The following is a 110,529-nucleotide window of genomic DNA, read 5'->3' as shown; positions in this document are numbered from 1 at the left end:
GCGAGCGAGGTCGCGAGGATGTTGACGAGGTTGTTGCCGAGCAGGATCGCCCCGATCAGCCGCTCCTTGTCATCGGTCAGCCGGAGCGCCGTGGAGGCCGCCTGATCGCCCTTTTCGGCCATGCCGTGAAGCTTGCCGCGGCTGGCGGTGGTCAGCGCGGTTTCGGAGCCGGAAAAGATCGCCGAGAAGACCAGCAGCACGACGATCGCCACTCCGGTTCCGGCGATGGCCAGGAGGGAAGAGGCTTCACTTGCGGTGTCCATCGCGGTCGGGTCCTTGGGTTGTGATTGCTGGCGGTTATGGGCTCAGCGCGTGCCGCCTTCAAGAGGCCTGACATCGCGCCCGGTCACGTCCGCGTCGTCGATGTCGGCCAGCGGATGCTTCTCGAAGACGAGTTCGCGCAGCCGGGCATCGAGCACATGGGTATAGATCTCCGTCGTCGCAACGCTCGCATGCCCCAGGAGGGTCTGGATCACGCGGAGATCGGCGCCATGGGCAAGAAGATGCGTCGCGAAGGCATGCCGCAGGGTGTGGGGCGAGATCTTTGCCGGATCGAGCCCGGCCCGCGCCGCGAGCTCCTTGACCAGCAGGAAGAATCGCTCGCGGGTCATGTGGCCCCGCTTGCCGCGCGCGGGAAAGAGAAAGGCCGAGGCCGGACCCTTGCCCGCGACGAGCCGGGCATCCTCCGCCGCGTCGCGCAGATCGAGCCAGGCCTTGAGCGCGTCGCGCGCGGGTTCGGAAAGCGGCACCATCCGTTCCTTGCCCCCCTTGCCGCGCACGAGGATCATCCGCGGATCGCCCCGGACCGCCGAGACCGGCAGCGAGACGAGCTCGCTCACCCGGAGCCCGGTGGCATAGAGGATCTGCATGAGGCAGGTGTCGCGCACCCGGTCCATCTCCGCCGGGGCCGATCCCGCCGCATCGAGCAGCCGGTCGACCTCCGCCTCGCTCAGATGCCCGGGCAGGCTCCGGTGCCGCTTCGGCCCCTTGATGAGCGCGCCCGGATCGTCCTCGCGCCAGCCCTCGACGAAGGCGAAGCGGTAGAACTGCCGGATCGCCGAGAGCCTCCGCGCGCGCGTGGTCTGCGCCATGCCGCGATCGGCCTGATCGACGAGATAGGCCTCGATATCGGCACGGCCGGCGCTGGCGAATTCCTTGCCCTGGGCGGCAAGGAATTCCGAGAAGTCGCTGATGTCGCGGGCGTAGGACGCAATCGTGTTGGCCGCGGCATCCCGTTCGGCCTGGATTGCCTCGAGAAAGAGCGGAAGCCAGGACGCCGCCATCGCTCAGCGGCCCGTTTCCGGCCCGGTCAGCAGCGTCTCGGCCGCGATCTGCCGTGCCGCCGTCTCGAGACCGGTGGCCGCAAGCGCCCGGAGCGCGGCGCGGAGCGAGGGCGGGGCGGTCTCGCTCCCGTCCGCCAGCAGGTCGAGGGCCTCCAGGATCACCTCGCCCTGCCGCCCCTCGGCACTCTTGTCGGCGAGGCTGCGTTCGAGATGATCGGGCGGCGGCTTGCTGGCAAACGCCTCCGCCGCGGCAAGCGCCAGCGGATCGGTGTCGGGTCCCGGCGCATCCTGGGGCAGGGCGATGTCATGAAGCCGCGCCACGACGGCCTCGCGCACATCTGGCGTCGCGGGCAGGAACCGGGCCGCGGCCTCGGTCTCGCCCCCCAGAAGCAGAAGCTCGAAGAGCGCTCCGCGCGCCGCGCCATGATAGGCTTCCGGATCAAGCCCGGCGAAAGCGGCGGCATATTCCTGCGCCAATGCCACCCGCAGCCCGGATGCACGCAGCGCCGCATCGGCCGCGGGAAGCGCCGTGGCGATCCGGCCGGGCTCGGCGGAGGCGAGTGCCTCGTCGAGCGCCTGCACCGCCGCGGCTCGGTCCCATACACCGCCCGACGCTGCGGGCTCGCCCGCGCGATAGGCCGCAAAGAGAGCGGCGGGCCCGATCGCCCCCGAGATCACCAGCCGCTCGGCTGCCGAGATCCGCGTCCGCATCGGGGTGTGCTCGCCGAGATCGGCGTAGAGGAAGGCGAGCGGCAGGTTCCCCGGCGGCCGCGGCAGCCCGACCGCCTCGCGCATCAGGAAATCGAGCGGCGTCAGCGGATCGGGCGCGGGCGGATCCGGCTCGCCCTCGAAAAGCTCGGGATCGAGGAAGCGGGCCAGCAGGTCGCGCTCCTCCGGCGGGATCGAGCCGACCTCGTCGCCCATGGTGAGCGTGATCTCCGCCGCATTCCAGTCGCCGCCGCGCGCGAGGCAGAAGACCCGTGCGGGCAGGGTGGGAGAAAGCGCGGGATTGCGCCGCAGCGCCTCACAGGGCGGCTCGGCATTGTCGCTCAGAAGGCCGATATCGAACCAGCGCAGGAAGAGCGCGGGATCGGAGGGATCGACATAGAGGATCAGTGCCTCGGCCTGCTCGAGCGCTCCCATCGCCAGCAGCCGGTCGATGCGCGCCACGAGAAGCCCGGAGCCCGGATCGGAGCCGTCCGGCGGATCGGCCTCGGCAAGAAGCAGCTGGAGGAAGAGGGCGCGCGCCGCCGGAACCCCGGTGCCGCGGGCCGAGAGCACCGCCTCGCGCGCCTCCGCCGCTGTGGTCGGCCCCCAGAGATCGCGCCGGAAGCCGCTCGTCTCGGGGGTGAGGATGCCGACGGCGTCGCGGCTCGGCGCGCCGAGAGGCGTCACGGTGATCGGCTCGGGCCCGAGCGGCAGCGCGTCGGGCAGGGTGCCGGTCGCGGAATCAAAGCCGCCCTCGATGCTCTGGGAAAGCCACGGAATGGCGCTCCGCGGCGTCTCGGCATGGGCTGCAAGGCCGGAAAGACCCGCGTGGGCCGCAATCGCGGCCGCCGCAAGGCGAAGGAAACGTGCCTGGCTCACATCGCTTCGATGGGCACCGAGATCTCGGCGCGGGGCGCCGGGAGATCGGAGAACACCGCCATCCCCAGCAGGGCCGCTGCTCCGAGAATCACCAGGAAAAGTACCGCGCGAAAGAGGTGGCGCATATCGATCTGCTCTGCCCTTGCGGCTGCAATGCCGCTTTTTCAACTGTTCAATCACTGCTACTTGGCCGTAAACGCCTTAACGCAAAGTGTACCCGCCGAAAGCCCTGACAGCAATTGCCATGATCGACTCTGCCGCACCCGAGCCCGCACCCGGCACCCCGAACTACCGGCTGGCGCGCACGATCGTGCTCGTCGGGCTGATGGGTGCGGGCAAGACCAGCGTCGGCAAGCGCGTGGCGGCGCGGCTCGCGGTGCCCTTCACCGATTCCGATTCGGAGATCGAGGCGGCGGCGGGCATGACGATCCCGGAGATCTTCGCGAATTTCGGCGAGCCCGACTTCCGCGACGGCGAACGCCGGGTGATCGCGCGCCTGCTGACCGAAGTGCCCCGCGTGCTCGCCACCGGCGGCGGCGCCTTCATCGAGCCGCGCACCCGCGAGGCCATCGCCGAGGGCGGCGTCTCGGTCTGGATCCGGGCGGAGGTCGAGGTGCTCTGGGCACGGGTTCGCGGCAAGCCCGGCCGACCGCTGCTCGAGGCGCCCGATCCGCGCGGCCGCCTCGAGGAACTCGACCGGCTGCGCTCGCCGGTCTATGCGCAGGCCGACATCACCGTCGACAGCACCCGCGAGGCCAGCCACGAGGTGATGGCGCAGCGCATCATCGACGCGGTGCTCGAACATGACCGGCTGCATCCCGAGCGGCCGCCGACCCTGGAGATCGTGACCCCATGACCCCTGACGTGACCGCAGCCCCGGCCGCCGCGCCCGAAACCCTAGACGTCGCGCTTGGCGAGCGGTCCTACGGCATCCACATCGGACCGGGGCTTCTGGCGTCGGCGGGTCAAGCGATCGCGCCGCTCCTGCGCCGCCCGCGCGTTGCCGTCGTGACCGAGACCCGGGTCGCGGCGCTCCACCGCGCCGCGCTCGAGGCAGGGCTCGCCGCCGGGGGCATCGACTGCGACGTGCTCGAGCTGCCGCCGGGGGAGGCGACGAAGTGTTGGGCCCGGCTCGAGGAGACGGTGGAGTGGCTCATCGCCCGCAAGGTCGGCCGTGACGATGTGGTCGTGGCCTTCGGTGGCGGGGTGATCGGCGATCTCGCGGGGTTTGCCGCCGCCATCCTGCGCCGGGGTGTGCGCTTCGTGCAGATTCCCACGACGCTGCTTGCGCAGGTCGACAGCTCGGTCGGGGGCAAGACCGGCATCAACTCGCCCCAGGGCAAGAACCTCGTCGGCGCCTTCCACCAGCCGAGCCTCGTGCTCGCCGACATCGACCTCCTCGGAACGCTGGCGCCGCGCGACTATCTCGCGGGCTATGCCGAGGTGGCGAAATACGGTCTGCTGGGAGATGCTGCGTTCTTCCGCTGGCTGGAAGCAAACGGCGCCCGTGCCGCGCAGGGCGATCTCGCCGCCCGGATCCATGCCGTGCGGCGGTCCTGCGAGATGAAGGCCGAGATCGTCGCCCGCGACGAGACGGAGCAGGGCGACCGCGCGTTGCTCAATCTGGGCCACACCTTCGGCCACGCGCTTGAGGCTGCGACCGGCTATTCCGACCGCCTGCTCCATGGCGAGGGTGTCTCGATCGGCTGCCTGCTGGCCTTCGAGGCCAGCGCGGCCCTGGGGCTCTGTTCGCAGGAGGCGCCGAGCCGGGTGGCGGCGCATTTCTCCGCCATGGGCATGCGCACGACGCTCGCCGACATTCCCGGCGATCTGCCCGATGCCGACGGGCTCATGGAGCTGATGACCCAGGACAAAAAGGTCAAGGACGGGCGCATCGTCTTTGTGCTGGCGCGCGACATCGGCGAGGCCTTCGTCTGCCGGGATGCGGAGCTTTCGGTGGTGCGCCGGGTGCTCGCGGACGGCCTGCGTCTGCGGCGGGACTGACAATCGTTGCTGCGATGCAATGGCGGCCGGTAATTTCACGCACGATCGCAGGCCGGGGATGTATCTTTCTGCGAATCCGTTATATTTGAATCTTCGAGAGATGTTCCGACGCCCGCAGCAGAGAGAGGCTACCTGTTGTTAACCACGCCGACAGACAATCGCGACGATTCTCCGCGTAGCCTGAGACGGAGGTTTTCCATGCGACATGACCTGACAGCCTCTCTTTCCGGGTGCCTCGCGCTTGCAGGCCTGCTGGCGTTTGCCGCAGTGCCAGTCGCGGCGGAAGAACCGACCGAGATGGAAATGGGCACCGCGCCCGCGCTCGACACCGCCACCACCGAGCCGGTCGATCTTTCCGGTGCGGGCACCGAGATGGCCATCGTGCCCGAAGTGCCGCCCGGATCGCCGCGCGATCCCGATGGGGCTTTCTTTCTCGATGGCGTCGCGCCGGGGCTCCTGGCGGCGAACGGCGTTTTCGACAGCAAGACGCCGGATCTCGTCGTCACCCTGCGCGGCGGCGTGCAGGTCAGTTCGGCCTATTTCGGATCGAGCGAATCCGAGACGAGCTTCAACGGCGCGGCGCGTATCGATTACCTGCGCTTCCCGAACGGCTTCGAATACGGATCGGGCGCTGCGGTCGGGTACCGCACCGGCCTGGGCCTGCGCGGCTCCGTGCGCTATATCGGCGGACGGAACTCGTCGCACTACGAGGAGCTCAACGGCCTCGACAACGTCGACTGGTCGCTCGAGACCGGCCTCGGCATCGGATACGAGCAGCGCAACTATCGCGTCTTCGCCGACGCCCGCTACGGCGTCATCGGCCATAATTCCTGGGTTGCCGACGTGGGTGCCGACGGCATCGCCTATCCGGTCGATGGCCTGACGCTGACTTTCGGCCCGCGCCTCAACTTCGGAAGCAACCGCTTTGCCGATACCTATTTCGGCATTTCCTCGACGGAGGCCGAGCGCTCTACCGCGGGTCTCAGCGAGTACAATCCCAGCGGCGGTCTGCTCGGCGTCGGTGCCGAGCTCGGCGCACGCTATCTCTGGAACGAGCGCTGGGGCGTGGAAGGGTACGCGAGCTACGCACGCTTGGTGAATGACGCCGCCGATTCGCCGATCACCGAGCAGGGCTCGGCTGACCAGTTCTCGGTTCGCGTCGGCATCACCCGCCGCATCAGCCTCGATTTCTGATCCTGGATGATCCACGCGGCTCCCCGGTTTGGCGCCGGGGAGGGCTTCAGCTTTCGCCGAGGCTGCGCAGCGCCCGCTGGCGGGCCAGCCCGCTGTCCTGATCCGATACGCCGAGCAGATTGGCCACCAGCCGCATGAGCCCATGCTCGTCGGCATTGATGCCGTCTGCCGCCGCCACCCGCCAGAGCGCCTCGACAATCTCCGTGCGATGTTCGTAAGGCACGGCGTCCTTGATGACGCGGGTGAAGCGCACGGTGTCGGGGGCGTCGGCCTCGGCCGTCTCGCCATCGCGCCGAAGCGCCGTCGCGGCCTCGGGCGAGAGACGGTATGTCTCCGCCAATACCCGGTCGATCCGGCTGCGCTCCGCGGCCGTGTAATCGCCATCGGTGCGTCCGATCCGCACCATCAGCGCAGCGAGCGCAAGCCGCGCCTGATCGGCGGGCAGGGGCTCGGGGGTGTAATCGCCAGCAAGGCGTTTCAGAAGGTCACCGATCATGCGCTTGACTATAGCCAGAATTCCCTGTCAGGCCAGTTCCGATTGCGCGATCCCTTTCTTGCGCCGGCCACGAGACCCGGCAGGCGGGTGAGGGCCAAGAGGGAGACGCGCGGGGAGATCGGCCGGACGGAGGGGCGCCAGTGAGCATCGAAATCGGAACAGACCTCGAGGAGAGCGTCGTGGATGCGATCAACGCGGAGCGCAGCGCGGCGGGGCTCGACCCTGTCCGGATGGAGGTGCATCTCAACGCTTCGGCGCAGGACCATTCCGACTGGATGGCGGAGACCGGCGAGTTGTCCCATGACGGCGAGGATGATTCCACCGTGGCTGACCGGGTCGAGGAGACCGGATTTCCGCTCTCCGGCAGCTGGCGGACCACCGAGAACATCGCCTATGCCAGCCTCGAGGGTGACGTCGATGCGGGCGAGGTCGAGCGGCTGCATGACGGGCTGATGGGAAGCGAGGGGCACCGCGAGAACATCCTGGATCCGGATGTCTCCTATGTCGGGATCGGCCTCTCGGTCGGCACAATCTCGGTCGGAGGGGCGGACCGCGAGGTGGTCTTTCTCACCGAGAATTTCGCCGAGACCGATGGTGAGGTGCTGGTCCAGGAGGAGAACGACGCGGGGGAGACGGTGCTTCAGCCCTATCAGGGCGGCACGCCGGTGGGAGAGCCAGAGATCGTCGAGCCCTCGGACCCTGTCGAGGATGACGATGACGAGGACGAGACGGAAGACAGCGCGGCCTCCGGCGGCGGCTGCTTCGTGGCGACCGCCGCCTATGGCGATGCGGCCCATCCGGAGGTCATGGTGCTCCGCCGGTTCCGGGACGAGCGACTGCTCGGCCATGCATCGGGGCGGGCCTTCGTGCGCGCCTATTACGCCTTCGGCCCGGCGCTTGCCCGCGTCGTCGCCCATGACCGCCTCTCGGGCCGCGCCGCGCGCGCCCTGATCGGGCCGCTCGCGCGCCTCGCCGCCCACTGGAGCGACCGCCGCCGCTGAGGGGGCGGGCCCCGGCGACTCCGTACCGCTCAGGGGTTGCTCCCGCGGCCCGCGACGCCTAGATTGCCGGCAGGAGCGGCGGCACCGCGCGCCGCTCGTCCATGGAGACTGGATGTCCGAGATTGTGTGATCAGGCTCTCCGCCATGCGGAGGGCCTCGTGAAACCGGAACCGCCGGGTGCTGCGCGCCCGGAGTGATCTTTCACGTCCATCACACGAGACTTCCATGAACATCTCACGAAACGAACAGCGTGCGCTGCACGTCCTGGCCCTGGGCGGCCGTATCCTTCACGAACGGGACGACGGTCCGAAGATCACCTCCGTGACATGCGTCACGCGCGAGGGGATGATCCTCGCCGATTTCGACCTGAATGTCTTCAACCGGTTGCGGCGGAAACGCCTGATCGAATCCCGCGCGGGCAGCCCGTATCGCATCTCGCGGCGCGGCCGCGTCTCCGTGCGCGCGCAGCTCGACAACCAGGGAGGCTGACATGCTCATCCGCGATGAAGGTCCCGCCGACATCCCGGCGATCGGCCGGGTCGTCACCGAAGCCATGAAGATGCTGGCGCAGGCCACCGGAACCGAGGCGGCCATCGTCACGCGGCTCCGCGCCGATGATGCGCTAACCCTCTCGCTCGTGGCCGAGGAGGAGGGCGCGGTGATCGGCCATCTGGCGGCCTCCATGGCGCGGGTCGGCTCCCAGGACGGCTGGGGCCTGATCGGCCCGCTCGCAGTCCTGCCGTCGTGGCATGGCCAGGGGATCGGCTCGGCGCTGATGGCGGAAGCCCTGCGCCGGTTGCGGACGACCTGCCGCGGGGCAGCCCTGGTGGGAGATCCTGGCTACTACCACCGGTTCGGCTTCCGGGCCTTCCCCGGCCTGCACGTCCCGGGCTGTCCCCCCGAGGTGGTTCTGGCCTTGCCCTTCGACGGCACCGAACCGCATGGCGAACTGATCCATCATCCGGCCTTCGGTCTCGACCAGCCGGAGTGAGCAGGGTCGGGCCGCACCCGGATGGATGCGGCCCGATCGCCCGTCCTGCAGTCAGACCAGCCGCGACTGTTCGACCGCGGCGCGGACGAAATCCGCGAACAGCGGATGTGGCGCGAAGGGTTTCGACTTGAGCTCGGGATGGAACTGCACGCCAATGTACCACGGATGTTCGGGGATCTCGACGATCTCCGGCAGGCGCCCGTCCGGCGATAGCCCCGAAAAGCGCAGCCCGCATTCCTCGAGCTTGTCGCGATACTTGATATCGACCTCGTAGCGGTGCCGGTGGCGCTCGGAAATGCTTGTGGAGCCGTAGATTTCCGCCGCCTGGCTACCCGGAAGCAGCATTGCGTCATAGGCGCCAAGGCGCATCGTGCCGCCCTTGTCGTCGGAAACCTCACGCTTGATCGTGCGGTTGCCCTCGACCCATTCCTTGAGGTGGTAGATCACGTGGACGAAGCGCTTGGCGCCCGCCTCGTGATCGAATTCCTCCGAACCGGCTTCCTCGAGACCCAGCAGGTTGCGCGAGGCTTCGACCACCGCCATCTGCATGCCGAGACAGATGCCAAGATAGGGCACGCGGCGCTCGCGGGCGAACTGTGCCGCGCGGATCTTGCCCTGGGTCCCGCGCTCGCCGAAGCCGCCGGGCACGAGGATCGCGTGATATCCCTCGAGGATCGGCGCGATGTCCTCATCCTTCTCGAAGAGCTCGGCGTCGATCCATTCGGCCTTCACCTTCACCCGGTTGGCGATGCCACCGTGGGTGAGCGCCTCGGCGATGGATTTGTAGGCATCCTCGAGCTGGGTGTATTTGCCGACGATCGCGACCTTCACCTCGCCCTCGGCATGGTGAATCCGATCCACCACGTCATACCATTTCTCGAGCTTGGGCCGCGGCGCAGGCGAGATTCCGAAGGCATCGAGCACTGCCTGGTCGAGCCCCTCGGCGTGGTAGGCGAGCGGCGCCTCGTAGATCGACCTGAGGTCCTGCGCCGCGATCACGCTTTCGGGGCGGACGTTGCAGAACAGCGCGAGCTTGGCGCGTTCCTTTTCCGGGATCGGCATTTCCGAGCGGCAGACGAGCACGTCGGGCGCGATGCCGATCGAGCGCAGTTCCTTCACCGAATGCTGGGTAGGCTTGGTCTTCAGCTCGCCGCTCGCCGCGATGTAGGGGAGCAGCGTGAGATGCATGAAGATGCATTGGCCACGCGGTTTTTCCTGGCCGAACTGGCGGATCGCCTCGAAGAACGGCAAGCCCTCGATATCGCCCACCGTGCCGCCGATCTCGCAGAGCATGAAATCGACCTCATCGGAGCCGATCTCGAGGAAGTCCTTGATTTCATTTGTGACGTGCGGAATGACCTGGATGGTCTTGCCGAGGTAGTCACCGCGGCGTTCCTTGTCGAGCACATTGGAATAGATCCGGCCCGAGGAGACGGAATCCGTCGCGCGGGCGGCAACGCCCGTGAAGCGCTCGTAATGCCCGAGGTCGAGATCGGTCTCCGCCCCGTCATCGGTCACGAACACCTCGCCATGCTCAAAGGGCGACATCGTGCCCGGATCGACATTGAGATAGGGGTCGAGCTTGCGGAGCCGCACCGAATAGCCGCGCGCCTGCAGGAGCGCACCGAGGGCTGCCGAGGCAAGCCCCTTTCCGAGGGAGGAAACGACGCCTCCCGTAATGAAAATATACCGTGCCATCGGTGAGAATCCCGTGTCTGGGTCGCCTGAATTGGAACGAGGCTTCCGCCCCACGGGACTCAATCTATACGTGAGAACCGGAGCCCCGGCAAGTCAATTGGCCGCTAGATGATGTGTCTTTTCGGAGCGTGGCAACCACAGGTTGCCGAGCCCCGAGTGAGTGCGATCATTCGGCCGCGGGGGGCGTCGCGGGACTGTCCGCGGCGGGCGGTGCAGCCGGTGCGTCGCTCGACGGAAGCGGCGGCAGCAGATCGCCACCGAGATCGGGGCTGGATGCCGGCGCAGGCACCACGTCACCCACCGCGTCGTCCGCCTCGATGCCATCAAGGACCGAACTGCCGCCCGAATCGCGGGCAGCGATGACGGTCAGGCTCAGCGAGGTGACCACGAAGGCGATGCCGAGCAGCCAGGTGAGCTTTGCGAGCGCGGTCGCAGCGCCACGGCCGGTCATGATTCCCGCCCCGCCACCGCCACCGATGCCGAGCCCGCCACCTTCCGAACGCTGGAGAAGCACGACGATGATAAGCGCGAACGCGATCAGCAGGTGGATGGTCAGGACGACGGCAGCCATGGGTCTTCCGCATTTGGTCTTGGATCAGCGCGTCCTCTACCGGCTTCTCCGGGGGATGTCGATGGAAAAGCGGTTGTTTCGTGGCAACGATCTGGCACTCGGGCCGTAGAGGCTCCTGCCGCACGCCGGGAGCCGCCCTTCGGGCCGGCAATTCCGGGTTGCCCGCCGTGCGAGCGCGTCGCAGAGAAGTGGGGGGGCGAACCATGCTCGCGGGAGAGGTACTCTGCGTTCAATCGACGAGGAAAAAAGCACCGAGCATCGCGTAGAAGAGGACGAGAAAAAGGCCGATCTTCCGGATTTCCGGCAAAAGGTTCTTCCTGAAGTCCCTCAGGTTCCAGTCGCCGCGCGCTGCCGCCTTCAGCATATGACACAACATATAAGTATAAAGGAAGACGGCTATCGCCAAAAACGTTTGGTTCATGTGGAGCATCGCGCAATCATTCCAAAGTAAATTCTAAATATATCGCATCAGGATTTTCTTTTAAAAAAACAGACAATAATGTTCGCAAAAGTTGCACAAATAACCTGATAAGCAACTGAAGTTTATAACATTTAATACTCTAAACAAACGGTTTTATATACTTGAGGGCGGTCACATTCGAGTTCGCGGCCGGAAGAGCCAAAGGTCGACGCGGCGTTCACCCCGCAACAGAGGAACAAGCCTTGGACCCGGGACGGTTCGCCGCATTCGTCAGGTGCAATTTGCGCCGCGCAGGGCGATCTGCAGTACCGGGAAAAAGTGATTTCGGAACGCTATCGGGCCGCCGCACCAAATCTGATGATTGTGGTTTTTTCACAATGGATTGCCAATTGACGTGAATGTTTTCGGCCGAGCCTTTTCGCGCCGGCCTCACGCCAACCGCCGGGGCTGCTACACGCGCGTTTCACATTCGGGCGGTATCAGCCCTGCGCAGGTCTGGAACCCGCACCGGTGGCGCTGCCAGCACACGTAGCTTGTTAACCATTTGGTATTTTTCCGGCCGATTGCCGGCCCAGCAGGGTCCGACGCCGGCACGGCTTGTCCGCCGCCATCCAGAATGAGGCGCGTAACTTCCAACGATGTCGACAAGGACGGTCGTTCGCAGGGCTTCAAGCGGTCCCCTCAAGGCTGCCGGAAGAATATGGACAACGCTGCGTCAATATTCGACGGAGAGTCGATGAGGGCGATCCCGTCGAGTTCACCGAGGCAGAAATAAATCGCTTCGAGCTTGCCGCCCGCGGCCTCGGAGATCCTGGCAGGCGCGGTCATGCGGCTCGGCCATCATGCGTCACGGACGCCCGAGTGCCAAGCGCCCTGGAACCGGCAAGCTTGACACGGAACGGCATGCACTTTGCCAGACGGCTTCTGTCTGGCAGGGACCGTCGGGGGCTCGCATGGATGTTGTATTTGATCCATGCAGAGGGTCGGGCGGGCCTGGGGGCCCGCCCGGTCCGGATCAGTTCCGGCTCTTGTCGACCATCTTGCCGGCGGAGATCCACGGCATCATGCCGCGGAGCTTTTCGCCGACCTGCTCGATCTGATGAGCGTCGTTCATGCGGCGCGTGCCCTTGAAGAACGGCTGGCCGACGGCGTTTTCCATCATGAAATCACGCACGAACTTGCCCGACTGGATGTCCGAGAGCACCGCCTTCATGCGTGCCTTGGTTTCCTCGTAGGGCAGAACCCGCGGGCCCGAGACATATTCGCCGTATTCGGCGGTGTTCGAGATCGAGTAGTTCATGTTGGCGATGCCGCCCTCGTAGATCAGATCCACGATGAGCTTCACTTCGTGAAGGCACTCGAAATACGCCATTTCAGGCTCGTACCCGGCCTCGACCAGCGTCTCGAAGCCCATGCGGATGAGCTCGACCAGGCCACCGCAGAGGACGGCCTGCTCGCCGAAGAGATCGGTTTCGCATTCCTGGCGGAAATCGGTCTCGATGATGCCCGACCGGCCGCCGCCGATGCCCGAGCAGTAGGACTTGGCGATTTCGAGCGCATTGCCGGAAGCGTCGTTGGCGACCGCCACGAGGCAGGGCACACCGCCGCCCTTGACGAATTCGCCGCGCACCGTGTGGCCCGGACCCTTCGGCGCCATCATGATGACGTCCACGCCCGGCTTCGGCTCGATCAGGCCGAAATGCACGTTGAGGCCATGGGCGAAGGCGATCGCCGCCCCCTCGCGCAGATTGTCGTGAATGTATTTCTTGTAGGTGTCGGCCTGAAGCTCGTCCGGCATCGTCATCATCAGCACATCCGCCCAGGCGGCGGCTTCGGCGATGTCCATGACCTGGAGGCCTTCGCCTTCGGCCTTCTTTGCAGAGGGCGAGCCATCGCGCAGGGCGACGGCGACGTTCTTCGCGCCCGAATCGCGCAGGTTCAGCGCATGGGCGTGGCCCTGGCTGCCGTAGCCGACGATGGCGACCTTCTTGTCCTTGATGAGATTGATGTCGCAGTCGCGATCGTAATAGACGCGCATCGCGGGTCCTCCTCTTGGTATTTGATGGCCGGAGCATAGGCGTCTCAGGGCGAGACACTCTTCCCGTTTTGCCTTTTTTGTCGATTTCTGCGAAAAGATATTCGTGTTTGGCTGGCATAGTGAGAAATACATGCAGAGCGTCGACGATATCGACCGCCGTCTCCTTCGGCTGCTGCAGGAGGATTCCGGGCTTTCGATGGCCGAGCTTGCCGAGCGGGCAGGGATCTCGGCCGGCCCGTGCTGGCGGCGGATCGAACGGATGGAGCGCGAGGGGATCATCCTCGGACGACGGGTCGAGATCGACTGGCGGGCGCTCGGCTACGAGGTGCAGGTCTTTCTGCGCGTGACCCTCGACAAGATCGCGCCCAACGCTTTCGACGAATTCCTGCGGGCAGCCCGCGAGGTGCCGGAGATCGGCGATGTTCAGACGCTGCTTGGGCGGGTCGATGTGAGGATGGACGTGCGCGCCCGCACCCTCGCACACTATCAGGAGATCTATCGCAGCCGCATCCTGGCGCTGCCACATATCGCCGAGATCGAAGCGCTGATGCTGGTCTCCGAGCTCAAGAACACCGAACGGCTGGCGATCTGATGACCGATGGCATCGACGAGACGGACCGCGCGATCCTGCGGGTGCTTATGGCCGACGGCGGGCTCAACGCCAAGGAGGTGGGCACACGCGTCGGCCTCTCGCAGCCCGCGGCCTGGCGCCGGATCCGGCGCCTCGAGGAGAGCGGCATCATCCGCGGCCGCCAGATCGTGCTCGACCGTGAGAAGCTCGGCTTCGGCGTGGTCGTCTTTCTCGGGTTGCGGCTTGCGGTCAAGGGGCGGCTCGATCTCGCGGCCTTCGAGCGGGCGGTGCAGGCCATTCCGGAGGTGCAGCTCGTCCAGCATGTGCTTGGTGTCTATGACTACCGCCTCAAGATCGTGGCCCGCGATCTGCCGGATTTCGAGCGTATCCTCAGGCGGCGGATCATGACGCTGCCGGGGATCGGCGCGGTCGAGTCGAACGTGATGCTGACGGAGGAGAAATCGGCAGCGCCCTTGATCTGAACTCAGCTGCCGGCGCCAAGGCCCATCGACATCGCGAGCCGACGCGCCGGGCGGACCCCGTGAAGCGCCTTCAGTCCCGCGAGGCGCAGATCGCGCAGGCGCTGCGTGTCCTCCATCGCGGCGCGGTTCAGCGCATCCACTCCAGCGATGCGGGCCAGGATGTCCGGGTGGCGCTTCCAGTGATACCGGCGCAGCAGATCGTCATTGCCGATGTCGCCGCCCGCCTCCCGTGCCGCGACACAGAGATCGCGAAGGGTGGCAATATCGCGCAAGCTCATGTTGAGGCCCTGCGCGCCGATGGGTGGGATGACATGCGCAGCCTCCGCCACGAGAGCTGTGCGTGGCCCGCAGAGACGTTCCGAGACCTGCGAGATGATCGGCCAAACCCGGCGCGGGCTCGCAAGCTCCAGCGGCCCGAGGACGCCGCAGGCCCTTTCGTTGAGTTCGCGCTCGAACGCCTCCGGCGGCATGTTTCCAAGCTCGACGGCGCGCGGACCACGCTCCATCCAGACAACTGCCGAATGGGGGCGGCCATCGTGGTCGGGCAGCGGGACGAGCGTGAAGGGGCCGCCCGAGCGATGAATTTCGGTCGAGACATCATGATGGGGCAGGGAATGCGCCACGGTGAAGACGACAGCCTTCTGGCCGTAGCCCCAGCGCCGGGCGGAGATGCCGCACATCTCGCGCACTGCGCTGTCCCGGCCATCGGCTGCGATGACAAGTCGCGCGCGCAGACTCGTGCCATCGGCGAGGCGTACAACCGCCTCGCAAGTGCGCGGCGTGAGATGCTCGACACGCGTGCCCATGCGCAATGTCACGCGGGGCATGCCGCGCAGGCTTGCGACCATTTCGCGCCGCATGAGCCAGTTCGGCACGTTGTAGCCGAACGCGGGTTCGCCCGCCTCATCGGCGACGAAATCGGCCGTCTCGCGGACGACCGGCTCCGGCCCTCCGGCATCGGCGAGCCGCATGATCCGTAATGGGGCGGCATGAGGCACGAGCTTCGCCCAGAGCCCCGCTCGCTCGAGCAGGCGGACGGAGGGCATGAGGAAAGCGGTGCTACGCATGTCCGATCCCGGATCGTCGATACCGGCTGCGGGCGGCACCGGATCGACACAGGTGACGCGAAAGCCTTCGGTCGCGAAGGCTGCGGTGGCTGCGAGTCCGGCGGCGCCGCCGCCAGCCACGAGGATATCGGTATCGAAGCGTTCCATGGCCGCGCACCCTAGTCCTGGCCGGGCACGGCGCCAAGGGCTCTCACTTCAGGCGTGCGAGAAAATCCGCGAGGTCGTCGGTGTGGTGTTGGATATGTGGAGCGGGCTCGCCCGGGCCGACGAGGACGGTGCGCATCCCGAGCGCATGTGGCACCGCAAGATTGCGTGGATCGTCCTCGAACATTGCGGCGCGCGAGGTGTCAAAACCGTCGCGTCCAAACACGCGGGCGAAGGCCGTCTCGTCAGGTTTTGGCAGGTAGTCCGCGTCTTCGATGCCGTAGACCGCGTCGAAGACTCCGTCGATGCCCAACGCTCGCGTCACGCGCCGCGCATGCTCCCGCGAGCCGTTGGTGTAGATCACCTTTCGTCCGGGCAACGCGACGATCGCGTCGCGCAGAGCGGGCGAAGCCATGATCACGGAGAGGTCGATGTCATGGACCTCGGCGAGGTAGGGGTCGGGCTCCAGGCCGTGGACAGTCATGAGGCCCGCGAGCGTCGTGCCGTGCTCGCGCCAGTAGCGGGCACGGAGAGAATTGGCATGCGCGAAATCGACACCGAGTTCGCGCATGACGTAATCGGTCATCCGCTGCTCGATCTGATCGAACAGGCGGGCCTCCGGTGGGTAGAGGGTGTTGTCGAGATCGAACACCCAGGTTTCGACATGGCTGAACTGCGCGCGGGGCATGATGCGTTCCTAGCGTGAGCCGCGTGGGCGGATCAACGCTCCAGGCAAGGGTGATCGCAGGATTATACGCCTCCCGGCGGCGGGCGGCACCAACTCGATCGGACACACCTTGATGTGTCCTCAAGCCGATGCCGCTATCTTGCGACGCTGCGCGTGAGGCTGCAGACGGTATGCTTTGGAATGCATTGACTCAGCTTGCGCTTGGGCACAGGGTCCGGCCATGTCGCAGCCAACACAACATAATACCGACGCGTACAATCTCGTGCTCGAGGCGATCGACCGCGGCGAGTTTCGCCCCGGCGACCGGCTTGTCGAATCCGAGCTCGCAGAACGGTTCGGCGTTTCCCGTACGCCGATCCGCGAGGCGCTTCAGCGGCTCGAGACCCAGGCCATGCTCACCCGCGACGGGCGGAGCCTTGTGGTCTCGACGCTCGATACCGGCCAGCTCGGCGAGCTCTATGTGGTGCGCGCCGAACTGGAAGGGCTCGCAGCGCGGCTCGCGGCCCAGCATGCCGAGCCCGAGGAGATCCGTGTGCTCTGGGAAATGGTCCGTCAGGACCACGATCTGGTGGATCGGCCAGAGGTGCTGGCACGGGCCAACAAGCGGTTCCATCGCCAGATCCATCTGGCAAGCCACAATCGCTACCTGATCCAGCAGCTTGAGATGGTGCGCCGGTCACTTGCGCTCGTTGCAACGACTTCGCTTGCAGTGGAGGGCAGGAGCATTCAGGCGCTTTCCGAGCATGCCAAGATCGTCGCGGCAATCGAGGCGCGCGATGGCGATGAGGCGGACAATGCCCTGCGGCATCACCTCAGCCAGGCCTTCGAGACCCGTCTTCTGACGGAGGCCATACCACAAGAGGTGTGAAGCCTTTTTCCGGCGCGGAGGGATCCACGCCGTGCTCGGTCTTGTGCCAGTAACTCGGCCGGGAAAAGATCTCTCCGACCGCCCGATAGGCCGCGACAGCGCCGAGCGGCCAGTAGAGGAAGAGTGTCGGCACCCACGGGATCAGAAACGGCCGACCACTGTCGAGTGCTGCGACGATCGCCGAGACGAACATCACGATCTGGCCCGCGATCATCGAGACGAAGAAGGCGGCGAGCATCCAGTGCGGATAGCTCTCCCAGAAGCGCAGACCGAAGAGCGCACTGATCCAGATCGCCCAGAAGAGCGGCAGCGAGAGGTAAGAGGTAATCCCGCCGAGAAAGAGGACCTGGAAGCCGAGAAAACCGCGCCAGCCGAGATCGCGGAGCAGAGCGCGCGGATCACGCATGTGCGTGGCCCATGTGACGACATATCCCTTGAGCCAGCGGGAGCGCTGGCGGATCCAGGGCAGCGCACGGCAGTTCGCCTCCTCGAGCGTCGTCGACCGCACCATCTCGCAGCGGAGGCCGAAGCGGGCAAGGCGCATGCCAAGATCGGCATCCTCGGTGACGTTGTGAGCATCCCATGCGCCGATCTGCTCGAGCAGACCGCGCCGGAAGAATACCGTTGTGCCGCCAAGGGGAATCGGAATGCCGAGGCGCTGCACGCCAAGCAAAATCACCCGGAACCAGATCGCGTATTCGAGCGTGAAGCACCGCGAGAGCCAGTTGGAGCGGGTGTTGTAGAAATCGAGGAAGCCCTGCACGCAGGCAACCTCCGGAGGCGCCTGCCTCAGGTGCTCGACGACTATGCGGATCTGGGAGGGATCGGGGCGATCCTCGGCGTCGTAGATGCCGACAATATCGCCCTGACAGAAGGGAAGCGCATAGTTCATTGCGCGCGGCTTCGTCTTCAGCCCGTCCGCTGGCACGACGAGAACCTCGATGGTCGGCGGCAGCTCTCGCGCGGCAATCGCGGCACGGGTGATGAGGTCGTCCTCCTCGAGCACGAGCTTTATGTCGAGAAGCGGTGCGGGATAGTCCATGGCCGCAAGGGCATCGAGCAGCTTTTGCGCCACCTTTTCCTCCCGCAGAAGCGGCACGAGGAGCGAGACGCGGGGAAGCTTCTTGTAATCAGCCAGCCGCGGCGCAGCGGCAACCTCGTTGCTTGGACGCGAGCGGGTCGCGCGAGTGAAGAGCGCGACAAGGCGCAAGCCCATCGTCGCGGAATTCGCGAGCAATACCCATCCCATCAGGATCTGGAGCGCGAGCATCGGGGCAGCAACGATCGCCGCAGTCAGTGCGGCCACAACCAGACGCGGGCGCCAGCGATGCATTGAAGCCGTCCAGTCACGGCAGCTGAAGGCCGCAGGGCAACGGGTACGCGCATCAGCCCGGAGCCGGCCGAAGCAGGTTCGAGTGATGGCCCGGCGAATGTCTCCGGGTCTGGCGAGCGCAAGAGTGACCCGTGCGATTCCATCATCGAACGCCGCAACAACCTCGCGGCCGAGTTCCGGGTTGGCAATTGCCACCACCAGGGTGCCGCCCGAAATCCGCCAGGGAATAGCCTCAAGACGCAGGCATTCGTAGGGATCGATATTCCGAACAAGCTCGGGATCCAGCGGCTCTTCGTCGAGGTCGATCCGGTCAAGCCCGGATTGCCGGGAAAGCGCCTCGACAAGCTCGTCATCGGTGATTGCCTGGTTGGCAACGAGAATCCGGCCGATCTTCTGGTCCTGGAGCTTCTGCTGTTCTAGGGCTTCCGCAAGCGAAGCCTCATCCAGAAAGCCTTCACGCACGAGCGCATCGCCAAGCCGGAGTCGCCGCGGAGCCTCGGCTTGAAGCGTTGAAGACGCGTCGGAAGCCGAAGAAAAGGGCAGAACGCTCGCCATACCGAAAATAACCTGCATACCAAAGCGGCCCGAATGTCCGCCAAAGGGCTTAAATTCACGTTAATTCAATTTGTGCGGGAGCACGGCGACAGACCAGCGCGCCTGTGTTCTTGGGGTGTTCGGCACCCCCACGCTTGCAGGATGAGGGCCGAGCGGATAGGAACCCGCTCGTGCCGGGGGGCGCGCGACGGGATCAGGCGGGAGAGCGCACATGCTTGTCTGCGAGACGAAGGCGGCCTTGCGCGCCGCGATCGGGGAGATGCGGCGACGGACCGGGGGCTCTGTTGCGTTCGTTCCGACCATGGGGGCACTACACGACGGGCATCTCGAGCTCGTGCGGCGGGCAAAAGCGGAAAACGCGCATGTTGTTGCGTCGATCTTCGTCAATCCGACGCAGTTCGGGCCTAACGAGGATTTCGCCACCTATCCGCGCGATCCGGAGGGAGACATGGCGCTGCTGCGCGAGGCCGGTGTCGAAGCCGTCTTCCTGCCCCAGGTTTCCGAGATCTACCCCGAAGGCAGCGAGACCTTTGTCGATACCAGAGTTCTCTCGCGCATTCTGGTCGGGCGGCTGCGGCCAGGGCATTTCCGTGGTGTCGCAACGGTGGTGACGAAGCTCTTCAACATCGTCGGCCCTGACCGCGCCTATTTCGGTGAGAAGGACTATCAGCAGCTTCAGATGATCCGCCGCATGGTGGCCGACCTGGATATGCCGCTTGAAATCGTCGGGGTGCCGACCGTGCGTGAGAGCGACGGGCTCGCGATGTCGTCGCGCAATCTGCGGCTGACGCCGGAAGACCGGTCGGCGGCCGTTGTGCTCAGCCGCTCGCTCGACGAGGCGGCCAGGCGTGTCGCCGAGGGGCCGGTGACCGCCAGCGCCCTGCGGCGGCTTGTGCTTGGAGTTCTCGAGAGCGAGACGCGCGGCGAGGTGCAGTCGGTCGATGTGCGCGATGCCGCCGATCTGTCGGCGCTCCGCGGCGAGATCGCGCGTCCGGCGGTCATCCTGATCGCCGTGCGCTTCGGCAAGGTGCTGCTCATCGACCAACGTGTCGTCGGCGAGCGGGCGGTCGCATGGCAGGAGGCAGCGGAATGAGTACCCATAAACCTGTAAGGCGCGTGACCGTCACCGAGATCGGCGCGCGGAAGGGCGGCGAGAAGATCGTCACGCTCACCTCCTACGATGCGCGCATGGCGGCTATCGTCGAGCGCCATGCCGATATCGTGCTGGTGGGCGATTCCCTGAGCATGGTCTCGCACGGCATGGAAACGACGCTGCCGGTCACGCTCGATCAGATGATCCTGCATGGCGCGGCGGTGGTCCGTGGCACCTCGCGGGCCATGGTGGTCGTCGACATGCCTTTCGGCTCCTACGAGGAGGGGCCCGAGGCTGCCTTTCGCAGCGCGGCGCGCGTCATGAAAGAAACCGGCTGTGGCGCGGTGAAACTCGAGGGCGGGGTGCATATGGCGCCGATCATTGCCTTTCTCACCCGGCGCGGCATCCCCGTCATGGCTCATATCGGCCTCACGCCGCAATCCAGCCATGTGTTCGGCGGCTTCCGCACCCAGGGCCGCGACCGATCAACGTGGGACATGCACAGGGCGGATGCCGCCGCCGTGGCTGAGGCCGGCGCCTTTGCGGTCGTGCTCGAGGGTATGGTGGAGCCGCTTGCAGCGCAGATCTCGCGCGAACTCCCGATTCCGACCATCGGCATCGGGGCCTCGGCGGAATGCGACGGTCAGGTCCTCGTGCTCGAGGACATGCTCGGCCTCAGCCCGCGTGTACCGCGCTTCGTGAAGCGCTACGCTGATCTCGGCGCGGTGGTCGAGGATGCGGTGCGGCGCTACGCCGAAGAGGTGAAGGACGGCAAATTTCCGACTACCGATCAGGTCTATCCGGTCGATCCGGCCGGATAGGGGCCCGGCCGCAATCGGCGTTTCGTGCGAGTAAGTCGCCGCAGTGGAACGCTTTGGCGTTTTCGGCGTTCCTTCCCTGTCAAAGCCCGCCCGATTTCAGGAGCGGGCTCTTCAACGGGAAGGATCTGGCCATGAAACTTCAGCTGCTGTCCATCGGCGCCGCACTGGCGCTTGGCGCCTGTGCGTCCTCCAGCCCCGAACCTCTCACCATATCTTCCGTCAAGGTCGATACTGACCTGACATCGATCCAGAGCCGGCAGGCCGTGGACTACTGGAAATCGCTCAGCAGCGATCTCGAAACCGCAATCGCGGCAGAGTTCGCGGGCCATATCGATCCCTCCGGCCGGCCGGTTACAGTCGATATCGACGAGCTTTCGCTGAGTGAAAGCTACGCCGCAGGCGCCTCAATCGACAGTGCGCGACTTTCCGGTGTCGTTGCGCTCGGTGACATCGAGCCCGACGGCGTGCCCGATCCGACCTATACGGTCACCGCGACGGCGCAGGATGCCGTCCCGTTCATGTCGGCCGACGGCGACCGGCAGGTCTCCGCGACGAGCGCGGCATATTATGATGCTATCGTAAAGGCTTTTGCCCGTGGCACGGCCGAGACGCTGCGCTCCGCACCTTGACCTCTGACCCGCTGCACGCCAAGGCTCGGGGTGTCATTATCTGGATCACGTCATGAACCCGCTTCTCGAGCCTTGGAACACCCCTTTCGAACTGCCGCCCTTTGACCGCATCGAAGACACGGATTTTGCTCCGGCCTTCGATGCGGCGCTGGAGAAGGCGCGCGCCAATGTCGCGGAAATTGCGGGGAATCCCGAGGCGCCGAGCTTCGCCAATACGATCGAGGCAATGGAGCGGGCCGAGCACACGCTCGATCGTGTCGCGGCGGTCTTCTTCAACCTGGCTGGCGCGCACACCAACGAGAATCTTGAAGCCCTGCAGCGTGAACTCAGCCCGAGGCTCGCAGCCTATCACTCTGAAGTGATGATGAATGACGCCCTGTTCGAGCGGGTGGCGCAGCTTCATGAAGCGCGCGAGACGCTTGGGCTCGATGCGGAGCAGAAACGCGTTCTCGAACTCTACCACCGGATGTTCGTCCGGGCTGGTGCGCAGCTCGAAGGGGCGGAGCGGGAGCGGCTCGCCGGACTCATGCAGCGGCTGGCAAGTCTCGGCACCTCCTTCTCGCAGAATGTCCTCGCGGATGAGCGCAGTTGGTATATGGCGCTTGATGAGGCTGATCTTGCCGGACTTCCGGCCTCGCTGAAGGCGGCTGCGGCTTCAGCGGCAGCCGAGCGCGGTATGGGGGGCCACGTGATCACGCTGTCTCGCAGCCTGATCGTGCCGTTCCTCCAGACCTGTCCGGACCGTGCCCTGCGTGAGAAAGCATTTGCGGCCTGGGTCGCGCGGGGGGCGAACGAGGGTGCGACCGACAATCGCGCCATCGTAGCCGAGACACTCGCACTGCGCGAGGAGCGTGCAAGACTGCTTGGTTATCCGAATTTCTCCGCCTTCAAGCTGGAGCCGGAGATGGCGAAGACCCCTGAAGCGGTCCGAGACTTGCTGATGGCGGTCTGGAGGCCCGCGCGTGCACAAGCCGAAGCGGATGCGGCAGAGCTCGAGGCGAGGCTTCACGAGGATGGCGTGAACGGTGCGCTCGAGCCCTGGGACTGGCGCTACTATTCTGCCATCCGCCAGCGCGAGGAGCATGATCTCGACGAGTCCGAGGTGAATCCCTACATCCAGCTCGACGCGATGATCGCGGCCGTATTCGACGTGGCGGGCAGGCTCTTCGGGTTGAGCTTCACGCCGATCGAGGTTCCGCTCCACCATCCCGATGCCCGTGCCTGGGAAGTTCGCAAGGGCGCGCGGCACATGGGCGTCTTCATCGGCGACTATTTCGCGCGGAGCTCCAAACGCTCTGGCGCGTGGTGCTCGTCATTTCGCAGCCAGAGCAAGCTCGATGGCGAGGTGCGGCCGATCGTCATCAATATCTGCAATTTTGCCAAGGCCCCTGCAGGTCAGCCCTGCCTGCTGACCTTTGATGATGCGCGCACGCTCTTCCATGAATTCGGCCACGCGCTGCATGGACTTCTGTCAGACGTGACCTACTCCTTTGTTTCGGGCACGAGCGTTGCGCGCGACTTCGTTGAACTGCCGAGCCAGCTTTACGAGCACTGGCTCGAAACGCCGGAGGTGCTCAAGGCGCATGCCCGGCATGCCGAGACCAGCACCCCGATGCCGCAGGGTCTGCTCGACCGGCTGATCTCGGCCCGCAATTACGATCAGGGCTTCGCGACAGTCGAGTATGTCGCCTCGGCGCTTGTCGACCTCGACTTCCATGCCGGCCCGGCGCCGAGCGATCCCATGGCGCGGCAGGATGAAATCCTGCACCGGATCGGTATGCCCAAGGCGATCGTCATGCGCCATGCCACGCCACACTTCCAGCATGTCTTCTCGGGCGACGGCTATTCATCCGGGTACTATTCCTACATGTGGTCCGAAGTGATGGATGCGGACGCATTTGCCGCATTCCGTGAGACCGGTGATGTCTTTGATCCCGACGTGGCAGCGCGCCTCGCCGCGAACATCTACAGCGCGGGAGGCTCCCGCGATGCCGGAGACCTCTATATCGCGTTCCGGGGGCGGCTTCCCGGGGTCGATGCACTTCTGGAACAACGTGGCTTTGCGGAAAGCGCCGCCTGATCCTGACTGATTTTCAGCGTGGGGTTCTGCGGGCGGGCGGCAGGCTGACATTCTGGCGTCTCGCCTCAGCCCCCTAGAAGCTGCACGTTATACGAGCAGATTCCAGACGGCGATTTGGTAGGGCGACGCCAAGTAGAACGCTCGACACCAAAGCCGGTTCCAAAAGGATTTGAGTGTTCCACGTCGTTCAGATCCGGCAGAAATCTTGTTGGTGGATCTCGGCCGATCCCCAGCCCTGATCTGTCCCGCAACGATCCGGGAAAGAAAGGTATTTCAGCGGCAGCAGGGCTACGCCTTGTGGTTCCAGCATGCTGCGGCGGAAGAAATGGCAAAACGTCATGGTTGATTCAGAAACCCGATGATTCGCGTCGTGGCAGCGAATTTCCGCGCTGCACGCGGAGTTTTTCTGCCGGCGGATGCTGCGGGTGGCGGGTGATTGTGTCAGAAAACGGCGGAACGTTGCCGTTTTCCGGCGAATAGCTGCCGAATGTTGCCTTCCGCGCGGATACGACTATTTCAAGGTTCCAAATGAGGAAATCCGTTAATACACTGGTCTGTAGCAATGGAGTGGATTTTTCCTGGAATGCTTTGCGCATGTGTTTTTTTCGCTTCTGACATTCTAGGCGCGTGTAGAAATTTGTTTCGAAATGTACTCTTGGAAACCCTTGTCAAAGTTTAACAGGAAAATTAAATTATAAGTTGCAAACACGAGACTGGTGGAAGAGAAGCTGCCGATAGGACGCGGATCTATTCCGGATCTCAGTAAATCGGGCACAAGGTCAAGAAGAGGCACAATGAACGAAGAGCATGGCATTAATCGTGGCGAGGTGCTGGCCCTGACGGCGGAGATCGTGTCCGCCCATGTCGCCAACAACTCGGTAGGGCATCACGATGTCCCCGAATTGATCCAGTCGGTGTTTGGCAAGCTGACCGAGCTCGCTTCCGGCGAAGAGGTCGCAAGCGTGGAGCTCACGCCGGCCGTTCCGATCCGCAAGTCGGTGACTGACGATCACATCGTCTGTCTCGAGGATGGCAAGAAGCTCAAGATGCTGAAGCGGCATCTGATGACGGCATATGGCATGACGCCTGAGGACTATCGCGCGAAGTGGGGCCTGAAGCCGGATTACCCCATGGTTGCGCCGAGCTATGCTGCCAAGCGGCAGGAGCTTGCGAAGAAGATCGGTCTCGGGCGCAAGCCGCGCGGAGGCGCGTGACCTTCGCGCTTGCGCGCGAATTCGTGCAGAGATAGGTGGGCGCGCGGCCAGTCGGCCTGCGTGCCCTTTTCTTGTTTCGGGGAATCGAGATGTCGGAAGCCGGGAAAAAGCTGTTCATCAAGACCTACGGGTGCCAGATGAACACCTATGACAGCGAGCGCATGACATCGGTTCTCGCAGGGCAGGGCTATTCTCCCGCGGAGTCGGTGGAGGATGCCGATCTCGTGCTTCTCAACACTTGCCACATTCGGGAGAAGGCGGCGGAGAAGGTTTATTCCGAGCTCGGGCGCCTTCGGCATCTCAAGACCGGCAATCCGGATCTGCGCATCGGCGTGGCGGGCTGCGTCGCTCAGGCGGAGGGCCGCGAGATCCTTGCGCGTGCCGATCTCGTCGATCTGGTTGTCGGGCCCCAAGCCTACCACCGTCTTCCGCAGATGCTTGAGGCGGTGGCGGATGGCGGACGGCCGGTCGAGACTGATTTCCCGGCCGAGGACAAGTTCGACCACCTGCCCGAGACCACCGGACCGCGGCGCGCGCCTTCCGCGTTCCTGACAGTGCAGGAGGGGTGCGACAAGTTCTGCGCCTTCTGCGTCGTGCCCTATACGCGCGGTGCCGAGGTTTCCCGCCCTGCTGCGCGCATCGAGGCGGAGGCAAGGCGGCTCGTGGCCTCCGGTGTTGTCGAGGTGACGCTGCTCGGCCAGAACGTGAATGCCTATCGCGATCAGGATGATGTCACGCTTGCCGCACTGGTATCGCGGCTGGCGAGGATCGAGGGGCTGGAGCGGATCCGCTACACGACGTCGCATCCGAACGACATGTGCGGGGATCTGATCGCCGCGCATGCGGCGGAGCCCAAGCTGATGCCCTATCTGCACCTGCCAGTGCAGGCGGGCAGCGACCGCATTCTTCGGGCAATGAACCGCAAGCACACGGCTGCCGAATATCTCAATCTCCTCGGCCGCATTCGCGCGGCCCGGCCCGATATCGCGCTTTCCGGCGATTTCATCGTCGGCTTCCCGGGTGAGACGGAAGAGGATTTCCAGGCGACGCTCGATCTCGTGCGCGCGGTCGAATACGCCCATGCCTTCTCGTTTGCCTATTCGGCCCGTCCTGGTACTCCCGCCGCCGGCCGCGCGGAAGTCGATGCCGATGTGAAGGCCGAGCGTCTTTACCGGCTTCAGGCGCTGCTCCAGGAGCAGCAGACCCGCTTCCTGCACAGCATGATCGGGCGCACACTGCCGGTTCTGCTTGAAAAGCCGGGCCGCAATCCCGGCCAGCTTGCCGGCAAGTCGCCTTACCTCAATGCAGTCCATCTCGCGGCAGGGCCGGAACATCTCGGCCGCATCGTTCCGGTCCGGATTGCCGGAGCCTCGACGAACTCGCTTTCCGGCGAACTTGCTGCGTGAAGTTCAACCAAGGATCTTGCGCGAGGCGTGCGGCTGGGGCAGTGTGGAGAGAGCGTAGACTATCTGTCTGTCGGAGGACCATTGGCGATCAACGCCCCGCAATCCGCGCCCGTTCCGGATAACCTGTCCGACAGCGTCATCGAATTTCCCGACAATCGGCTTCTGATCGATCTCTGTGGCGAACTCGATCGCAACATCGTTCAGATCGAGGAGCGGCTGGGTGTCGCCGTGCACCGGCGCGGCAATCACCTTGCGCTCCATGGCGGGGCCGATGAGCGCTCGACCGCGGAGCGCGTGCTGCGCTCGCTCTATGCGCGTCTCGAGCAGGGACGGCCGGTCACGCCGGGTGACATCGATGCCGCGATCCGCATGGTGCCGGGTGAGACCGCCCCACCGCCGGGCCCGGCAATAGACGACGGCCAGCTCGAGATGTTCGAGGGCGGGCGGCTGGAGATCCGCACACGGCGCAAGCTGGTCGAACCGAGAACGTCCTCTCAGAAGTCCTATGTTCGCAACCTCTTCCAGAACGAACTTGTCTTCGGGCTGGGGCCTGCTGGCACAGGCAAGACCTACCTTGCGGTGGCTGCGGCGGTCGCCATGTTCATCGAGGGGCAGGTCGAGAAGATCATCCTTTCGCGCCCGGCGGTCGAGGCTGGCGAGCGCCTTGGCTTCCTGCCGGGAGACATGAAGGACAAGGTCGATCCCTACATGCAGCCGCTCTATGACGCGCTGAACGACTTCTTCCCGGCGAAGCAGGTCCAGAAACTCATCGAGGAGCGCCAGATCGAGATCGCGCCGCTGGCCTTCATGCGCGGCCGCACCCTCGCGAATGCCTTCGTGGTGCTCGATGAGGCGCAGAATGCGACGACCATGCAGATGAAGATGTTTCTCACCCGCCTGGGCGAGGGCAGCCGCATGGCGATCACCGGCGACGTGACCCAGATCGACCTGCCGCGCGGTGTGATGTCGGGCCTGATCGAGGCCGAGCGGGTGTTGCGGGACGTGAAGGGGATCGGGTTCACGCGCTTCACGGCCGAGGATGTGGTGCGCCACCCGCTGGTCGCCCGCATCATCCGCGCCTACGAGACGACACGCCCCTATGACAGCTGAACCTGACGCCACCGCATCCCCGGTCGAGGTGGTCATCGAGGACAGCCGATGGGAGGCCGACAATCTTGTTGGGCTTGCCGGGCGGGCAGGGTGGGCCGCACTCGATGGCGTCGGGCTCGAGCCCGAGTCCTTCGAGATAAGCCTGCTCGGTTGCGATGATGTGCGGATTGCCGAACTCAATAGCATGTTCCGTGGCAATAGGAAGCCCACGAATGTGCTCTCCTGGCCGTCCGGCGAGGATATTCCCGAGGAGCCAGGCTCCGAGCCGGTCTTTCTCGGTGACATCGCGCTCGCCTGGGAGACCTGTGCCAGCGAGGCCGAGCAGGGCGGGACGCCCTTTGACGATCACATCACCCATCTCATCGTTCATGGAGTGTTGCATCTTCTCGGCTACGACCATGAAACTGATGAAGAAGCCGAAGAGATGGAAGAAACCGAGGCGAAAATACTTGCAAGCCTGGGTATCCGGAACCCATATGAATGAGAACTGCGCCCAGAGAGGCGCGAATCGCGGATAGGAGACATGGGCGAGAAAGCCGACGGGAAGTCCGAACCGGATCATTCCCGTGACGAAAGCGAGGACTCGGAGAGTCCCGGACGATCACACTCTATTCTCGCACGCCTGTTCGGCCTGAACGGCGGCAGTGACGAGCCTGACGAGACGGAACCAAGCTCAGTTGCCGCCGCAGAAACGCTGCGGGCGCGCAACATGCTCGTCAATCTTCGTAACATGCGCACCCTCAAGGTGAATGATGTGAGCGTGCCGCGCGCCGATATTGTCGCCGTGCCGGTGGATGCCGAGCGCGACGAGGTGCTTGGCGTGTTCATAGAGCACACATGGACGCGTTTGCCGGTCTACTCCGAGACGCTCGACCAGCCACTCGGCCTCGTGCATTTCAAGGATTTCGCACTGAAATACGGCTTTGGCCGCTCGGACGATGCCTTCGAGATGAAGGGCCTCATCCGCCCGCTTCTCTATGTGCCGCCCTCGATGCCCATTGGGGTCCTGCTGCACAAGATGCAGATCGCGCGTATCCACATGGCTCTCGTCATCGACGAATACGGCGGGGTGGATGGTCTCGTGACGATCGAGGATCTGCTCGAGCAGATCGTCGGGGATATCGCCGACGAGCACGACGAGGACGAGAGCGGGATCTGGATCGTCGAGGGGCCGGACGTCTATGTCGCGGCCGCCCGGATGGATCTCGAGGATTTCGAAGCCGAGACCGGCGTGCAGATCTCTCTGCCCAACCGCGACGAGGAGCCCGATACCCTGGGCGGGCTTGTCTTCCGCATTGCGGGACGGGTGCCCGAACGCGGTGAGATCGTCATTCATGAAGATGGCCATGAATTCGAGATTCTCGATGCGGATGCGCGACGGATCAAGCGCCTGCGCGTGCGTCTGAAGCGGCACCGGGATGACGACCCGCTGGCCGAGGCGGCCGAATAGGCCAATCGTGATCCTGACAAGGCTCCGACGGCGGCTGGCCGCAATGACGGGCTGGCGCCGGTTTGGCGCCGCCGCTTTTGCCGGGGTCTTGCTTGCCTTGGCCCAAGCGCCACTGTCTTGGGCCTTTACGCCCTTTCTCGCGCTCCCGCTGCTGCTCTGGCTGCTGGAAGGGGCGGGGCGCGCGCGGGTGGGGTTCCTCATCGGCTGGGCGGCGGGCGTCGGGTATTTCGCGGCCTCGATGTTCTGGATTGTCGAGCCGTTCTTCGTCGAGCCCGAGGTCTACGGCTGGATGGCGCCCTTTGCGCTCATCGGCATGGCAGGCGGGCTTTCGCTCTTCTGGGGCGCAGCCTTCGCCGCGAGTGCCCGGCCATGGGCCGGGCCGGGCGCGCGCCTGATCCTTCTCGCCGGCTGCTGGACGCTGGCCGAATACGCCCGCGCCCATGTGCTCACGGGCTTTCCCTGGGGGCTTGTGGCCTATGGCTGGAGCGCGACGCCGGTCTTCGAGGTGCTGTCGCTGCTCGGACCGCATGGCCTCGGCTTAGTGACGCTGCTTGCTGCCATGGCGCCCGCGCTGCTGCGCCCACGACTTGCACTTCTCGCGATCCTCGCGGTTGCTGCCGGTTGGGGCTACGGCCTCTGGCGGCTCTCGGATCCTGCCACGCCGCGCACCGATCACCTTGTCGTGCGGGTGGTGCAGCCCAATGCGAAGCAGGAGATGAAATGGGATCCGGTGCGGGAGCAGGTGTTCTTCGATCGCCTTCTCAGCGAAACCATGGCTCCGGCGACACCTCGGCCCGATATCGTCGTCTGGCCCGAAACCGCCGTGCCCTTCCTCCTTGGCGAGAATCCGGCCCTCCAGCGCGAGATCGCCGCGGCGGCCGGGCCTGACACCACGCTCATCCTCGGCATCCGCCGCCGTGCGCCCACCCCGGACGGCGATGCCTGGTTCAATTCCCTCGCCGTGCTCGATCCGGCCACGGGGGCGGCTGAGGCGGTCTACGACAAGCACCATCTCGTTCCCTTTGGCGAATACATCCCGCTTTCGCGCCAGATCGCGCGGCTCGGCATTCCGGCGCTCGCAGGGCTGACCGGCACCGGCTTCAGCGAAGGGCCGGGCCCGCGCCTCGTCCGTGCCGACGGATTGCCGCCGTTCCTGCCGCTCATCTGCTACGAGGCTATCTTTCCCTCCGCCCTCCAGCCGCCGAGCGGCCGACCGGACTGGCTCGTGCAGATCACGAACGATGCCTGGTTCGGCACGGTCTCCGGTCCCTATCAGCATTTCGTTCAGGCGCGTGCCCGAGCGATCGAACAGGGCCTGCCACTTGTCCGTGCTGCGAATACCGGCATTTCGGCAGTTGTGGATCCGATGGGGCGTGTTCTGGCCCGTATCGATCTCGGCCAACAGGGCCATGTCGATCATTGGTTACCGGCACCCCATTCGCCAACGGTTTATGCTATTCTGGGCGATGTGCCCTTAATGCTCGTAGTTGTCTTAATTTGTCTATTAACTGTCTTAAGAGTTTATGGTGGCATATCCGGCCGGGTCGGACAATAAATTCCAAGTGTGAGTGGGGGCACCTCTCGTCTGCGCGAAGTGCAGAGCGTCAGTGAACAACTGGCGACGAGGATGCCATGGAATTTGACTGCTGGGTGGGATGTCTAGTGAATAGTTACTCGTTTGCGAATGAGGTCGACAAGCATGTCGGCCAGCGGATCCGCCAGCGTCGCGAGGCGCTGAAGATCAGCCAGGGGCGGCTTGGCCGGCATCTTGGCGTGACTTTCTCGCAGATCCAGAAATACGAAAAGGGCTCGAACCGGGTCGGTGCGGGTCGGCTCTATCAGATTTCAACATTTCTTGGCGTAACGCCGAATTTCTTTTTCGAAGGGCTTGGAAACAGCGAGATCGATCTTGTCGATCCGGCATCGCGCCCGAGCGGTGTCGGGCCTGACGAGCTGAAGAATCTGACCGATGCCTTTGCTAGGGTCGGCGACAAGCACACGCGGGCCTCGATCGTCGCGCTGGTGAAATCGCTGATGACCGACCTCGACAATCAGGCGATGCGCCACAACTGAGGCGCCTTCGGCCCCCTGCAGAGCCAGGGGTCCGGAAACAGGCCGCACCCCCCGGAGCAGTATGCCCGGGCGGCCAATCCTCGGCGCAGGAGCTGGTCTCCCTGACCGGGCCATGATCTCCCCGCGTTCCGATACACCCAGACCTGCGGATGTTCGAGGTCCGCCCGAAAGAACCACGCACTCGCGTGGGAAGTGTCTTCACCGCCCTCACCGGTTCCGGTTTGCGGACCGATTCTCCAGATTTTCCAGATGTTTTCCCTGGTGCGCGGCCGCCATTCGGCCCGTCATGGCAACGGCCTGCCGTCGCGGCGCCCTTTGGCGCGGGAAACGGCCTCGGCGCATTGACAGGGGGCTCAATCCCGCTATAAGCCCCCGATCCGCCGCCCGATTGGGGCGGTGGCACATGGCACCCGTGAGCCCCGCAAGGGGATCTCTGTCGGCCGGGATACGCCCGGCAAAGGAAGGGGCCGTTGATATTGAGAAAGAAGGAAGACTGACGTGACCAAGCGTACGTCCGCGAAGTACAAGATCGACCGCCGTATGGGTGAGAACATCTGGGGCCGCCCGAAGAGCCCCGTGAACCGCCGCGAATACGGCCCCGGCCAGCACGGCCAGCGCCGCAAGTCCAAGCTCTCGGACTTCGGCACCCAGCTCCGCGCCAAGCAGAAGCTGAAGGGCTACTACGGCGATCTCACCGAGAAGCAGTTCCGCCGCATCTATGCCGACGCCGTCCGTCTGCGCGGTGACACCTCCGAGCAGCTCATCGGCCTGCTCGAGCGCCGCCTCGACGCCGTCGTCTACCGCGCGAAGTTCGTGCCGACCATCTTCGCTGCCCGCCAGTTCGTGAACCACGGCCACGTGACCGTGAACGGCCAGCGTGTGAACATCGCTTCCTACCGCGTGAAGGAAGGCGATGTGGTCCAGGTTCGCGAGAAGTCGCGCCAGCTCGCGATCGTTATCGAGGCCGCCGGCAGCGCCGAGCGCGATCTGCCCGAATACCTCAATGTCGATCACTCCAAGATGAGCGCCGAATTCGTGCGCACGCCGGCTCTCTCGGACGTGCCCTATCCGGTGCTGATGGAACCGAACCTCGTCGTCGAGTTCTACGCGAAGAACTGATCGGCCTCGCGCCGCGTGCCTTCTTCGGGCCGCGGCGCATGCCTGCTCCGCAGGTCTTCGCTGGCGGTGTTCCGCCGGCCGGAGTTGCGGGGCCAGGTCCTGCCCACGAGCCCTTGCGGTTGTGGGCCGGACGTTCCATACCGATCCGCGATCGGATTTCATCCGGTCGCGCTCCCGAATGCCGGGAAGGGTCAATTTCCTGATTTCTCAGTGACATCATTCATGGATTTCCGCTCCTCCCAGCCGACAGTGACGCTCGCCGAGACGCGGCGAATGCCGGTCTGGCGAAGCCCCATCGGGCTTCTCATGGTGATGGCTGCGGCAATGCCGATCGCCTTCTCGGTCTGGAGCGCGCTTCTCAACAATTTCGTCGTCTCCGCCGCGGGGTTTACCGGCGTAGAGATCGGCTGGCTGCAATCCGTGCGGGAGATCCCCGGCTTTCTCGCGATCGGCGCCATCCTTGTCATCATGGTGATGCGGGAGCAGACGCTTGCGCTGGTGAGCCTTCTCATGCTTGGCCTCGCCGTCGCCGCGACAGCCTTCTTTCCAAGCTTCTCTGGGCTTCTCCTCACCACCCTGATCGGCTCGATCGGCTTTCACTACTACGAGACGATGAACCAGTCGCTGCAGCTGCAGTGGCTCGACAAGCGCGAGGCACCGGAAGCGCTCGGCCGGCTCATTGCCATGGGCTCCGCCGCCTCCTTCGCGGCCTACGGGCTCATCCTCGTGCTCTGGATCTGGCTCGATGTGGGCTACATGGCGATCTACCTGCTCGCCGGCCTCTCCACGGCGGCGCTTGCACTCTTCTGCTGGTTTGCCTATCCGCGCTTCGAAGCCCCGCACCCGCAGCGCAAGACGCTGGTTCTGCGCCGGCGTTACGGCCTCTACTACGCGCTTCAGTGCATGGCCGGCGCCCGGCGACAGATCTTCGTGGTCTTTGCCGCCTTCATGATGGTCGAGCGCTTCGGCTTCACCGTGCCGCAGGTGACCGGCCTGTTCATGGTGACCTTCGCCACCAACATCTTCCTTGCCCCCGCCATCGGCCGCATGGTCAGCCGGCTCGGGGAGCGCACCGCGCTCGGGATCGAGTATCTCGGGCTCCTCGCCGTTTTCCTCTGCTACGGCGGTCTCTACGTGTTCGACTGGGGCCCGACAGTGGCGGCAGCGCTCTACGTGATCGACCACGTGCTCTTTGCGCTCGCCCTGAGCCTCAAGACCTATTTCCAGAAGATCGCTGATCCGGCGGACATCGCCCCGACCGCGGCGGTTGCCTTCACGATCAATCACATCGCGGCGGTCTTCCTGCCGGCCTCGCTCGGCTATCTCTGGATCGTGAGCCCCAGGGCGGTGTTTCTCCTCGCCGCAGCGATGGCGCTCACGTCGTTCTGTCTTGCCATGCTGATCCCGCGCCATCCCGTGCCGGGCCGCGAGACCATCCTCTCCCGGGGCATCCGCCCGGCCGCCGTGACCTGATCGATGGCCGGTCCGAAGTTCACCACCGGCGCCACGATGCGCCATGTCGCGGTGATGACGCTCACCGGCGCCTTCGGCCTGACCTTTCTCTTCCTCATCGACATCGCGACGCTCTTCTGGATCTCGCGCCTCGGGGACGAGCACCTGGTTGCGGTGCTGGGCTTTTCCTGGACCATTATCTTCTTCGTGATCTCGGTGGGGATCGGTCTCGCCATTGCGGCGATGGCGCTGGTGAGCCGCGCGCTGGGGCAGGGGCGACGCGAGCAGGCGCGAAGCGTTGCCTCGGCCGCGATGCTCATCACGCTCGTGCTCCAGGTCGCGATGACGGCAGTGGTGCTGGTCTTCCGCCACCAGGTGCTGGGACTCGCCGGGGCGAGCGGCGAGACGGCCGAAATGGCGAGCCGCTTCCTCCTCATCAGCATGCCCGCGATCCCGCTCATGACGCTCGGCATGGTCGGCGGCGCGATCCTGCGCGCGGTGGGCGATGCCTGGCACTCGATGTCGGTCTCGCTGGCTGCAGGCGTTGCCGCGCTCGTCTTCGATCCGCTGCTCATCTTCGGGTTCAATCTCGGCATCGACGGAGCGGCCTGGGCGACCTTTCTCTCGCGCGCCCTCGTCGGCATTCTCGCCATCTTCTATCTCGGCCGGGTGCATGGCATGCTCGGGCGGGTGAGCCTCCGGACCGTGATCCGCACCGCCAGGCCGTTCTTTGCCATCGCGGGTCCGGCGATGATCTCGCAGCTCTCGACGCCCTTCGGCAATTACATCCTCACGACCCTGATCGCGCAGCACGGCGATGGCGCCGTGGCAGGCTGGGCCATTCTCAACCGGTTGTCCGCGCTTGCCTTCGGCGGCATCTACGCGCTCTCGGGCTCGATCGGCGGCATTCTCGGCCAGAACTATGGCGCCGGTCTGCTCGACCGTGTCCGTTCGACCTATCGCGACGCGCTGATCTTCGTGACGCTCTATACCGGCATCACCTGGTTTCTGCTCTACCAGTTTCGGGCACCGATCATCGCCTTCTTCCGGCTCGGCCCGGAGGGCGCGGTGGTCGTGTCGGCCTTCATCGGCCTTGCGGCGGGCGGCTTCGTCTTCACCGGCGCGCTCTTCTGCGCCAATGCGGCCTTCAACACCCTGGGGCGGCCACTCTGGTCGACGGTCTTCAACTGGGCGCGGGATGCCTTCGTGATGTTTCCCATCGCCTGGACACTCTCGGCGTGGGTCGGCGCACCCGGCGTGGTCTACGGTCAGGCACTGGCAGGCGTCGCCGTCGGTTGCGCCTCGGCCTGGATCGGCTGGCGCTTCGTCGTGACACTGAAGCCGCTGCGCGGACTTGGACAACGCCCTTTCGGCGCTACATGAAACAGGGTCCGAGCAATCAACGCCGGGGAGACCTGACATGTCCTCTTTCTTCCGCAAGACCGAACTGCCGACACAGGGCTCTGCCCTGCCAGGCCGACCCGATCCGATCCCGACCGCCTCAAGCCACTATGTGAATGGCCGTCCGCTCAAGGGCCGCGAGCTGGAGGGAGCGCAGCGCATCGTCTTCGGCATGGGCTGTTTCTGGGGTGCCGAACGCAAGTTCTGGGAGCTGGAGGGTGTCTGGACGACGGCCGTGGGCTACGCTGGCGGCGAGACGCCCAATCCGATCTACGAGGAGGTCTGCTCCGGTCTCACCGGCCATACCGAGGTCGTCCTCGTCACCTGGGATCCCGCGATGCTCTCGCTTGATGCGCTGCTGCGCACGTTCTGGGAAAACCACGATCCGACCCAGGGCATGCGCCAGGGCAATGACATCGGCACCCAGTACCGTTCCTGCATCTATGTGAGTGATCCCGCGCAGAAGGCTGAAGCGGAAGCCTCACGCGACGCCTATCAGGCGCGGCTCGATGCCGCCGGCTATGGCAGGATCACCACCGAGATCCGCGAGGCACCGCCCTTCTACTATGCCGAGGCCTATCACCAGCAGTATCTGGCCAAGAACCCGCGCGGCTACTGCGGCCTGGGCGGCACGGGCGTCAGTTGCCCGATCGGCGCAGCGATCGTCTGAAGCGCGGTTTGCTGCGACTTATGTCTAGGCCCATTAGACTAAGGATCAATTGCCCGATCCCGCGGCGCTCAGCATAATCGGCGCACTCAAAACAAGCCAGCTCGGAGGAAACCATCATGGCCTGGACGAAGCCCATCCTGCGCGAAGTCGCCTGCGGCATGGAAATCAACATGTACGGACCCGCGGAAGACGATCAGGACGTCCTTTTCTGATCGCGGCGGCGCGGAGGGCGACATGGCGTTCCGCGCACGCGTGTTGGGCGCAGCCGCCGGGGGCGGCCTTCCCCAGTGGAACTGCGGCTGTGAGAACTGCCGCCTCGCCCGGGCGGGCGAGATACCGTCCCTGACGCAGTCTTCGCTTGCGGTGAGCGGCGACGGGCAGTCATGGGCGGTGCTGAACGCCTCGCCCGACATTCGCGCCCAGATCGCGGCATCCCCCTGTCTGCATCCGACGGATCTGCGAAAGACGCCGCTTGCATCGGTGTTGCTGACCAATGGCGACATCGATCATGTGGCAGGGCTGCTGAGCCTGCGAGAGCAGCAGCCCTTCACCCTCTTTGCAACCGGCGAAATCCACGAGGTGATTGCGGCCAATCCGATCTTCAATGCGCTCGCCGCTGACAGGGTCGCGCGCGTCACCGTGGAGATCGGACATGAGTTCGAGATCGTAAGTGGGCTTCATGCAACGCTTTTCCCGGTGCCCGGCAAGGTGCCACTCTACATGGAGGGTGCCGAGGTCCAGACCGATCTGGAAGGCGAGCAGACCGTCGGCGTCGAGCTTCGCACAAACGGGCGGCGGATCTTCTACATTCCCGGCTGCGCGGCCGTGACCGATCGTCTCGCCGAACGCATCGGCGGCGCGGATCTCGTATTCTTCGACGGCACGCTCTGGCGTGACGACGAGATGCAGCGCACGGGCGTCGGCACCAAGACCGGCAAGCGAATGGGACACATCTCGATGAGCGGACCGGAAGGCTCGATCGCAGCGCTCGCGGCGCTCGGGATCGGCGAGAAGGTCTTCGTCCACATGAACAACACCAACCCCGTCCTGCGCCCGTCATCGCCCGAGCGCGCCGCGGCGGAAGAGGCCGGCTGGCGCGTGGCGCAGGACGGCATGGAGATAAGCCTATGACGGCCACACGGGAAGAGTTCGAGGCGCGGCTGCGCAACATCGGCACCGAGCGCTATCACGACAAGCATCCGTTCCATCAGCGGCTTCATTCGGGCCAGTGCACGCCCGAACAGGTCCGGGCCTGGGTAATTAACCGCTTCTATTACCAGTCTCGCATCCCGATGAAGGATGCGGCCTTCATGAGCCGGGTGGAGGATCCCGATCTGCGCCGGGCGTGGCGCTCCCGCATCGAGGACCATGATGGCAGCGACGGCAACGAGGGTGGCATCCGCCGCTGGCTGCGCCTGGCCGAGGCCGTGGGGCTCGACCCGGACTACGTGGCGAGCCTCGAAGGCGTCCTGCCCGCGACGCGCTTTGCGGTGGATGCCTATGTCCGCTTCGTGCGCGAGAAGACCCTGCTCGAGGCCGTCGCGGCCTCGCTGACCGAGCTCTTCGCCCCGGCAATTCATGCGGCCCGCATCGAGGGTCTTCTCCAACATTATGAATTTGCAGACGACTCCAGCCTTTCCTATTTCCGCAAGCGCCTGACCGAAGCGCCGAAGGATGTGGCCTTCGGTTTGGCCTGGGTGCTCGATCATGCCGATACGGCCGAGAAGCAGGATGCGGCGGCGGCGGCTCTCACCTTCAAGACCGATGTGCTCTGGGCCCAGCTCGACGCGCTCGATGCGGCCTATGTGACGCCGGCGCGCATCCCGCCCGGCGCCTGGGTGCCGGGGCAGGGCATGGCGGCGCGGGTGGCGGCGGAATGAGCCTCGCGGCCGCCTCCGTGCCCCGGATGCCGCGCGGCGTGCGGCTTCAGGAAGATCGCGTGCGGGGCGGCTGGGTGCTTCTTGCGCCGGAGCGGGCCATTGCGCTCGATGCCGTGGGTCTCGCGATCATTTCGCGCATCGACGGCGCACGCGATTTCGGCGCGATTGTCGCTGATCTGTCAGAGACTTATGGTGCGCCGGAGGCCGAGATCGCGCGGGACAGCGGCGAGTTCATCGCCGCGCTCGCGGAGCGGCGCATTCTGGAGATCATGGTATGACCGCCCGCCCGCCGATCGCGATGCTCGCCGAGCTCACCCATCGCTGCCCGCTGTCCTGCCCGTATTGCTCCAACCCGGTGGAGCTGGCGCGGAAGGAGAGCGAGCTTTCGACTGCGGAATGGGCCGGGGTGTTCCGGCAGGCCGCGGAGCTCGGCGTGCTGCAGCTGCATCTCTCCGGCGGGGAACCGGCCTCGCGGCGGGACCTCGTGGAGCTTGTCGAGGCCGCGCGGGAGGCGGGGCTCTACACCAATCTCATCACCTCCGGCATCGGGCTGACGGAGCGCCGGCTCATGGCGCTCGACGCCGCCGGGCTCGACCACATCCAGCTTTCGCTGCAGGGGACGGATGCGGAAACCGCCGACAGGATCGGCGGCTATCGCTCTGGTTTCGAAAGGAAAATGGCCGTCGCCGCCTGGATCGGCAAGATCGGCTTTCCGCTCACGCTCAACTTCGTCATGCACCGGCAGAACATGCACCAGCTGCCGCGCGCGCTCGAAATGGCGGAGGAAATGGGGGCGCGGCGGATCGAGGTGGCGACGGTGCAGTTTCATGGCTGGGCGATGCTCAACAGGGGGGCGCTGATGCCGAGCCTCGAGCAGGCGCGGGAGGCCGGGCGGATCGTGCGGGAGGCGCGGGAGCGGCTCAAGGGGCGGCTGGTGATCGACTATGTGCCCGCCGACTATCACGCCAAATATCCCAAGCCCTGCATGGGCGGCTGGGGCTCGACCGGGCTCAACGTCACGCCGGACGGCATCGTGCTGCCCTGCCATGCGGCGCAGACGATTCCGTCGCTCAGTTTCGAGACCGTGCGGGAGAAAACGCTCGGCGAGATCTGGGAAAACTCGAGCGCCTTCAATGCCTTCCGCGGCACGGACTGGATGGCGGAGCCCTGCCGGTCCTGCGACCGGAAGGAGGCGGATTTCGGCGGATGCCGGTGTCAGGCGATGGCGCTGGCGGGGGATGCGACGGCGACCGATCCGGTCTGCATCAAGTCGCCGCTGCATGGGAAAATCCATGCCATGGCGCAGGACTGGGCCGCGGAAGAGGGCGCCGAGCTGACCTGGCGAACGGGGCCGGAACGGGTGCTCGAAGGGCAGAGCTGAGGCGCAGATCCGCGTGTCTGGATTCGGTATGGAATCGATATGGAATCCATATGGCAAGCAAAGCACTCGGGTATATCCGCCCGGATCGGACGACATCGCCTCCGAGGGCCAGCAGGTTTAGCCTCCCGGATCGCATCAGCGGGGTGCCGGGGGCACGCCGCGCGATCCGGTCGGCCGGAGGGCTATGCCCGGAGGTCGAGGGGTTTGGGGCTGGCCCATCGGGCCGGATCGAGGCGGGGCTGCCCTGGGAGGCGCGCACTGCGCGTCCGCCCCCGGGAGGGCAGCCGCGGCTCGATTTGCCGCGGGTCAAATCGAGTTGAATTCTCAACACTTTTGTAGAATACTGCTGCATATCTAGTAAAATATGATACTTCATATTAATTATAGTTGGATAAAAAATGTTTTTTTCAGATGAAGAGATTAATTTGCTGCGTTTGTTTGATCCATGGTATCTGTCGCAAGTTAAGCGCATGTACAATGAGAAAAAACGATTAGTTCACTACACGTCATCAAGTGTTGCATTTAGTATCTTAAAGAATTCAGAAATATGGATGCGAAATGCAGCATGCATGAATGATTATATGGAAATATATCACGGAATTCAATTTGTAGATAAATTTATAACCTCAGAATTATATATTAGCGTTATGAGGTTAATTGACGAATCGTTTCCTGATACATCTAAATATATTGAAGCTATATTTCACAATTACAAAAATCAATATCTGTATGATACCTATATAACTTGCTTGTCAGAGCATGAGACCTCGGAAGATTTTCTCGGAAGACTATCAATGTGGAGAGCTTACGGGGGAAAGAGCGGCGTTGCCCTTGTAGTTAGAAATACTCCCTTTCTGACCTATAAAAATCAGAATATTGGTGCCTTTTCGGCTCCGGTACTATATGCTGGAGAAAAAAATTTTAAGTCTCATTTAGAAGAAACGTTTGAAAACTTGCGCAATAGCATCGAAGAAATTTCAAAACTCGACAAAGAAGATGTTAAAAAAATGTTAGCTAATCTTTTGATAAGACTAATTTTGTGCTCTAAGCATCCAGGTTTTAGTGAGGAGAAAGAGTGGCGAATTTATCATTTGCCGATATTTTTCCAGTCAAAACATCTTTCAAAGAGTATTGAGATTTGCAGAGGTGATCCCCAAATTGTTTACAAGATGCCATTGAAAAATAGATCTGATCTTGAAATTAGAAATATAGATCCAAAAGAAATTCTTGACTCTTTAGTGATTGGACCACACGAAAATCCACTTCCATTGAGTCGTGCGTTCAAATATATTTTGGAAGATCTTAAATTTAGCAACCCAGATAAAATAATTAAAGTATCAGATATCCCGTTACGCTAATTAATAGAATCACTATACCCAATATAGGACGATAAATGTAAGATTAAATTCCGCTCATTTTTCCGTCTATATTTTCAATCATAGAAATTAATTTGCAGAAATATTCGAGGGTTGCCCATGGGTCTACCGCTCCTCAATCATCCATCTTCAGCGCGTTGATGAAGGCTTCCTGCGGGATCTCGACGCGGCCGAACTGGCGCATCTTCTTCTTGCCGGCCTTCTGCTTGTCGAGGAGCTTGCGCTTGCGGGTGATGTCGCCGCCGTAGCATTTCGCCGTCACGTCCTTGCGCAGCGCCGAGATCGTCTCGCGGGCGATGATGCGGCCGCCGATCGCGGCCTGGATCGGGATCTTGAAGAGATGCTGCGGGATGAGCTCCTTGAGCTTCTCGCACATCGCCCGGCCGCGGGCATCGGCACGCGCCCGGTGGACCATGGTGGAGAGCGCGTCGACCGGCTCGTCATTGACGAGGATCTGCATCTTCACGAGGTCGTCTTCCTGATAGCCCGTCACCTGGTAGTCGAAGCTCGCATAGCCCTTGGTGACCGATTTCAGCCGGTCGTAGAAGTCGAAGACCACCTCGTTGAGCGGCAGGTCGTAGACCACCATGGCGCGGGAGCCCGCGTAGGTGAGGTCGAGCTGCACGCCGCGGCGATCCTGGCAGAGCTTGAGGACGTCGCCGAGGAATTCGTCGGGCACGAGGATCGTCGCCTTGATGCGCGGCTCCTCGATATGGTCGATCTTGACCTGCTCCGGCATGTCGGCGGGGTTGTGAAGCTCGAGCATCGTGCCGTCGGTGCGGTAGATGTGGTAGATGACCGAGGGCGCGGTGGTGATGAGGTCGATGTCGTATTCGCGCTCGAGCCGGTCGCGGATCACCTCGAGGTGCAGGAGGCCGAGGAAGCCGCAGCGGAAGCCGAAGCCGAGGGCGGCGGAGGTTTCCATCTCGGCGGAGAAGCTCGCGTCGTTGAGCTGGAGCTTCTCGATCGCGTCGCGGAGATCCTCGAACTGGGCGCTGTCGACCGGGAAGAGGCCGCAGAACACCACCGGCTGCGCCGGCTTGAAGCCCGGCAGCGGGGTCTCGCAGCCCTTCTTCTCGGTGGTGATGGTATCGCCGACGCGGGTGTCGCGGACCTGCTTGATCGAGGCGGTGAGAAAGCCCAGCTCGCCGGGATAGAGCGCGTCCACCGGCAGCATGGCGGGGCGGAAATGGCCGACGCGGTCCACGGGGTAGGTGGCGCCGGTCTGCATCATGCGGATGCGGTCGCCCTTCTTCAGCACGCCGTCGAAGATGCGCACGAGGACGACGACGCCGAGATAGGCGTCATACCAGCTGTCGACCAGCATGGCCTTGAGCGGGGCCTTCGCATCGCCCTTGGGCGCGGGCAGGCGGGCGACGATGGCCTCGAGCACCTCGGGGATGCCGAGGCCGGTCTTGGCCGAGATCGGCACCGCTTCGGAGGCGTCGATCCCGATCACGTCCTCGATCTGCTCCTTGACCCGCTCGGGTTCGGCCGCCGGAAGGTCGATCTTGTTGAGGACGGGGACGATCTCGTGGCCGGCGTCGATGGCCTGGTAGACATTGGCGAGCGTCTGCGCCTCGACGCCCTGGGAGGCATCCACCACGAGGAGCGAGCCCTCGACCGCGCGCATGGAGCGGGAGACCTCGTAGGCGAAGTCCACATGGCCGGGGGTGTCGATGAGGTTGAGGACGTAGGTCTCGCCGTCCTTGGCCTTGTAGTCGATGCGGACGGTCTGGGCCTTGATGGTGATGCCGCGCTCGCGCTCGATGTCCATGGAGTCGAGGATCTGCTCCTTCATCTCGCGGTCGGCGACGGTGCCGGTGGACTGGATCAGCCGGTCGGCCAGGGTGGATTTCCCGTGGTCGATATGGGCGACGATGGAGAAGTTTCGGATGCGCGAAATGTCGGTCATTTCCGCCGTATATCGGGTTTCCGGGGGCGGTCAAGTGGCCGTCGCGGCCTCGGGGGCGAAGCCGCGACTTCGGCGGGTCTCAGCGGCCCTGGACGGTCTCGACGAGGCTGCGCAGGCGGCCGGCCGGGACGGCGGCGGGAAGGTCGCTGTCGTCGGGTGTGGAGGCTTGGGGTGCTGCCGTGGCGCTGGGAGCCGGGGCGGCGGGAACGGGTTCGGGCGCCCGCTGCGGCGCGCTGGCGGGCTGTTGCTGGCGTGTCGCGGCACCGGTCGATCGTGCCGCGCCGGAGCCGGAGCCCGACAGCCAGACCTCGAGCGTTCCAGGCCGCACCGGGGTCTGGAGGTAGGTGAAGTCGCGCACGGGCGGAACCTCGGGCAGGTTCGCGCCGAGGGCCGCGGCGAGCGCGCGGGCGTTCTCGAGGTCCGCCGCGTGGAAGTAGCGGACGTTGCTGGTGCTCACGTTGAGGTTCATGCGAATCGCCGGCTGGACGCCGAAGCCCGCGCCACTGAGGGTGGCGGCGATGGCATCGCTCTCGGCGACCGGGACGCCGCGGGGCACGTGGAGGAAGACGCGGGTCTCGCCGACGGGCACGGCCGCGGCGGTTTCCTCCTCCGGCGCGGGCTCGGCTGCGGCGGCGGTGTCTTCCGGGGCGGCGGGCTGCTCTTCCGTGATCGCAGCTTCTTCGGCTTGCGGCACGGTGGGCGGCTCGTCGGTGGCGGGCTCGGGCTCGACGGCGGCGGTTTCCGGCGCGGCGGGGGGCGCCGGCGGGCGGGCCGCGGGGAAATCGGCAAGGTCGGGGACGGTGGTCAGGCCCTGGCTGTCGGGGTCATGGATGGCGCCCGGATGCTCGGCGCGGCCCGAGGCGGAGGTGAAGCCGCGATCGGCGGGAGGCGTCGGGATCCGTGGCGGCGCGATATCGGCCGGGGAGGTGTTCACGGCAAGCTCCGGCGCCTCGGCGACGAAGGCATCCGGCGCGGCGGCAGGGGCCGCGGCGCTGTCGGCCGCCGAGATTTCCACGTCCGGCGTGGCCGTCTGCGGCGCGGGCTCGTGGTTGGCGCGGACAAGCCAGAAGGCGATGAGACCGCCCGCGAGCGCACCGGCGGCGAAGATCATCGCAAGCATCTGCGGCGACCGGCGCGGTGCCGCCGGCGCTGGAGCCGCGGCCATGGCCTCGGTGCGCTCGGCGCCCGGCAGGACGGGCGGGGCCGGCGGCGCGGCGGCCGGAAGCGCGGGCTCGGGCGGAACGCTGGCGACGGGGCGCTGCGGCACGGCCGGTTTCGCCTGGCGGCGCGAGACGCCATCGAGGGCCTGGATGAGACGGGCCGTGCCGTCGCGGCCGGGCGGCGGGGCCGTCACGGCAGCCGGGGCGGGCGCAGGCGCGGGGGCGGGTGGCGCCGCGGGCTCGGGCGCACCGAGGCGCTCTTCGCGGATGTTGGCCTCCGGCGCGTCTTCGGCCAGATCGACCATGCGGATGCGGGCGCCGCGCGGGGTTTCGGCCGCCTCGTCGGTGCCCTTGCGTTCGGAGAGGGCCCGCTCACGGCGTTCCCGCGCCTCGGCCACACGGCGCTCCCAGGCAATCGGGTCGAACAGTTCCGCAAGGGATTTCTCTTCCGGTTCGATTCCCGGCCGCCGTGTCATCTTGTCCCGCCTCCGAAGGGCGCAGATGCGCCATCCCCGATTTTCCGCACCGGGTTAACAATACGATACCACTTCGGCATGTGCAAAAGCACAGTCGAGTGACTCTGGGCGAAATCCCGCCGGTCTGTGCGGGACGGACACGGCCGCGCAAGCGCGGGCCGCGTCAGCCCCGGGAGCAAAGGATCCGCGGCTGGCGGATCAGTTCACCACGGTCGCGTCCGTGAGCGAAAGCACTTCCTCGCGGCTCACGCCGTCGGCCAGCTCGACGATCGCAAGGCCGCCCTCGACGACATCGAAGACGCCGAGATTGGTGATGATGCGGTCGACGACGCCCTTGCCGGTGAGCGGCAGGGTGCATTCCTTCAGGACCTTCGACTCGCCCTTCTTGTTGGCGTGGTCCATCACCACGATCACCCGGCCGACGCCGGCGACGAGATCCATCGCGCCGCCCATGCCCTTCACGAGCTTGCCCGGGATCATCCAGTTGGCAAGATCGCCGTTCTCGGCGACCTCCATCGCGCCCAGGATCGCCGCGGCGATCTTGCCGCCGCGGATCATCGCGAAGCTCTGGGCGCTGTCGAAATAGGCGGTGCGGGAAAGCTCGGTGATCGTCTGCTTGCCGGCGTTGATGAGGTCGGGGTCTTCCTCGCCTTCGAAGGGGAAGGGCCCCATGCCCAGCATGCCGTTCTCCGACTGCAGCGTGATGTCCTTGTCGCCGACATAGTTGGCGACAAGCGTCGGGATGCCGATCCCGAGGTTCACGTACATGCCGTCTTCAAGTTCTTCCGCGGCGCGCGCGGCCATCTGATTGCGGTCCCAGGGCATGGGTGGCGTTCTCCCGTGTCGTTCAGGTCTTCATGAGCAGAGTGCGACCGGCTCCGGCCGGGACAGGCTGCGGCGGGTCGCGAAGTAATGTTCGAACCACAGGGTGCCGTACTGGCTGTTCATGTGGGTCGAGTCGGTGTCGGGGTGGGGCTCGTCGTGCCGGAGCCTGCGGGAATCGCGCGAAAACTCCGCGCGCGTGAGACAGGATGGCAGCAGGGCGGCCTGCGGCGGGGTGATGAGCTCGATTCCCATTTCGCCCAGCATTGCCGCAAGGCGCGCGAAGAAGATCGCGAAGGCTTCGGGCGTGCCCTCCGGCTGCTTGGCAAGCGTGGCCCAGGGGCTTTTCGGCCGGTTGCGGGTGATCAGGGCCGAGGGAAGCGGCTTGAGCGCAATGGCGAGCGGCGGGGCGGGCCAGCCGCGCCATTCCGGACCGGGCAGGATATCGGCGGCGAGCTCGTCGATGAGCGCATCGAACGCCGGACGCGAGAGCCTGCGCGCGGCGCCGACCTCGCGCAGGCCGTCGATGTCGAACCCGGCGAGGAGCTTGGCGATGGTGTGCTGCGGCCACTGGTAGCCGGCCCAGACCACGGCGTCGCCGGACGTGAGGTCGATGTTCATCCGTCCGTTGATCCGCTCGACCGTTTCGCGCGAGGCGGCATCCGCCGCCGCCGCTTCGCGGCTGAGGCCGAAGACGCGATCGCCGCTCAGCCGAAGCAGGCGGAAGGTGAGGCCCGGTGCGGCGAAGAAGATCACTTCCTCGCCGGGAAACTTCCCTGCGCCATCGTCCCAGGCTGCCTTGAGCGCAGCGGTGTGCGAATTGCCAATCAGGATCGTCCGGCTCATTTCGCGAATGCCTCCAGCAGTGCTTCCTCGCAGACGACGTCATCGGGTTCGGCGGCGGCGGCGCCGCCGCGTCGCCGGCCCTTTGCCTTGCCTCCGGCCTTCGCCTTGCCGCCTTCCGCGTCGGCCTTCGGGGGTTTGACCTTCGCGGCAGGGGTTGCTGCGGTTCCGGTGATGCCGTGGGCGGACTTGAAGAGGCCCATGGCCGTGCCGACGCCCTGGTGCGAGACGCTGCGCATGTTGGGCAGGTAATAGGCGCCACGGGCGTTCTGCGAGGTGATGATCTCGAAGGAGGGGAAGTAGTCGATATCGTCGAAGCGCTCGACCAGCATGCCGCAGACCGCGCGCAGCACCGCTTTCGAGTAGCAGGTCGCGACCTCGACATGGTTGCCCGAGGCGGTGGCGGTGAGCGGCACCGGCGAGACGGTGACGAGGAACTTCACGCCCGGATTGGTGCGCTTGAGCTGCTTGCGGAACTGGGTGAAGTCCTTCAGCACCTCCATCGCGTCATAGTTGCGGAACTCGAACACCTCGGGGTCGAACTCGCCGCCGATGGTGCCCGGTGCGGTCGGGTAGACGGTGCCGGTCTCGCGATGCACCCAGGCCTCGGTGAGGCCGAAGGTGAAGACGAAGAGGTCGGCCTGACGGAAGGCGCGGCGCACGCAGGCGAGGTGGTGCTTGCGGTGCTCGAGGACGAGCTCTTCGGTCTCGAGCCCCTCGGGCTCGACGCCGGGACGCTGCGCATCGACGAAGCGGTCCCCCTTGCGCCAGACGGGCAGGGCCGGGGTGAACTTGCCGTTGGCCTCGTCCTGGAGCTGGGCGAGCTGCCGGGCGGTGTAGATGTTGGCATAGCGCGCGGAATAGAGGCGGTAGCCGTAGCGCTGCGCGGTGGCGTCGGAGATCTCGACGGGCAGGCTCTCGGTATCGACGACGTCGAGCCCGGCCTCGCGCAGGGTCCGCCCGACATGCTGGGCGAAGCAGCTGCCGGCGGTGGTGATCTTCATGTCGCGGGTGACGGGAAAGCGGGGGGTATAGAGGTCGCCCGGATCGAGCGGCGCGCGCTCGCCGACGCCGCTGCGCCAGTAGGCACGGGCAGGAAGGTCGGAATAGGGTGACTTCATGGGCGGGGTCCTTCGCGTCTGGGCGTCCGCATCGGGCGCAATGGGGGCGAAAATGCTCGTGAACCGCCAGAAAACTCCGTGGGCGATGCACGCAGGCGAAGAGCACTATGGCAGCCCCCGGAGGGGCTGTCACCCTGCCTGCGCCGCGCCGTTCCGCGCCCCGTCATGGCCGGGCGAGATCAGGCCGTTTCCCGCTTGCGGGTGGTCCGCTGCTCGATGCGCTTCTCGTGCTCGCCCTGGATCAGGCGGTGGACGTAGATGCCGGGCAGGTGGATCGTGTCGGGGTCGAGCGAGCCGCGCGGGACGATTTCCTCGACCTCGGCGACGCAGAACTTGCCGCAGGTGGCTGCGGGCGGGTTGAAGTTGCGGGCGGTCTTGCGGAAGACGAGGTTGCCGGTGTCGTCGGCCTTCCACGCCTTCACGATCGAGAGATCGGCGACAATGCCGCGCTCGAGGATGTAGGTCTCGCCGTCGAACTCCTTGTGCTCCTTGCCCTCGGCGATCACCGTGCCGACGCCCGTCCGGGTGTAGAAGCCGGGGATGCCGGCGCCGCCGGCGCGCATGCGCTCGGCGAGCGTGCCCTGCGGGTTGAATTCGAGCTCGAGCTCGCCGGAGAGATACTGGCGCATGAACTCGGCGTTCTCGCCGACGTAGGACGAGATCATCTTCTTGATCTGGCGGGTCTGCAGCAGCTTGCCGAGGCCGAAATCATCGACGCCGCAATTGTTGGACGCGATGGTGATGTCCTTGGTGCCCGCCGCAACGATGGCGTCGATCAGCAGTTCGGGAATGCCGCAGAGGCCGAAGCCGCCCGCCGCGATGAACATGCCGTCGAAAAGCAGGCCGTCAAGGGCGGCCTCGGCGGACTCGTAGACTTTCTGCATTCGGATTTCCCCCGGCTGGTTTCTGGTCTTGGGGCTTCTCTCGAAGCGCGCTCTCATCCCCCTGTGCATCCGGGATGGCCGGGGGCAAGTCAAGGGGCGCGCGGCATATCGTGGCATACCGCAAGGGTATCGGGCCGGGCGGACGGGGGAATCGGACAGAAAACGGACAGTCGCGGCCCGCCCGTTCAGGCGGCAGGCCGCTGCGCCTTCGCCTCCTGCATGGCCGGGAGGCACTCTTCCTCAAGATCGCGCACCACGGCGACGCCACGGATGATGCCGGGCAATCTCGAGCTGAAAGCGGAAGGGAGGAAACAGGCTGGGCCTGCCTCAGCCGCAAAAGCGATGACCACATGGTCCCATTCGATGCGCGATTGCACAGACCAGACCAGCGCGGCTCCGGCCACCACGGCGATCAGAGAGGGATAATTCGTCTGCGTTCTGCCGAAGAACGGAACATGTAATTCGGAAACGACCCCATCCCCATCAGGATTTTCCTGTTGTCGCGCATTCACCCAAGCGGCCGTCAATAGTAAAATAGATTTCGAAAAAAGGGGGCGCGAATGTTCAAATTCAGATTTTCAATTTTCTCCTGTCCACCTCATGCCCTTACGGAGCGACGGACGAGGTGCACGGAACTCTGTTTGCAAGCGCCCTGACACTGCCGGTGTTGCCTGACCCTCAAGAACAGTCGCAGTGACGGCAATACCCGGAAACCCCTTCGACACAGCCATGCGCAAGGGGACGCCGAGCGGCTCATGCGTCGTGCCGGATCTCCTCGGTGTAGACGACCATCGCCGCGCCGGTGCGCCGCGCGCCTTCCATCGCCTCCTGCATGACCGGGTGGCGCTCCTCGTCGAGGGTGCGCACGACGGCGCCGCCCCGGATTATGCGTGCATGCTGCCAGCCGGCCCGCGTCGTCTCGTCCACCGCTTTCTCATGGGCCGTCTCCGTTGAAGCGGCCGTGACGTAGAGGATCAGCGCATGGCGTGCCCCCGGCCGGTAGCTGCCCGACGATCCAGCCACCGCTTCGGCCAGAAAGATATAGATGTCATCTGTCATGCTGCCCGCCCCCCGCACAGCGCCGACGCGATCTGAACAAATCGCCACTAATTGTCAGTTTTGTCGGGAGGCCGCCCGATGTCCATGCAAGGGTTGACACTTCCTTAATGGCGGGCGGAGCGCGAAGGTGGCTTCTCAGAGCTCGTCGTCGATGAAGGTGACCTGGCGGAAATAGCCGTAGGGCTCGAAGGACGCGCCGAGCGCGCCGATCCCCAGCGAGAGGGCGGCGCAGAAGCCGGCCATGCGGACCCGGGCGAAGTTTTCCGTGAAATCGCCGCTCACCCAGGACCCGAGCAGGGCATCGCCGAAGAAGACCAGCGCCATGAGCAGGCTCGCGCCGAAGACGGCGAGATAGGTCACGGCCATGCCGATGCCGACGGCGGCCGCTGCGCTCGTGTTGCTGACCACGCGCTGTTCCATCAGGCCGCGCTCGCCGGGGCGGGCGAGCAGCCGCTGGGATTTCAGGACCCAGCCGCTGGTGGCGATGAGGGCCGCGAGCGAGGTTGCGACGACCGTGCCGACCGGAAGCCGCAACGCCACGTCCCAGGATTCGGCCGTCATCATCAGCACCGCGAGGGCCGAGGCCGCCGCGGTGGTCAGACGGTTGAACCGCAGGGGAAATTCCCAGGGCCGCATCCGCAGGATGCCGCGCGGCAACGCCCGGCGGTTGACCCACAGGGCACGGGCGTAGAAGGCGAGCGCACCCGAGTGGCCCGCCTCCGTCTCCTCGACGCGGAGATCGGCCACATCCGCAAGCACCTCCGAGAGGTGTTCGGTATCCTCGCGGGAATAGTCCTCGGCCGAGAGGGTATCGAGATCGCGCGGGCGGTCGAAGGGACCCATGGCGCCGCCGGTATCGGGCGCGAGCCCGTTGAGCCGCCCGAAGAGGTTCATGGCAAGCGCCACGATCCGCGCAGACATCCGCTCCGCATCGAAATTGCCGTCGACAAGGCGCGCGGTGGAGATGATCGCGGCGCCGAAGGCGTGGGAGAGCACGGCATGGGTTGCCGGGCGGGTGTAGGCCACGAGATCCTGGGTGGTGAGCACGAAGACGTAATCGAGCCGGCGGCGGGTCCGCACGATTTCGGCCTCGTCGAGCAGCATGACCGGCTCGATCGCGCGTTCCTTGTGCATCTCCCCGCGCTCGACGATCTCGTGGCGCCAGTCGAAGCCGGGAAAGAGGCGGGAGAGCCGCGTCATCACCTCCTCCGCGGCGGCGATCATCGGCTGCCGCGCGGTTCCGAGGCCGGGGCCGAGAAGAAGCCAGCCGATCTCGACCCGCGGCCGGCCGGCAGGGCGCGCCTCGCCGGTCATTGCCGGCACCTGTTGGGGAAGTCGGGTCTCACGCGGCGAGAAGGCCCTCGATTTCGGCCTGGAGCGCGCGGGTCTCGCGCGCCGCCGCCGACCGGCCGGAGAGCTCGCCCGCGGTGCGGCCGTCGAGGAAGGCCTGGGCGAAGGCGACGCGGTTGCCGAGACGGCTTTCAAGCAGCAGCGTGCGGGCCTCGCCAAGGGTCGCGAGCACATCCTCGAGCGAGCTCGAGCGCGGCGGCACGCGGTTGAGCAGGATCCGGCAGGGGGTGCGGAAGCGGGCCGCGCTGTCGATCACCGTCTGGCTGGCCCAGACATCGACCGGCGAGGGCTGGCAGGGGGTGATGACGATGTCGGTTTCGCGGAGCACGTTGTCGAGGAGGCTTGTGTCGGCGCCGGGGCAGTCGACCAGCACGAGATCGTGGTTCTTGCGCGCCTGCTTCATGTCGGAGGACGCGCGGTAGCTCTTGCTCTCGATGCGGGTGAGGCTGGAATCGCCGCGCAGGGCGACCCAGCGGGAGAGCGACTGCTGCGCGTCGAGATCGATCAGCGCGACGGACTTGCCCGCGCGGATCCATTCGACGGCAAGATGCGCCAGAACCGTGGTCTTGCCTGCGCCGCCCTTCTGTTGGGCAAAGGTAATGATGTGCCCCATATACTGTGTCTCCTGCCCCCGCTTTCCGCAGTATATGGGAAAGATCTGCGTTGAAAAGAGGCAATCGCGGGAGGCATGCACACCAAGGCGACAGCGCCGGAGGGCCGCCGGGGCGACCGGAAAACCGCTTCAATTACAATTTGATGCAAAGTCTATCTCATGCGCCTCGGGAAGTGCTGCGGCCTTCACGGCTCCGCGCGCGGCTGCGAAGGCCGCTTTCGCTCGCTTTGCGCATTGTCTAGGAAGGCCGGACGTCATCGGGGGCGCCGGCCCCCGCCAGCAGACCAACCGGAGGATCTCCTCATGAGCGAATGGTGGCGCGGCTGCGTGATCTATCAGATCTATCCCCGCTCGTTTCAGGACAGCACCGGCGACGGGGTGGGCGATCTGCCCGGCATCACCAGCCGGCTCGGGCATGTCGCGAAGCTCGGGGCCGATGCGATCTGGCTCTCGCCGATCTTTCCCTCGCCCATGGCCGACATGGGCTACGACGTGTCGAACTACACCGATATCGAGCCGCTCTTCGGCTCGCTCAGGGATTTCGACGCGCTGGTGGCAGAGGCACACCGGCAGGGGCTCAAGGTCATCATCGACCAGGTGCTGAGCCACACCTCGGAGAAGCATCCGTGGTTCATCGAGAGCCGCTCGAGCCGGAGCAATCCGCGGGCGGACTGGTATGTCTGGGCCGATCCCAACCCGGACGGCACGCCGCCCAACAACTGGCCCTCGGTCTTCGGCGGCCCGGCGTGGGAATGGGACGGGGTGCGGCGGCAGTATTACCTGCACAACTTCCTGATCGAGCAGCCCGATCTCAACTTCCACAATCCGGCGGTGCAGGACGCGCTGCTCGAGACCATGCGCTTCTGGCTCGAGCGCGGGGTGGACGGCTTCCGGCTCGATACGGTGAACTACTATTTCCACGACCCGAAGCTGCGGTCGAACCCGCCGGAGAAGCGCGACGATCCTCGCCCAACGGTGAACCCCTACGACATGCAGGATCACCGCTTCTCGAAGAACCGGCCCGAGAACATCGCCTTTCTCAACCGGATGCGGGCGCTGCTTGACGAATACGACGACCGCATGCTGGTGGGCGAGGTCGGCGAGCAGGGGCACCGCGCCGTGGAGATCATGGCGGAGTACACCAAGGGCCGCGACCGGCTGCACATGGCCTATTCCTTCGACATGCTGAAGGACTTCTTCTCGGCGGAGTATTTCGCCACGAAGATCAAGGCCTTCTTCAAGCATGCGCCCGACGGCTGGCCCTGCTGGAGCTTCTCGAACCACGATGTGATCCGCCATCTCAGCCGCTGGGAGGGGCACGGGGCCAACCGCGATGCGCTGGCCAAGCTCACGGCGGCGATGCTGCTGAGCTTCCGCGGCTCGGTCTGCGTCTATCAGGGCGAGGAGCTGGGGCTCACCGAATCCGATCTGGCCTTCGAGGAGCTGACCGATCCGCCGGGCATCCGCTTCTGGCCGGAATACAAGGGCCGCGATGGCTGCCGGACACCGATTCCCTGGGATGCGAGCAACCCCTGCAACGGCTTTTCGACCGTCGTGCCCTGGCTGCCGGTGAAGCCCGCGCAGGCGGCGCGCAACGTGGCCGAGCAGGAGATGGAGCCGGGCTCGACGCTCGCCTTCTATCGCGCGTTCCTCGCCTGGCGGCGGCAATGCCCGGAGCTGCACGACGGGGACCTCCGGTTCGTCGAGACCACGGAGCCGGTGCTGGCCTTCGAGCGCAGCGGCTCCGGCGGCGGCCGGATCGCCTGCGTCTTCAACCTCTCCGCCCATCAGACCGAGCGGGTGACGGCGAAGGGCGCGGTGCTGGCGGCCGGCGCCCCGACGGAAGGGGCGACGCTCGCGGAGGGCCGGCTCACGCTCGCCCCCAACGGCTTTGCCTTCCTCGTGCCGGAGGCCGAGGGCGCCGAGATGGGGATCCGGAGCTGAATGGAGGGAACCGGAACGGCCATGACCGACACCGCAGCCTATGACGACCTCACCGACCATCTGGCGCGCATGGGCGCGCTCGAGCAGGTCGCGGGCCTCCTGAACTGGGATCAGGAGACGCAGATGCCGCCGAAAGGCGCGGCGCAGCGGGCGGCGCAGGCCGGGGCGGTGGCCTCGGCGCTGCATGCGCTCGCGATCGATCCGCGCATCGAGGGCTGGATCGCGGCGATCGAGGCCGATGGCCCGCCTTCCGGCGCGATCGCGGTCAATGTGGCGGAGGCCCGCAGGCTGCATGGCCGGGCGGTGCGCATCCCCTCGAAGCTCGCGGGCGAGCTCGCACGGGTCTCGGCGGAGGTGCAGATGGTCTGGGAGGCGGCCCGGCCCGGATCCGATCTCGCGGCCTTCCTGCCGGCGCTCGAGCGGCTGGTCGCGCTCAAGCGCAGCGAGGCGGACTGTCTCGCCGAACCGGGCGAGGCGCCCTATGACGCGCTGCTCGCGGAATACGAGTCCGGCATCACCGCGGCCGAGATCGAGGTGGTCTTCGGACGCCTGCGCGCCGGTCTCGTCGATCTCCGGGCGCGGATTGCGGCGAAGGGCGCGCCGCCCGCGCGGCTGTCCGGCAGCTTTCCCGGTGCAGGCCAGATGGCGCTCGCCCGGCGGCTCGGCTGTGTCTTCGGCTATGACTGGGCGGCGGGGCGGCTCGACCTCGCGGCGCATCCCTCGAGCTCGGGCTCGGGCGGCGATGTGCGGATCACCACGCGGATCGATACCGAGGATCCGCGCGAATGTCTCTACTCGACGGTCCATGAGGTCGGGCACGCGGTCTACGAGCAGAATCTCGATCCGGATCAGGTCTTTCTGCCCGCCGGCTCACATGCCTCGATGGGAATTCACGAGAGCCAGTCGCGGCTTTTCGAGAATCAGCTGGGCCGGAGCCGGGCGTTCTGCACCTGGTTGCATCCGGCGATGGCGGAGGCTTTCGGTGATCCCGGCGCCGCCGACCCGGAGGCGCTCTACCGGGCGGTCAATGCGGTGGAGACCGGGCTCATCCGCACCGAGGCCGACGAGGTGCATTACAACCTCCACATCATGATGCGCTTCGATCTCGAGCGGGCGCTGATCTCGGGCGCGCTGGCGGTACGGGATCTGCCGGAGGCGTGGAACGCGCGGTTTCGCGCCGATTTCGGGATCGAGGTGCCGGATGCGGCGCGGGGCTGCATGCAGGACGTGCACTGGGCGGCGGGGCTCTTCGGCTATTTCCCGACCTACACGCTCGGCAACATCTATGCCGGCGAGCTTCATGCTGCGCTTCGCCGTGATCTGCCCGATCTCGACGCGAGCCTCGCGGCCGGAGATCTCGCGCCGGTGCTCGGCTGGCTGCGCGAGAAGATCCACCGGCGCGGGCGGCTGCTCGGCCCGGTGGAGCTCGTCACCTCGGCGGTGGGCCATGCCCCGACGGAGGCGCCGCTGCTGGCCTATCTCGAGGAGAAGTACGGCGCGCTCCACGGGGTGTGAGCGCGCTGCAACGCCAGACGTTAACAGGCTATTTATACACAGTATTTTTCAGATTCAGGCTGGGTGGACACCATTTGTTCACCCTGTTCGCGCATAGTCCGTCCGTTCGACAGGAGATGGTTGGAAAGGGCGGAAAAATGGCGAAGCACTTTTGCACCCATGTCGAGCGGGATTTCGCGTTCGACTTCGTGCCCGTGTTTCCGGAGGACCTTTTCGAGGACCCGGAAATCTGCGTGGTGCTGGCCGAGGCCGGGATCACGCCGGATGCGCGGGGGAACCGTCTGGCGGTTCTGCGCACGCCGCAGGCCCGGATAGCGTTTCTGGAGGCGGAGGACAGGGTCAAGGAGGCGATGTGGAACGCCGGCTGGGCCGTGTCGGCTGGAGCCGGGGAGGCGGCGGAGAGCGAGGCCGCCCGCAGTTCCCGGCTTCGCGACCGCATCGTCGAGAAGGCCGCCTCGATGCGGGAGGGGCGGATCTCGCCGCAGGTGATGCGGCTCTGCGTGCTCCAGCTTCACCGGTTCGAGGCCGAGCGGCTGCAGGGGCGGCGGCTCGATCCGGGCGCGCTGCGCGAGGCGCTGCCCGGTGGGGGAGATGAGGTGCACCTGCCGGAGTTCGGCATGTGGGAGGCACAGGCGCTGATCCAGGCAGCCGACCGGCTGCGCGCGAACGGCGCTACGACGCGAGGGGTGTGACGAGGCCGGAGTGTGGAGCCCGCAGGGAGCAGGCTCCACACTCCGGCAGGCGATGGCGCGTGCCGCGCAGGCCGCAATCCTTTGACCTGACCCATCACATGACACCGCACCAGCCCGGATCGGGGCCGGGGCGGTTTCAGGCTTTTCCGGAAAAGGCCCGAGCGGCTTTTCCCCGCAGCAACACCGCAAACATAGCCGTGACACGGCCGAAAGGGGCCTGGCCGGGCCGCTTCACGTCGGCACGCCACTGCCGTTGCCACACGTGTTGCGATCAACCCGTCTCCGGGCTAGGCTTTCCTTCAAGCAATTCGAAAGAAGAATTTTGGAGGAAGAAATGATTTATGGCGCACGTCCGCTGCTTGCGGGATTGCTTCTGACCGGCGGTACGAGCTTGGCCAGCGCGGTCACGGTCGATTACTATTATGTCGGTGGGCCCGCCTTCCTCTCCAACGCCCCGGACCAGCCGCTCTTCAACACCGGACATCTCAGGATCGACACCGACCGGCTGGCGCCGGGCACCGCGCTCGAAAACCTCGAGGTCCGCTTCCAGGCCGGCCCCGATGCCGGACCGGACAGCACGCTCAATGCCGAGGCAGTGGTCGAGTATGATTTCGCGCTCGGGACGGGGGAGACGGATCTGCCGGCGCGCTACAGCCTCAGTTTCGATGCCGACGGTGCGCTGACAGCGTGGAACTTTCAGGCGGATTACGCCATTTCCACGAGCGTTTCCGAGCTCTTCGAGGTCGGCGGCGGGCGGGATCTCTATTATTTCGAGGATGCCAACGGCTTCCGCGACGACGCGATCCGGGAGGCGGTGCTCGCGGCCTCGGGCTATGCGCCCGGAAGCGACGCCTATGAGGGGCTGGCCTGCGGTTCCTGGGCAAGCGGGGACGGCACCTGCTACCGCGAAGGCAGCTCCGGCTCGCCCGGGATCTGGCAGACGATCCTGCGGAGCGAGGGCGGCGGCACCTGGATCCGGGACGATGCCGGCCGCTATGCCGCCCTGGTGGCGGAGCGGACGGCGGCGGGCCTCGCGCAGCCGCCGGGCAGTTTCCGGACCTACGATCCCGCGGACTACGTGGCGGCCATCCCGCTGCCCGCACCGCTCGCGCTGCTTGCAGGCGGCATCGGAGCGCTCGCGCTCGTCGGGGCCGGCCGCAAGCGCCGCGCCGCCTGACGGAGGGCCTTGCCCGTCGCCTTCTGGCTGGTCGCGCGAGGGCGGGCGGGACGATGGGGACTTGCAGACGCCGCCGGCGGAAGGGGTACAGCCCCCCGCGCCGCGGGGCTCAACGCACCGGATATTCGATCGGACCCAGCACGCTCTCCTCTTCCACGGTCCAGCCGCGGCGTTCGAGCGCCGCGCGCGCCTGATCCGAGACCCGGCCCGCCAGAACGAGGTTGTGGGACGTGGCGGCATCCCCGTCGAAGCGGGACAGGAAGGCGTCGAGCCGCTCAGTCCAGCTGAGATAATCCACCGGCGCCAGGATGACGACCGCGCCGCTGCCTGTCCTGCCGAAGGCAATCCCGTCGACGACGATCTCGACGAGCACCTCCCGCTCGAGATGATAGCGCTTCAGCATTTCCAGCGACTGGACCACGAAGCGGGCCTGGCCTTCGGAGCCGGCGCTGAGCGCCAGCGGGAGCACGCCCGCCCGCCCCGCGACGCCGTCAAGCGCCCGCAAGCTCGAGGCCAGCACCGCCTGCGCGCTGAGCGGGTAGAGGGCACTGCGCAGCAGCCGGTCGGTCTCCTCGCGGCTGGCGCCCGCGGCAAGCAGGGCCTTTTCGATCTCGACGCGCAGATCGCCCGGCGGCGTGTCCCAGACCCAGTCCGTCATGGTCGAGGTGGCCGAAATGAGCGCGCCGCCGGGGATCATGCTGGTGACGATGTTGAACCCGAGCCCGCCGGCGAAGGCGGCCCAGCTGACGTCGTCGAGCGCCGCCGCCAGCACGGGATTGGTGGTGTAGGGATCGACCGCCAGCTCCTTGGCAAGACGGCGGCGCTGATCGTCATAGCCGAGAATGTTCGCCGCAACGCCGCCTCCGGCGCGGGCGATCGCTCCGGGCAGGGAGCCCGAAGGCGCGGCCGCGGCAGGCGCATCCGATCCGCCAGGCAGCTGGGAGGCGGGTGCGCCCGCGGCACCCGGAGCGTTCCCGTGGCGGACATCGTCGAGTTTCTGGAGGCCGGTCCTGACCGAGCGGCTGGTCCGGTTGAAGAACCGCCCCACACCCTCCGGCACGCCTTCGAGCGTCTCCTTGGGATGGGTCGCGAGGGTGCGCAGCCCCCCGGCAGTGCTCCTCGCGGTTTCCGCAGCCGCCGTCTGGAACTGCTCGTCGTTCCGCACCTCTTCGAGGGCTGCGAGCGCGCGGATGTCATCGACGCGCACCGCAAGCATGCCCGGGCCCGACGCGGTGAAGGTGCCGAAGGGTGAGGATATGGTGAAGGTTGCCATGAACCCGTCCGTGGGGACGGCCCCGGCGATGGTGTAGTTCTCGCCGACGAGGGGGATGCCGCCCGCGAGGTCCAGGGCGTCAAGGACCGGCGGCGTCTCGAACTCCGCGGCGGCGCAGATGACGGGCAGGGCGCTCAGCAGGGCGCCCAGGGCGGCGGGGAGGCGACCCCGGAGACGTCTCTCGTGCAGGGATATGCGCATTCGCTCAACGCCAGGATCGGGCATGCGGCGCTCCGGAACGACAGGCCTCATGCGGATTGCGATTTGGACCGGTATCCCGGGATCTATAGCGCGGCGATCGGGGCTTCTGAAGCGTGAACTGGCCCCCCGCACGTGGGGGCGCTCGGAGGGGGGCCGCCCGCCCGGTCGGCAGTCCCTCCCGGCGTCAGGCCGGGATGCGCCCCCAGAGGTCGTATTCGGAGGCTTCCTCGACCTCGACGGTGAGGATGTCGCCGGGGCTCAGGCCCTCGAAATCCTCGTCGATGAAGAGGTTGCCGTCGATCTCGGGCGCATCCGCCTTGGTGCGGCAGGTTGCGGCCTCGTCATCGACCTCGTCGACGATCACCTCGAGGGTGCGGCCTACCTTGGCGGCGAGCTTCGCCGCGCTGATCGCCTGGGCCTTCTCCATGAACCGCTCCCAGCGCTCCTGCTTGACCTCCGGGGCCACGTGATCGGGCAGGGCGTTGGCGCGGGCTCCGGCGACGTTCTCGTACTGGAAGCAGCCGACGCGGTCGAGCTGGGCCTCGTCGAGCCAGTCGAGCAGGTGCTGGAACTCGGCCTCCGTCTCGCCGGGGAAGCCCACGATAAAGGTGGAGCGCAGCGTGATCTCGGGGCAGTCGGCGCGCCAGCGGGCGATCTCGTCGAGGGTCTTCGCGGATGCCGCCGGGCGGGCCATGCGCCGGAGCACGTCCGGATGGCTGTGCTGGAAGGGGATGTCGAGATAGGGCAGGATGCCGCCCCCGGCCATGAGCGGGATCAGGTCGCGCACATGGGGGTAGGGGTAGACATAGTGGAGCCGGACCCAGGCGCCGAGCTGACCAAGCTCGCGGGCCAGCTCGGTGAGGTGGGTGCGGACCTCCCGGCCCTTCCACGGGTGGGTGTCATGGCGGCGGTCGAGCCCGTAGGCGGAGGTGTCCTGGCTGATGACGAGGAGCTCGCGGACGCCGGCCTCCACCAGCTTCTCGGCCTCGCGCAGCACGGCATGAACCGGGCGCGAGACCAGCTTTCCGCGCATGTCCGGAATGATGCAGAACTTGCACTTGTGGTTACAGCCCTCGGAGATCTTGAGATAGCTGTAGTGGCGCGGGGTGAGGCGAACGCCGGTGGCGGGCAGGAGGTCCACGAAGGGATCGGGCGCGGGGGGCACGGCGGTGTGCACCGCGTCGAGCACGGCCTCGTACTGGTGCGGGCCGGTGACGGCGAGCACGGAGGGATGCGTGCCGCGGATGTATTCCTCCTCGGCGCCGAGACAGCCGGTGACGAGCACGCGGCCGTTCTCCTTCAGCGCCTCGCCGATCGCCTCGAGGCTCTCGGCCTTGGCGCTGTCGAGAAAGCCGCAGGTGTTGACGATGACCGCATCCGCCCCGGCATAGTCGGGCGAGATGGCGTAGCCCTCGGCGCGCAGGCGGGTGAGGATGCGTTCGCTGTCGACCAGCGCCTTGGGGCAGCCGAGCGAGACCATGCCGATCCGGGGCTGTCCGGGACGGGCTTCATCGGGCAGGCGCGCCGCGGGCGCGAGGTCCGGGCGGAGATCGGGAGGGTTCTGGGCCATGGGCCGGGCCAATAGCCCAAAACCGCCCCAAGCGGAACGGGAAAGTGCGGGCGCACCCGGGGCGGGATCGCCTTGAGCTGGTGGCCGGTATGACGCAGAGTGGCCGCGCCGATTTCAGGAAAACAAAGAGTTCGCTGCTGCAATGACTGAACCCGCCACCGCCTGGACCCGCGCTCGCGCGCAGGAGATCCACGACAAGCCCTTCATGGATCTGCTTTTCGAGGCACAGACCGTCCATCGCGCGCATTTCGATCCGAATCGCGTGCAGATGTCGAAGCTGCTCTCGATCAAGACCGGGGGCTGCGCCGAGGATTGCGCCTATTGCGCGCAGTCGGCGCGGAATGGCGCGCAGATGCCCGCCTCGAAGCTCATCGAGGTCGAGCGGGTGATCGCGGAGGCGCGGAAGGCGCGGGACGAGGGCGCGACGCGCTACTGCATGGGTGCTGCCTGGCGGGAGCCGAAGGACCGTGACATGGAGGCGATCGTTGCCATGGTCGAAGGGGTGCGCGCGCTCGGGCTCGAGACCTGCATGACGCTGGGCATGCTGAGCGACGGGCAGGTGACGCAGCTCCGCAGCGCGGGCCTCGACTATTACAACCACAACATCGACACCTCGGAGCGCTTCTATCCCGAGGTGGTGACGACGCGGAGCTTTGCCGAGCGGATCGACACGCTGGAGCGGGTGCGCGCGGCGGGGATCAAGGTCTGTTCGGGGGGCATCCTCGGCATGGGCGAGGAGGCCGATGACCGCATCGACATGCTGGTGACGCTCGCCAATCTTGTCGAGCCGCCCGACAGCGTGCCGGTCAACATGCTGATGCCGCAGGCCGACACGCCGCTGGCGGATGCCGAGCCGATCGACCCGATCGCCTTTGTCCGGGTGATCGCGCTGGCCCGCATCATGATGCCGCGCGCCCATGTCCGCCTTTCGGCGGGCCGGAGCGCGATGTCCGACGAGATGCAGGCGCTCTGCTTCCTTGCCGGTGCCAATTCGATCTTTGTCGGCGACCGGCTGCTGACGGCCGGCAACCCGGACACCGACCGCGATGCGCAGCTCTTTGCGCGGCTGGGGATCCGGGCCGAGGGGCGGGCCGATCCGGCGGACGCGGCCGGCGCCCCGCCTTGCCCGGGCGACGCCCTGCAGGCGGCAGGGCGGTGAGACGGTTCCTCGTTCTCCAGCTCCGGCCCGAGGCGGAGGTCTCCGACAACGAGTTCGACGCCTTTCTCGCCAAGGGCGGGCTCGCGCCCGACGAGGTGCAGCGGGTGCGGCTCGAACAGGAGGAGCTGCCCGAGGGGCTCGATCTCGCCGAGTTCGCCGGGGTGATCGTCGGCGGGGGGCCGGGCTGCATCAGCGATGCGCCGGAGGCGAAACCGCCGGCGGAGGCGCGGATCGAGGCCGCGATTCTCGGGCTCATGCCGAAGATCACGCAGGCCGACATCCCGTTTCTCGGCTGCTGCTACGGGATCGGCATCCTCGCCCATCATCTGGGCGGGGAGGTGAGCAAGGCCCGCTTTGGCGAGGGGGCCGGGCCGGTGACCTGCCGGATGACGGAGGCGGGGCGCGCCGACCCGCTGCTGGCCGGGATGCCGGCGCGTTTCGATGCGCTCGTCGGGCACAAGGAGGCGGTGCAGGCACTGCCGGAGGGATGCGTGCATCTGCTGGCCTCCGATCCGTGCCCGTTCCAGATGATCCGCTACCGGCGGAATGTCTATGCAACCCAGTTTCACCCCGAGGCCGACGGCGATGTCTTCGCGCTGCGCATCCGGGTCTATCGCGACAAGGGGTATTTCCCACCCGAAGATGCCGCGCGCCTCACCGGGATATGCCGTGCGGCCTCGGTCGCGGCTCCGGCGAAGATCCTGGCGAATTTCGTCGCGCGCTACAGGCCCGCCGCGGGCGGGGTGGGCTGAGCCCGATGGTCGGGAGAGGCGTTGGGCGTGCGGCAGGTCGCGGTGAAGGCCTCGGGCATCGAGAGCACCGCCTCGAGCTGGCAGTTGTCGGTGACGAGATCGGCCAGCGTAAGCACATCGAGCGAGTCGTAGAAGGCGTTGAGCGCATTGGCGAGCGCCATCTTCAGCCGGCAGCAACCGGCGATCGGGCAGGCATTGCGCTCGGCATCGAAGCACTCGATGAACGGTACCGACTGCTCGAGGGTGCGGAAGACCTCACCGACATTGATCTCCTCCGCCGGCCGGCCCAAGGTGACGCCGCCGTTGCGACCGCGCAGCGTCTTGAGAAATCCGGCGTTGCCCAGCAGACTGATGACCTGCGCGAGGTGGTTTTCGGAGGCGTTGCAGGTCGCCGCGATATCCGCCTTGCGCAGGGCCGCACCGGGGTTTACTGCGCAGCACATGAGTGTCCGCATGGCAATGTTGGTCTTGATTGTCAGACGCATTGCGTGTTCCGCCTTCTGATGCCTGTGTCGAGGGACTGCATAAGCCCGGCCTTTCGCGCCCTCGTTGATCCGCATCAACCGGATCGGAAAAAAACACGCATTTTCGATATCGCGATTCCCGGGGGCCAGAATGGCTGACGCACCCGATGCCGCGAAGCGCCGCCTGAAGGCGCTTGTCTCCCCTGTGAAGGCACGGCTCTCGCGCGCGGGCGGGCTTGCGGTGACGGCCGAGCTGCTCTGGATCCCGCAGGCCGGCGTGATCGCGCTGGGGCTCGGGGGGCTCCTGGGCGCGGGCGCGACGGCGCTCGATCCCTTCCTTGCCGCCGGGCTCTTTGCGCTCCTCGGGCTCCTGCGGCACGGGCTCGACGCCTGGGCGGCGCGGTTCACCTTCGAGGCCGCCGATGCGGTGGTGGCAGGCGCGCGCGCCGAGCTGGTGGCGGCCGAGAGCCTGCGCTCGCCGCAGGACGGCGCCCGGCCTGCCTCGGCGGAGATCGCGGCCCTCGCGGGCGAGAAGCTCGCCGCGCTCCGGCCCTATCTGCTGCGGTACCGCCCCGCCCAGCTCCGGGTGATGACGGTGCCCTTCGTGATCGCGGTGGCGGCGGTGCTACCGGTTTCCTGGGCGGTGTTCCTGATCCTGATGGTGGCGGGGCCCCTCATTCCGGTCTTCATGGCGCTGGTGGGCTTTGCCGCACGGGAAGCGAGCGAGAAGCAGATGGTCGAGGTGGGCCAGCTCAATGCGCTCCTGCTCGAGCGGCTGGCGGCGCTCGTCGACATCCGGCTTCTCGATGCGCGGGCGCGCGCGGTTTCGGGGTTCGCGGCGGCGGCGGACGGGCTCCGGGCGCGGACGATGGCGGTGCTGCGCATCGCCTTTCTGTCCTCGACGGTGCTCGAGCTCTTCTCGGCGCTCGGCGTCGCGATGGTTGCGGTCTATGTCGGGTTTGCCCTTCTCGGCGAGATCGGCTTCGGCGCCTGGGCAACGCCGCTCGATCTGCGCGAGGGGATCTTCGTGCTGATGCTGGCGCCCGCCTTCTTCCAGCCGCTGCGCGATCTGGCGGCAGCCTGGCACGACCGGGCGGCCGCGGTGGCGGTGGCGGGCGAGCTGGCGGCGCGGGACGAGAGCCGGGCGCGGCGGATCCTCGGGCAGGGCAGCGCGGCCGAACCGCTGCCCGGACCCGCCGCGATCGCGATCCGGGGCCTCTCCTACATCACGCCCGCAGGGCGGCGGATCGCCTGGCCGGACTTCGAGGTCGCGCCGGGAGAGAGCCTCGCGATCCTCGGGCCGAGCGGGATCGGCAAATCGGCGCTGCTGGCGCTGCTCGGCGGGCTTGCCGCGGCGGAGGCCGGCGAGGTCCGGGTGGCGGACGTGCCCCTCGCGGACGGCACTGCCGATGCCTGGCGGGCGCGGCTCGGCTGGGTGGGTCAGGCGCCGCATTTCCTCGAGGCAAGCCTCCGGGTCAATCTCACGCTCGGTGCGGGCAAGGTGGCGGAGGCGCGGCTCGCGGAGGCGCTGGCGCTGGCGGAGGCGGGCGAAATCGTCGCACGTTTGCCGCACGGGCTCGGGGCGCGGCTCGGCGAGGCCGGGGCCGGGGTCTCGGGCGGCGAGGCGCGGCGGCTGATGGTGGCGCGCGCCGCCCTCCGGGCGCCCGACGTGATCCTCGCCGACGAGCCCACTGCCGATCTCGACGCCCGGACCGCGGCCAGCGTGACCGAGGGGCTTCTGCGGCTGAATGCCGGCGGGGCGACCCTCATCGTCGCGACCCACGATCCGGCGCTCGCCGCCCGAATGGGGCGGCAGATCCGGCTTGCGGAGGCGGAGGCATGAGCGCGCTTCGCTTCATTGCCCGGCACATCTGGGCCGAGCAGCGGCGGACCTGGCTCACCGGGCTCCTGCTCGCGACGCTGGTGCTGGCGGCCGGCATCGGGCTGCTCGGCCTCTCGGGCTGGTTCGTGACGGCGTCGGGTGCGGCGGGGCTGGCCGGGATCGGCATCGCCTTTGATTTCTTCCGGCCCTCGGCGGGGGTGCGGCTGCTGGCGATGGGGCGGACGGCAGCGCGCTATGGCGAGCGGCTCGTCACCCATGACGCGACGCTCCGGAGCCTCGCGGCGCTGCGCGCGGCCCTGCTCGGAGCGCTTGCAGGGTTGCCCTACCGGGAGATGGTGCGGGTCCGGGGCGCGCGCGCGCTCAACCGGATCACCGCGGATGTCGATGCGCTCGACGGCCTGCCGCTCCGGTTGGTGATCCCGCTCGTGGCAGGGCTCACGGCCCTTCTGGGCACGCTCGCGCTCCTTGCCTGGCTCACGGCGCCGGTGCTGGCGCTCTGGTCGGTGCTCTCCTACGCCGCCGGGCTGGCGGCGGCGCTCGCCTTCGTCGCGCTCAGGAGCCGGGCGGAGGCGCGGCGGGCCGAAACCGGGTTTCAGGCGCTCCGGACGCGGGTCGTCGACATGCTGCGCGGCCAGACCGAGCTGGTGATGAGCGGGCAGCTCGAGGATCAGCGCGCGGCAGTGATGGCAGCGGACGAAAGGGTGCGTGCCGCCGAGCGGGCGCTCGAACGGAGCGACCGGATCGCGGGCTTCGCGATGCAGGCCGCAGGAACGCTTGCCGCGGCGGGCGCCTTCGCGATCGGGGCCTTTCTCGTGCAGCAGGGCACGCTCTCGCCCGCACGGCTGGCGCTCGCCTTCTTCGCGACGCTCGCGCTTGCAGAGATCGGGCCTGCGCTGCGCCGCGGCCTTGCCGAGTTCGGGCGCATGGCGGATGCGGCACGCCGCGTGCAACGGTTGATGGAAGGCCGCGGCTCGGCCGGAGCCGCCCCGGCCCGCCCAGCACCTGCCGAACCGCCCGCCGAACCGGCGGGGGCGGCGGGGCTCGCCCTCGAGGATCTGACCCAGAGCATGCCCGAGGGCGGGCGGATCCTCTTCGAAGACGTTTCCTTCAGCATCGCGCCGGGTGAGCGCGTGGCGCTGACCGGGCGCAGCGGCTGCGGCAAGAGCACGCTTCTGCTGATCGCCGCCGGGCTCGTCGCGCCATGCAGGGGCCGGGTGCGGGTCGATGGCCGGCCGGTCGATGCCTGCCCGGAGGCCGAACTGCGCATGGTGCTCGGGCTGCTGCCGCAGCGAAGCGCGCTGATGAGCGGCAGCCTGCGCGAGGCGGTGCGGCTGGGCGCGCCCGATCTCACCGATGTCCAGATCCGCGCGGTGCTCGAGGCCGTGGCCCTCGGCCCGGTGCTCGACCGGCTGGGGGGGCTCGACGCGCCGCTCGGCGAGGGCGGCGCCGGGCTTTCGGGCGGCGAGCGGCGGCGGCTTGCGCTGGCCCGGGTTCTCGCGCGGCGCCCGTCCGTCCTGCTGCTCGACGAGCCGACGGAAGGGCTCGATCGCGCCACGGCGGAGGCCGTGCTTGCCGGCATTCACGACTTCCTGCCGCATGCGGCGGTGCTTGTCGCGGCGCATCGCGAGGCCGAACGCGCCTGGGCCGACCGGGAGGTTTCGCTGGATGCAGCCGCCCGACAGGAAACTGTCATGTCCGGCCGATAAAACGTATCTGTGATCCATCTTTTTGATCTGAGTCAACGAAGCCCCGATTTAACATATTCTAAACCCCGAACATGTGTCGTGGCCTCGCGCAGCGGCGCACGAGCCGGAATCCGGATGGGAAGACCAAAATGGATATAGATATCGTGGAGTTGTCGCGCCTGCAGTTCGCGACGACAGCTCTCTACCACTTTCTCTTCGTGCCGTTGACACTCGGCCTCTCGGTCATCGTCGCCATCATGGAGACGGTCTACGTCATGACCGGCCGTCCCATCTGGCGGCAGATGACCAAGTTCTGGGGAATGCTCTTCGGCATCAACTTCGCGCTCGGGGTCGCGACAGGCATCACCATGGAATTCCAGTTCGGCATGAACTGGAGCTACTACAGCCATTACGTCGGCGACATCTTCGGCGCACCGCTCGCGATCGAGGGGCTGATGGCCTTCTTCCTCGAGGCAACCTTCGTCGGGCTCTTCTTCTTCGGATGGGACAAGCTTTCGAGGGTCGGCCATCTCGTCGTGGCCTGGCTCGTGGCGATCGGTTCGAACTTCTCCGCACTCTGGATCCTGATCGCCAACGGCTGGATGCAGAACCCGGTGGGAGCAGAGTTCAACCCCGTCACCATGCGCATGGAGATGACGAGCTTCTTCGACGTCATGTTCAATCAGGTGGCGCAGGCGAAATTCGTCCATACGGTTTCCGCCGGCTATGTCACGGCATCTGTCTTCGTGCTCGGGGTCTCGGCCTGGTATCTGCTCCATGGCCGCCATACGGAGCTCGCGCGGCGCTCGATCGCGGTTGCGGCCAGTTTCGGCCTTGCGGGCGCGCTCTCGGTCGTCGTGCTGGGTGACGAGTCGGGCTATGACGCGGGCGAGAACCAGAAGATGAAGCTCGCCGCCATCGAGGCGATGTGGCACACGGAGCCCGCGCCTGCCTCCTTCACGCTCATCGGCTTGCCGAACCAGGAAGAGCGCGAGACGAAATACGCAATCCACATCCCCTATGTGATGGGCCTCATCGGCACCCGCTCGCTCGATACGCCGATCCAGGGCATCGCGGAGCTCGAGGCGGAGAACGCCGGGCGCATCCGCTCGGGGATCATCGCCTATGACGCGCTGATGACGATCCGGGCCGAGGGGCCCGATACGCCCGAGGACGTGCGCGCGACCTTCGAGCAGCACAGCGACGATCTGGGCTATGCCTTCCTGCTCAAGCGCTACATCGAGGACCCGCGGCAGGCGAGCGAGGCGCAGATCGCGCAGGCCGCCGAGGATACCGTGCCCCATGTCTGGCCGATCTTCTGGGCCTTCCGCATCATGGTCGGCCTCGGCTTCAGCTTCATCGCGGTCATGGCCTATTTCTTCTTCATGGCCTCCTTCCGGGGCATGCGCTTCCCCCGCTGGGCGCTCCGGCTCGCGGTCATCGTCATTCCGGCACCCTGGATCGCGGCCGAGATGGGATGGATCGTCGCCGAATACGGCCGCCAGCCCTGGACGGTGGACGGCATCCTGCCGACGGCGCTTTCCGTGAGCCACCTGAGCGTCGGAACCGTTGCGGTGACGCTGGCCGGCTTCGTGCTGCTCTACTCGGCCCTCTTCGTCGTCGAGATGTCGCTGATGATAAAATACATCCGCAAGGGCCCGTATCAGGACGTCGCGGAAACCGAAGCCTGGACGGAACGGCGGCGGCAGCACCGCAAGATCGCCTCCGACCTCAACATCAGCCCCGCGGAGTAAGACAATGATCCTGCATGACCTGATCGCTTTCGATACGCTGCGCGTCATCTGGTGGGTGTTGCTCGGTGTGCTGCTCATAGGCTTTGCCGTCACCGACGGGTTCGACATGGGGGTGGGCGCGCTGCTGCCCTTCGTGGCCGAGACGGATGTGGAGCGGCGCATTGCCATCAATACCGTCGGCCCGGTCTGGGAGGGGAACCAGGTCTGGTTCATCCTCGGGGGCGGCGCGATCTTTGCCGCCTGGCCACCGCTCTATGCGGTGAGCTTCTCGGGCTTCTATCTCGCGATGTTCCTGATCCTCGTGGCGCTGATCCTGCGGCCGGTCGCCTTCAAGTACCGCTCGAAGCGCGACGACATGCGCTGGCGCGAGGCCTGGGACTGGGCGCTCTTTGTCGGCGGCGCGGTGCCCGCCCTCGTCTTCGGCGTCGCGGTCGGCAACGTGCTCCAGGGCGTGCCGTTCCGGCTGACCCCCGACATGCTGCCGATCTACGAAGGCTCGTTCTTCGGCCTGCTCAATCCCTTCGCGCTCTCCTGCGGCCTCACCTCGCTTGCGATGATGGTGATGCATGGCGGCGCCTGGCTCGGGCTCAAGGCCGAAGGGCCGGTGGCGGAGCGGGCCCGGACCTACGGCATGATCGCCGCCGTCGTCGTCATCGCGCTCTTCGCGCTCAACGGCTTCTGGCTCACCTATCTCGTCGAGCGCTACAGCCTCGTCGGACCGGTCGTCACCGACGGCCCCTCGAACCCGCTGCTCTCCGAGGTCACGCGCGGCGGAAGCTGGATCTCGGCCTATGCCGATCGGCCCTGGGCGCTGACCGCCCCGGTGCTCGGCTTCGTCGGCGCCTTCTTCGCCCTGCTCGGGCTCTGGGGGCGGCGCGAGGTGGTGACGCTGCTGGCCTCGAAGCTCTCGATCCTCGGCATGATCTCGACGGTGGGCCTGACGATGTTCCCGTTCATCCTGCCCTCAAGCATCGATCCGCGCTCGTCGCTGACGGTCTGGGACAGCTCCTCCTCGCATCTCACGCTTTTCGTGATGCTGGGGGCTGCGGTGATCTTCGTGCCGATCATCCTTGCCTACACCGCTTGGGTCTACTCGGTGCTCTGGGGCAAGGTCACCGCCTCGGACGTGGCCGAGGGCTCGCACACGCTCTACTGACGGCAACGTGCCGGGAAAGGATACGCAGATGTGGTATTTCGCTTGGATCCTCGGCCTCTCGCTGGCGGCGCTCTTCGCCGTCGTGAATGCGATCTGGCTCGAGGTTCAGGAAGACAATCGGCTCTTCGACGGCCAACCGGAGCGGAGCGACCGGGACTGACCGGGGCCTCGGCCCCGCAACTCACGCCGCAGAAAAGCCGACGCGCGCGCAAGGGGCCTTGCGCGCGCGTCCTCTTGTTCAGGTGCCCCGGGGGGCGGGAAACGTCAGGGGAAGCCCACCTCGTTGAAGATCTCCTGCGCCTTCGTCTGGTTCTCGCCGAGCACGTCGAGGTTCAGCGTGTCCTGCCGGAAGCTCCCGAGCGAGGCGGCGATCTTGCCCACCGGCACGCCGGGCACCACCGGGAACTCGTTGTTCTGGTCGGCGAAATAGGCCTGGGCCTCGGGCGTCGTCATGAATTCGAGGAAGGCGATCGCATTGTCGCGGTTCTTGGCATGAACCGCCACACCGGCCGCGGCGATGTTCACATGCGTGCCGTTGGTCTCCTGATCGGGGAAGACGATGCCGATCTCGTCGGTATGGCCCGTGACGCCCTCGACATTCTGGGCCAGCGTGCGCGCGAAGTAGTAGCTGTTGGCCACCGCGATGTCGCAGGCGCCCGAGACGAGGCCGCGGAGCTGGTCGATATCGCCGCCTTCCGGCTGGCGGGCGAGGTTCGCGAGCAGGCCCTCGGCCCAGCTCTTCGCCGCCTCTTCCCCGTCATGGGCGATGATCGAGGCCATCAGCGAGAGGTTGTAGATGTTGGTCGCCGAGCGGATGCAGATCATTCCCTTGTACTGCGGATCGGCGAGATCCTCGTAGGTCTGCGGCGGGTTGGCGACGCGGTCCTTGGCGTAGAAGATCAGGCGCGCGCGCTGGGAGAGGCCGAACCACTCGTTCTTGGGATCACGCAGATGGGCGGGGATGCGCTCCTCGAGAACGTCCGACTCGACCGGCTGCAGCAGCCCTTCCTGCTCGGCGCGCCAGATGCGCCCGGCATCGACGGTCATCAGGATGTCGGCCGGGCTGTTCTCGCCCTCGGCCTTCATGCGCGCATTGAGCTCGTCCGCCTCGCCCTCGAGCCGGTTGACCTGAATGCCGGTGGCCTTGGTGAAGGCCTCGTAGAGCCCGTCGTCGGTGTCGTAATGGCGCGAGGAGTAGATGTTCAGGTCCTCCGCTGCGACCGGAAGGACGCCTGCGAGGCCCGACAGCAATCCTGCGGCCAGTAGGGTGCGGCTCATGTGCATCTGGTCTCTCTCCCTCTTCTCGTCGTGAGACATATTGCCGAGTGTTTCACTCGGAAATCTGTCTCGCCGGTTCGCGATCCGGTGTCAACGGCCAAAGCCGCCGTCTACACGGGATCGCGAGGGGAGACGCGAGGGGGGTAGCGCTCAGTAGTCGCGTTCGAAGAAAAGGCCGAAGATGGTGTTGCCGTCGCTGCCGACCGAGCCGCGGGCGGTGATGTTGTCGTTGACGTCATAGACGACACCCACCTCCGTCTCGCCGTTGCTGTTGGTCTGGGCGTCGAGATAGACATCGTCGGCCACGTATTTGCCCGCCTGGACCCCGGTCGAGCCATCCTCGTTGGTGAGGATGTCCAGATTGTCGAGCCCGGTGGCACTGCGAAGCTCCGAGAGCACGCCCGGCCCACCGCCGACCCCCGCCAGTTCGGCCGCCGCCGCCGCGAGCTGGGCGATCTGGAAGGGCGAGAGGTCCTGCGCGGCGCGGTTGAAGAGGAGCCGCGAGAGCACCTCGTCCTGCGGCAGCTCGGGTTGCGACGAGAAGGTGATGTCGGGGTCGGAGGCCCGGCCGGACACGGTGATGATCGCGGTGACGTCGCCCGAACGCGACTCGGCGACGAAGTTGACCTCCGGGTCGAGGTCGCCGTCGAGGCTCAGCGCGCCTTCGGTGAAATCGACGCGCTGGGTCAGGATCGAGATCCGGCCGCGGCGGAGCCTGAACTCGCCGACGGGGGCGGGGTTGGACGTGGTGCCCTGGATCGAGAGCTCGCCGCCGAGCTCCACATCGAGGCCGCGGCCGCGGATGAAGACCTGGTTCGGGGCGTTCACCCGGATGTCGAGCAGGAAGCCGCCGTCGCCGCCGCCACCACCGGAGCTCGAGGCGGGGTCCTCTGGCTGGTTCACATCGGCCAGGCGCAGGGTCTCGACCACGCGCGGCGGCGGGCGGAGATGCTGGATCTCGTCGAGCACGGCGCCCGCATTGGAGCCGAGACCTTCCTCGATGGAGATCTCGGTCTTGTCGAGCGTGATGCGGCCGCGGATCTGGCCGCCGCCGCCGACGAGCGGGCCGCTGACGCCGAGCGTGCCGCGGAAGCGCGTGGTTGCGAGCGTGCCGTCGGTATAGCGGACGTCGTCGAAGCGCATGTTGATGTCGGCCGGATAGCCGCGCGGACCGCTGAGCTCCACCGAACCGCTGCCGCTGATGTCGCCGCCCGCAGCAACGTCGGCGCTGATGTCGCGCACCAGCACCCGGGTGGTGTCGAGCGCGACATCGAGGCGGATGTTCTCGAGCTTGAGATTGGTGTCGGGGTCGGTGAAGGTGCCGCCCGAGAGGCTGACATTGCCGTTGAGGCGCGGATCGGCGAGCGCACCCGCCGCGGTCGCGTTGATGTTGAGCTGCCCGGTCGCGCTCGCTGCGCGCGCAGCAAGAAGCGGACTTGCAAGCTGGAGCGGCACGGTGCCGTTCAGCCGCGCATCAAGCCCCGGCCCGGCGAGCGGAATGCGGCCGCCACCCGAGAGGCTCAGCCCGTAGGGGCCGGTCACGCTGGCCGAGGCGAGGTTGACGGCGTTCTGCGCATAGGCGCCCTCGACCGAGAGCGCGAGCGGCGGCACGCCGCCTTCGCTCAGCATGCGCACCGTCAGGCCGCTGCCGTCGATCTTGAACCTGGCTTCCGGCGAGGCCTGAAGCCCCGTCACCTGCGCCTGTCCGGTGAGCGCACCGCGCAGGCCCTGATTGCCCGCGATGCGATCGGCGAGCACGAGGGGCAGGGACTTGAGATCGACGGTGAGGTTGTAGCTCTTGTCGGCCGCGAGCGGGATCTGCCCCGAGGCGGTGGCCGAGAGGCCGTCGCGCCCCCCCGCGGCCCCCCCGGTGACGGCGGCATCGAGCGAGAGGCTGCCGTCGGCGGTGGTGCCCTTCGCATCGACATTGATGGGCGGGAGCCCCGCGCTGGTGCCGAACTCCGAGCCGAGCCCGGCACCGGTGAGATCGAAGGCGACGTTCGGCGCATTGCGCGGACCGGAGATGTCGGCATTGCCGTCGAGCGTGCCGTTGAGCCCAAGCTTCGGCAGGATGATGTTGGCGATCGAGAGCGGAAGCGCGTCGAGGCCAACGGAAAGATCGATCGTCTCGCCGACATTGCCCTCGGCAGTGAGTGCGCCGTCGCCGAGATTGAGGCGGATCGGGGTGAGCGCGATGTTGCCCGACTGCACCGTCACCTCCGCCGGGGCGGCGAGATGCGCGGCGGTGTCGCCCTGGCGGATGTCGATCTGGCTGAGGCGCGCGGTGAAGCCGCCTTCGGGCAGCTTTTCGAGCCCCCCGGCGAGATCGGCGAGCGTGCCGGTGGCGAGACGGGCCTGTGCCGTGAGATCGGTGCTGGTATCGGAGCCGCGCTCGGCGGTGGCGTCGATCGAGGCGAGATCCACCCCGCCTGCGACGATGCCGCGGCCCGCGATCGTGCCCTCGGCCATCGGGATGCCGAGCACGTCGCTGATCGAGAGGTCGGTCTTGAGGTCCTGGACCCGGGTCGCGCCGATGCCGAGCTCGCGGATCGCCGCCTCGATGCCCAGGTCCTGCGCGCCGTCGCGGCCCGCAAGCGCGATGGTCGCCTCGACGGCGCCGGCCATGTCGAGATCGGCGAGTGTGCCGATCGGCGCGAGATCGGGCGCCTGCAGCGAGATCGTGCCGTCCACGGGAGCGGTGCCCGTGCGCGCGACCGAGGCAAGGAGCTGCGTGTCGCCGAGCGAGAGGCGCATGTCCTCGACCGCGCGCATCTCGCCCGCGAGCGTGATCTGGCCGGCGAGATCGAGCGGCATGTCCGCGATGCGGCCATCGCCGCTCAGCCGCCCGGTCAGATCGCCGCTGTTGCCCTGGCCGGTGAAGCCGAGGCGGATCCCCTCGGCGGTCTCGCCCATGATCCGGCCTTCGGGGAGGGCGATGGCGGCGGTGATGTCGATCGGCTGGCCGGTGCCACGGGCGCGGGCGTCCGCCGTGAGCGTGCCGGCAAAGCGCGGATCAACGCGCGCGAGATCGGTGATTTTCGCGTTCAGGCCGATATCGGTGCGGGCGGACGAATAGAGCCCGTCGGAGGCAATGCTGACCTGCGGGTTCTCGATGCGGAGACCGTCGGTGCGGATGCCCTCCTCGTTGCGGACCGCGCGTCCGGCGATGACCGTCTCGCCTGCCAGCAGGCCGTCGATCCGCGGGTCGCCGAGCTTCACGTCGCGGGTCTGGCCATCGAGCGTGAGGTCGAACTTGCCGGAGAGCGGCGCAACGCTCCCCTCGGCCCGGAGCTCCACCGCACCCGAGGCAGGCCGCTTCAGGAGGCCCGCGAGGATCGAGAGATCGGGCACATGGACCGCGGCGCGGCCGTCGTAGTCGAGCTTGTCGAGCGTGCCCGCGGCGAAGAGCGAGAGCCCCTTGCCGTTCACCTGCACCTGACGGAGATCGATGGGCGCCCCCGGCGGCAGGCTGGCGTCGACGAAGAGGTCGAGCTCGGTTCCGAGCGCGTCGGCGACATTGGGATCCTCGGCGCTGACGCCGGTCGCAAGCCCGTCGATGCTCACCGTCACCTCGCGGGTGGCGGGGTCCTCGAGATTGCGGGCGAGGCCGCCCATGTCGAGGGTGAGGTCCTCGATGTCGATGCCACCGGCCTCGAGCCGGTCGAGCGCCACGATCCCGTCCCAGCGCGCCGCATCGCCGTAATTGACATAGAGTGTGGCGGAATGAAGCTTCGTATCGCCGCCGGGAACCGGCAGGACGACGCCGGGGCCTGCGGGATCGCCGAGGGTTCCCGAGAGATTGAGACTGCGCAGGAAGCTGTCCGAGCCGGTCTCGAGCCGCCCCGTCAGGTCGAGCACCGCGCCCTTGAGCGCGAGCGCGTCGATGCGGAGCCCACCGGCCGTCTTGCTGGTGCCCGCGACATGCAGGTCGGTCTTGTCGGCGAAGAAATCGCGATACTCGGCCGGGATGAGAGGCGAGAGCTCGCCCCCGAGCGCGAGATCGAAGCCCTGGCCGTCCTCCTTGCCGCGGAGCGCGAGCACGCCATCGGCAAGCGTCGCCTCATTGGCCTTGAGGCCGAAGTCGATATCGACATTGTCGAGCGGGCCGGCCCCTGCGACCTTGAGGGCGAGCGCGGGTTCGCCCTCGATCTTGAGGAGCTTCGAGAGCAGGCCGCCCTGCGGTTCCTGAAGATCAAGATCAAGCGTGATATTCCTGTTTTCATTGGAATAATCCGCATCGAGAAGCAGGTTGCCGCCCGGCTCGTCGAGGCGCTTTGCCTCGAGGCCGGATTCAAGGGCGCCATCCGCAAGCGAGGCATGGCCGTCGAGGCTGAACTCGACGCCTTCGCCCATCACGCTCTCGTCGATCGAGACGCTCTGGGCCAGCAGCTTGTCGAGCTGGAGCGAGACGGGGAGCTCGGGCAGGGCGAAGGGCTTCGCCTCCGCTTCCGGTATCGGCGCGGTCTCGACCGGGATCGGCTTGCGCAGGACGGAGATGCTCTCGAAGCTCAGCTCGTTGATCTGGACGCGGCGGCGAAGCAGGGCAAGACGGCTCCAGTCGAGAGTAACGTTCTCGATCTCGAGCCACGGGCCCTCATCGTCGGAGACGGTGATGCCGCCGATGGTCGCCCGCGACGACAGCGCGCCCTGGACGCCGCGCAGACGGATCTCGCGGCCCGGTCCGGAAATCTTTTCCTGAATGAAGTTGAGGATGAACCCGTTGTCGTCGCCGCCGGCCGAGCCGTCGCCCGAGGTCTCGTTCTGCGCGAAGGCTGCAAGGCCTGCGAGCATCGCGATGATGAGTGCTGCCGCAATCCGTTTCAAAACGCTTGCCCGATCCCGATGTAGACCCCGAACGCATCATCCTCCGGCCGCTTGTCGAGCGGAACCGCAACGTCGAGACGGAGCGGCCCGAAGGACGTATAGTAGCGCGCGCCGAGCCCTGTGCCGATCCTGAGATCGCTGTCGTCCATGAAATCCGAGCCCGCGTTCACAAAGCCCGCATCGACGAAACCGACCGCGCCGAAATTGCCCGCGAAGCGCCAGCGCAGCTCGGCCGAGCCTTCTGCGAGGCTCTTGCCGCCCGCTACGACCGTCTCGCCATCGGAATTGACGGTATCAACCCCGATGGAGCGGTAGGCATAACCGCGGATCGAGCCGCCGCCGCCGGCAAAGAACAGGATATCGGGCGGGGTTTCCTCGACGCTCGAGCCGACGAAACTGCCGACCTTGAGACGGCCGGCGATCACCACGTCCTTCTCCTCGCCGAAACCGTGGTAGGCGCGGCCCTCGAGCGTGCCGCGCGCGGCAAAGTTGCCGTAATCGGCCTCGTAATAGGGCAGGAGTTCGGCCGCGAGGTAATAGCCGCGCGTCGCGTTGAACTCGTTGTCGCGACGGTCATAGGCGCCACGGCCGATAAGCCCGAAGGTGAAGAAATTTCGTTTGCCGAAATCGTCCTCGTAGCGCGCCTTGGAGATCTGGCCGTAAAGCTCGCCGCTCAGGCTGCGGGTGAACTGCCGGGAGAAACCGGCCTGACCGGTGATCGAGGTCTGCCGGTAGGTGTCGTAGTCGAGCTGGCTCGCAACGAGCGAGGTGGTGAAGTTCGTGTCCGGCGTGAAGACACCCGGCTTGGTGAAGGTGGCGCCGAAATTGTAGTTGTAGTCCTTCCAGCTCGAGGAGGAGATGAGCCCCTCGATGCTGGCGTCGAACCGCAGGCGCTCGGCGCGGCCGAAGAGGTTGCGGTGCAGCCAGTAGGCCGAGAGCCCGAGCCCGTCGATCGTGGAGTAGGTGCCGCCGAAGCCGATGCCGCGGCGCTTGCGGTCCTCGACAGTGATGCCGATCGGCATCAGCCCGTCATTGCTCAGAAGATCGCTCTCGTTGAGGCGGATTGAGTCGAAGGCGCCGAGCTGGGACAGCCGGTCGCGCGCGTCCGCCACCTCTTCCGGGTCGTAGACCTCGCCGCGCGGCAGATCGGCCATGTAGGTGATGAAGTCGTGATCGATCCGTTCGCTGCCCTGCGCCGTCACCGTGCCGTAGCGCACCACGGGGCCGGGCTCGAGGGTGAGGGTGGAATCGAGGGTCTGCCGCGGATGATTTGCGATCACGTCGCGGCCGGATTCCCGCGCCTTCGCCCGGCCGAGCTGGCGCCACTGGCCGACCGCCTGTTTCGAGGCGGCATCGATGGCGCTCGTCTTCGCCTCCTCTCCGGGGGCGTAGCCGACGCTCGCGGGCGTGTCGAATTCCTCGTTATTCACGACGACCTGCGGCGGCGCGTTGACGATCTCCGCACGCCCGAACCGGAAGCGGTTGCCGGGCTCGACGGTGATGATGACCTTCGGCTCCGGCGGAAGCTCGGAGGCAAGCGTCAGATCGGCGACCTCCGCCGAGCCGAGACGGATGCTCACGCCCGCACCGAAATAGCCCTCGGTATAGAGGGCGCCCAGGATGCGGCGGTAGTCGCCGCGGCCCTTCGAGAGGAGGCCCGCCTTGCCTGCCGCAGGCGTCTCTTGATTCGTCCAGAGCGAGGAAGCGTTCTCGACGGTCTTCTTGACGTCCTCAGGTGCGCGAATTTCTGCCGAATAGGTTAACGGATCGGCGATCTCCAGGACGTCCTCATCCGACTTTCTTTCGCCCCAGAGATGAATTCCGAACAGATCGAAGGCGGCCGCGGGCGGCGCGGCAAAACTCGCCGAAAGCAGCAAAACCGCCGGCACCAGCCTTGTGGAGGCATGAAATACCGCCCTCGATGAGCGCTTTGGCGTTCCTCGCATGTGCCCTGCCTGCCCCAGACCTGATTTTCGTTTTGGTTAGCGTAGTGCATTCACGTCACAGCACAAGCCGGGCACGGGCCCGAACGCAAATTTCCTGTGCAACTTGCAAATCGGCCACGAAAAGCGCGATACCTGAAAGCGCTGGACGCAACCAGCGCGTTTAGAATAACCGAAGCGATATGGATATCCGCAGCAAAGAGATTCCCGAGGTGAAGGTCCTGACTCCGCGACGCTTTGGCGACGCGAGGGGCTATTTCAGCGAGACCTGGAGCGGCCCGCGCCTGGCCGAGGCCGGGATCGCGATCGACTTCGTTCAGGACAACGAGAGCTTTTCCGCCCCCGCCGCGACATTGCGCGGCCTGCACTACCAGGCGCCGCCCTTTGCGCAGGCAAAGCTGATGCGCGTCGGCATGGGTGCAATTCTCGATGTTGCCGTCGATGTGCGGCGCGGATCGCCGACCTATGGCCAGTGGGTCTCCGAGATCCTGACCGCCGAAAACGGCGCCCAGATGCTGGTGCCGCGCGGTTTCCTTCATGGATTCGTCACGCTCAGCCCCAATACACTCGTCATGTACAAGGTCGACGCGGTCTATGACGCGGAAAGCGACGGAAGCGTCAGCTGGTGCGATCCGGAGCTTGCGATCGAATGGGGGGTCAACCCGTGCGAGGTGACCCTGTCGGGAAAGGATCTGAACGCGCCCCGCTTCCGGGACTGGGAATCGCCGTTCGAGTATGGAGTTGACTGATGAAGCTCTTGGTGACGGGAGGGGCCGGTTTCATCGGTTCCGCCGTGGTGCGACAGGCCATCGCCGATGGCCATGAGGTGGTCAATCTCGATGCGCTGACCTATGCGGCGAACCTGCCGAACGTCGAAAGCGTTGCCGACAGCCCCGCCTACCGGTTCGAGAAGGCCGATATCCGCGACCGCGCGGCGCTCGACCGGATCTTTGCCGCGCACCAGCCGGATGCGGTGATGCATCTCGCCGCCGAGAGCCATGTCGACCGCTCGATCGACGGTCCGGCCGAATTCATCGACACGAATATCGTCGGCACCTACACGCTGCTCGAGGCCGCGCGGGCCTATTGGGGCGGCACCCGCGACTTCCGCTTCCATCACATCTCGACCGACGAGGTCTTCGGCACGCTCGGCGAGACCGGCCTCTTCACCGAAGAAACGCCCTATGCGCCGAACTCGCCCTATTCGGCCTCGAAGGCGTCCAGCGACCATCTCGTGCGCGCCTGGGGCGAGACCTACGGCCTGCCGGTCGTGCTCTCGAACTGCTCCAACAACTACGGGCCGTTCCATTTCCCCGAGAAGCTCATCCCGGTGGTGATCCTCAACGCGCTGGCGGGCAAGCCGATCCCGGTCTACGGGCAGGGCGAGAACGTCCGCGACTGGCTCTTCGTCGAGGATCACGCGACGGCACTCCTCAAGGTCGCGCAGGAGGGCAGGCTCGGCGAGAGCTACAACATCGGCGGCAATGCCGAGGCGCGCAATATCGACATCGTGCGCAAGATCTGCGCGCTGATGGACGAGCTCGATCCCGTAGGGGCGCCGCATGACCGGCTCATCACCTTCGTCACCGACCGCCCCGGCCACGATTTCCGCTATGCGATCGATGCCTCGAAGATCCGTGCCGAGCTCGGCTGGCAGCCTTCGGTGACGCTCGACGAGGGGCTCCGGAAGACGGTCGCCTGGTATCTCGAGAACCGCGCATGGTGGCAGGCCATCCAGGCCCGCGGCCACAAGCTCGAACGCCTTGGGCTGAAGGCCGGCTGATGCGCGCACTCGTCTTCGGCGCCCATGGCCAGGTCGGCCGTGAACTCGCGCGCTTTGCCCCCGCCCGCGGCATCGACGCGGAAATGCTCAGCCGCGACGATGTCGATCTCACCGACATCGCGGCGGTGGCCTGCGCCGTCGAGACGAGCGAGGCCGCCATCGTGGTGAATGCTGCGGCCTATACCGCGGTCGATCAGGCCGAAGACGAGCCCGATCTCGCCCTCGCGATCAACAGCGCCGCGCCGGGCGCCATGGCCGCGGCGGCCGCGGCGCGCGGCATTCCGTTCCTCCATATCTCGACCGACTACGTCTTCGACGGCACGCTCGAGCGGCCCTATGCCGAGACCGACCCGGTCGCGCCCGCCTCCGCCTATGGCCGGAGCAAGCGCGCGGGCGAGGAGGCGGTGCTCGCCGCGGGCGGCAGCGCGGCCATCCTGCGCACGGCCTGGGTCTTCTCCGCCCATGGCCGGAACTTCGTGAAGACGATGCTCACCGTCGGCTGCGACCGCGACGAGATGCGCGTGGTCGCCGATCAGCGGGGCGGACCCACCGCCGCGGGCGACATCGCCGGTGCGCTCTGGACCATGGCACTTGCCTTCGAGGCGGGCAGGGGCGTGCCCGGCCTCTTCCACTTCGCCGGAACCCCCGAGACGAGCTGGGCGGGCTTTGCCGCAGAGATCTTCGCGCGGAGCGGCTGGGACCGCGTGCCGAAGGTGACGCCGATCGGCACGGACGAATGGCCGACCAAGGCCGCGCGGCCCGCAAATTCCACGCTCGATTGCACGAAGATCCGCGCAGCATACGGCATCGATCAACCAGATTGGCGCCCGGCATTGGACGCCGTGCTCCGCGAACTGTAGTATCGCGAGCGTTTCGCCGCGTATTGTGCTGAAGTTCAGAGAGTCGTTTCATGTCAGATCACGTTTCGCCGTCCGGCGCCCGCAAGGGCATCATCCTCGCGGGAGGATCCGGGACGCGCCTCTATCCCATCACCCATTCGCTCTCGAAGCAGCTTCTGCCGCTCTATGACAAGCCGATGATCTACTATCCGCTCTCGGTGCTCATGCTTTCGGGCCTGCGCGAGATCGCGATCATCACGACGCCCGCCGATCAGGCGCAGTTCCAGCGGCTGCTCGGCGACGGTTCGAAATGGGGCATGCATTTCGAATACATCCAGCAGCCGAAACCCGAAGGCCTCGCCCAGGCCTATGTGCTGGCCGAGGAATTCCTCGCCGGCGCAGCCTCGACGATGGTGCTGGGCGACAACATCTTCTTCGGTCACGATCTGCCGGTACTGCTGAAGGCGGCGAGCGAGCGGGGGTCGGGGGGCACGGTCTTCGGCTATCAGGTCGCCGATCCCGAGCGCTACGGTGTGGTGGATTTCGATGAGGAGGGCCGCGTGCTCTCCATCGAGGAAAAGCCCGAGGTGCCGAAATCGAATTTCGCGGTGACGGGCATCTACGTGCTCGACAACACCGCGCCGGCCCGCGCCCGCGCGGTCGAGCCGAGCCCGCGCGGCGAGCTCGAGATCGCCGATCTGCTCAATTCCTATCTCGCCGAAGGCAGCCTCAATGTCGAGCGCATGGGCCGCGGCTTCGCCTGGCTCGACACCGGCACCCATGCGAGCCTGCTCGACGCCGGCAATTTCGTGCGCACGATCGAGGAGCGGCAGAATCTCAAGATCGGCTGCCCCGAGGAAATCGCCTTCAGCCAGGGCTGGATCGACGCGGCGGCCCTGCGCGCGCTTGCAGCCCCCTATCTCAAGACCGAATACGGCCGCTACCTGCTCCGCATCGCGGAAAGCTGAGCCGCCGTGCGTCTGAGGGCACCTCTCACGCAAAGCGTGAATGGCGCCCCCTAAACTCTTCTACTGAAACCGAATTGTCGCCAATCGCCCCCGGCACCCGCCGGGGGCGACGGCATCCGGCACCGGCGCCGGAGCGCCTCGACGATAGGCTCAGAGATAATCCTGCCGGCTGAGCCCGTATTTCGCCATCTTCTCGTTGAGGGTCCGGCGCGGCAGCGCGAGCTCTGCCATCACCGAGGCGACCGAGCCCTGATGGCGGCGCAGTGCATGGTCGATCAGCATCTTCTCGAAGGCCTCGACATGCTCCTTGAGCGGCTTTTCCGCCCCGACCGGATCGGAAACCGGCACCTGGAAGCCGTCATCGATCAGCAGCGCCGAGATGTTCTGCTCGCCGCGCCGCGCCTGCATCACCGCCCGTTCGGCAAGGTTGATGAGCTGGCGCACGTTGCCGGGCCAGGGCGCCTGCATCAGGTTCGCCGCATCGGTCGCATTGAGCACCGGCGCCTCGCAGCCGTATTCCTCGGCGAACTGCCGGCTGAAATGGCTGAAGAGCGTGAGGATGTCCTCGCCCCGCACCCGAAGCGGCGGCACCTCGAGCATGAGCCCGGCGAGACGGAAATAGAGATCCTCGCGCAGATCGAGCGGCGTGCCCTCCGTCCGCGGCGTCTGGCTCGAGATGGCAAAGACCCGCAGGCTCATCGGCCGGGCAGAGGTCGTGTCCTGGACGGCGGCGTTCAGGACCTCGAGAAGCCGCGCCTGGGCCGAGGCGCTCAGAGCCTCGATGTTCTCGAGGCAAAGCGTGCTGCCGTCGGCCTGCTCGACGAGCGGCTTCTCGGGATGCTCCGGCCCGCCGAAGAGGGCGACCTCGAGCTGGTCCGGCGCCATGGAGGCGCAGTTCACCGTCACCATCGGTCGCGAGGCGCGCGGCCCGCAGGCATGGAGCGCATTGGCGGCAAGGCTCTTGCCGGTGCCGGTCTCGCCGAGGATCAGCACATGGCCATCGGCCTGCGCCATGTCGAGCACGCTCTCGCGCAGCTTCTCGATCAGCGGGTTCGCCCCGAGCAGACGGCGCACCGGCACGGTGTCGTCGGCGAGTTCGCGGCGGAGGTCGCGCATCTCGAGCGTGCGCTGGCGCGTATCGGCGGCGCGGGTGCAGAGCTCCAGCAGGCGTTCGGGATCGAAGGGCTTCTCGATGAAGTCATAGGCCCCGATGCGCATCGCCTCGACCGCCATCGGCACATCGCCGTGCCCGGTCATCAGGATGACCGGCAGGCCGGGGTCGACCGACTGGAGCCGGCGCAGCAGCGCCATGCCGTCGATGCCCGGCATCTTGATGTCGCTGAGGATGATGCCGGGAAACTCCGGCGAGATGACCCGGAGCGCGGCCTCGGCGGAATCGAATGTCACGGGCGTGAAATCCGACAGCTGAAGCCATTGCGACACCGACTCCCGCAGGTCGGCTTCGTCATCGATGATTGCGATCGTGCTTGTCTTTTTCATGCGTGGTCACTTTTCGGTCTTGGTCTCGGACGGAGCCTGCCGCGGCAGGATCAGTTCGAAGACGGCGCCGCCATCGGGCGCATTGCGGGCAACGAGACGCCCGCCCAGTTCACCGGCAAACCCGGCCGAGATGGCGAGGCCGAGGCCGAGGCCCTCGCCGGGCTTCTTGGTGGTGTAGAACGGTTCGAAGAGCTTGCCCGGATCATCGAGGCCCGCGCCGTTGTCCTCGATCGAGAGAACGATCGACTCGCCCTCGACGAGCAGGATGCTGATCGCCGGGTCCGGAACATTGCGCACGACATCGAGCGCGTTGCGCAAGAGATTGACGATGATCTGCTCGATGCGCAGCGGATCGGCCCGCACCTCGACCGGCTCCGAGGGCAGGGTGGTGGTGAGCGCCACCGTCATCTTGCCGAGCTGCGGGGCCATCATCGAAAGCGCCTCACGCACGCTGTCGCGGAGATCGAACACCTCGAGCTCCGCGTCGCGCTTGCGGGCGTAGGACTTGAGCTGGCGGGTGATGCCGCCCATGCGGTTGATGAGATCGTCGATGCGCTGGAACGAGCTCAGCGCCTCCTCGGTGCGGCTGCGCTTGAGGAGCAGGCGCGCGCCCGCGAGGTAGGTCTTCATCGCGGCAAGCGGCTGGTTGAGCTCATGGCTGACAGCGGCCGACATCTGGCCAAGCGCGGCCAGTTTCGACGCCTGTTCAAGGCTTTGCTCGGCTTCCTTGAGATTTTTCTCCACCCGCTTGCGCGCGGCGATCTCGGTCGAGAGGCGGCGATTGAGAAGCCGGAGCTCCTGGCTTTCCCGCCGCACCCTGCGGTTCTCGGCCCGCGCCCGCCGCGACAGCAGGTAGAAGCCGAGCGCGAGCAGCATGGCAAGGCTCATGAAGATGAGCGACAGGATCGCGTTCACCCGCGTGCGCACATCCTCGAGCGTATCGAAGAAGACCAGCCGCCAGGAGCGGAACCCGATCGGAACTTCCGACATGAGGAAGGGTGTCTTGCCGAAATAGGTATAGGTGACCTCGGAGCTGTGGGCGGTCCGCACCGAGTTGAGCAGGCGACCGAGGAAGGAGGCCGGCGGCTGGGGCGTCAGGATCGCGGAGAGGTTGCTGCCCCGCCAGGACGGATCGGAGGCCAGCAGGATATTGCCCTCGGAATCGCTCACCACGACCTTGGCATTCGCGTTGCGCCAGCCTTTCTCGTGCATGCCGAGATCGACCGTGACCACGATCACGCCGAGGAAGGCGTCATTGACCGTGAGCTTGCGCGAGTAGTGGAAGACGAAGCCGTTGCCGTCGCCCTCCGAGATCGAGAAGGCGGTGCCGTTCCCGGCAATCGCGGCGATGTAGTAGCTCTTGTCGCCACCATATTCGTCGTTGTTGCGATTGTCGCTCGAGGCGACGACATTGCCTTCGGCGTCGAGCAGGAAGATCGGCCCGGAGCCGAGCTCTTCCTGGAAGCTCTGGAGCCGCTCGTTCGCGCCGTTGTAGCTGCCGCTGTTGAGCGCCGAGACCAGGATCGGGTCACGCGACAGCAGCAGCGGCACGACCGCATGGCGCTGGAGTGTGGACTGGATGCTGGCGGCGAAGAGCGTGGCGCGGATCTTGGCGCGGTTGCTCTCCTCGATCGAGAAGGTTCGGGTGAAATAGGCCTGGCTCGCCCAGATGATGAGGCCGACGACCAGAAAGGCGAGAACGGGGCCGGTCCGCATCCAGAACCGGCTCGGGGACGCTTGTTCGGGCTCCGTGGTCGCCAGCGTCATCGCAAGGCCTCAAGCACAAGACGCGCGAGGGGCCGTTCAGGCCTCCTGCAGCGCGCCTGCTCCCAGAACCGCGGCGAGGCTCTCGAAAACGCCGCGGCCATCCGTGCCGCCGTGCCGCGCATCGACCGCGCGCTCGGGATGCGGCATCATGCCAAGAACCCGGCGGTTGGCCGACAGGATGCCGGCGATGTCGTCCATCGCGCCGTTGGGCGTGCGGACATAGCGGAAGGCAACGCGGTCCTCGCCATTGAGCTCGGCGAGGATCTCGGGCGTCGCAACGTAATTGCCATCGTGATGCGCGATCGGCACCTCGATCCGCGCACCCTTGCCGTAGCGGCTGGTGAAGACGCTCTGCTCGGTCGAGACCACGAGCTCCTCGACGCGGCAGACGAACTTCAGCGCCGCGTTGCGCATCAGCGCGCCAGGCAGGAGCCCGGTCTCGGTCAGCACCTGAAAACCGTTGCAGACGCCCAGCACATGCCCGCCGCCATGGGCGAAGTCGACCACGGCGCGCATGATGGGCGAGCGCCCGGCGATCGCGCCGCAGCGCAGGTAGTCGCCGAAGGAGAAGCCGCCCGGGATCGCCACGAGGTCAAGACCGGAGGGCAGGGCCGTCTCCTTGTGCCAGACCATGGTGACATCCGCCCCGGCCTGGGCGAGTGCTACGGCCATGTCCCGGTCGCAGTTCGAACCGGGAAAAACCAGAACCCCGGCGCGGAAGCTCATTCGAGTTCCACCCGGTAGTTCTCGATGACGGTGTTCGCGAGGAGTTTCTCGCACATCTCGGATACCCTGGCTTCTGCGGTGCCCCGGTCCTCGTCGGAGAGGTCGAGTTCGATCACCTTACCCACGCGCACCTCGCCCACATCGTCGAAGCCGAGCGCGCCGAGAGCGTGGCGCACGGCCTCGCCCTGGGGGTCGAGAACGCCTTTCTTCAATGTGACATGGACCTTCGCGCGCATCAATTCACCAATTTCGGCCCGGTGGCCGCCTTTCCGTTGTTGCGCGGCATTACGCCGAGCCGCACCGCCACTTCCGTGTAGGCTTCGGAAAGCGAGCCGAGGTCGTGGCGGAACACGTCCTTGTCGAGCTTGCGGTTGGTCTCGACGTCCCAGAGCCGGCAGCTGTCGGGGCTGATCTCGTCAGCGACCACGAGCCGCTGGAAATCGCCCTCGAAGATGCGTCCGATCTCGATCTTGAAATCGACGAGCCGGATGCCGACGCCGAGGAACATGCCCGACAGGAAGTCATTCACCCGGAGCGCCAGGGCGATCATGTCGTCGATGTCCTGCTGGCTCGCCCAGTTGAAGGCGATGATGTGCTCTTCGGCGACCATCGGGTCGTGGAGCGCATCGTCCTTGTAGTAGAACTCGATGATCGGGCGCGGCAGCTGCTGGCCCTCGGTGAGACCAAGGCGCTTGCAGAGCGAGCCGGCGGCGTAGTTGCGGACCACCACCTCGAGCGGGATCATCTCGACCATGCGGATGAGCTGCTCGCGCATGTTGATGCGGCGGATGAAGTGGGTCGGAACGCCGATGTTGTTGAGCCCGGTCATGAAGTGCTCGGAGAGCCGGTTGTTCAGGACGCCCTTGCCCTCGATGACGGCCTTCTTCTGGGCGTCAAACGCGGTGGCATCGTCCTTGAAATACTGGATCAGCGTGTCGGGCTCGGGGCCTTCGTAGAGAATCTTCGCCTTGCCCTCGTATATAAGCCTGCGCCGGGCCATGCCTGTCTCCGAAAATGGGTCAGGGCGGGCTCACGGGGGCCCGCCCTTTTGCGTTCGGCTCTCCTTAACCGCTGGGCGAAAAAGGGGCAAGCGTTCTCATCCGGGACTTTCCAAGGTCGGTGGGAGCTATTATGTCTGGATTAAGAGAAAATAAACGGCTGGAGGACCGACTATGACGACGTTCGATGAACGCGAGCGGGGGTTCGAGAACAAGTTCGTTCACGACGAGGAACTCTTGTTCCGGTTCTACGCGCGCCGCAACAAGCTGCTCGGCCGCTGGGCCGCCAGCCTGCTGGGCAAGGATGGCGACGAGCGCGATGCGTATGCCCGCGAGGTCGTTCTCGCCGATCTGGCCGAAGTCGATCACGAGAGCGATGTCTACCGGAAGGTGGCCGAGGATCTCGGCGGTCTCGCCGACGAGCGGACCATCCGGCTCAAGATGCTCGAGCTCTACGAGCTTGCCAAGCAAGAGGTCATGAAAGAGGACGGCTCCGTCACCTCCGATTGACCGTCCGGACATCCTGCCTCCGCGCGGGCGCCGGATCGCCCGCGCTTTCCTGTATCTGGGTCAGGTCCCGAGAAGTGTTGCCTCGATCGCCGCACGAAGCTGCGGATCCTCCGGCGTCACCGGCGCCGGGAAATCGGCGGCGATGAGCCCCTGGCTGTCGAGAAGGATCTTGTGGAAGTTCCAGGCAGGCGCCACGCCCTGGGCCGCTGCCCAGACATAGAACGGATGCGCCTCCGGCCCCGTTACCGCGACGAGATCGGTCATCGGGAAATCGACCGAGAAATTCACCTCGCAGAAATCCTTCACCTCCGCCGCGGAGGAGAGCTCCTGCCGGAAACTCGCCGACGGAACCCCGACCACCGTGAGCCCGCGCGCGCGATACTGCTCCCAGAGCGCCTGCAGCCCCTCGAACTGCGAAGTGAAGCCGCAGCGGGAAGCCGTGTTGACGACGAGCACCGGCCCGCCGCGGAATGTCCTGAGATCGAGCGGTCCGCCGTCGATCGAGCGGAAGGTGAAGCGATCCGGGGCCGCGCCGGTGGCAAGAGCCGCCAGCGGCCGCGCCGCCGGCAGGAGGGCGATGAACGCGAGGAAGCTGCGCCGGTGCATGTCGGGTGATCCGTTCCGCTAACCACTCGCCCAGAGAATTAGCCCCATGATGATCTGAATCAAGGAGATTTCGCGGCAGCCGCCTTATTGCCACCGGCACCACAACTGGGAGACCGGCAGATATGTACCGCCTCGCGTCATTGCTCTATTCCGTCATCGGTGCCTCGCTCGCCGGCACGATGATCGTCATCGCGCTCGTGTCCGGCTTCGAGACGGCGCGCAGCATCATCATCGCCGCCGCGATCGGCTTCGTGCTCGCCGTCCCTGTCGCCATGATCGTCGCCCGCAAGATCTACTCCAAGACCGCGAAGGCCTGAGCCGGCGGCGTCAGAGCCACTTCTTCCGCTTGAAGAGCCAGTAGGGCAGGATCGCCGAGATCACCATGAACAGGAGCGCCATCGGATAGCCGTAGGGGAGCGAAAGCTCCGGCATCACCCGGAAGTTCATGCCGTAGATCGAGGCAACGAGCGTCGGCGGCAGGAAGATCACCGCGACGACCGAGAAGATCTTGATGATCGAGTTCTGCTCGATGTTGACGAGACCGAGGGTCGCGTCGAGCAGGAAGGTGACCTTCTGGGCCAGCGAATCCGAATGCGCGGTCAGCGAGGCAAGGTCGCGCTGGATCGTCTTGAGACGCGCGCGTTTTTCGGTCTCGCCCTTCCGCGCCACCACGAGCTGCACGAGGAAGGTCACGAGCCGGTCGAGCGAGACGAGGCTGTCGCGGACCTTGGTGATGAGATCGCCCGCGCGGCCGAGCCGGGTGAGAATCGACTGGAAATCGCGGCTCGCCGTCACTTCCTCGGTGCTGTCGCGGAACACCGAACCCGAGATATCGTCGATCCGGCGCATGCAGTCCTCGAGGATGTCCGCCTCGCGGTTCACCACCATCTCGAGGATGCCGATCAGCGTCGCCTCGCCGTTGCTGCAGTCGAGACCGATCTTGCCCGCCCAGTTCGAAAAGCTCTCGATCGAGCGCGGTTCCTGGTAGCGGATGGTGATGAGCCGGCCGTTGGCAAGCACGAACGTCACCGGGTCCATGCCCGGCGTGCCCTCGCTCACCCCCCAGGGGATCACAGCGGTCATCACCGTTGCATGGCCCTCGACATAGAGCCGGTTCGATTCCTCGATCTCGCGCATTTCCTCGAGCGAGGGAATGTCGATGCCGAGCCGTGCCTCGAGATGCGTCTCCTCCTCCCGGGTCGGGCGCAGGAGGTCGATCCATATCAGCCGGTCGAACGCGGCCATGGGGTTCTCGACCTTCTGGAGCCTTCCGCCGCTCGAGGTAAATCCTCGGATCATGCCGCCCTCCATGATGACCTGGCCCCGGCGCGTGAAGGCCGGAGCGGAACAGTGTTGGCTCCTCACTACAACAGCGCAAGAGTGCGGTGAACCTTCAAAGGCAGGCACCCGGCCGCGCGGGTCGCAGTGGACCCCGGCGCGGCAATCCCGTAAACGGTCGCGGAATTCCGAACCGAAGGCAGGACAGGACATGGCGGGACAGGGTGAAGCGGTGCCGATCCGCGCGATCGCAAACGGACCTCTGACGGGCGAGGCGCAGATCCCCGGCGACAAGTCGGTCTCGCATCGCGCGCTGATCCTCGGCGCACTCGCCGTGGGCGAGACCCGGATCAGCGGCCTGCTCGAGGGCGAGGACGTGATCGACACCGGCAAGGCGATGCGGGCCTTCGGCGCCACGGTCGAACGCCACGGGCCCGGCGAATGGAGCGTCCATGGCGTTGGCGTCGGCGGCTTCCGCGAGCCTCAGGGCGTGATCGATTTCGGCAATTCCGGCACCGGCGTCCGCCTCGTGATGGGGGCGATGGCCACGAGCAACGTGACCGCCACCTTCACCGGCGATGCGAGCCTCTGCTCGCGCCCGATGGGCCGGATAGTCGATCCGCTGGCGCTTTTCGGCGCGCGCGCCCACGGCCGAAAGGGCGGGTTCCTGCCCATCACCCTCGTCGGCGCCGAGAACCCGGTGCCGGTCCGCTATGTCACCCCGATGCCCTCGGCCCAGGTGAAATCCGCCGTCCTGCTCGCGGGCCTCAATGCGCCGGGCACCACGATCGTCACCGAGCGCGAGCCGACGCGCGATCACACCGAGCGGATGCTCGCAGGCTTCGGCGCCCGGATCGAGACCGAGGTGACGCCGGAGGGCCGCGTGATTCGCCTCCAGGGCCACCCGGAATTGCGCCCGCAGCGCGTGAGCGTGCCGCGCGATCCGAGCTCCGCGGCCTTCCCGGTCGCCGCGGCGCTGATCGTCGAGGGCTCGGCGATCACCGTGCCGGGCGTGAGCCGCAACCCGACACGGGCGGGCTTCTACGAGACGCTTCTCGAGATGGGTGCCCGGATCGGCTTTGCCAATGTGCGCGAGGAAGGCGGCGAGCCCGTCGCCGATCTCGAGGTCGCCTTCTCCGCGCTCCAGGGCGTCGAGGTGCCGCCCGAGCGCGCCGCCTCGATGATCGACGAATACCCGGTGCTGGCGGCGCTGGCTTCCTTTGCCGAAGGCCCGACCGTGATGCGCGGCATCGGCGAGCTCAGGGTCAAGGAGTGCGACCGGATCGACGCGATGGCCGAGGGGCTCGAGGCCTGCGGCGTCTCGGTGGAGCAGGGGCCGGACTACATGATCGTCCACGGCCGCGGCGCCCGCGGGGTCCGGGGCGGCGCGACGGTGCGGAGCCGCCTCGACCACCGGATCGCGATGTCCTTCCTCTGCTTCGGCCTCGGAACGGAACAGGAGGTCGTCATCGACGACGGCCGCCCGATCGCCACGAGCTTCCCGGATTTCACCGGCCTGATGCGCGGCCTCGGCGCCGAGTTCGCCGGCTGACGCAGCACCTCCGGCCCGAACCGTGGCCGGATGAGGCGGCCACGTCCCCCGGGCCGGCCCGCTGTCGCGGGCGGCTTTCGGCGTGCGTCTACACGAATCGCGATAATCGTGATAAGAATGCAGACGCTCGCCAATACATTTTATATTCAAATGGACGAATTTCACTTCCCGCGAGCGTAAAATCTGAAAGTATCGCCTCGTTCTATTTCTGACGCAGGGCGATTTTACGCAACGAAGCCGGATCTGTTCGGCCTTCGAATGCAGGAGTTATTGCAATGGCAGTTGTTAATGGTGACGAAAACCCGAACATGCTGACCGGAACGCCCCAGGCTGACAGCATGAACGGCTTCGGCGGCAACGATGCGCTCTTCGGGCTCGGCGGCGACGATTTTCTCCACGGCAGTTCGGGCAATGATCTGCTCGACGGCGGCGCGGGCAACGACCTGCTCCGCGGTCATTACGGCAGCGACCTGCTGATCGGCGGCTCGGGCGACGATACGCTGCAGGGCGGCCCGGGCAACGATCTGCTGAACGGCGAGGGCGGCATCGACACCGCCGACTATTCCAATGCCCCGGATGCGGTCTGGGTGAGCCTCACGTCCGGCTACAGCCGCTACGGCGCGGGGATGGATTCGCTCACCGAGATCGAGAACATCACCGGCAGCGCCCATGCCGACACGCTCTACGGCGACGGCGGCGGCAACTTCCTCCGCGGGCTCGGCGGCGATGATCACATCTACGGCCTCGGCGGCAACGACACGCTCTACGGCCATGGCGGCGACGACTATCTCTCGGGCTCGACCGGCGCCGACCTCCTCAGCGGCGGGTCCGGGGAGGACACGCTCTCCGGCGGCAGCAGCAACGATACCCTGAGGGGCGGTGGGGGGCTCGACACGCTGCGCGGCGGCTCGGGCGACGACCTGCTCGATGGCGGCGGCGGCGGCGGTGCCTTCACCGGCGACACGCTCTACGGCGAGGCGGGCAACGATACCCTGATCGGCGGCCTCGGCAACGACGGGCTCCATGGCGGCAGCGGCGACGATGTCTTCCGCTTCAGCGACATCGACGACATCGCGGTCGCCTTCGAAACGGTCTTCGACTTCGCCCAGGGCGAGGACATCTTCGACGTGCGCGGCATTGACGCGAACGAGGCCACGCCCTTCTTCAACAACGGCTTCGACTTCATCGGCACCGCCGCCTTCACCGGCACCGGACAGATCCGCTACGAGCAGAACGCGCTGCTGAACTCGACCTACATCTACTTCAATGTCGATGACGATCTCGACAGCGAGGGAGTGATCCAGCTCCTCGACACCATGGTCGCCCTCGACGAGGACGATTTCCAGCTGGGCGGGCCGATCATCGTCGGCCCGATCATCGACCTGCCGCTCCTCGATCTCTGAGACCAGGCGCGGCGCGGGCAAGGCCCCGCGCCGCATCCTCCTTGCCCGTCAGGGCGTTGCCCCTCCCCGGACGCTGCGATAGTGTCGCGCGGAGGAGGCGGCCCGCCTCCGGCCGGGGGCGGGGGCGCATCTGGCCGCGGGCCGCGCAGCCACCGGGTGCGATCTGCCCGGACGGCATCGGAATGAGGGGATCCGGTTTGATCTTCACCGTGGCGGTGGACGGCCCGGCGGCGGCCGGCAAGGGCACCATATCGCGCGCGCTCGCGTCGCATTTCGGCTTTGCCTATCTCGATACCGGCCTGCTCTACCGGGCGGTCGGCGTACGGGCGCTCGATGACGGGCGCGGTGTGCTCGACCCGCATTGGGCGGCGGAGCTGGCGCGGCGCCTCGAGGAGGCCGATCTCGAGCGCGAGGGGCTCCGGACCGGGCGGGCAGGGCGCGCGGCCTCCAAGGTCGCGGCGATCCCGGAAGTGCGCGCCGCTCTGCTCGATTTCCAGAAGCGCTTTGCCCGGCGCGAGGGCGGGGCGGTGCTCGATGGCCGCGACATCGGCTCGGTGATCTGCCCGCAGGCCGAGGTGAAGCTCTTCGTCACCGCCGCCGACGAGGTCCGCGCCGCGCGCCGCCACGCCGAACTGACCGAGGGCCAGAGCTTCGAGCAGGTGCTCGCCGACCTGCGCGCCCGGGATGCCCGCGACGCCAGTCGCGATGCGGCGCCGATGGTGCGGCCGAGCGATGCACTCTTGCTTGACACGACAGATTTGTCTATAGACGCGGCCGTCGCGAAAGCGATCGCCCATGTGAACGAGCGCCTTGATGCGGGTGGGGCCTGAGGCCACCGCCCGTTTGTCGTATCCGCTCCGGGGTGCAACCTCGTGAAAGACCGGCGGAACCAACCGCCCGGCCGGAAACACGCTATTTGGAGAACTGGATGTCAGCTTCGGCGACAATGGAAGATTTCGAATCGCTGCTCAACGAGAGCTTCGAGCTTGTGACCCCTGACGAGGGGTCCGTGGTCAAGGGCACCGTGCTCGCGATCGAGGCCGGTCAGGCCATCATCGATGTCGGCTACAAGATGGAAGGCCGCGTCGACCTCAAGGAATTCAGCGCTCCCGGCAAGGCCCCCGAGATCGAGGTGGGCGATACGGTCGAGGTCTATCTCGAGCGCGTCGAGAACGCCCGCGGCGAAGCGGTCCTGAGCCGTGACAAGGCCCGGCGCGAAGCTGCCTGGGATCGCCTCGAGAAGGCGTTCGAGAAGGAAGAGCGCGTCGAGGGCGCGATCTTCGGCCGCGTCAAGGGTGGCTTCACCGTCGATCTCGGCGGCGCGGTCGCGTTCCTGCCCGGCTCCCAGGTCGATGTCCGCCCCGTGCGCGACGCCGGCCCGCTCATGCACATGCCGCAGCCCTTCCAGATCCTCAAGATGGACCGCCGCCGCGGCAACATCGTGGTCTCGCGCCGCGCCGTTCTCGAAGAGAGCCGTGCCGAGCAGCGCGCCGAGGTGATCGCCCGCCTGCAGGAAGGCGACGTGATCGACGGCGTCGTGAAGAACATCACCGAATACGGCGCCTTCGTCGATCTCGGCGGTGTCGATGGTCTGCTGCACGTGACCGACATGGCCTGGCGCCGTGTGAACCATCCCTCCGAGATCCTCGGGATCGGCGAGACGGTGAAGGTCCAGGTCATCAAGATCAACAAGGACACCCAGCGCATCTCGCTCGGCATGAAGCAGCTTCAGGCCGATCCGTGGGACAGCGTCGAGGCGAAGTTCCCGATCGGGTCGCGCCATGTCGGCCGCGTCACCAACATCACCGACTACGGCGCCTTCGTGGAGCTGGAGCCGGGCGTCGAGGGCCTCGTGCACGTCTCGGAAATGTCCTGGACCAAGAAGAACGTGCATCCCGGCAAGATCGTCTCCACCTCGCAGGAAGTGGAAGTGGTCGTTCTCGAGATCGATCCCGCCAAGCGCCGCGTTTCGCTGGGTCTCAAGCAGACCCAGGGCAACCCGTGGGAGAACTTCTCCGCCGGTCATCCGAACGGCACGGAAGTCGAGGGCGAGGTCAAGAACATCACCGAATTCGGTCTCTTCGTCGGTCTCGACGGCGACATCGACGGGATGGTCCACCTCTCCGACCTCGCATGGGATCGCTCCGGCGAGGATGCGATCGCCGATTACCGCAAGGGCGACGTTGTCCGCGCGGTGGTCACCGATGTGGACATCGAGAAGGAGCGCATTTCGCTCTCCATCAAGGCGCTCGCCGGTGATCCGTTCGCCGACGCCGTTGCCGGCGTGAAGCGTGGCGACATCGTGACCGTGACCGTGACCGCGATCGAGGACGGTGGCATCGAAGTCGAATACGACGGCATGAAGTCCTTCATCCGCCGCTCCGACCTCAGCCGCGACCGTTCCGAACAGCGCCCCGAGCGCTTCTCGGTCGGCAACAAGGTCGATGCCCGCGTCACGAACATCGATCCGAAGTCGCGCCGCCTCGGCCTTTCGATCAAGGCCCGCGAGATCGCCGAAGAGAAGGAAGCCGTCGAACAGTACGGTTCCTCCGACTCGGGCGCCTCGCTCGGCGACATCCTCGGCGCTGCTCTGAAGCAGCGGGACGACGCCTGAGCGATGTCCGATGGACGCGCTTGAGCGTGATTTCTACGAAGAGCGGCGCCGGAAATGGCGCCGCTCGGCATTCTGGCGCGGCTTCTTCGTCGCGCTTTTCCTGCTCATCGCCCTCGGCGTTGCCCTTTCGCTGACCGGCCTCGAGACGGCGCGCGACCACGTGGCGCGGGTGAGCATCGACGGATTCATCGGCGAGAGCCGCGAGCGCGACGAGATGCTCGACGAAATCGCCGAAAGCGACACGGCGCGTGCCGTGATCCTGCGCATCAATTCTCCCGGCGGCACCACCGCGGGCGCCGAGGCGCTCTATGCCGCCCTCCGCCGCGTGGCGGCGGAAAAGCCCGTTGTTGCGGTCATGAGCGAGGTTGCGGCCTCCGGCGGCTATGTCGCGGCCCTCGGCGCCGATCATATCGTCGCGCGCGGCAACACGCTCACCGGCTCGATCGGCGTCATCATGGAATATCCCGACCTCACCCGCGTCATGGACCGGATCGGGGTCGAGATGGAGACGGTGCGCTCCTCGCCGCTGAAGGCCGAACCCTCGCCCTTCCGCCCGACGAGCCCCGCGGCGCGCGAGGTCAGCGAGGAGATGGTCGCCGACAGCTACGCCTGGTTCCGCGGCCTTGTCGCCGAGCGGCGCGGCCTTGAGGGCGAGGCGCTCTCGGACGTCACCAACGGTGCGGTTTTCACCGGCCGGATCGCGCTCGAAAACGGCCTCGTCGACGAGATCGGCGGCGAGACCGAGGCCATTGCCTGGCTCGAATCGCGCGAGCCGGAACTTTCCGATCTCCCTGTCGTTAACTGGGAGCGCGAAGAGCAAGGGCCCGAGCTTGCCCGAATTCTGGGCAAATTGGGGGCAAGCAGCGGGATTCTAGGGGAAATTTCCCGCTGGCAGGGGGCCAAGCTCTATTCCATCGGGCCGTGATTCCTGCCACTATGCGACACCGGGCGGCGCCAGGGGTCCAGCGAGGGGGCCGTCACGGCCCAGGGCAATGTTCGAGAGGGCGGTGATGATAAAGTCCGAACTGATTCAAAAGATTGCCGAAGAGAACCCTCATCTCTACCAGCGGGACGTGGAACGCATCGTCGGCACGATTTTCGACAAGATCATTGATGCAATGGCGGAAGGCCACCGCGTCGAGCTGCGCGGGTTCGGCGCCTTCTCGGTCAAGCGTCGCGAGGCCCGGCAGGGCCGCAATCCGCGGACCGGCGACACGGTTTCGGTCGATGAGAAATACGTTCCCTTCTTCAAGACCGGCAAGCTGTTGCGCGAACGTCTGAATGATGAATAAATGCCTGCGGCCGATGGCGCAGTGAGGGGAATGGAATGCGAACCATAAAGCTGATACTTCTGGCGATCATCCTTCTGGCGATCGTCGTGCTCTCGGTTGCGAACCGCGAGATGGTGACGCTTCATCTTCTGCCGGCCGGGATGGCCGGGCTGGTTCCGGGCGCCTCGGTCGATCTGCCGCTCTTCGTGGTGAGCCTGATCTCGATCCTGGTCGGCCTCGTGATCGGCTACCTTCTCGAATACCTGCGCGAATACAAGCACCGCCGCCGGGCCGCCGAAAAGGCCCGTGAGGCGCGCACGCTCAACCGCGAGGTCGATACCCTTCGCAGGGAGACCAACAAGCCCAAGGATGACGTGCTCGCGTTGATCGGCAACTGAGCCGGACCAGCACGGGCATGACGCGCGTCAAGATCTGTGGCCTGCGCACGCGCGCCGACGTGGCCGCTGCGGCGCAGGCCGGGGCGGCCTATGCGGGCTTCGTCTTCTTCCCGCCCTCGCCCCGGCACATCACCACCGGCGATGCCGTCTGGATCGCGGGCGGCCTGCCCGAGGGCATCATCAAGGTCGCGCTCACCGTCGATGCCGACGACGAGCTGCTGGCTGCGATCCTCGAGGCGATGCCGATCGACATCCTGCAGCTACACGGCAAGGAAAGCCCGGAGCGGGTGGCGGAGATCCGCACCCGCTTCAGCCGCCCGGTGATGAAGGCGGTGGGGGTGGGCTCCGAGGCGGATCTGCCCGCGCTCGACGCCTATGCCCAGGTCTGCGACCAGATCCTCGTCGATGCCCGGCCCGCGCCGGAGGCCGAGTTGCCCGGCGGCAACGGCATCGCTTTCGACTGGAGGCTGATCCAGGGGCGGCGCTGGCGGCGGCCCTGGATGCTTGCCGGCGGCCTGACCCCGGAGAATGTCGCCGAGGCGATCCGGCTCACCGGAGCGGCGCAGGTCGATGTCTCCTCCGGCGTCGAGAGCGCCCCGGGCCGCAAGGATCACGAGAAGATCGCGGCCTTCGTCGCCGCCGCGACCGGCCGCACGCCGGGCTAGGGGCGCTGAGCCCCGGAGAGCGGGCCCACACCCCGTGGGCGCGCGCTCCCCTCTCGACGCGGCCCCCTGCGCCCTGTAGGAGAGGGGCAAACGAGCAAGGGAGCCCCTGAAAGCCCATGAACGCGCCGCAGACAAATTCCTTCCGCAACGGCCCCGACGAGCGCGGCCGCTTCGGCATCTACGGCGGCCGCTTCGTCTCCGAGACGCTGATGCCGCTCATCCTCGATCTCGAGGCGGAATATGGCCGCGCCAAGGAAGATCCCGCCTTCTGGGCCGAGATGGACGACCTCTGGAAGCACTATGTCGGCCGGCCCTCGCCGCTCTATTTCGCGGAGCGGCTGACCGAGCATCTGGGCGGCGCGAAGATCTACCTCAAGCGCGACGAGCTCAACCACACCGGCGCGCACAAGATCAACAACGTGCTGGGCCAGATCCTGCTCGCCCGCCGCATGGGCAAGTCCCGGATCATCGCCGAGACCGGCGCCGGCCAGCACGGCGTCGCGACCGCCACGGTCTGCGCGCGCTTCGGCCTCAAATGCGTGGTGTTCATGGGCGCCACGGATGTCGAGCGCCAGAAGCCCAACGTCTTCCGCATGAAGCTCCTCGGCGCCGAAGTGGTGCCGGTGAACTCGGGCCGCGCCACGCTCAAGGACGCGATGAACGAGGCGCTGCGCGACTGGGTCACCAATGTGCACGACACGTTCTACTGCATCGGCACCGTCGCGGGCCCGCACCCCTATCCGCAGCTCGTGCGCGACTTCCAGTCGATCATCGGCAAGGAAGCCCGCGAACAGATCCTCGAGCGCGAGGGCCGGCTGCCCGACACGCTGGTGGCCTGCATCGGCGGCGGCTCGAACGCCATGGGCCTCTTCCACCCGTTCCTCGACGACACCGATGTCGCGATCATCGGCGTCGAGGCCGGCGGCCATGGCGTGGACGAGCGCATGGAGCACGCGGCCTCGCTCACCGGCGGGCGTCCGGGCGTGCTGCATGGCAACCGCACCTACCTGCTGCAGGACGAGGACGGCCAGATCCTCGAGGGCCATTCGATCTCGGCGGGTCTCGACTATCCCGGCATCGGCCCGGAGCATTCCTGGCTGCATGACATGGGCCGGGTCGAGTATGTCAGCGTGACCGACGAGGAGGCGCTCGCGGCCTTCAAATTGTCGTGTGTGACCGAAGGCATCATTCCGGCTCTTGAACCGGCGCACGCCTTGGCGCATGTAGCACGCATCGCGCCGAAGCTTCCGCCCGAGCATCTGATCGTGATGAACATGTGCGGCCGTGGCGACAAGGACATCTTCACCGTCGCCGACGCACTGGGCGTGGGCCTCTGACGCGAAACCCCAGGGAGCGGGGCCTGCTCCCCATCGCCGGCCCCCGACGGGCCGGAAACAAGGTTACGTTACGTTATGGAAAATTTTGACATCGGGGATCTCGTGGTCCTCTCCAGCGGCTCGATGCGCATGGCGGTCGAGGCTCTCGACGGCGAGACCGTCGCCTGCGTCTGGTGCCATGAAGGCATCATCGGCCGTGACCGCTTCAACGCCAAGCTGCTGCGCAAGTGGGAACACCGCGAAGAAGACAGGTCGTCGCCGCGCGGCGAAGGCCGTGGCCCGGGCCGCGGTGCCGAAGGCGCCCGCCGTCGCCCCCCTGCAGGTGCAGGCGAAGACCGCGCGCCGCGCGGAAAGCCCGGCTGGGACGGCAAGCCCCGCGAGAAGAAATTCTTCCGCAAGGACGGCTGAGGCCGTCCACGTCGCCGGCGCGCCATGTGCGGGCCGGCGCTTCAGACAGGAACGGGGCCGGACCGATCAGGGTCTGGCCTTTTTTCGTCCGGCGCGGGCGGGGTCAGTCCCAGCCCGTCCAGTGCACCCAGCTGCCGTGGAAATCCGCCCGGCCCAGCAGCCGCGTCTCGCCGTCGGGCCAGAGGGTCAGCAGGATCGCCGCGCCCGGCGCCGCGCCATCGACCTCGAGCCGCAGCCAGGCAATGGGCGCCTCGCGGGAGGCCCGCCGGCCAGCCTCGCTCAGCCGCTCCACCGCCGCAGCCTGAGCCGAAGGCTCAAGATACTGCCAGAAGACGCTGTGATAGATCACATGCGCCGCGCCCTGGAGCCGCAGCGCCAGCCGGTCCGACAGCCAGTCGAGCGCATCGCGGGTGATGATCTGGATCCCGGCCTCCCCGGCAAGCGCGAGGGCGGCCTGCATCCGCGCCAGCCGCTCGGGCTGGTCGGCCCAGACATAGCTCAGCAGCCGCAGGCGGTCGGCGGGCTTTGCAAGATCGGGCGGCGCGCTGTCGCAGCCTGCGCGCTCCAGCAGCCGCACGGGCACGAGCGGCGGCGGCGGCCCCTCCCACTCCGGCACGAGACGCACGGGCGAGTCCTCGGGGCCCCACTGCGCGTCGCCGAAGCGATAGAAGAAGCGGTTCCAGATCTGGTTGAGGCCCGCGCTCGCGCCGAGCTCCGAGGTGATGAGCGGCAGCTCCGTCCGCGCAGCGATCGTGAGAAAGCCGGGGCAGAGCGCGGCGCTCCGCATCGTCTCGTTGGTCTGCGGCGGCCGCCGGAGCCGGGCGGTGATGAAGCGCGGATGCGCCGCCAGCGCCGCGGAGACCGCCGCCCAGACCGCATCGTCGGAGAGCCCCTGGTCATGCGGCGGATAGACGGCGGCGAGGCCTGCGTCGATCTCCTCGATGACAAGGCCGTGGAGCGCGCCGGCCAGCCGCAAGGGCAGCGCATCGGCGCGGCCGCCGGGATTGCCGCGCCATCCGAGCACACGCTCGGCCACCGGCGTGCCGGGCTCGAGGCGTTCGGCAACCAGGCGGCAGAGCCGCGCGGTGAAGGGCGAGCCCATCGCGGCGCACACGTCGGCCTGCGCCTCGAAGGCCGCGCGAACGCTCAACGGAACTTCTCCGCGAGCCTCTGGAGCATGGATTGCGGATCGCGTTCTGCCACGGGCTCGGGCCGGGCCACCGCAGCCTCTGGGGCAGGGGCCGCCTTCTCCGCCTCCGCCGCCGGCTTCTTCCGTTCGGGCTTCGGCGGGGCGAGCCGCCGGGCAACCGCGTTCGAGAGCACGCTGCCGTCACCCTCGGCGAGCGCCGGCGCGCCCTCGGCAACGCCCTCGAGCAGCTTGGCGAGCCAGTCCTCCTCGAATTTCGCGAAATCCCCGAGCACGTAGTTCGAGACGAGCTTCTTGTTGCCCGGATGGCCGATGCCGATGCGCACGCGCTGGAAATCCGGGCCGAGGTGGGCGGTGATCGAGCGCAGCCCGTTATGGCCCGCATGCCCGCCACCCGTCTTCACCCGCAGCTTGCCGGGGCCGAGATCGAGCTCGTCGTGAAAGACGGTGATGTCGCCCGGCGGGATCTTGTAGAAGGCCGCCGCGGCCTGCACCGCATCCCCGGAGAGGTTCATGAAGGTCTCGGGCTTCAGCAGGATCACCTTCTCGCGCCCGAGCCGCCCCTCGGAAACCTGCCCCGAAAACTTGCCCCGCCAGGGCGCGAAGCCATGGGCCTCCGCGATCGCCTCCACCGCCATGAAGCCGACATTGTGCCGGTTGCGGGCATATTTGGCACCCGGATTGCCGAGACCGACGAAAAGTTTCACCAAAGCCCCCCGAGAAAAGAAAGACGCGCCCCGATCTATACCGCGGCGCGTCATGAATTTGCAAAGCCCCGAGGGGCGAAGAGCCGATTATTCCTCGGCGGCTTCCTCGGCTTCCTCGGCTTCGGCGGACTTGAGGCCCGACGGCGCCTGGATGTTGGCGATCACGAAGTCACGCTCGATCGTCGGCTTCGCGCCCTTCGGCAGATCGACGTCCGAGATGTGGATCGTGTCGTTGATCTGGCGGCCGGTGAGATCGACGGTGATGTGATCGGGGATGTTGCCCGCGGTCACGACCAGCTCGACGTCCTGGCGCACGACGGTCAGCACGCCGCCGCGCTTGATGCCCGGAGCCGCCGCATGATTGATGAACTCCACCGGAATGTGGAGGTTGATGCGGGTCTTCTCGGTCAGGCGCAGGAAGTCCACATGGGTGGGAAGGTCCTTGACCACGTCACGCTGCACGCCGCGGCAGATGACGCGGTTGTCGGCGCCGTCGACCTTCACGTTGAGAAGCTTCGACAGGAACTTGCCCGCCTTCAGCATCTTCAGCAGTTCGTTGTGCTTGACGTTGATCGACTGCGGTTCCGCACCGCCGCCGTAGATCACACCGGGGACGAGTCCCGCCTGACGTGCCCTGCGAGCGGCCCCCTTGCCGCTTTCGGTGCGCGCCGCGGCTTCGAGAACAGGTGCCTCTGCCATTGGCTTTATCTCCATAATTGAACAAGGCGGCTCTCCTCCAAGGGTGTAGAGCCGCCGGAGACGGGCCCATATCCGAATTCCGCCCGGAAGGAAAGACCTTTCCCGCCCGCCGCGGCCCGGAGCGCGCGCCCGGGCCCCGAAAGCGCCCCCGAGGCTCCTTGTATCACCTCCGCAAACCTCCTAAAGCCTCGGTGTCTGTCGCTTTTCCGGGAGGGGTCCATGGCCGGGCCGCGCGTTGCGCTCTTCGTCACCTGTCTGGTGGATCTGCTCCGCCCGTCGGTGGGGTTCGCGAGCGTGAAGCTGCTCGCGGAGGCCGGATGCGACGTCGATGTGCCGGAGGCCCAGACCTGCTGCGGCCAGCCGAACTGGAACGCCGGCGACCGGGCCGGGGCGGCCGAGATGGCGCGCCGCGTCATCGAGACCTTCGAGCCCTACGATCATGTCGTGCTGCCCTCGGGCTCCTGTGCCGCAACGATCGTCAAGGACTACCCGGCGATGTTCGCCCCCGAAGACCCCTGGCGGGCGCGGGCCGAGGCGCTCGCCGAGCGCACCCACGAGATCACGAGCTTCCTCGCCGATGTCATGGGCGTCGCCCCCGCGCGCCGCGCGCTCAGGGCGAGCGTCACCTATCACGACAGCTGCTCGGGCCTGCGCAGCCTCGGCATCGCCGAACAGCCGCGCCGCCTGCTCGCCGCCATCGGCGGGCTCGAGCTGCGCGAGATGCAGGACGCGGATGTCTGCTGCGGCTTCGGCGGCACGTTCTGCGTGAAATACCCGGAGGTTTCCGGCGCGATGGCGGCGGACAAGACGGAATGCATCGCCGCGACCGGTGCCGATCTGGTGCTCGCGGGCGATCTCGGCTGCCTGATGAACATGGCCGGCAAGGCCCGGCGCGAGGGGCGTGCCTTCAAGGCCCGCCATGTGGTCGAGGTGCTCGCCGGCACCACCCACGTCCCGCCGATCGGGGACAGCAAATGAGCGCCGGGGCGACCTCCGCCGAGTTCCGGGCCAATTCGCGCGCAGCCCTTGCCGACGCGAACCTCCAGGCAGCCCTTCGGGGCAGCCGCGGCGGCTTCGTGCAGAAGCGCGCGAAGGCCCGTGCCGCGCTGCCCGAATTCGATGCGCTGCGCGACGAGGCGACCGCGCTCAAGAACCACACGCTCGCCCATCTCGACCACTATCTCGAGGCCTTCGAGGCCCAGGTCGTGGCGAGCGGCGGCCAGGTCCACTGGGCCGAGACCGCCGCCGATGCCCGCGCCGCCGTGCTCGAGATCTGCGACCGGGTCGGGGCGCGGACGGTGACCAAGGGCAAGTCGATGATCTCCGAGGAATGCGGGATCAACGAGGCGCTCACCGCGGCCAACATCACCCCCGTCGAGACCGATCTCGGCGAATACATCATCCAGCTCCGCGGCGAGACCCCGTCGCACATCATCGCGCCCGCCGTGCATGTCACCGTGCCCGAGATCGAGACGGCGTTCCGCGCGGCCCATGCCGGGCTCGACCCGGCCCGTGACCTCAGCCGGCCGGAGGCGATGCTGAAGGAGGCGCGCGCCGTGCTGCGCGAGGCCTATTTCGCGGCGGATGTCGGCATCACGGGCGCCAACATGCTGGTGGCCGAGACCGGCCAGACGGTGATCGTCACCAACGAGGGCAACGGCGATCTCACCCAGTCGCTGCCGCGCGTCCATATCGTCATCGCCTCGATCGAGAAGGTGGTGCCGACGCTCGAGGATGCCGCGACCCTGCTGCGCGTGCTCGCCCGCTCCGCCACCGGGCAGGAGATGTCGGTCTACACCACCTTCTCCCGCGGCCCGCGCCGCGCCGAGGATCTCGACGGCCCCGACGAGTTTCACGTCATCCTCCTCGACAACGGCCGCTCGGCGCTGCTCGGCACCGAGTTCGAGGACATGCTCCGCTGCATCCGCTGCGGCGCCTGCATGAACCACTGCCCGGTCTACCAGGCCGTCGGCGGCCATGCCTACGGCTGGGTCTATCCCGGCCCGATCGGCGCGGTGCTCACGCCCGCGCTCACCGGCGTGGAGCAGGGCGGCGCGCTCGCCAATGCCTCGACCTTCTGCGGCCGCTGCGAGGCGGTCTGCCCGGTGCGGATCCCGCTGCCGCGGATGATGCGGAGCTGGCGCGAGAAGGAATTCGAGAAGCGGCTGACCCCGCGCGGCATGCGCCGCGGCCTCGGCCTCTGGCTCTGGCTCTCCCGGCGGCCGAAGGCCTGGCGCTTCGCCACCCGTACCGCCGCGCGCGTGCTCCACCGCATGGGCCGGGGCTCCGGCGCGCTGAAGCGGCTGCCCTTCGGCGCCGACTGGACCGCGACGCGGGATTTCCCCGCGCCCGAGGGCCGGACCTTCATGGAACAGTGGAAGGCGATGAAGCGATGAGCGGGCGCGAGACGATCCTCGCCCGGGTGCGGGCGGCAGCACGGCAGCGCACCGAGGACGATGCGGAGCGCGAGGACAGGGTGGCCGGCCGGATCATCCGCCACGAGCCCGGCCTCGTGCCGCGCCAGGGCGCCAGCAGTGGCCACGGCCGCCTCACCCAGTTCCTCAACAAGCTCGACCAGGCCTCCGCCAGCGTCGGCCGCATCTCCTCGCTCGCCGAATTGCCCCGCGTCATCGCCCGCGAGCTCCGCAAGCGCGGGCTGCCGGCCGAGGTGCGCATGGGCGCCGAGCCGATGTTCCGCAGCCTCGACTGGTCGGTGCTCAAGGCATCGATCGGGCCGGGCCGCCCGGTCGAACCGGTAACGCTCAGCCGCGCCGAGTTCGGCATGGCCGAAACCGGCACGCTCGTGCTCTGCTCGGGGCTGGACAACCCGGTGACGCTCACCTTCCTCGGCGAGACGCATTTCGTCGTCCTGCGCCGCAGCGACATCATGGCGGGCTTCGAGGACATGTGGGCAGCCTTCCGGGCCCGCGGCCTCGATCCGCGCACCGTCAACATGGTGACGGGCCCCTCACGCTCGGCCGACATCGGCCAGCAGCTCCAGCTCGGCGCGCACGGGCCGATGGCGCTTCACGTCTTCCTGATCGACTGACGACGACGGCCCGGCCGAGTCGTCCGCAAGGGCAGGGCGCAGGGCCCGCGCCCGGCGCAATCCGTGCCGACTCCCACGATCCGGGGCAGATTTGCTCGCCTCAGGCGGGAAAGAGCCGTCTTTTGGGTGTATATCCGCCGGTTCGAAAATTTTTCTGCTGCAGTGCAGCAAAAACCTGTTGAAATACGATCATTATGCCTCATGTAGGAGACAGACGGAACGAAGCAACGAACAGGAGACCCATCATGGCTACCGAAAATCCGCTCAACGCCTTCTTCGCCAAGCTGCCCGAAGGCTTCCCGATCGACAAGGACGCGACCGCTGGCGCCTGGAAATCCTGGGCCAAGCTCAACGAGCGCCTCGCCGATCTCGCGATCGACACCATGAGCCGCACCAACGAGATCACCGCCAACAGCACGCAGGAAAGCCTTTCGCGCCTGCGCGATCTGGCGAAGGTCCAGGAAGAGCCGGCTGAATACAGCAACGTCCTCACGAACTACGTGCAGGGCCAGTTCACCCTGACCCGTGACACCGCCGAAGCGCTCGGCAAGGTGTTCGGCGACGCCCGCGACCAGGCCACCGAGCTGTTCTCGCAGGCTGGTGAGAAGGCCGAGGAAACCGCCGAAGCCAACACCAAGGCGGCTGCACGCAAGACCACCGCAAAGGCCAAGCAGGCTACTGCGAAGGCGGAATCCGCCGCAGAAGAAGCCGTCGAGGCTTCTGCCTGATCTCTGATCGGGCGCCTCGCCGCACGAGTGTTGTGTAACGAGTATTCGAGTTCAGGGGACGGCGGCCCGGTCAGCGCATCCTGCGCGTCCGGGCCCCCCCGCCAGAAGGCCCGCGGCCGGTTCGTCCGGCGGCGGGCCTTGCGTTTTCCGGGGTGCGTGTCAGCGCGCCACGCCACCCTCCGGAGGCGCGTGGCGCGGAACGCCGCGCCTCAGCCTTCGCCGAAGACCCGCGCGAAGATCCGGTCGACGTTCTTGGTGTGATAGCCGAGATCGAAACAGGCCTCGATCTCCGCCTCGCTCATCACCGCGCGCACCTCCGCATCCGCCTTGAGCTCGCTCAGGAAATCCGCGCCCTGTTCCCAGACCTTCATCGCATTGCGCTGCACCAGCGCATAGGAATCCTCGCGGCTCACACCCTTCTGGGTGAGCGCCAGCAACACGCGCTGCGAGTGGATGAGCCCGCGGAACTTGTTCATGTTCCGCTCCATGTTCTCCGGATAGACCACGAGCTTGTCGATCACCCCGGTGAGGCGGGCGAGCGCGAAATCGAGCGTGATCGTCGCATCCGGCCCGATGCCGCGCTCGACGGAGCTGTGCGAGATGTCGCGCTCGTGCCAGAGGGCGACGTTCTCCATCGCCGGCACCACCGCCATGCGCACGAGCCGCGCGAGCCCGGTGAGGTTCTCGGTCAGCACCGGATTGCGCTTGTGCGGCATCGCCGAGGAGCCCTTCTGGCCCTTCGAGAAGAACTCCTCCGCCTCGAGCACTTCCGTACGCTGCATGTGGCGGATCTCGATCGCCACGTTCTCGATCGAGGAGGCGATGACGCCCAACGTTGCGAAGAACATCGCATGCCGGTCGCGCGGGATCACCTGGGTCGAGATCGGCTCGGGCCGGAGCCCCATCTGCGCGCAGACATGCTCCTCGACCGCCGGGTCGATATTGGCAAACGTCCCGACCGCGCCCGAGATCGCCCCCGTCGCCACCTCGAACCGCGCCTTCTCCAGCCGGTTCCGGTTGCGCTCCATCTCGGCATAGAAGCGGGCGAAGGTCAGCCCCATCGTCGTCGGCTCGGCATGAATGCCGTGGCTGCGGCCGATGCGGACGGTCTCCTTGTGCTCGTAGGCCCGCCGCTTCAGCGCCGCGAGCAGCGCGTCCATGTCGGTCAGCAGGATGTCGGCCGCGCGCACGAGCTGCACGTTGAGCGTGGTGTCGAGCACGTCCGAGGAGGTCATGCCCTGATGGACGAAGCGCGCCTCGGTCGAGCCGATGTGCTCGGCCAGATGGGTGAGGAAGGCGATCACGTCATGCTTGGTCACCGCCTCGATCTCGTCGATCCGCGCCACGTCGAACTCGACGTCCTTCGCCTTCCAGACCGCCTCGGCCGAGGCCTTGGGGATCACGCCGAGGTTGGCCTGCGCGTCGCAGGCATGGGCCTCGATCTCGTACCAGATCCGGAACTTGGTCTCGGGCGACCAGATCTTGACCATGTCTGGGCGGGAATAGCGCGGGATCATGCGGTGAGCCTTTCGCGGAAGAACGTCGTTTCGAATGGGCCGCTCGTGTTGAGGCGGTGCGCGGGTCTGATAGACTGCGCGTCCGGGCGGCACAAGCGAGGGGAGCGATGGAACTCGCGGCATTCGAGGGAGACTGGCGGATCAGCCGCCGCATCGAGGACCGCCGCAACGGTCTCTCGGGCCGCTTCGAGGGCAGGGCCTGCTTCACGCCCGAGGCGGGCGGCGGGCTCCGCTACGAGGAAACCGGCACCCTCCGGCTCGGCGCGGGCCCTCCGATGGCCGCCGCGCGCCGCTACCTCTGGCGCGAAACCCTCGGCATGATCGAGGTCTGGTTCGACGACGGCCGCTTCTTCCACGCCTTCGACCCGGCCCGCCCCGATCCCGCCGCCCATCACGACTGCCCGCCCGACAGCTACGACGTGCGCTACGATTTCGCCGCCGCCCCCCGCGCCTGGGCCAGCCGCTGGCAGGTCGCCGGCCCCCGCAAGGCCCATCTCATCGAGAGCCACTACACGCGAAGCGAGTGAAGATCGGCATTTCCCCCTGCCAACGCTTTGCGCAGCGCCCGAAATCCTGCCCGTCAGGCAGGCATTCCGCCGCAGGAAATGAAACTCCGGCGCGAAAATCGCCATTTTCCCTTTGCAATCGCCACCCGGCCGCGATGCTGAGAGACGTGTCACCGCAGGGTGCCGCCCGCGCGCCGGTCGTGCCGGTGACAGCCGTCCCATGCCAGACCGCTCCCGACCGGAACCCCTGCTTTCAGGACAAGAAGGAGATTTCATGAGCACGGAGAACGCGAATGTCCTCCAAGGCGAAGCGCCCGGCCGGCGCTTCGTGATGCCCGACATCTATGTCATTCTTTTCGTCTTCACCGGCATCGCCGCGCTGCTGACCCATGTGGTCCCGGCGGGCCTCTTCGACAGGGTCGAGCTGCCCAACGGTCGCGTCGCAATCAACCCCGACTCGTTCCGCTTCATCGAGAGCACCCCGGTCGGCATCGTCGATTTCATGACCGCCATCCCCATGGGCCTCGCCGATGCGAGCCTCGTCGTCTTCTTCACCTTCATCATCGGCGGCATGTTCATGGTGATCCACAAGACCGGGGTGATCGAGGTCGCGGTGGACAAGCTCACCCGCCGCTTCGCCGAGCGCAGCATCCTCATCATCCCCGTGCTCATGGTCACCTTCTCCGTCATCGCGACCCTCATCGGCACCCAGGAGCTGGCGCTCGTCTACGTCCCGGTGATCCTGCCGCTGATGATCGCGCTCGGCTTCGACTCGGTGACCGCCGCCGCGGTGGCGCTGCTCGCCACCACCGCGGGCTTCACCTCGGGCGTGCTCAATCCGATCAACACCGGCCTCGGCCAGACCATCGCCCAGATCCCGGTGTTTTCCGGCATCGGCCTGCGCGCGCTCCTCTTCATCTGCCTGACCGGGGCCGCGGTGCTCTACGTGGTGCGCTACGCCGCCCGCGTGCGCGCCACGCCCGATGCAAGCCTCGTCGCCGACACGCCCGCCGAAGCGGAGAAGCGCAAGCTCTACCGCCACGCGGCGGACGAAGGCGCGCTCGCCTTCACCGCCCGGCAGAAGCTCGCCGGGCTCACCATCCTCGGCTTCTTCGTCATCCTGGTCTGGGGCGTGCTCGACCAGAAATGGTTCATGATGGAAATGTCCGGGCTCTTCATCGTCATGGGCATCACCGTCGGCCTCGTCGCGGGCCTCACCACGCAGCAGATCTGCAACGGCTTCAACGAAGGCTTCCGCGACGTGCTCGTCGGCGCGATGATCGTCGGCGTCGCGCGCGCCGTCGCGGTGATGCTGGAGCAGGGGCAGGTGATGGACACCCTCGTCCACGGCCTCGGCGAGCTCGTCGGCGGCTTTCCCCCGCATGTCTCCGCGGTGGGCATGTTCATCGCCCAGCTCGGCTTCAACTTCGTGATCCCCTCGGGCAGCGGCCAGGCGCTGGTGACCATGCCGATCATGGCGCCGCTCTCCGATCTGATCGGCGTCACGCGCCAGAGCGCGGTGCTCGCCTATCAGCTCGGCGACGGGCTCAGCAACATCTTCTACCCGACCTCCGGCTACTTCATGGCAACCCTCGCGCTCGCAGGCGTCACCTGGGACAGATGGGTGCGGTTCTTCCTGCCGCTCTTCATCCTCTGGTGCTCGATCGCCCTCGGCTTCCTGATCTACGCGCAGGCGACCCAGTGGACGGGCTGACCGCCCCCTTCCGGCCCGCGCCCTGACCGGGGGCGGGCCACAGGCCGCGGCGGCGGTATTCAACCGGGCCCGATTGCTCTATCCTCGCGGCACCGCTCCCGAGCTGCCCCGTGGACACCCGCCATGCCGAGCACCATCCGCCTGCACCGCGTCTTCGCCGCCAAGCCCGACAAGCTCTATCGCGCCTTTCTCGAGCCCGATGCCATCGCGAGCTGGCTGCCGCCCTTCGGCTTCACCTGCACCGTGCACGCGCTCGACGCCCGCGAGGGCGGCACGCACCGCATGTCCTTCCGCAACTTCACCACCGGCCGCAGCCATGCCTTCGGCGGCACCTACCACCGGCTCGTTCCGGACCAGGAGATCGCCTACAGCGAGAGCTTCGAGGATCCCGGCCTGCCGGGGGAGATGACGATCACGGTCCGCTTCCGGCCCGTCGCGATCGGCACCGAAATGACCCTGGAGCAGCAGGGCGTCCCCGACGTGATCCCGCCCGAGGCCTGCTACTACGGCTGGCAGGAATCCCTCCGCAAGCTCGCAAAGCTCGTCGAACCCCACATCCCCGAATAGCGGGGCGCGGGGCGCGCGCGAAATCCCCGCCATTCATGATTTGTTAACGACAAAATCCAACGAATTCAAAGGCGTTTTCGGATTTTCACGGTGAAACGCCGCGTTTCACCGCCCGCAAGGCCCCGGCCTTGCACCCCCTCAGAGGAAGCGCACGGCGCCGATATGGGGCAGGTTGCGGTTCATCTGGGCATAGTCGATGCCGTAGCCGACGACGAACTTGTCGGGGATCTCGAAGCCCGTCCAGGTCGCCTTGATGTCCACCTCCCGCCGCGAGGGCTTGTCGAGCAGCGCGCAGACCTCGAGCCGCGCCGGCCGCCGGGTCCTGAGGATCGCGAGCACATGGCTGAGGGTGAAGCCGGTATCGACGATATCCTCGACGACCAGCACGTCGCGCCCCTCGATCTCGCCGCGCAGGTCCTTCAGGATCCGCACCTCCCGGCTCGATTCCGTGGCGTTGCCATAGGAGGAGGCCTCGAGAAAATCGACCTCCACCGGCAGGCCGATCTCGCGCACCAGGTCGGCGATGAAGATGAACGAGCCGCGCAGCAGCCCCACGACCACGAGCTTGTCGGTGCCGCGATAGAAGTCGGTGATCTCGCGTGCGAGTTCCTCGACCCTGGCCGCGATCTGCTTTGCCGAAATCATCTCGTCGATCACGTAGCGCCGTTCGCTCATGCGTTTTTCCCTCGCTGTCCCGGGCCCCCGCCCGGGATTTTGCCTTGTGCTTGCGGGGAAGCTATGGTCTTACCCGCCTCCAACCACTTTCCCTTCCGGTCCCGATCAGTCAACCATGCCGACGCATACCGAGAAACGGAGAATGCCCTACAGCGCCGACGAGATGTATGCGCTGATTGCCGATGTGGGGCGCTATCCGGAATTCCTGCCCTGGTGTGCCGCCGCCCGTGTCCGCACGCGGCGGCCGTTTCCCGATGGCTCGGGCGAGGTGATGGACGCCGATCTGGTGATCTCCTTCAAGCTCTTCCGCGAGCGCTTCGGCTCCCGCGTGACGCTCCGGCCCGAGGCCCGCACGATCGATGTCGAATATCTCGACGGGCCGTTCAAGTATCTCAACAACCACTGGAGCTTCATCCCGAGGGGCGAGAAGAGCTGCGAGGTCGATTTCTTCGTCGATTTCGAATTCCGCTCGGCATTGCTCCAGAAGGTGATCGGCGTCGTCTTCAACGAGGCGATGCAGCGGATCGTGCGCGCCTTCGAGCGCCGGGCCGAGGACCTCTACGGCGCCCGCCCGAGCGCCTGAAGCGCGAGTTCGAGCGCGGTCTCGACCGTCGCGGCCCGCACCTCTGCCCGCCCCAGCGGCCCGAATTCCCGCTTCTCCGCCCGGACCTCGCCCTTGAGGGCGATCCCGAACCAGACGAGCCCCTCGGGCTTTTCCTCCGACCCGCCGGGCCCCGCGACGCCCGTGGTCGCGATGGCAAGATCGGCCCCGGAGCGCGCAAGCGCGCCGGCCGCCATCGCGCGGGCAACCTCTTCGGAGACCGCACCATGCGCGGCCAGAAGCTCGGGCGAGACACCGAGAAGCGCTGTCTTCGAGGGGTAGGAATAGGTCACGAAGCCACGGTCGAAGACATCCGAGGAGCCCGGAATATCGGTGAGCGCCGCGCTCACCAGCCCGCCGGTGCAGCTCTCCGCCGTCGCGATATGGAGGCCGCGGGTCCGGGCCGCCTCGAGCAACGCCGCGGCTTTCTGGCTGCTGCCGCTCATCACATCAGCATCCCATGGGCCACCGCCGCGGCCACCGCCACGACGACCGCGGCCATCAGCCCCGCCAGGACATCGTCGAGCATCACCCCCATCGGCCCGTGCTTGCGATCGGCCCAGGAGACCGGCCAGGGCTTCCAGATGTCGAAGAGCCGGAACATCACGAACGCGCCGACCCAGCCCGGATAGGGAAAGACATGGCCCGCAACGCCCGCGTGCCAGAGGCCGGCCGAAAGCGGGAAGAGGGCGATCCACTGGCCGACCACCTCGTCGATGACGATCTCGGAGGGATCGGGATTGCCGCCGCCCGCCGTCTCGCGCGCCGTCGCCCAGTAGCCGCCGAGAAAGGCAAGCACGGTGGCCAGCAGCAGGAGCGGAAAGCCCCCCGCCCAGTGCAGCAGCCAGCCGACGGGCAGGGCTGCGAGCGAGCCCCAGGTGCCCGGCGCGCCCGGCAGCAGGCCCGCCCCGAAGAAGGTCGCGATGAGCCGGCTCATGATTTCACCAGCGTCGCGGTGGCGATCGCCGCGATCCCTTCGCCCCGGCCGGTGAAGCCGAGCCGCTCCGAGGTCGTGGCCTTCACGCTCACCCGGTCCGCCCCGATCCCGGCGATGCCGGCCAGAGCCGCGCGCATCGCCTCGGCATGCGGCCCGATCTTCGGCCGCTCGCAGACAAGCGTCACGTCGCAATGGGTGATCGCAAAGCCGCGCTCGGCGGCGCGCTCGACGGCCTTCCGGAGGAAGATCTCGGAGGCGGCCCCCTTCCACTGCGCATCGGAGGGCGGGAACCACTGGCCGATATCGCCCTCGGCGAGCGCGCCGAAGATCGCGTCGGTGAGGGCATGCATGCCCACATCGGCATCGGAATGGCCGACAAGGCCGTGGTCATGGGGGATCTCGACGCCGCAGAGCGTGACGGCGCTCCCCGGGCCGAGCTGATGCACGTCGAAGCCGTTGCCTGTGCGGATGTCGATCATGGTCTCCAGTCGCCGTTCTGCCCGCGCCAGATCGGCGGGGGTGGTGATCTTGTAGTTCTCCTCGGCGCCGGGGACCACCCTGACCTCGTGCCCGGCGGCAACCGCCACCGCGACGTCATCGGCGGCATCGCCCGCCCCGGCGCGATGGGCGGCGAGGATCGCCCCGAACCGGAACCCCTGCGGCGTCTGGGCGCGCCAGAGCCCGTCGCGGGACTGCGAGGCAACCACATGGTCCCCTTCGGCCCGCCAGAGCGCATCGACGACCGGAAGGGCCGGAAAGGCGCCGGGCACCTCGGCGAGCGCCGCCACCACGTCGGAAATCACCGACTGCGGCACGAAGGGGCGGGCGGCATCGTGGATGAGGACCGTCTCGGGGGCGGTCGCCTCCGCCGCCAGCGCCTCGAGCCCGGCCAGGACGGAGCCTGCCCGCGCAGGCGCGCCCGCGACGGGGGGCGAGAGCCGGCTGTCCGAAATGCCCGCAACCGCTGCCTCGTAAAGCGGCAGATCGTCGGGATGGATGACGACGAGCACACGCGACACCGCCGGGTGCTCCAGGAAGGCGCATATGCTGCGCTGCAGTATTGAATGTTCGCCGAGAGGCAGGTATTGCTTTGGCTGAGCTGCGCCAAGCCTTTGGCCCCGCCCGGCAGCGACAATCAGTGCGGCGCACGCCATTCGCATTTTCCCCCGTTTCTTGTGCGGCGCTTATAAGCCGCGGGACCGGGGCCGACAATGTCTCCCGCGAGACGGCGTAACCGGAGAAATGCCCAAGGAACGGCATGTGCGCTGATTGTTGCCACTTGCCGCGCCATGAGGTATGCAGAGGCTTGTCGATGCATACGGAATAAGCAGATGATTGTCGAGATTGGGGGCATTAATCTAGCCTCGCCTGTTTTTCTGGCACCTATGGCCGGCATCACGGATGTTCCGTTCCGGAACGCCGTGCTGCGCCATGGCGCA

Annotated in this window: 111 protein-coding genes (2 of these 111 running past the window's edge); 66 read left to right on the top strand and 45 right to left on the bottom strand. The window is 66.6% G+C overall.

Features of this window, described 5'->3' with window-relative positions; all coding sequences use genetic code 11:
* The 4 genes in view from ACF66B_RS02435 to ACF66B_RS02420 are tightly spaced (at most 42 nt apart) and all read right to left on the bottom strand, a layout consistent with a single transcriptional unit that may run on beyond the window.
* Positions 1-263 carry the start of an HlyC/CorC family transporter gene (locus tag ACF66B_RS02435; protein ID WP_111428421.1) on the bottom strand. 1,048 nt of this gene lie to the left of the window's left edge, so 263 of the gene's 1,311 nt are visible here — the first part of the coding sequence; the start codon lies at positions 261-263; its stop codon lies off the left edge, out of view.
* 42 nt (positions 264-305) lie between these two features.
* A complete protein-coding gene (locus ACF66B_RS02430; RefSeq protein WP_111428422.1) occupies positions 306-1,283 on the bottom strand; it encodes a site-specific tyrosine recombinase XerD in 978 nt (325 codons plus the stop codon).
* Between the two features lie 3 nt (positions 1,284-1,286).
* A complete protein-coding gene (locus ACF66B_RS02425; protein ID WP_111428423.1) occupies positions 1,287-2,870 on the bottom strand; it encodes a hypothetical protein in 1,584 nt (527 codons plus the stop codon).
* A complete protein-coding gene (locus ACF66B_RS02420) occupies positions 2,867-2,995 on the bottom strand; it encodes a hypothetical protein (RefSeq protein ID WP_392663905.1) in 129 nt (42 codons plus the stop codon). The genes ACF66B_RS02425 and ACF66B_RS02420 overlap by 4 nt, the downstream gene beginning before the upstream one ends.
* A gap of 119 nt (positions 2,996-3,114) precedes the next feature.
* Here ACF66B_RS02420 and ACF66B_RS02415 point away from each other — a divergent pair, with 119 nt between their 5' ends.
* From ACF66B_RS02415 to ACF66B_RS02405, 3 genes are all read left to right on the top strand, one after another.
* Positions 3,115-3,726, top strand: coding sequence for a shikimate kinase (locus ACF66B_RS02415; protein ID WP_111428424.1), 612 nt, complete (start codon positions 3,115-3,117; stop codon positions 3,724-3,726).
* Positions 3,723-4,874, top strand: coding sequence for a 3-dehydroquinate synthase (gene aroB, locus ACF66B_RS02410; protein ID WP_111428425.1), 1,152 nt, complete (start codon positions 3,723-3,725; stop codon positions 4,872-4,874). The genes ACF66B_RS02415 and aroB overlap by 4 nt, the downstream gene beginning before the upstream one ends.
* Positions 4,875-5,072: 198 nt before the next feature.
* Positions 5,073-6,068 (top strand): MipA/OmpV family protein, encoded by a 996-nt coding sequence (locus tag ACF66B_RS02405; RefSeq protein WP_111428426.1) that lies wholly within the window; start codon positions 5,073-5,075, stop codon positions 6,066-6,068.
* A 46-nt stretch (positions 6,069-6,114) separates the two neighbouring features.
* Here ACF66B_RS02405 and ACF66B_RS02400 read toward each other — a convergent pair whose 3' ends face one another.
* Positions 6,115-6,564 carry a TerB family tellurite resistance protein gene (locus tag ACF66B_RS02400; protein WP_111428427.1) on the bottom strand — a complete coding sequence of 150 codons (450 nt, stop codon included), beginning with the start codon at positions 6,562-6,564 and terminating at the stop codon, positions 6,115-6,117.
* Between the two features lie 140 nt (positions 6,565-6,704).
* On the opposite strand from ACF66B_RS02400, the gene ACF66B_RS02395 reads away from it, so the two are divergent.
* The 3 genes from ACF66B_RS02395 (at position 6,705) to ACF66B_RS02385 (ending at position 8,556) form a co-directional block, all read left to right on the top strand.
* Complete coding sequence (locus ACF66B_RS02395; RefSeq protein WP_162683145.1) at positions 6,705-7,565, top strand: CFI-box-CTERM domain-containing protein; 861 nt, start codon at positions 6,705-6,707, stop codon at positions 7,563-7,565.
* 225 nt (positions 7,566-7,790) lie between these two features.
* Positions 7,791-8,054 (top strand): YjhX family toxin, encoded by a 264-nt coding sequence (locus ACF66B_RS02390; RefSeq protein ID WP_111428429.1) that lies wholly within the window; start codon positions 7,791-7,793, stop codon positions 8,052-8,054.
* A 1-nt stretch (position 8,055) separates the two neighbouring features.
* Positions 8,056-8,556, top strand: a complete 501-nt coding sequence (locus tag ACF66B_RS02385) for a GNAT family N-acetyltransferase (RefSeq protein ID WP_111428430.1) — start codon at positions 8,056-8,058, stop codon at positions 8,554-8,556.
* 51 nt (positions 8,557-8,607) lie between these two features.
* Here the strand turns inward: ACF66B_RS02385 and ACF66B_RS02380 are convergent, their stop codons facing one another.
* From ACF66B_RS02380 to ilvC, 5 genes are all read right to left on the bottom strand, one after another.
* Positions 8,608-10,254: a CTP synthase gene (locus ACF66B_RS02380; protein WP_111428431.1), complete on the bottom strand. Its 1,647-nt coding sequence runs from the start codon at positions 10,252-10,254 to the stop codon at positions 8,608-8,610.
* Between the two features lie 166 nt (positions 10,255-10,420).
* A complete protein-coding gene (gene secG / locus ACF66B_RS02375; protein WP_111428432.1) occupies positions 10,421-10,825 on the bottom strand; it encodes a preprotein translocase subunit SecG in 405 nt (134 codons plus the stop codon).
* Between the two features lie 229 nt (positions 10,826-11,054).
* On the bottom strand, positions 11,055-11,246 hold the full coding sequence (locus ACF66B_RS02370) for a hypothetical protein (RefSeq protein WP_162683146.1): 192 nt from the start codon (positions 11,244-11,246) through the stop codon (positions 11,055-11,057).
* A gap of 681 nt (positions 11,247-11,927) precedes the next feature.
* Complete coding sequence (locus tag ACF66B_RS02365; RefSeq protein ID WP_162683147.1) at positions 11,928-12,074, bottom strand: hypothetical protein; 147 nt, start codon at positions 12,072-12,074, stop codon at positions 11,928-11,930.
* A 187-nt stretch (positions 12,075-12,261) separates the two neighbouring features.
* Positions 12,262-13,284, bottom strand: a complete 1,023-nt coding sequence (gene ilvC, locus ACF66B_RS02360) for a ketol-acid reductoisomerase (RefSeq protein ID WP_111428434.1) — start codon at positions 13,282-13,284, stop codon at positions 12,262-12,264.
* A gap of 130 nt (positions 13,285-13,414) precedes the next feature.
* Here ilvC and ACF66B_RS02355 point away from each other — a divergent pair, with 130 nt between their 5' ends.
* On the top strand, positions 13,415-13,876 hold the full coding sequence (locus ACF66B_RS02355) for an Lrp/AsnC family transcriptional regulator (protein ID WP_111428435.1): 462 nt from the start codon (positions 13,415-13,417) through the stop codon (positions 13,874-13,876).
* Positions 13,876-14,337 (top strand): Lrp/AsnC family transcriptional regulator, encoded by a 462-nt coding sequence (locus ACF66B_RS02350; protein WP_111428436.1) that lies wholly within the window; start codon positions 13,876-13,878, stop codon positions 14,335-14,337. The genes ACF66B_RS02355 and ACF66B_RS02350 overlap by 1 nt, the downstream gene beginning before the upstream one ends.
* Before the next feature lie 2 nt (positions 14,338-14,339).
* Here ACF66B_RS02350 and ACF66B_RS02345 read toward each other — a convergent pair whose 3' ends face one another.
* Together ACF66B_RS02345 and ACF66B_RS02340 are read right to left on the bottom strand one after the other, a co-directional pair.
* Complete coding sequence (locus ACF66B_RS02345) at positions 14,340-15,551, bottom strand: UbiH/UbiF family hydroxylase (RefSeq protein ID WP_111428437.1); 1,212 nt, start codon at positions 15,549-15,551, stop codon at positions 14,340-14,342.
* A 43-nt stretch (positions 15,552-15,594) separates the two neighbouring features.
* Positions 15,595-16,236 carry a pyrimidine 5'-nucleotidase gene (locus tag ACF66B_RS02340; protein WP_111428438.1) on the bottom strand — a complete coding sequence of 214 codons (642 nt, stop codon included), beginning with the start codon at positions 16,234-16,236 and terminating at the stop codon, positions 15,595-15,597.
* A gap of 220 nt (positions 16,237-16,456) precedes the next feature.
* Here ACF66B_RS02340 and ACF66B_RS02335 point away from each other — a divergent pair, with 220 nt between their 5' ends.
* Positions 16,457-17,104: a GntR family transcriptional regulator gene (locus ACF66B_RS02335; protein WP_111428439.1), complete on the top strand. Its 648-nt coding sequence runs from the start codon at positions 16,457-16,459 to the stop codon at positions 17,102-17,104.
* On the opposite strand, the gene ACF66B_RS02330 is transcribed toward ACF66B_RS02335, so the two are convergent.
* On the bottom strand, positions 17,049-18,899 hold the full coding sequence (locus tag ACF66B_RS02330) for a glycosyltransferase (protein WP_162683148.1): 1,851 nt from the start codon (positions 18,897-18,899) through the stop codon (positions 17,049-17,051). The genes ACF66B_RS02335 and ACF66B_RS02330 overlap by 56 nt on opposite strands.
* Before the next feature lie 304 nt (positions 18,900-19,203).
* On the opposite strand from ACF66B_RS02330, the gene panC reads away from it, so the two are divergent.
* From panC to ACF66B_RS02310, 4 genes are all read left to right on the top strand, one after another.
* On the top strand, positions 19,204-20,085 hold the full coding sequence (gene panC, locus ACF66B_RS02325; RefSeq protein WP_111428441.1) for a pantoate--beta-alanine ligase: 882 nt from the start codon (positions 19,204-19,206) through the stop codon (positions 20,083-20,085).
* The gene (gene panB / locus ACF66B_RS02320) at positions 20,082-20,906 is read left to right on the top strand and encodes a 3-methyl-2-oxobutanoate hydroxymethyltransferase (protein ID WP_111428442.1); all 825 of its coding nucleotides are present in this window, start codon (positions 20,082-20,084) and stop codon (positions 20,904-20,906) included. Before panC ends, panB begins: the two co-directional genes overlap by 4 nt.
* 131 nt (positions 20,907-21,037) lie before the next feature.
* Positions 21,038-21,535: a hypothetical protein gene (locus tag ACF66B_RS02315; protein ID WP_111428443.1), complete on the top strand. Its 498-nt coding sequence runs from the start codon at positions 21,038-21,040 to the stop codon at positions 21,533-21,535.
* A 52-nt stretch (positions 21,536-21,587) separates the two neighbouring features.
* Positions 21,588-23,615: a M3 family metallopeptidase gene (locus tag ACF66B_RS02310; protein WP_111428444.1), complete on the top strand. Its 2,028-nt coding sequence runs from the start codon at positions 21,588-21,590 to the stop codon at positions 23,613-23,615.
* A 347-nt stretch (positions 23,616-23,962) separates the two neighbouring features.
* Here the strand turns inward: ACF66B_RS02310 and ACF66B_RS02305 are convergent, their stop codons facing one another.
* Complete coding sequence (locus ACF66B_RS02305) at positions 23,963-24,211, bottom strand: hypothetical protein (RefSeq protein WP_162683150.1); 249 nt, start codon at positions 24,209-24,211, stop codon at positions 23,963-23,965.
* 198 nt (positions 24,212-24,409) lie between these two features.
* On the opposite strand from ACF66B_RS02305, the gene ACF66B_RS02300 reads away from it, so the two are divergent.
* The 17 genes from ACF66B_RS02300 (at position 24,410) to ACF66B_RS02220 (ending at position 40,129) form a co-directional block, all read left to right on the top strand.
* On the top strand, positions 24,410-24,829 hold the full coding sequence (locus ACF66B_RS02300) for a MucR family transcriptional regulator (RefSeq protein ID WP_111428445.1): 420 nt from the start codon (positions 24,410-24,412) through the stop codon (positions 24,827-24,829).
* An 89-nt stretch (positions 24,830-24,918) separates the two neighbouring features.
* Positions 24,919-26,235, top strand: a complete 1,317-nt coding sequence (gene miaB / locus ACF66B_RS02295; protein WP_111428446.1) for a tRNA (N6-isopentenyl adenosine(37)-C2)-methylthiotransferase MiaB — start codon at positions 24,919-24,921, stop codon at positions 26,233-26,235.
* 81 nt (positions 26,236-26,316) lie between these two features.
* Complete coding sequence (locus ACF66B_RS02290) at positions 26,317-27,345, top strand: PhoH family protein (protein WP_392663889.1); 1,029 nt, start codon at positions 26,317-26,319, stop codon at positions 27,343-27,345.
* Entirely contained in the window at positions 27,335-27,829 is a 495-nt protein-coding gene (gene ybeY / locus ACF66B_RS02285; protein ID WP_111428447.1) for an rRNA maturation RNase YbeY, read from the top strand. The genes ACF66B_RS02290 and ybeY overlap by 11 nt, the downstream gene beginning before the upstream one ends.
* Positions 27,830-27,868: 39 nt before the next feature.
* Complete coding sequence (locus tag ACF66B_RS02280) at positions 27,869-28,795, top strand: hemolysin family protein (RefSeq protein ID WP_111428448.1); 927 nt, start codon at positions 27,869-27,871, stop codon at positions 28,793-28,795.
* Between the two features lie 43 nt (positions 28,796-28,838).
* Entirely contained in the window at positions 28,839-30,350 is a 1,512-nt protein-coding gene (gene lnt / locus ACF66B_RS02275) for an apolipoprotein N-acyltransferase (RefSeq protein ID WP_162683151.1), read from the top strand.
* A gap of 77 nt (positions 30,351-30,427) precedes the next feature.
* Positions 30,428-30,868: a helix-turn-helix transcriptional regulator gene (locus ACF66B_RS02270; protein ID WP_111428450.1), complete on the top strand. Its 441-nt coding sequence runs from the start codon at positions 30,428-30,430 to the stop codon at positions 30,866-30,868.
* Between the two features lie 498 nt (positions 30,869-31,366).
* Positions 31,367-31,987, top strand: a complete 621-nt coding sequence (rpsD, locus tag ACF66B_RS02265; protein WP_111428451.1) for a 30S ribosomal protein S4 — start codon at positions 31,367-31,369, stop codon at positions 31,985-31,987.
* A 222-nt stretch (positions 31,988-32,209) separates the two neighbouring features.
* Positions 32,210-33,460: an MFS transporter gene (locus ACF66B_RS02260; protein WP_111428452.1), complete on the top strand. Its 1,251-nt coding sequence runs from the start codon at positions 32,210-32,212 to the stop codon at positions 33,458-33,460.
* 3 nt (positions 33,461-33,463) lie between these two features.
* Positions 33,464-34,822 (top strand): MATE family efflux transporter, encoded by a 1,359-nt coding sequence (locus tag ACF66B_RS02255; protein WP_111428453.1) that lies wholly within the window; start codon positions 33,464-33,466, stop codon positions 34,820-34,822.
* 37 nt (positions 34,823-34,859) lie between these two features.
* Positions 34,860-35,510, top strand: a complete 651-nt coding sequence (gene msrA / locus ACF66B_RS02250) for a peptide-methionine (S)-S-oxide reductase MsrA (RefSeq protein ID WP_111428454.1) — start codon at positions 34,860-34,862, stop codon at positions 35,508-35,510.
* A gap of 116 nt (positions 35,511-35,626) precedes the next feature.
* The gene (gene pqqA, locus ACF66B_RS02245; protein WP_111428455.1) at positions 35,627-35,722 is read left to right on the top strand and encodes a pyrroloquinoline quinone precursor peptide PqqA; all 96 of its coding nucleotides are present in this window, start codon (positions 35,627-35,629) and stop codon (positions 35,720-35,722) included.
* Between the two features lie 22 nt (positions 35,723-35,744).
* On the top strand, positions 35,745-36,641 hold the full coding sequence (gene pqqB / locus ACF66B_RS02240) for a pyrroloquinoline quinone biosynthesis protein PqqB (protein WP_111428456.1): 897 nt from the start codon (positions 35,745-35,747) through the stop codon (positions 36,639-36,641).
* Positions 36,638-37,390 (top strand): pyrroloquinoline-quinone synthase PqqC, encoded by a 753-nt coding sequence (gene pqqC, locus ACF66B_RS02235; protein ID WP_111428457.1) that lies wholly within the window; start codon positions 36,638-36,640, stop codon positions 37,388-37,390. The genes pqqB and pqqC overlap by 4 nt, the downstream gene beginning before the upstream one ends.
* Positions 37,387-37,668: a pyrroloquinoline quinone biosynthesis peptide chaperone PqqD gene (gene pqqD / locus ACF66B_RS02230; RefSeq protein WP_111428458.1), complete on the top strand. Its 282-nt coding sequence runs from the start codon at positions 37,387-37,389 to the stop codon at positions 37,666-37,668. The genes pqqC and pqqD overlap by 4 nt, the downstream gene beginning before the upstream one ends.
* A complete protein-coding gene (gene pqqE / locus ACF66B_RS02225) occupies positions 37,665-38,771 on the top strand; it encodes a pyrroloquinoline quinone biosynthesis protein PqqE (RefSeq protein WP_111428459.1) in 1,107 nt (368 codons plus the stop codon). The genes pqqD and pqqE overlap by 4 nt, the downstream gene beginning before the upstream one ends.
* Before the next feature lie 398 nt (positions 38,772-39,169).
* On the top strand, positions 39,170-40,129 hold the full coding sequence (locus tag ACF66B_RS02220; RefSeq protein WP_111428460.1) for a DUF2971 domain-containing protein: 960 nt from the start codon (positions 39,170-39,172) through the stop codon (positions 40,127-40,129).
* 133 nt (positions 40,130-40,262) lie between these two features.
* On the opposite strand, the gene lepA is transcribed toward ACF66B_RS02220, so the two are convergent.
* From lepA to ACF66B_RS02170, 10 genes are all read right to left on the bottom strand, one after another.
* Positions 40,263-42,062: a translation elongation factor 4 gene (gene lepA, locus ACF66B_RS02215; protein ID WP_111428461.1), complete on the bottom strand. Its 1,800-nt coding sequence runs from the start codon at positions 42,060-42,062 to the stop codon at positions 40,263-40,265.
* Between the two features lie 79 nt (positions 42,063-42,141).
* The gene (locus ACF66B_RS02210; RefSeq protein ID WP_111428462.1) at positions 42,142-43,698 is read right to left on the bottom strand and encodes a hypothetical protein; all 1,557 of its coding nucleotides are present in this window, start codon (positions 43,696-43,698) and stop codon (positions 42,142-42,144) included.
* Between the two features lie 198 nt (positions 43,699-43,896).
* Positions 43,897-44,523, bottom strand: coding sequence for a CoA transferase subunit B (locus ACF66B_RS02205; protein WP_111428463.1), 627 nt, complete (start codon positions 44,521-44,523; stop codon positions 43,897-43,899).
* A gap of 30 nt (positions 44,524-44,553) precedes the next feature.
* On the bottom strand, positions 44,554-45,366 hold the full coding sequence (locus ACF66B_RS02200) for a hypothetical protein (protein WP_111428464.1): 813 nt from the start codon (positions 45,364-45,366) through the stop codon (positions 44,554-44,556).
* Positions 45,363-46,484 (bottom strand): GSCFA domain-containing protein, encoded by a 1,122-nt coding sequence (locus ACF66B_RS02195; protein WP_392663875.1) that lies wholly within the window; start codon positions 46,482-46,484, stop codon positions 45,363-45,365. The genes ACF66B_RS02200 and ACF66B_RS02195 overlap by 4 nt, the downstream gene beginning before the upstream one ends.
* A 179-nt stretch (positions 46,485-46,663) precedes the next feature.
* On the bottom strand, positions 46,664-47,368 hold the full coding sequence (locus ACF66B_RS02190) for a CoA transferase subunit A (protein ID WP_111428465.1): 705 nt from the start codon (positions 47,366-47,368) through the stop codon (positions 46,664-46,666).
* Between the two features lie 185 nt (positions 47,369-47,553).
* Positions 47,554-47,880 carry a hypothetical protein gene (locus ACF66B_RS02185; RefSeq protein WP_162683152.1) on the bottom strand — a complete coding sequence of 109 codons (327 nt, stop codon included), beginning with the start codon at positions 47,878-47,880 and terminating at the stop codon, positions 47,554-47,556.
* A gap of 241 nt (positions 47,881-48,121) precedes the next feature.
* Entirely contained in the window at positions 48,122-48,427 is a 306-nt protein-coding gene (locus tag ACF66B_RS02180; RefSeq protein ID WP_111428467.1) for a hypothetical protein, read from the bottom strand.
* Positions 48,428-48,562: 135 nt separating this feature from the next.
* Positions 48,563-49,741 (bottom strand): hypothetical protein, encoded by a 1,179-nt coding sequence (locus ACF66B_RS02175; protein ID WP_111428468.1) that lies wholly within the window; start codon positions 49,739-49,741, stop codon positions 48,563-48,565.
* Positions 49,742-49,769: 28 nt separating this feature from the next.
* Positions 49,770-50,390 (bottom strand): ParA family protein, encoded by a 621-nt coding sequence (locus ACF66B_RS02170; RefSeq protein ID WP_111428469.1) that lies wholly within the window; start codon positions 50,388-50,390, stop codon positions 49,770-49,772.
* Between the two features lie 303 nt (positions 50,391-50,693).
* Between ACF66B_RS02170 and ACF66B_RS02165 the strand changes: the two genes are divergently transcribed.
* The 4 genes from ACF66B_RS02165 (at position 50,694) to ACF66B_RS02150 (ending at position 55,718) form a co-directional block, all read left to right on the top strand.
* Positions 50,694-52,334, top strand: coding sequence for an alpha-glucosidase family protein (locus tag ACF66B_RS02165; protein ID WP_111428470.1), 1,641 nt, complete (start codon positions 50,694-50,696; stop codon positions 52,332-52,334).
* 21 nt (positions 52,335-52,355) lie between these two features.
* Positions 52,356-53,849 (top strand): carboxypeptidase M32, encoded by a 1,494-nt coding sequence (locus ACF66B_RS02160; RefSeq protein WP_111428924.1) that lies wholly within the window; start codon positions 52,356-52,358, stop codon positions 53,847-53,849.
* Positions 53,850-53,986: 137 nt separating this feature from the next.
* Positions 53,987-54,541 carry a hypothetical protein gene (locus ACF66B_RS02155; RefSeq protein ID WP_111428471.1) on the top strand — a complete coding sequence of 185 codons (555 nt, stop codon included), beginning with the start codon at positions 53,987-53,989 and terminating at the stop codon, positions 54,539-54,541.
* A 334-nt stretch (positions 54,542-54,875) separates the two neighbouring features.
* The gene (locus ACF66B_RS02150; RefSeq protein ID WP_111428472.1) at positions 54,876-55,718 is read left to right on the top strand and encodes a hypothetical protein; all 843 of its coding nucleotides are present in this window, start codon (positions 54,876-54,878) and stop codon (positions 55,716-55,718) included.
* Between the two features lie 109 nt (positions 55,719-55,827).
* Here the strand turns inward: ACF66B_RS02150 and ACF66B_RS02145 are convergent, their stop codons facing one another.
* Together ACF66B_RS02145 and rimO are read right to left on the bottom strand one after the other, a co-directional pair.
* Entirely contained in the window at positions 55,828-57,192 is a 1,365-nt protein-coding gene (locus ACF66B_RS02145) for a hypothetical protein (RefSeq protein ID WP_111428473.1), read from the bottom strand.
* Between the two features lie 184 nt (positions 57,193-57,376).
* A complete protein-coding gene (rimO, locus tag ACF66B_RS02140; RefSeq protein ID WP_111428474.1) occupies positions 57,377-58,762 on the bottom strand; it encodes a 30S ribosomal protein S12 methylthiotransferase RimO in 1,386 nt (461 codons plus the stop codon).
* Between the two features lie 142 nt (positions 58,763-58,904).
* Between rimO and bioB the strand changes: the two genes are divergently transcribed.
* Together bioB and ACF66B_RS02130 are read left to right on the top strand one after the other, a co-directional pair.
* Positions 58,905-59,921 (top strand): biotin synthase BioB, encoded by a 1,017-nt coding sequence (bioB, locus tag ACF66B_RS02135; RefSeq protein ID WP_111428475.1) that lies wholly within the window; start codon positions 58,905-58,907, stop codon positions 59,919-59,921.
* A complete protein-coding gene (locus tag ACF66B_RS02130) occupies positions 59,918-60,673 on the top strand; it encodes a glutamine amidotransferase (RefSeq protein ID WP_111428476.1) in 756 nt (251 codons plus the stop codon). The genes bioB and ACF66B_RS02130 overlap by 4 nt, the downstream gene beginning before the upstream one ends.
* Here the strand turns inward: ACF66B_RS02130 and ACF66B_RS02125 are convergent.
* A complete protein-coding gene (locus ACF66B_RS02125) occupies positions 60,643-61,158 on the bottom strand; it encodes an Rrf2 family transcriptional regulator (RefSeq protein ID WP_111428477.1) in 516 nt (171 codons plus the stop codon). The genes ACF66B_RS02130 and ACF66B_RS02125 overlap by 31 nt on opposite strands.
* Positions 61,159-61,288: 130 nt before the next feature.
* Here ACF66B_RS02125 and ACF66B_RS02120 point away from each other — a divergent pair, with 130 nt between their 5' ends.
* From ACF66B_RS02120 to cydX, 5 genes are all read left to right on the top strand, one after another.
* On the top strand, positions 61,289-62,980 hold the full coding sequence (locus ACF66B_RS02120) for an ATP-binding cassette domain-containing protein (protein ID WP_111428478.1): 1,692 nt from the start codon (positions 61,289-61,291) through the stop codon (positions 62,978-62,980).
* Entirely contained in the window at positions 62,977-64,686 is a 1,710-nt protein-coding gene (cydC, locus tag ACF66B_RS02115) for a thiol reductant ABC exporter subunit CydC (RefSeq protein ID WP_111428479.1), read from the top strand. Before ACF66B_RS02120 ends, cydC begins: the two co-directional genes overlap by 4 nt.
* A 128-nt stretch (positions 64,687-64,814) precedes the next feature.
* Entirely contained in the window at positions 64,815-66,419 is a 1,605-nt protein-coding gene (locus ACF66B_RS02110; protein ID WP_111428480.1) for a cytochrome ubiquinol oxidase subunit I, read from the top strand.
* A 4-nt stretch (positions 66,420-66,423) separates the two neighbouring features.
* A complete protein-coding gene (cydB, locus tag ACF66B_RS02105) occupies positions 66,424-67,575 on the top strand; it encodes a cytochrome d ubiquinol oxidase subunit II (protein ID WP_111428481.1) in 1,152 nt (383 codons plus the stop codon).
* A gap of 28 nt (positions 67,576-67,603) precedes the next feature.
* Positions 67,604-67,735 (top strand): cytochrome bd-I oxidase subunit CydX, encoded by a 132-nt coding sequence (cydX, locus tag ACF66B_RS02100; RefSeq protein WP_111428482.1) that lies wholly within the window; start codon positions 67,604-67,606, stop codon positions 67,733-67,735.
* A 104-nt stretch (positions 67,736-67,839) separates the two neighbouring features.
* Here cydX and ACF66B_RS02095 read toward each other — a convergent pair whose 3' ends face one another.
* From ACF66B_RS02095 to ACF66B_RS02085, 3 genes are all read right to left on the bottom strand, one after another.
* Positions 67,840-68,859 carry a Fe(3+) ABC transporter substrate-binding protein gene (locus tag ACF66B_RS02095; protein WP_111428483.1) on the bottom strand — a complete coding sequence of 340 codons (1,020 nt, stop codon included), beginning with the start codon at positions 68,857-68,859 and terminating at the stop codon, positions 67,840-67,842.
* Positions 68,860-69,003: 144 nt separating this feature from the next.
* Positions 69,004-73,677 carry a translocation/assembly module TamB domain-containing protein gene (locus ACF66B_RS02090; RefSeq protein WP_111428484.1) on the bottom strand — a complete coding sequence of 1,558 codons (4,674 nt, stop codon included), beginning with the start codon at positions 73,675-73,677 and terminating at the stop codon, positions 69,004-69,006.
* Positions 73,674-75,554 (bottom strand): autotransporter assembly complex family protein, encoded by a 1,881-nt coding sequence (locus ACF66B_RS02085; RefSeq protein ID WP_392663862.1) that lies wholly within the window; start codon positions 75,552-75,554, stop codon positions 73,674-73,676. Before ACF66B_RS02085 ends, ACF66B_RS02090 begins: the two co-directional genes overlap by 4 nt.
* A 248-nt stretch (positions 75,555-75,802) precedes the next feature.
* On the opposite strand from ACF66B_RS02085, the gene rfbC reads away from it, so the two are divergent.
* From rfbC to rfbA, 4 genes are read left to right on the top strand one after another with little or no spacing between them, the layout of a single operon-like run.
* Positions 75,803-76,369 (top strand): dTDP-4-dehydrorhamnose 3,5-epimerase, encoded by a 567-nt coding sequence (rfbC, locus tag ACF66B_RS02080; RefSeq protein WP_111428486.1) that lies wholly within the window; start codon positions 75,803-75,805, stop codon positions 76,367-76,369.
* A complete protein-coding gene (gene rfbB, locus ACF66B_RS02075; protein WP_111428487.1) occupies positions 76,369-77,403 on the top strand; it encodes a dTDP-glucose 4,6-dehydratase in 1,035 nt (344 codons plus the stop codon). Before rfbC ends, rfbB begins: the two co-directional genes overlap by 1 nt.
* Positions 77,403-78,263, top strand: a complete 861-nt coding sequence (rfbD, locus tag ACF66B_RS02070) for a dTDP-4-dehydrorhamnose reductase (protein WP_111428488.1) — start codon at positions 77,403-77,405, stop codon at positions 78,261-78,263. The genes rfbB and rfbD overlap by 1 nt, the downstream gene beginning before the upstream one ends.
* Positions 78,264-78,313: 50 nt before the next feature.
* Complete coding sequence (gene rfbA / locus ACF66B_RS02065) at positions 78,314-79,210, top strand: glucose-1-phosphate thymidylyltransferase RfbA (protein ID WP_111428489.1); 897 nt, start codon at positions 78,314-78,316, stop codon at positions 79,208-79,210.
* A 150-nt stretch (positions 79,211-79,360) separates the two neighbouring features.
* Here the strand turns inward: rfbA and ACF66B_RS02060 are convergent, their stop codons facing one another.
* Genes ACF66B_RS02060 through purC form a run of 5 tightly spaced genes read right to left on the bottom strand, consistent with a single transcriptional unit; the run spans position 79,361 to position 84,203 of the window.
* On the bottom strand, positions 79,361-80,710 hold the full coding sequence (locus tag ACF66B_RS02060; RefSeq protein ID WP_111428490.1) for a sigma-54 dependent transcriptional regulator: 1,350 nt from the start codon (positions 80,708-80,710) through the stop codon (positions 79,361-79,363).
* Between the two features lie 6 nt (positions 80,711-80,716).
* Positions 80,717-82,477: an ATP-binding protein gene (locus ACF66B_RS02055; protein ID WP_392663857.1), complete on the bottom strand. Its 1,761-nt coding sequence runs from the start codon at positions 82,475-82,477 to the stop codon at positions 80,717-80,719.
* 36 nt (positions 82,478-82,513) lie between these two features.
* Entirely contained in the window at positions 82,514-83,203 is a 690-nt protein-coding gene (gene purQ, locus ACF66B_RS02050; protein ID WP_111428491.1) for a phosphoribosylformylglycinamidine synthase subunit PurQ, read from the bottom strand.
* The gene (gene purS, locus ACF66B_RS02045) at positions 83,200-83,439 is read right to left on the bottom strand and encodes a phosphoribosylformylglycinamidine synthase subunit PurS (protein ID WP_111428492.1); all 240 of its coding nucleotides are present in this window, start codon (positions 83,437-83,439) and stop codon (positions 83,200-83,202) included. The genes purQ and purS overlap by 4 nt, the downstream gene beginning before the upstream one ends.
* On the bottom strand, positions 83,439-84,203 hold the full coding sequence (gene purC, locus ACF66B_RS02040; protein ID WP_111428493.1) for a phosphoribosylaminoimidazolesuccinocarboxamide synthase: 765 nt from the start codon (positions 84,201-84,203) through the stop codon (positions 83,439-83,441). Before purC ends, purS begins: the two co-directional genes overlap by 1 nt.
* Positions 84,204-84,375: 172 nt before the next feature.
* Between purC and ACF66B_RS02035 the strand changes: the two genes are divergently transcribed.
* Entirely contained in the window at positions 84,376-84,711 is a 336-nt protein-coding gene (locus ACF66B_RS02035; protein ID WP_111428494.1) for a DUF1476 domain-containing protein, read from the top strand.
* A gap of 60 nt (positions 84,712-84,771) precedes the next feature.
* On the opposite strand, the gene ACF66B_RS02030 is transcribed toward ACF66B_RS02035, so the two are convergent.
* Positions 84,772-85,317, bottom strand: a complete 546-nt coding sequence (locus ACF66B_RS02030; protein WP_111428495.1) for a glutathione peroxidase — start codon at positions 85,315-85,317, stop codon at positions 84,772-84,774.
* A 122-nt stretch (positions 85,318-85,439) separates the two neighbouring features.
* On the opposite strand from ACF66B_RS02030, the gene ACF66B_RS02025 reads away from it, so the two are divergent.
* Positions 85,440-85,634 (top strand): hypothetical protein, encoded by a 195-nt coding sequence (locus tag ACF66B_RS02025; protein ID WP_111428496.1) that lies wholly within the window; start codon positions 85,440-85,442, stop codon positions 85,632-85,634.
* A gap of 10 nt (positions 85,635-85,644) precedes the next feature.
* Here ACF66B_RS02025 and ACF66B_RS02020 read toward each other — a convergent pair whose 3' ends face one another.
* Positions 85,645-86,616: a magnesium transporter CorA family protein gene (locus ACF66B_RS02020; RefSeq protein ID WP_111428497.1), complete on the bottom strand. Its 972-nt coding sequence runs from the start codon at positions 86,614-86,616 to the stop codon at positions 85,645-85,647.
* A gap of 190 nt (positions 86,617-86,806) precedes the next feature.
* Here ACF66B_RS02020 and aroA point away from each other — a divergent pair, with 190 nt between their 5' ends.
* From aroA to ACF66B_RS01970, 10 genes are all read left to right on the top strand, one after another.
* Complete coding sequence (aroA, locus tag ACF66B_RS02015) at positions 86,807-88,147, top strand: 3-phosphoshikimate 1-carboxyvinyltransferase (RefSeq protein WP_111428498.1); 1,341 nt, start codon at positions 86,807-86,809, stop codon at positions 88,145-88,147.
* A gap of 275 nt (positions 88,148-88,422) precedes the next feature.
* On the top strand, positions 88,423-89,550 hold the full coding sequence (locus ACF66B_RS02010) for a calcium-binding protein (RefSeq protein WP_111428499.1): 1,128 nt from the start codon (positions 88,423-88,425) through the stop codon (positions 89,548-89,550).
* A 182-nt stretch (positions 89,551-89,732) separates the two neighbouring features.
* The gene (gene cmk, locus ACF66B_RS02005; protein ID WP_162683153.1) at positions 89,733-90,380 is read left to right on the top strand and encodes a (d)CMP kinase; all 648 of its coding nucleotides are present in this window, start codon (positions 89,733-89,735) and stop codon (positions 90,378-90,380) included.
* Positions 90,381-90,478: 98 nt separating this feature from the next.
* Positions 90,479-92,164 (top strand): 30S ribosomal protein S1, encoded by a 1,686-nt coding sequence (gene rpsA, locus ACF66B_RS02000; protein ID WP_111428501.1) that lies wholly within the window; start codon positions 90,479-90,481, stop codon positions 92,162-92,164.
* 10 nt (positions 92,165-92,174) lie between these two features.
* Positions 92,175-93,089 (top strand): signal peptide peptidase SppA, encoded by a 915-nt coding sequence (gene sppA / locus ACF66B_RS01995; protein ID WP_111428502.1) that lies wholly within the window; start codon positions 92,175-92,177, stop codon positions 93,087-93,089.
* Positions 93,090-93,174: 85 nt separating this feature from the next.
* Positions 93,175-93,456: an integration host factor subunit beta gene (ihfB, locus tag ACF66B_RS01990; RefSeq protein WP_111428926.1), complete on the top strand. Its 282-nt coding sequence runs from the start codon at positions 93,175-93,177 to the stop codon at positions 93,454-93,456.
* Positions 93,457-93,491: 35 nt separating this feature from the next.
* The gene (locus ACF66B_RS01985; RefSeq protein WP_111428503.1) at positions 93,492-93,833 is read left to right on the top strand and encodes a LapA family protein; all 342 of its coding nucleotides are present in this window, start codon (positions 93,492-93,494) and stop codon (positions 93,831-93,833) included.
* Between the two features lie 17 nt (positions 93,834-93,850).
* Positions 93,851-94,498: a phosphoribosylanthranilate isomerase gene (locus ACF66B_RS01980; protein WP_111428504.1), complete on the top strand. Its 648-nt coding sequence runs from the start codon at positions 93,851-93,853 to the stop codon at positions 94,496-94,498.
* Positions 94,499-94,614: 116 nt separating this feature from the next.
* Positions 94,615-95,835 (top strand): tryptophan synthase subunit beta, encoded by a 1,221-nt coding sequence (gene trpB, locus ACF66B_RS01975; protein ID WP_111428505.1) that lies wholly within the window; start codon positions 94,615-94,617, stop codon positions 95,833-95,835.
* Between the two features lie 75 nt (positions 95,836-95,910).
* Complete coding sequence (locus ACF66B_RS01970) at positions 95,911-96,243, top strand: hypothetical protein (RefSeq protein WP_111428506.1); 333 nt, start codon at positions 95,911-95,913, stop codon at positions 96,241-96,243.
* 103 nt (positions 96,244-96,346) lie between these two features.
* Here ACF66B_RS01970 and ACF66B_RS01965 read toward each other — a convergent pair whose 3' ends face one another.
* The 3 genes from ACF66B_RS01965 to ACF66B_RS01955 form a co-directional block, all read right to left on the bottom strand.
* Positions 96,347-97,393: a DUF2332 domain-containing protein gene (locus ACF66B_RS01965; protein WP_392663846.1), complete on the bottom strand. Its 1,047-nt coding sequence runs from the start codon at positions 97,391-97,393 to the stop codon at positions 96,347-96,349.
* A complete protein-coding gene (gene pth / locus ACF66B_RS01960) occupies positions 97,390-98,097 on the bottom strand; it encodes an aminoacyl-tRNA hydrolase (protein WP_111428928.1) in 708 nt (235 codons plus the stop codon). The genes ACF66B_RS01965 and pth overlap by 4 nt, the downstream gene beginning before the upstream one ends.
* Before the next feature lie 87 nt (positions 98,098-98,184).
* A complete protein-coding gene (locus ACF66B_RS01955) occupies positions 98,185-98,796 on the bottom strand; it encodes a 50S ribosomal protein L25/general stress protein Ctc (RefSeq protein WP_111428507.1) in 612 nt (203 codons plus the stop codon).
* A gap of 219 nt (positions 98,797-99,015) precedes the next feature.
* On the opposite strand from ACF66B_RS01955, the gene ACF66B_RS01950 reads away from it, so the two are divergent.
* From ACF66B_RS01950 to ACF66B_RS01935, 4 genes are all read left to right on the top strand, one after another.
* Positions 99,016-99,774: a (Fe-S)-binding protein gene (locus tag ACF66B_RS01950; RefSeq protein ID WP_111428508.1), complete on the top strand. Its 759-nt coding sequence runs from the start codon at positions 99,016-99,018 to the stop codon at positions 99,772-99,774.
* Positions 99,771-101,192: a lactate utilization protein B gene (locus tag ACF66B_RS01945; RefSeq protein ID WP_111428509.1), complete on the top strand. Its 1,422-nt coding sequence runs from the start codon at positions 99,771-99,773 to the stop codon at positions 101,190-101,192. The genes ACF66B_RS01950 and ACF66B_RS01945 overlap by 4 nt, the downstream gene beginning before the upstream one ends.
* On the top strand, positions 101,189-101,845 hold the full coding sequence (locus tag ACF66B_RS01940; protein ID WP_111428510.1) for an LUD domain-containing protein: 657 nt from the start codon (positions 101,189-101,191) through the stop codon (positions 101,843-101,845). Before ACF66B_RS01945 ends, ACF66B_RS01940 begins: the two co-directional genes overlap by 4 nt.
* A gap of 245 nt (positions 101,846-102,090) precedes the next feature.
* Positions 102,091-102,573, top strand: a complete 483-nt coding sequence (locus ACF66B_RS01935; RefSeq protein WP_111428511.1) for a hypothetical protein — start codon at positions 102,091-102,093, stop codon at positions 102,571-102,573.
* A 209-nt stretch (positions 102,574-102,782) separates the two neighbouring features.
* Here the strand turns inward: ACF66B_RS01935 and purB are convergent, their stop codons facing one another.
* Positions 102,783-104,090 (bottom strand): adenylosuccinate lyase, encoded by a 1,308-nt coding sequence (gene purB, locus ACF66B_RS01930; protein WP_111428512.1) that lies wholly within the window; start codon positions 104,088-104,090, stop codon positions 102,783-102,785.
* A 107-nt stretch (positions 104,091-104,197) separates the two neighbouring features.
* On the opposite strand from purB, the gene ACF66B_RS01925 reads away from it, so the two are divergent.
* The 3 genes from ACF66B_RS01925 (at position 104,198) to ACF66B_RS01915 (ending at position 106,877) form a co-directional block, all read left to right on the top strand.
* Complete coding sequence (locus tag ACF66B_RS01925) at positions 104,198-104,617, top strand: DUF6314 family protein (protein ID WP_111428513.1); 420 nt, start codon at positions 104,198-104,200, stop codon at positions 104,615-104,617.
* A gap of 253 nt (positions 104,618-104,870) precedes the next feature.
* Positions 104,871-106,310: a YfcC family protein gene (locus tag ACF66B_RS01920; protein WP_392663837.1), complete on the top strand. Its 1,440-nt coding sequence runs from the start codon at positions 104,871-104,873 to the stop codon at positions 106,308-106,310.
* A 123-nt stretch (positions 106,311-106,433) separates the two neighbouring features.
* Positions 106,434-106,877 carry an SRPBCC family protein gene (locus tag ACF66B_RS01915; protein ID WP_111428514.1) on the top strand — a complete coding sequence of 148 codons (444 nt, stop codon included), beginning with the start codon at positions 106,434-106,436 and terminating at the stop codon, positions 106,875-106,877.
* A 138-nt stretch (positions 106,878-107,015) separates the two neighbouring features.
* Here the strand turns inward: ACF66B_RS01915 and hpt are convergent, their stop codons facing one another.
* Positions 107,016-107,552, bottom strand: a complete 537-nt coding sequence (gene hpt, locus ACF66B_RS01910) for a hypoxanthine phosphoribosyltransferase (protein ID WP_111428515.1) — start codon at positions 107,550-107,552, stop codon at positions 107,016-107,018.
* A gap of 115 nt (positions 107,553-107,667) precedes the next feature.
* On the opposite strand from hpt, the gene ACF66B_RS01905 reads away from it, so the two are divergent.
* Positions 107,668-108,135: a type II toxin-antitoxin system RatA family toxin gene (locus ACF66B_RS01905; protein ID WP_111428516.1), complete on the top strand. Its 468-nt coding sequence runs from the start codon at positions 107,668-107,670 to the stop codon at positions 108,133-108,135.
* Here the strand turns inward: ACF66B_RS01905 and ACF66B_RS01900 are convergent.
* Genes ACF66B_RS01900 through ACF66B_RS01890 form a run of 3 tightly spaced genes read right to left on the bottom strand, consistent with a single transcriptional unit; the run spans position 108,111 to position 110,244 of the window.
* On the bottom strand, positions 108,111-108,599 hold the full coding sequence (locus tag ACF66B_RS01900; RefSeq protein WP_111428517.1) for a CinA family protein: 489 nt from the start codon (positions 108,597-108,599) through the stop codon (positions 108,111-108,113). The genes ACF66B_RS01905 and ACF66B_RS01900 overlap by 25 nt on opposite strands.
* The gene (locus ACF66B_RS01895; protein WP_111428518.1) at positions 108,599-109,090 is read right to left on the bottom strand and encodes a phosphatidylglycerophosphatase A; all 492 of its coding nucleotides are present in this window, start codon (positions 109,088-109,090) and stop codon (positions 108,599-108,601) included. The genes ACF66B_RS01900 and ACF66B_RS01895 overlap by 1 nt, the downstream gene beginning before the upstream one ends.
* Positions 109,087-110,244, bottom strand: coding sequence for a bifunctional 2-C-methyl-D-erythritol 4-phosphate cytidylyltransferase/2-C-methyl-D-erythritol 2,4-cyclodiphosphate synthase (locus ACF66B_RS01890; protein ID WP_111428519.1), 1,158 nt, complete (start codon positions 110,242-110,244; stop codon positions 109,087-109,089). The genes ACF66B_RS01895 and ACF66B_RS01890 overlap by 4 nt, the downstream gene beginning before the upstream one ends.
* 177 nt (positions 110,245-110,421) lie before the next feature.
* On the opposite strand from ACF66B_RS01890, the gene dusB reads away from it, so the two are divergent.
* On the top strand, positions 110,422-110,529 hold the start of the coding sequence (gene dusB / locus ACF66B_RS01885; RefSeq protein WP_111428520.1) for a tRNA dihydrouridine synthase DusB. The gene runs 888 nt beyond the window's last position; only the first 108 of its 996 coding nucleotides appear in the window; it begins with the start codon at positions 110,422-110,424; its stop codon lies off the right edge, out of view.

This window comes from Amaricoccus sp. B4, assembly GCF_043226085.1.
Lineage (GTDB): Bacteria > Pseudomonadota > Alphaproteobacteria > Rhodobacterales > Rhodobacteraceae > Amaricoccus.
Note: the sequence above shows the minus strand (reverse complement) of the source record. Positions and strands in the feature narration are given on the sequence as shown.

Excerpts from the sequence above, each read along its gene's own strand:
- cydB (WP_111428481.1), top strand. The coding sequence starts at position 66,424 with ATGATCCTGCATGACCTGATCGCTTTCGATACGCTGCGCGTCATCTGG.
- ilvC (WP_111428434.1), bottom strand. The coding sequence starts at position 13,284 with ATGCGCGTCTATTACGATCGCGACTGCGACATCAATCTCATCAAGGAC.
- ACF66B_RS02095 (WP_111428483.1), bottom strand. The coding sequence starts at position 68,859 with ATGCACATGAGCCGCACCCTACTGGCCGCAGGATTGCTGTCGGGCCTC.
- ACF66B_RS02150 (WP_111428472.1), top strand. The coding sequence starts at position 54,876 with ATGATTTATGGCGCACGTCCGCTGCTTGCGGGATTGCTTCTGACCGGC.
- ACF66B_RS01900 (WP_111428517.1), bottom strand. The coding sequence starts at position 108,599 with ATGAGCGGCAGCAGCCAGAAAGCCGCGGCGTTGCTCGAGGCGGCCCGG.
- rfbA (WP_111428489.1), top strand. The coding sequence starts at position 78,314 with ATGTCAGATCACGTTTCGCCGTCCGGCGCCCGCAAGGGCATCATCCTC.
- pqqC (WP_111428457.1), top strand. The coding sequence starts at position 36,638 with ATGACGGCCACACGGGAAGAGTTCGAGGCGCGGCTGCGCAACATCGGC.
- ACF66B_RS02335 (WP_111428439.1), top strand. The coding sequence starts at position 16,457 with ATGTCGCAGCCAACACAACATAATACCGACGCGTACAATCTCGTGCTC.
- ACF66B_RS02175 (WP_111428468.1), bottom strand. The coding sequence starts at position 49,741 with ATGACCGGCGAGGCGCGCCCTGCCGGCCGGCCGCGGGTCGAGATCGGC.
- secG (WP_111428432.1), bottom strand. The coding sequence starts at position 10,825 with ATGGCTGCCGTCGTCCTGACCATCCACCTGCTGATCGCGTTCGCGCTT.
- ACF66B_RS01905 (WP_111428516.1), top strand. The coding sequence starts at position 107,668 with ATGCCGACGCATACCGAGAAACGGAGAATGCCCTACAGCGCCGACGAG.
- bioB (WP_111428475.1), top strand. The coding sequence starts at position 58,905 with ATGACTGAACCCGCCACCGCCTGGACCCGCGCTCGCGCGCAGGAGATC.
- ACF66B_RS02355 (WP_111428435.1), top strand. The coding sequence starts at position 13,415 with ATGCAGAGCGTCGACGATATCGACCGCCGTCTCCTTCGGCTGCTGCAG.
- ACF66B_RS02315 (WP_111428443.1), top strand. The coding sequence starts at position 21,038 with ATGAAACTTCAGCTGCTGTCCATCGGCGCCGCACTGGCGCTTGGCGCC.
- ACF66B_RS02195 (WP_392663875.1), bottom strand. The coding sequence starts at position 46,484 with ATGAAGTCACCCTATTCCGACCTTCCTGCCCGTGCCTACTGGCGCAGC.
- ACF66B_RS01980 (WP_111428504.1), top strand. The coding sequence starts at position 93,851 with ATGACGCGCGTCAAGATCTGTGGCCTGCGCACGCGCGCCGACGTGGCC.
- ACF66B_RS02030 (WP_111428495.1), bottom strand. The coding sequence starts at position 85,317 with ATGCACCGGCGCAGCTTCCTCGCGTTCATCGCCCTCCTGCCGGCGGCG.
- pqqB (WP_111428456.1), top strand. The coding sequence starts at position 35,745 with ATGGCGTTCCGCGCACGCGTGTTGGGCGCAGCCGCCGGGGGCGGCCTT.
- trpB (WP_111428505.1), top strand. The coding sequence starts at position 94,615 with ATGAACGCGCCGCAGACAAATTCCTTCCGCAACGGCCCCGACGAGCGC.
- ACF66B_RS02200 (WP_111428464.1), bottom strand. The coding sequence starts at position 45,366 with ATGAGCCGGACGATCCTGATTGGCAATTCGCACACCGCTGCGCTCAAG.
- rimO (WP_111428474.1), bottom strand. The coding sequence starts at position 58,762 with ATGGCCCAGAACCCTCCCGATCTCCGCCCGGACCTCGCGCCCGCGGCG.
- ACF66B_RS02365 (WP_162683147.1), bottom strand. The coding sequence starts at position 12,074 with ATGACCGCGCCTGCCAGGATCTCCGAGGCCGCGGGCGGCAAGCTCGAA.
- ACF66B_RS02370 (WP_162683146.1), bottom strand. The coding sequence starts at position 11,246 with ATGAACCAAACGTTTTTGGCGATAGCCGTCTTCCTTTATACTTATATG.
- purQ (WP_111428491.1), bottom strand. The coding sequence starts at position 83,203 with ATGAGCTTCCGCGCCGGGGTTCTGGTTTTTCCCGGTTCGAACTGCGAC.
- ACF66B_RS02430 (WP_111428422.1), bottom strand. The coding sequence starts at position 1,283 with ATGGCGGCGTCCTGGCTTCCGCTCTTTCTCGAGGCAATCCAGGCCGAA.
- rfbD (WP_111428488.1), top strand. The coding sequence starts at position 77,403 with ATGCGCGCACTCGTCTTCGGCGCCCATGGCCAGGTCGGCCGTGAACTC.
- ACF66B_RS01970 (WP_111428506.1), top strand. The coding sequence starts at position 95,911 with ATGGAAAATTTTGACATCGGGGATCTCGTGGTCCTCTCCAGCGGCTCG.
- ACF66B_RS02125 (WP_111428477.1), bottom strand. The coding sequence starts at position 61,158 with ATGCGTCTGACAATCAAGACCAACATTGCCATGCGGACACTCATGTGC.
- ACF66B_RS02170 (WP_111428469.1), bottom strand. The coding sequence starts at position 50,390 with ATGGGGCACATCATTACCTTTGCCCAACAGAAGGGCGGCGCAGGCAAG.
- cmk (WP_162683153.1), top strand. The coding sequence starts at position 89,733 with ATGAGGGGATCCGGTTTGATCTTCACCGTGGCGGTGGACGGCCCGGCG.
- miaB (WP_111428446.1), top strand. The coding sequence starts at position 24,919 with ATGTCGGAAGCCGGGAAAAAGCTGTTCATCAAGACCTACGGGTGCCAG.
- lnt (WP_162683151.1), top strand. The coding sequence starts at position 28,839 with ATGACGGGCTGGCGCCGGTTTGGCGCCGCCGCTTTTGCCGGGGTCTTG.
- ACF66B_RS01940 (WP_111428510.1), top strand. The coding sequence starts at position 101,189 with ATGAGCGGGCGCGAGACGATCCTCGCCCGGGTGCGGGCGGCAGCACGG.
- ACF66B_RS02280 (WP_111428448.1), top strand. The coding sequence starts at position 27,869 with ATGGGCGAGAAAGCCGACGGGAAGTCCGAACCGGATCATTCCCGTGAC.
- ACF66B_RS02110 (WP_111428480.1), top strand. The coding sequence starts at position 64,815 with ATGGATATAGATATCGTGGAGTTGTCGCGCCTGCAGTTCGCGACGACA.
- purS (WP_111428492.1), bottom strand. The coding sequence starts at position 83,439 with ATGCGCGCGAAGGTCCATGTCACATTGAAGAAAGGCGTTCTCGACCCC.
- ACF66B_RS01950 (WP_111428508.1), top strand. The coding sequence starts at position 99,016 with ATGGCCGGGCCGCGCGTTGCGCTCTTCGTCACCTGTCTGGTGGATCTG.
- ACF66B_RS02035 (WP_111428494.1), top strand. The coding sequence starts at position 84,376 with ATGACGACGTTCGATGAACGCGAGCGGGGGTTCGAGAACAAGTTCGTT.
- pqqA (WP_111428455.1), top strand. The coding sequence starts at position 35,627 with ATGGCCTGGACGAAGCCCATCCTGCGCGAAGTCGCCTGCGGCATGGAA.
- aroA (WP_111428498.1), top strand. The coding sequence starts at position 86,807 with ATGGCGGGACAGGGTGAAGCGGTGCCGATCCGCGCGATCGCAAACGGA.
- rfbB (WP_111428487.1), top strand. The coding sequence starts at position 76,369 with ATGAAGCTCTTGGTGACGGGAGGGGCCGGTTTCATCGGTTCCGCCGTG.
- ACF66B_RS02155 (WP_111428471.1), top strand. The coding sequence starts at position 53,987 with ATGGCGAAGCACTTTTGCACCCATGTCGAGCGGGATTTCGCGTTCGAC.
- lepA (WP_111428461.1), bottom strand. The coding sequence starts at position 42,062 with ATGACCGACATTTCGCGCATCCGAAACTTCTCCATCGTCGCCCATATC.
- aroB (WP_111428425.1), top strand. The coding sequence starts at position 3,723 with ATGACCCCTGACGTGACCGCAGCCCCGGCCGCCGCGCCCGAAACCCTA.
- cydX (WP_111428482.1), top strand. The coding sequence starts at position 67,604 with ATGTGGTATTTCGCTTGGATCCTCGGCCTCTCGCTGGCGGCGCTCTTC.
- purB (WP_111428512.1), bottom strand. The coding sequence starts at position 104,090 with ATGATCCCGCGCTATTCCCGCCCAGACATGGTCAAGATCTGGTCGCCC.
- panB (WP_111428442.1), top strand. The coding sequence starts at position 20,082 with ATGAGTACCCATAAACCTGTAAGGCGCGTGACCGTCACCGAGATCGGC.
- ACF66B_RS02165 (WP_111428470.1), top strand. The coding sequence starts at position 50,694 with ATGAGCGAATGGTGGCGCGGCTGCGTGATCTATCAGATCTATCCCCGC.
- ACF66B_RS02055 (WP_392663857.1), bottom strand. The coding sequence starts at position 82,477 with ATGACGCTGGCGACCACGGAGCCCGAACAAGCGTCCCCGAGCCGGTTC.
- ACF66B_RS02255 (WP_111428453.1), top strand. The coding sequence starts at position 33,464 with ATGGCCGGTCCGAAGTTCACCACCGGCGCCACGATGCGCCATGTCGCG.
- ACF66B_RS01945 (WP_111428509.1), top strand. The coding sequence starts at position 99,771 with ATGAGCGCCGGGGCGACCTCCGCCGAGTTCCGGGCCAATTCGCGCGCA.
- ACF66B_RS02415 (WP_111428424.1), top strand. The coding sequence starts at position 3,115 with ATGATCGACTCTGCCGCACCCGAGCCCGCACCCGGCACCCCGAACTAC.
- ACF66B_RS01925 (WP_111428513.1), top strand. The coding sequence starts at position 104,198 with ATGGAACTCGCGGCATTCGAGGGAGACTGGCGGATCAGCCGCCGCATC.
- panC (WP_111428441.1), top strand. The coding sequence starts at position 19,204 with ATGCTTGTCTGCGAGACGAAGGCGGCCTTGCGCGCCGCGATCGGGGAG.
- ACF66B_RS02190 (WP_111428465.1), bottom strand. The coding sequence starts at position 47,368 with ATGCAGAAAGTCTACGAGTCCGCCGAGGCCGCCCTTGACGGCCTGCTT.
- ACF66B_RS01915 (WP_111428514.1), top strand. The coding sequence starts at position 106,434 with ATGCCGAGCACCATCCGCCTGCACCGCGTCTTCGCCGCCAAGCCCGAC.
- ACF66B_RS02305 (WP_162683150.1), bottom strand. The coding sequence starts at position 24,211 with ATGCGCAAAGCATTCCAGGAAAAATCCACTCCATTGCTACAGACCAGT.
- purC (WP_111428493.1), bottom strand. The coding sequence starts at position 84,203 with ATGGCCCGGCGCAGGCTTATATACGAGGGCAAGGCGAAGATTCTCTAC.
- ACF66B_RS02120 (WP_111428478.1), top strand. The coding sequence starts at position 61,289 with ATGGCTGACGCACCCGATGCCGCGAAGCGCCGCCTGAAGGCGCTTGTC.
- pqqD (WP_111428458.1), top strand. The coding sequence starts at position 37,387 with ATGAGCCTCGCGGCCGCCTCCGTGCCCCGGATGCCGCGCGGCGTGCGG.
- ACF66B_RS02260 (WP_111428452.1), top strand. The coding sequence starts at position 32,210 with ATGGATTTCCGCTCCTCCCAGCCGACAGTGACGCTCGCCGAGACGCGG.
- ACF66B_RS02020 (WP_111428497.1), bottom strand. The coding sequence starts at position 86,616 with ATGATCCGAGGATTTACCTCGAGCGGCGGAAGGCTCCAGAAGGTCGAG.
- ACF66B_RS01920 (WP_392663837.1), top strand. The coding sequence starts at position 104,871 with ATGAGCACGGAGAACGCGAATGTCCTCCAAGGCGAAGCGCCCGGCCGG.
- ACF66B_RS02350 (WP_111428436.1), top strand. The coding sequence starts at position 13,876 with ATGACCGATGGCATCGACGAGACGGACCGCGCGATCCTGCGGGTGCTT.
- ACF66B_RS02420 (WP_392663905.1), bottom strand. The coding sequence starts at position 2,995 with ATGCGCCACCTCTTTCGCGCGGTACTTTTCCTGGTGATTCTCGGAGCA.
- sppA (WP_111428502.1), top strand. The coding sequence starts at position 92,175 with ATGGACGCGCTTGAGCGTGATTTCTACGAAGAGCGGCGCCGGAAATGG.
- ACF66B_RS02405 (WP_111428426.1), top strand. The coding sequence starts at position 5,073 with ATGCGACATGACCTGACAGCCTCTCTTTCCGGGTGCCTCGCGCTTGCA.
- cydC (WP_111428479.1), top strand. The coding sequence starts at position 62,977 with ATGAGCGCGCTTCGCTTCATTGCCCGGCACATCTGGGCCGAGCAGCGG.
- ACF66B_RS02345 (WP_111428437.1), bottom strand. The coding sequence starts at position 15,551 with ATGGAACGCTTCGATACCGATATCCTCGTGGCTGGCGGCGGCGCCGCC.
- ACF66B_RS02380 (WP_111428431.1), bottom strand. The coding sequence starts at position 10,254 with ATGGCACGGTATATTTTCATTACGGGAGGCGTCGTTTCCTCCCTCGGA.
- rfbC (WP_111428486.1), top strand. The coding sequence starts at position 75,803 with ATGGATATCCGCAGCAAAGAGATTCCCGAGGTGAAGGTCCTGACTCCG.
- ACF66B_RS02400 (WP_111428427.1), bottom strand. The coding sequence starts at position 6,564 with ATGATCGGTGACCTTCTGAAACGCCTTGCTGGCGATTACACCCCCGAG.
- ihfB (WP_111428926.1), top strand. The coding sequence starts at position 93,175 with ATGATAAAGTCCGAACTGATTCAAAAGATTGCCGAAGAGAACCCTCAT.
- ACF66B_RS01985 (WP_111428503.1), top strand. The coding sequence starts at position 93,492 with ATGCGAACCATAAAGCTGATACTTCTGGCGATCATCCTTCTGGCGATC.
- ACF66B_RS02145 (WP_111428473.1), bottom strand. The coding sequence starts at position 57,192 with ATGCGCATATCCCTGCACGAGAGACGTCTCCGGGGTCGCCTCCCCGCC.
- ACF66B_RS01895 (WP_111428518.1), bottom strand. The coding sequence starts at position 109,090 with ATGAGCCGGCTCATCGCGACCTTCTTCGGGGCGGGCCTGCTGCCGGGC.
- ACF66B_RS02205 (WP_111428463.1), bottom strand. The coding sequence starts at position 44,523 with ATGCCCTGGGACCGCAATCAGATGGCCGCGCGCGCCGCGGAAGAACTT.
- ACF66B_RS01955 (WP_111428507.1), bottom strand. The coding sequence starts at position 98,796 with ATGGCAGAGGCACCTGTTCTCGAAGCCGCGGCGCGCACCGAAAGCGGC.
- hpt (WP_111428515.1), bottom strand. The coding sequence starts at position 107,552 with ATGAGCGAACGGCGCTACGTGATCGACGAGATGATTTCGGCAAAGCAG.
- ACF66B_RS02385 (WP_111428430.1), top strand. The coding sequence starts at position 8,056 with ATGCTCATCCGCGATGAAGGTCCCGCCGACATCCCGGCGATCGGCCGG.
- ACF66B_RS02180 (WP_111428467.1), bottom strand. The coding sequence starts at position 48,427 with ATGACAGATGACATCTATATCTTTCTGGCCGAAGCGGTGGCTGGATCG.
- ACF66B_RS02390 (WP_111428429.1), top strand. The coding sequence starts at position 7,791 with ATGAACATCTCACGAAACGAACAGCGTGCGCTGCACGTCCTGGCCCTG.
- ACF66B_RS02220 (WP_111428460.1), top strand. The coding sequence starts at position 39,170 with ATGTTTTTTTCAGATGAAGAGATTAATTTGCTGCGTTTGTTTGATCCA.
- ACF66B_RS01935 (WP_111428511.1), top strand. The coding sequence starts at position 102,091 with ATGGCTACCGAAAATCCGCTCAACGCCTTCTTCGCCAAGCTGCCCGAA.
- rpsA (WP_111428501.1), top strand. The coding sequence starts at position 90,479 with ATGTCAGCTTCGGCGACAATGGAAGATTTCGAATCGCTGCTCAACGAG.
- ACF66B_RS02300 (WP_111428445.1), top strand. The coding sequence starts at position 24,410 with ATGAACGAAGAGCATGGCATTAATCGTGGCGAGGTGCTGGCCCTGACG.
- ACF66B_RS02060 (WP_111428490.1), bottom strand. The coding sequence starts at position 80,710 with ATGAAAAAGACAAGCACGATCGCAATCATCGATGACGAAGCCGACCTG.
- ACF66B_RS02210 (WP_111428462.1), bottom strand. The coding sequence starts at position 43,698 with ATGACACGGCGGCCGGGAATCGAACCGGAAGAGAAATCCCTTGCGGAA.
- ACF66B_RS02010 (WP_111428499.1), top strand. The coding sequence starts at position 88,423 with ATGGCAGTTGTTAATGGTGACGAAAACCCGAACATGCTGACCGGAACG.
- msrA (WP_111428454.1), top strand. The coding sequence starts at position 34,860 with ATGTCCTCTTTCTTCCGCAAGACCGAACTGCCGACACAGGGCTCTGCC.
- ACF66B_RS02310 (WP_111428444.1), top strand. The coding sequence starts at position 21,588 with ATGAACCCGCTTCTCGAGCCTTGGAACACCCCTTTCGAACTGCCGCCC.
- ACF66B_RS02340 (WP_111428438.1), bottom strand. The coding sequence starts at position 16,236 with ATGCCCCGCGCGCAGTTCAGCCATGTCGAAACCTGGGTGTTCGATCTC.
- pqqE (WP_111428459.1), top strand. The coding sequence starts at position 37,665 with ATGACCGCCCGCCCGCCGATCGCGATGCTCGCCGAGCTCACCCATCGC.
- ACF66B_RS02270 (WP_111428450.1), top strand. The coding sequence starts at position 30,428 with ATGGAATTTGACTGCTGGGTGGGATGTCTAGTGAATAGTTACTCGTTT.
- ACF66B_RS02025 (WP_111428496.1), top strand. The coding sequence starts at position 85,440 with ATGTACCGCCTCGCGTCATTGCTCTATTCCGTCATCGGTGCCTCGCTC.
- ACF66B_RS02160 (WP_111428924.1), top strand. The coding sequence starts at position 52,356 with ATGACCGACACCGCAGCCTATGACGACCTCACCGACCATCTGGCGCGC.
- ACF66B_RS01890 (WP_111428519.1), bottom strand. The coding sequence starts at position 110,244 with ATGGCGTGCGCCGCACTGATTGTCGCTGCCGGGCGGGGCCAAAGGCTT.
- ybeY (WP_111428447.1), top strand. The coding sequence starts at position 27,335 with ATGACAGCTGAACCTGACGCCACCGCATCCCCGGTCGAGGTGGTCATC.